Source organism: Nocardioides astragali (assembly GCF_024436375.1).
Lineage (GTDB): Bacteria > Actinomycetota > Actinomycetes > Propionibacteriales > Nocardioidaceae > Nocardioides > Nocardioides astragali.
This window is the reverse complement of sequence record NZ_JAFMZM010000003.1, coordinates 693,215-805,666: the sequence shown is the minus strand read 5'-3', so window position 1 is coordinate 805,666 and position 112,452 is coordinate 693,215. Positions and strand designations below refer to the sequence as shown.

Sequence of the window (112,452 nt, the reverse complement as noted above, 5' to 3'; positions counted from 1 at the left end):
CGGGTCGGGTTGGTCGCCGCAGTCGGCCGCACGCGCGTGCCGGGCGGCGGTGGTCGTCGCGGTCGCCGTACCAGCCTTCTACGCCCTCACCCGGCTCGCGTGGGCCCTCGGCATCCCGTTCGGCGTGCGCGACGAGTTCCTGGTCGAGCTCGGCGACGGCAAGTACGCCGGTTTGGGGCTGGCACTCGCCGCGCTCGCCGGCTGCGTCCTCACCATCGGGCTGGTGCGACGGTGGGGCGAGGTCTTCTGGTCGTGGCTGCCCGTCCTCGGCGGACGTGCGGTTCCCGTGGCCATGGCCGTCGTGCCCAGTGTCTTCGTCGGGTCGGTGGTGTTCTCCGCGGGTCTGGCGTTCTGGCGGTTGGCCCTGGTCGGTGAGATCGACGAGACGCCCGGCGCGGTGGCCGACTGGGCGGCCTGGGCGCCGGAGCTGTTCTGGCCGTTGTGGGGCATCGCCCTGGTCGTCGCCGGGCTGGCCTACGCCGCACGCCGCGCGGGTGAGCGGTGATGCGCGGGCTGCCGTGGACGTGGGGCGACACCGGCGCGTCCCTCGCGCCTCCCGCCCCGGCGACGTACGACGGACCGCACCTCGTCCGCTCGGTGTCCGTCGCGGCGCCGCCGGACGCCGTGTTCCGCTGGCTCGTCCAGCTGCAGGTGGCGCCGTACTCCTACGACCTCCTCGACAACTGGGGACGCCGGAGCCCGCGACGGCTCATCGAGGGCCTCACGGTCGAGCAGGGGACGTCGATGATGGGCATCTTCACGGTCACCGCGCTCGTCCCGGACCGCCTGCTCGAGCTGACACTGACCGACCCGGGTGCCCTCCGCGCGTTCGGACCACTCGTGTGCACCTATCAGACGGTCCCACAGGTCGCGGGCACGACGCTTCGCTGCGACGTGTTCCTGACGTCGCGCAGCGGTGCCGGGCGCCTCCGGGCCTACCTGCTGGCCTGGGGTGACCTGGTGATGATGCGCAAGCAGCTGCTCACGTTCGCCACTCTGAGCGAGAGGAGCGCCGGCCCAGGCCTGTCAGAGTGGGCGCATGGAGTTCCGTGACGTCGTACGCCGTCGCCGGATGGTGCGCCGCTACGGCCCCGACCCTGTGGACCCGGCCGTCGTCGACCGGATGCTCGAGCATGCGCAGCGTGCACCCAACGCCGGGTTCAGCCAGGGATGGGCGTTCCTGGTGCTCGACACTCCCGCGGACGTCGCGCGGTTCTGGGAGTCGACCGGGGCGGACCCCGACACCCACAACGCCTGGCTCGACGGGATGCGCACCGCACCGGTCGTGATCGTGCCGCTGGCCTGCAAGGCCGCCTACCTCGACCGCTACGCCGAGCCGGACAAGGGCTGGACCGACCGTGACGAGACCCGGTGGCCGGTGCCCTACTGGTACGTCGACACCGGGATGGCCGCACTGCTCGTCCTCCAGACGGCTGTCGACGAGGGCCTGGGTGCCTGCTTCTTCGGCATCCCGGCCGAGCACGTCGACGGCTTCCGGGCCGCGTTCGACGTCCCCGCGGACCACACCCCGATCGGCGCGATCACCGTCGGCCACCGGGTCGCCGACGCGGGCGCGGCCGGTTCACCGGCGCGGCGGGAGCGGCGCGACAACGTCGTGCACCGCGGACGCTGGTGAGCGCAGCGGCTCGAGCGCGGTCCGCACCTGCCCCAGCATCGGACGTGCCGCGGGGTCGAGGCTGAGGCAGGCGCCCAGCACGTCGCGTACGGACTCCGGCAGCTCGTCGAGGCCCGCGGGGGCGCCCGGTGCTGGGCGGTGCACCAGCGGCCAGCGGCGGCGGGAGTCCCACGTCGCCTCGTCGCCGAAGGGCGCGGTGCGGGTGAGCGCCTCGACGAGGGTCATGCCCAGGCCCCACACGTCGGTGGCAGGTGACAGCCCGCGGCCGCGCGCCTGCTCCGGGGCCAGGTAGCCGCGCGTGCCCGCCCCCGGGCGACCCGACCCGGGCCGGCCGGCCAGGCTGAGGTCGATGAGGACCGCCAGGCCGTGGTCGACGACCACGTTGTCCGGCTTCAGGTCGAGGTGCAGCCAGTCGTGGCGGTGGAGGTAGCCGAGGACCGACGCGAGCTGGCAGCCGAGCTCCGCCACATCGGCCAGGCCCAGGGGCTCCTCGTCCACCAGCGCGGCGAGCGTGGCGCCGCGCAGGGTCTCGAGCACCACCGTCGGCGGCTCGTCGAGGACGTCGTAGCCCCGCACGAGGTGGGGGTGCGCGAGCGTCGTGGCGAGGTGCCCCTCGAGCAGCACCGCCTGCCGCACCCGCGGGTCGTCACGACGGTCCGCGCGGAGCAGCTTGACGACGCAACGAGTGCCTCGGGTCTCGTCCCAGGCGTCCCACGTCTCCAGCCGACGACCGTCGGCGAGCAGGGCGATCGGCCGGTAGCCGGGTGGCAGGTCGCCCGTCGGCCTCCGCTGCCGGCTCACGTCGTCACCTGCTCGCGGGTGCGGTCCGGGTCGAGCGAGACGACTCGGTCGACGTGCTCGAGCACGACCGGGTCGTGGGTGAGGACGATGATCGTGCGGTCTTGCTCGCCACCGGTCAGCGAGGCCATCAGGCGCCGCGCCGCAGCCGCGTCGAGCCCCGTGGTGGGCTCGTCGAGCACCAGCACCCGCCCCGGGCGCAGCAGCGCGCGGGCGATGGCCAGCCGCTGCCGCTGTCCGCCGGAGAGGCTGCGGCCGCGCTGGCCGATGCGGGTGTCGTACCCGCTCGGGAGCCGCTCGACGAAGTCGTGCGCGTCTGCCGCCCGGGCAGCGGCGCGCACCTCGGCGCGGGTGGCGTCCGGCCGCCCGAGCACGAGGTTGTCGTGGACGCTGGCATCCATCATCAGCTGCTCCTGGTGCACGACGGTGACCGCGTCGCGGACGGACGCGGCGGTGTGCGCCGCCACGTCGTGCCCGTCGACGGCCACCACGCCGGTGTCGGCGACCAGCTGGCGGGTGAGCAGGCGGCCCACCGTCGTCTTGCCGGAGCCGCTGGGTCCGACGAGGGCCACGACCTCGCCGGCGTCGACGTCCAGGGACAGGTCCGGAAGAGCGACCTGGCGTGCCCCCGGGTAGGTGACCGACACCCCGCGCACCGACACCGTGCCCCGACCGGGCGGCAGCGGTGTGGCACCAGGACGGTCTCCGCCGGCGGGCTCGTCGAGCAGCTCGACCACCCGCTCGACACCGGCACTGGCGGAGTAGAGCGCCGGGACGAGGTCGGCCAACGTCCGGACGGGTCCGAAGCACTGCAGGAGCAGGGCCAAGAACGCGAGCAGCCCGCCCAGCGTGAGCTTGTCCGTCGCCAGTGCCCACACGCCGAGGGTGACGACGAGCAGCACGCCGACGAGCTCGGCCAGGTCGACGAGCGGGAGGAAGACGGCGCGGATGCGGCTGGCGGCCAGCTCGGCGCCCGCGATGGCGCGGTTGTGACCGTCGTACGACGACACCGCCCGGTCCTCGCGACCGTAGGACTGCACCAGCGAGGCGTTGGCCAGAGCCTCCTCGGTCACGCTGCCCAGCGAGCCTCCCCGGCGTCGCCGCTCGCGCGAGACGTCGCGGGTGAGCCGGGCGAAGCGGGTCGAGATCCACCAGAAGAGGGGGCCCACGACGAGAGACGCCAGCGCCAGCTGCCACTGCATCCACAGCAGTGCAGCCACCAGGACGACCAGCCGGACGAGGGCGCCCAGGCCGTCGCTCACGTGGCTGACCATGAACCTCTCGACCGCGGCGACGTCGGAGGTGAGCCGGGTGAGGGTGTCGCCGAGGCGACGCCGGTCGTGGGTCGCGGCCGGCAGGGAGAGCACGTGGGAGAAGACGTCACGGCGCAGGTCGACGAGGAAGCGCTGCGAGACGTACGTCGCGAGGTAGTCGTCGGCGCCGGAGACAAGCCCACTCAGCAGGTTGAGACCGATGTAGAGCATCGCCAGGGCCAGCAGCGGCTCGAACGCCGCCGGCACGAGGACGTCGTCGACGAGGCGCTGGTAGAGCAGCGCCTCGGCGACCGAGATCGCGGGTGCCGCCGCGAGGAGCAGCACGCCCAGAGCCAGCCACCAGCGCAGCGGCCGCAGCAGCGGCCAGAAGCGGCGCGCGACCTCGGTGAGCCGCAGCGACGCGGCGACGTCGACCAGCGCCGACTGCTCGGGCGCGGCACGCAGGGCGGCAGCGAGCCTTCGGCCGACAGCGGTGGACAACCTGGCCTCCTCAGTGGTGCGGGGTGGACGAGCGGGACGGGTGGGCGGCCCGGGACCGGACCGCCCACCCGTCGTGGGAGCGCGCAGGCTCAGCTCGAGCGCGAGCGGCTGCGGTTGCGGCGACGACGCCGACGCCGGCGGCGGCGCCCGTCGTCGCTGGAGGAGTCGCCCCGACGGGCCTGGACGGCCGGCGCGAGGGCGGTGAGGATTCCGGAGCGGGCCATGACGGCCTCCTTCGGTTTCGGTACCCGGGTCTGTCCCGGCTGACGAGGAGGACTCTCCGGTCCGCTCATGACACCCGCATGAGTCACTCATGAGAGCGCCCTCATCTGACCTCGCGGCGCAGGGCATGTCTCTCGATCCCCGGCCGTCGCAGCAGGCCATGGGATCGGGAGCCATGCCCTACGGTCACCCCATGACTGCTCCGCCTGTCGACGGGCGTGTGGTGGGTGCCCTGCAGGCCCTCGTCCGCATCCCCACCGTCTCCGACCGCGACGCGTCGCGCGTCGACACCGACGCCTTCGACCGACTCCTCGCCGAGCTGGCGCGGTGGTTCCCGCTGCTCCACGAGCGACTCGACCTGACCCGCGTCGGCGCCCACGGGCTGCTCTTCCACTGGGCCGGCACGAGTGCCGAGCGGCCGGTCGTGCTGATGGCCCACCTCGACGTCGTACCCGTCGACGCCGAGGCGCCGTGGCAGCACGAGCCCTTCGGCGGCGAGGTCCACGACTCACCCGTCGGCCCGGCCATCTGGGGCCGCGGCACCCTCGACGACAAGGGCTGCGTCGCCGCGATCTGCGAGGCCGTCGAGTCGCTGCTCGAGGCCGGGCACACCCCGGCGCAGGACGTGTGGCTGTCCTTCGGCTGCGACGAGGAGGTGGGCGGCGCGGCGGCCATCCAGGCGGTCGGCATCCTCCGCGACCGTGGGATCACGCCGTGGCTGGTGCTCGACGAGGGCGGCGCGATCGCCGGGGGCGCGTTCCCCGGCGTGAAGGCGCCGCTGGGCGTCATCGGCGTGACCGAGAAGGGCACGACCTCGCTCGAGCTGGTCGCCGAGGGCCGCGGCGGCCACGCCTCGACCCCGGCGCGAAACGGACCCACCGTCCGCATCGCCCGGGCGATCCTGCGGATCGAGAAGTCGCCCTTCCCAGCGTCCGCGCCCGCTCCCACGCTGGAGCTGATGCGCCGCCTGGCCCCCCACGTCCCGCTGCCCCTGCGACCGCTGCTCGGCCGCGCGGACCGGCTGGCGCCGGTGGTCACCCGCGCGCTGCTCACAGCCGGGCCCGAGGCCGCAGCCATGACGCGTACGACGGTCGCGGCCACCACCCTCAGCGGATCACCCGCCCTCAACGTGATCGCGTCGACCGCCAAGGCCGGGCTCAACATCCGGGTCATGGTGGGCGACACCGTCGCGGACGCGGTCGAGCACATCCGCAAGGCGGTCGCCGACGACTCGATCCGCATCGACGTGCTCGCGGCCGGCGAGCCCTCGCCGGTCTCGCCGATGGGCGAGGCCTTCGAGCTGCTCGAGGACTGCATCGAAGACGTCTTCCCCGACGCGGTCGCGACGCCGTACGTGATGATGGCCGCGACCGACTCCCGCCACTTCACCGCGATCAGCGAGCACGTCTACCGCTTCGCGCCGTTCCGGATGAGCAAGGCCCAGCGCCAGGCCATCCACTCCTACGACGAGCACATCGGCATCGCCGACCTCCTCGACGGCGCCCGGTGGTACCAGCTGCTGATCGAGAGGCTGCCGCATTGAGCACCCACACCGGCTCGCCCACGTCCCACACGGCCGCGCGTGGCCTCGCCACGATCGTCGGCTTCCTCGTCCTGGTCGAGTTCGCCAGCGGCATCCTGCAGGGCTACTACACGCCCATCTACCCGCAGATCGCCGAGCACCTCTCGATCAGCGAGGGCGACATCAACTGGTTCGAGGCGGCCCAGCTGATCGTCAGCGCGCTGTGCATCCCGCTGCTCGCGCGACTCGGCGACCTCGTGGGCCACAAGCGGGTGCTGCTCATCTCGACGGCCGTCACCGCGCTCGGCTCGTGGTGGCTGGCCTTCGCGCCGACCTTCACCACCTTCCTCATCGGGTGGGCGATCCAGGGCGCGTACGTCGTGTGGCTGCCGCTCGAGATCGCGATCATCCACCGCCGCACTCGCGACTCGGGGCGGCAGGAGCTGCTCACCCGGCGGGGCGCCGGGATCCTGGTCGGCTCCCTCGAGCTGGCGGTGATCATCGGAGCCGTCGCCAGCGGCCTCCTGGTCGAGACGATGGACATGAACCTCCTGCTCGCCCTGCCGGCGGTCGTCGTGACGGCCGTCTTCTTCGTCATCCTCGCCGGCATCGAGCAGGTGCCCGGCGACGACACCGGCGGGATCGACTGGGCCGGGCTGGCACTCGTCACTGCGTCGCTCGGCGTGCTGATGGGCGGCCTGGTGTGGCTGCGCCTCGACGGCGCCGGCTCACTGCGCGGCTGGTCGACGATCCTGCTCGCCTGCGCCGTCTTCGTCGTCTTCTGGCGCTTCGAGCAGCGCCACCCCGAGCCGATCGTCGACGTACGTCTCCTCTCCAGCCCGGCGCAGTGGCCGGTCCAGGTGACCGCGTTCCTCTTCGGCATCCCCGTGCTCGGTGGGCAGATCCCGCTCTCGACCTACGCCCAGGCCGACCCGGCCGAGCGCGGCTACGGTCTCGGCGCCGACCCGGCCTTCATGTCCACGCTGATCGGGCTCTACGTCGTGACGCTGGCCATCGGCGCCTTCACGCTGCCGCTGACGACCCGTCTGCTCGGCGGCGTACGACGGGCGCTGGTCGTCGCCTGCGCGCTCGTGGGCGTGGGCTACCTGCTGTGGCTGCCGTTCCACGACCACACCTGGCAGGCGCTGATCAACATGGCGGTCGCCGGACTCGGCTCCGGGGCCCTCGTCGCCGCCCTGCCCGCGGCCGCGGCGGCCGCCGCTCCTCCGGAGCGCACCGGCATCGCGACCGGCATGACCAACGGCACCAAGACCGTGGGCGGCGCGATCGCCTCCGCCATCTTCGCGATCGCGCTGACCGCGACCGGCTCGCTCGACGCGACGGCGGAGAAGGTGGCGCCCCTGAGCGGCTACCTGACGGTCTGGGCGGTGTGCGCCGGCGCCGCGTTCCTCGCCGCGCTGGCCCTGATGGCAGCACCCAGGCACACGTTCAGTGACGCAGCACCGCCCGAGGTGCCCGAGCCCGTCGCCTGAGGAGGACCGACGCGCCGGCCAACAAAAACAGCGCTGCGCCCCCCACCGCGAACGGCGCCACGTCGGGGCCGCCGCTCGACGAGCTCGTCGCAGCACCGCCCGACTTCACCCCTGACTTCACGGCCGCGTCGGCGTCCGCGGTCGAGTCCGTGGCCTTGCTCTGCGCGGTGGTGGACGGTGCGGCGGAGGCGGCGGCGCCGTACGTCTCGAAGACGCTCCTCACCTCGGATGATCCGGTGGTCCACCCACCGCGGTTGCGGCCGGTCGCGCGGGCGGCGGCCTCGGGAAGCCGCATGGCCGGCGTCGAGGCGAACGGATAGACGAAGGTCTCCAGCCACGAGCTCCCCATCTGCCAGCGGACGGTGTAGCGCGGGCCGAGGTCGGCCTCCGGCACGGGTGGTTCGGCGGCGAGCCCCTGGTCGCTGAAGGCGTTCCAGAAGCCGGTGACCTCGGTCAGCCTGCCGAGCTCGGCGTAGTCGCCCTCGGGGAAGACCAGGTGTCGCCCATCGATCCCGGGGCCTTCGACGGTGGCGGCTGTGGGGCCCTTCGCGAAGGCCGGAGCAACGGCGAGGCCGAGCGTGGCGATGGCAGCGAGCACAACGGCGGCGATGATCCTCATGCTGCGACTACACCGCTCGCCTCACCTCGGTTCCTCGTTCGACTGGGTCTGCCTGCGAGGCATGGGGTCAGGCGTCCGCCCCGGGCCGCTGAGACGCTTTGCTGAAGTGGGACACCGGGCGTTCCTGCAGGACGCCGTCGACGGTGAGGTCGACGAGCTCGTTGTAGAACGCCACCCTGCCCTGGACGGCCCCGACGGCGGGCGCCGGCGCCGCGTAGGACCAGGCGACATTGCGGATCGCCGGCGGGCCCGGCCACGTCCAGTAGCCGTCCGCGATCCCCTTGTAGGGGCACACCGAGGTGTTGTCGGTGGGCTCGAGCAGATCGAGTCGTACGTCCTCGCGCGCGAAGTAGTAGCGCGTCGGCAGGTCGGTCTCGAACAGCAGGACCGGACCCTCGCTGCTGGCCACGGTCACGCCGCCGATGGCGACCTCGACGTGCCGCGAGCTGGGCAGCGCCTCGACGCGCTTGTGGGGATCGCGGGGATGGGCGGTGACCACCTCGTCCTCCTCGGTCCACTCCAGGAGCCCCGGCTCCCACGTGAGCACGACCCGGTCGCTCACCGCCTCGTCGTCGAGCGTCCAGGCGGCGCAGGGCAGGACCTGCCCGCCGGAGGCGACGTCGTACCACTGGGCGACGGGGACCTGCGGCGCGAAGAAGGAGAACCGGGCGGACGTCGGTGCCTCGGCCGGCACGAGCACGTCCTCGGCGACCTCGTCGCGGCGGAACGCGTAGACGGGCGGGAACCGCCCCTGCCACACCAGGAGCGGCTCGCGGGACTCCACCACGACCCGGCCGCCGAGGCGGCCTCGCACCCACTTGTCGCTGGCCTCGGTCCGGATCATCCGTCCAGTGTGCTTCGCCGGTCGGCCTGACGCCACAGCCCTGCCAGCGACGATCGCACCAGGCGCTCAGCGGCGGCGGATCCGTCCCGGACGTCATACGGAGGGGGCAACCAGTGGCGCGCTCCGCATGACGTCCCGCGTGGTGCGTCCTCAGCGGGGGGCGTACGGCACGTGGGTCGCGGCCGCGACGCTGTCGTCGCTCGGCATCAGGAACGACAGGACCGGGTAGACCAGGAACTGGCTGCCAGGGACGACGACGAGGGTCACGAGGAACAGCAGCCGCGTCACCCACGGCGTGAGGCCGAGGCGGCGGCCGACTCCTGCGCAGACACCGCCGAGGAGTCCCCGGTCGGACGAGCGGACGAGGCCCTGGCGGGCGAGCGATGCACGGATCTTTTCCATGGACCCAGCCTGCGGCGCCGTCGGACGCCGGGCCATCGGGATCCACCCCTGCCTGACCCCGGACGGTCCCCGGGGGTCACTCGGTGCGACCGGACTCCTCGGTCACCGCGCGCAACCGGGCGGCGAGGTCTGCCGTGAGCATCCCGGGACCGAGTCGCCACGACCACGTGGCGGCGGTGCCAGGCGTGTTCATCCGCGCCTCCGAGCCCAGGGACAACAGGTCCTGCGCCTGCGCCATGGCCAGCCTGCACGGGGCCGCGTGCGCGAGCCGGATCATCGACCACGCCGGATCGCCCTCGTCGATGCCGGCCGCCCGCCAGGCGCGCTCCGCCTCCCGTCGTCGCCGCACCGGCAGGGTGGACCACCAGCCGACGACGGTGTCGTTGTCATGGGTGCCGGTGTAGACGACCTGGTCGTAGCGGAGGTTCTCGGGCTCGTGGGACCGGTCCTCGCCGTCGGGGTCGAAGGCGAACTGCAGCACGGCCATCCCGGGAAACCCCAGAGCGGTACGCAGCTCGACGACCGACGCGTCGATGACCCCGAGGTCCTCCGCCAGCACCGGCAGCGGGCCCAGCACCGCCGTCGCCGCGTCGAAGACTGCCCGTCCGGGGCCCGGCTCCCAGGTGCCGTGCTCGGCAGTCGGGTGCCCGGCCGGGACGGCCCAGAAGGCCGCGAAACCGCGGAAGTGGTCCATCCGGACGAGGTCGTAGAGCGACAGGCTGCGGCGCAGTCGCTCCACCCACCAGCGATATCCGTCGGCTGCCATGGCGTCCCAGTCGTAGAGCGGGTTGCCCCACAGCTGGCCGGTGTCCGTGAAGGCGTCGGGAGGGACGCCTGCGACCGCGTCGTACCGGAACAGCTCGGGCCACGCCCTGGCGTCGGCACGGTCCGCAGCGACGTAGATCGGCACGTCACCGAGCAGCCGCACGCCGTGGTCGGCGGCGAAGGACCGCAGCGCACCCCACTCACGCTCGAAGCGCACCTGGTCGGCGAGGTCACCGCCCGCCGCAGTCCGGGACCCGGCCCAGTAGGCGTGCTGCTCGGCGTACGCCGACACCTCGTGCCCGCTGACCGGCGCGGCGTGGTCCTCGAGCAGGCCCGGCCAGGCGGCGAAGGCGGACGGGGACGCGTAGGGCGAGCCGTGCTCGTCGGGGACCGCCAGGGGGAGCACCTGCCAGACCGACTGGCCGGCCGCGGCCAGCCACCGCACGAAGTCGCGTGCCGGTTCGCCGAGGCGCCCGCCCGGGAGGGACGTGATGTGAAGCTGCACGCCAGCGGCTCGGTCGGGGATGGCGGCGATCTCCATCACCTCACTCTGTCACGCGCGCTGTCCTGCGAGCACCACCTAAAGTGGAGGGACCGGAGGTGATCCTGATGTCCGACCTCGAACCGTCCGCCGGCGACGCCGGCGCCGACCCTGCCCGCCGCCTGCCCGAGCGCGACGACCGCACCGGGCGATCGGCGGCTGCCGCACGCATCGCCCAGCAGGCCACCTGGGTGGACCTCCAGGTCCGCCAGGCGATGGAGCGCGGCGAGTTCGACGACCTGCCCGGGAAGGGCAAGCCGATCGCGGACCTCGGCGTCGAGCACGACCCGGACTGGTGGGTCAAGAAGCTCGTCGAGCGCGAGAACATCGCCCTCCTCCCGCCCGCTCTCGCGATCCGCAAGGAGGACGCCGAGCTCGACGCACGGCTCGACCGGATCAACGTCGAGTCGGAGGTGCGCCGCGAGGTCGCGGACTTCAACGCACGCGTCCGCAAGGCGATCTACACCCCGCCCGTCGGCCCGTCCGGTCCGCCGGTGATCACCCAGCAGCGCGACGTCGACGCGGAGGTCGCCGCGTGGCGGGAGCGGCGTACGGCCAGGATCGAGGCCCAGCGCGCGGCGCTCGCCGCCCGCAAGTCCGAGGAGGATCGGCCCCGCCGCTGGTGGCGCCGCCGCTGACAGCGCTGCTGAGTCGGGTCGTTGCCGCGACACCGCCGCGAGTCCACACTCGGAGGATGACCCCCGACCTGGTCACGGTGGGACGCGACGCCTTCGCGCGGCGTGACTGGCGCGCCGCGCACGACGCGCTCGCCGGCTGCCGCCCGGAGCTCACCACGGCCGATCTCGAGCTGCTCGCGGAGGCGGCGTGGTGGATGGGTGACTCGCCCAGGTCGATGGCCGTCTCCGAGGAGGTCTACCAGCGACTGGTGGCCCAGGGGGCGGAGCAGCAGGCCGCGGACCGGGCGCTGCGGCTGGCGATGGAGTGGTTCACGCGCGGGGACGTCCAGGTCGGCACCGCGTGGCTGGCCCGCGCACGCAGGTTGCTCCAGGGCCTGCCTCGCTCGGTCGAGCACGGCTGCCTCGCCTACATCGACGCAGCGGCGGACATGGACATGTCGGGCGACCCCGAGGTGGCGGACGTCGCCGCCCACGAGGTCGAGGCGCTCGCCCACGAGTTCGGCGACCCCATGCTCGCCAGCTTCGCCCTGGCCCTGCGCGGCCTGGCCGCCGTTCGCCGCGGCCGCACCGCGGAGGGGTTCGCCGACCTCGACGAGGCGATGCTCCCGGTGCTCGCCGGCCACGTCGATCCGCTGTGGTCCGGCGACCTCTACTGCACCGTGGTGCACCTGTGCGACGAGCTCGGCGACCTGGCCCGGATGCGCGCCTGGACCGCCGCGATGGCCCGCTGGAGCGGCCCTCGTGGGCGCACGTTCATGTTCGCCAACGTCACCCGCATCCACGAGCTCCAGCTGGTGGCGGCGGAGGGCGACTGGGAGGCGGTCGAGCGCGAGCTCGGCGACCGCAGCGCCGACCTGGTCGGCGCGCACGGCTGGCTGGCCGGCGAGGGCTACTACACGCTCGGTGAGGTACGCCGCCTGCGCGGCGACGCCGACGGCGCGCGGTCGGCGTACGAGCTGGCCCGCACGCTCAACCACGCCGCCCTCCCGGGAGCGGCCCTGCTGCTGCGCACGGAGGGCCGGACCGCCGACGCGCTCGCCGCCTTGAGGGTCGGGCTCGCCGACGCCACCCGGCTCGGCCGCGCCCAGATGCTGTTGCCGACGGTCGAGATCGCGCTCGCCCAGGGCGAGGCGGCGTACGCCGAGTCGCTGACCGCGGAGCTGGAGGAGACGGCCGCCTGGTTCGGCACCCCCGGGCTCACCGCGCGGGCCGCCCAGGCTCGGGCGGCCGTGCACCTCGCCGCCGGGCGCCCGCTGGAGGCCATGCCTCTGCTGGAGCGGGCCGCGCAGGTCTACCGCGAGCAGCGCCACCGCTACGCGTCGGCCACCGTCCACGAGGCCCTGGCCGCGGCCCACCTCGCCGCCGGGGACCCCGAGCGCGCGCTCGCCGCCAACGCCACCGCACTGGCCATCCACACCCGGCTCGGAGCGGTCCCGGACATCGCCCGGCTCACGGCAAGGACCACGCTGCCCGGCGGGCTCACCGAGCGCGAGGCCGAGGTGCTGGCCCAGGTCGCCTCCGGCGCGACCAACCGCGAGGTCGCCGCCGCCCTGGTGATCAGCGAGAAGACGGTGGGCCGCCACCTCGCCAACATCTTCGCCAAGCTCGGAGTCGGGTCGCGCACGGCTGCAGCGGCGTGGGCACGCGACCACGGCGTCTGACCTCCGGAGACGTGGTGCGAACGCCTCACGTGGGCGCTCGGGGATGGGGTGTTCGCCCGACGCGCCGGGACGGTCTGCGGTCCTAGCGTCGGAAGCACCATCGACCACGCCCAGGAGGACGTCATGACCGCCATCGAGAGTGCACAGACCACCGATGCCACCGCACCCGCCCCGGACGCCGATCCGGAAGCCGTGCTCGCCCGGGTGCTCCAGATCGCCAACGACGGCGCGATCTGCACACTGGGCAGCCTCGGGCACGAGCTCGGCCTCTTCGACACGCTCGCCGGACTGCCACCCGTCACCTCTGCCCAGCTCGCCGACGCCGCCGGATTCCAGGAACGGTGGGTCCGTGAATGGCTGGGCGGCATGGTGACCGCCGGCTTCGTGGAGTACGTCCCCGCAGACCGCACCTACTACCTGTGCCCCGACCACGCGCCGTTCCTCACGGGCAGGACCCCGGACAACCTGGCCCGGATGATGCGTTACAACGCGCTCTGGGGGCAGGTGCAGCCCAAGGTGGTGCGTGCCTTCCGGGAGGGCGGCGGGCTCACCTACGACGACTACCCGGGCTTCCACGCCATCCAGGCCGAGGAGAGCGCCTCGGTGAACGACTCCTCCCTCGTCTCCACGATCATGCCGGTGGCCGGGGTCGAGGACCGGTTGCGCGCGGGCATCGACGTCGCCGACGTGGGGTGCGGAGAGGGCCACGCGATCAACCTGCTTGCCCGGGCCTACCCGGCGAGTCGCTTCTGGGGCTTCGACTTCTCCCCCGACGCCATCGCCATCGCCCGGGCCGAGGCCGAGGAGTGGGGACTCACCAACGCCACTTTCGTCGTGTGTGACGTCGCGTCGCCGATCGCCGAGCCCGCTTCGTACGACCTGGTGACCGCGTTCGACACCATCCATGACCAGGCCCACCCGGCGACTGTGCTGGCCAATGCCCGCGAGGCCCTGCGTCCCGACGGGACGTTCCTCGTCGTGGACATCAAGTCCTCGAGCAACCTTGAGGAGAACCTCGATCTTCCGTGGGCGAGCTTCCTCTACGCGACCTCGCTCTTCCACTGCATGGCCGTCTCGCTCGGCCAGGGAGGTGAGGGGCTCGGCACGGTCTGGGGGGTGCAGACAGCGGAGCGGATGCTGCACGACGCGGGGTTCTCCGACGTCGTCGTCCACGACCTCGAGGAGGACCCGTTCAACGCCTACTTCGTCGCCCGCCCGTGACCAGTTCCCTCGAATGGGCGATGACCTCGAGAGGGGCCCGTGCCTAGCGTGGTCGGGACTGGCCGTCGGAGATACGAGGTGAACCAGATGTCCGAATCAGCACTGTTCGTCGGGTGGGGCCAACCGGTCCGCGGGCGTGAGAAGCGCTCCCTCGACGTGTTCAACGACGCCGCGACCTACTACGGCGAGCGCGTGGCGGACGGATCGATCGACAGCTTCGAGCCCGTCCTGCTCAATCCCCACGGGGGTGACCTCCAAGGGTTCTTCCTGATCAAGGGATCGGTCCAGGGCATCGCCACGATGACGGCCAGCGAGGAGTTCCAGCGGCTCCACCTGCGCGCTGGGATGATCGTGGAGAACCTCGGCATCATCGAGGCGTGGGTGGATGACGCGGTGCTCACCCAGCTCGGCTACTTCAGCGACGCAGCGGGGGAGTTCGGCTGAGACCTGCGCCATACCCGCCGGCGGCCGGGCGGCGGTAGGTTCCGCCCCATGACACGAACCGCGAAGGACTTCTTCGCCCCGCTCGCCGTCGGAGCCCCCGCGCCGCTCCGCGAGATCCCGGCCCGGCCGAGCCGCGCGATCCACTTCTTCGACCCCGGCAACGAGAAGATGGCCGCCAAGGTGCCCGACATGGTCGGCACCGTGGACGTGCTCCTCGGCAACCTCGAGGACGCGGTCAAGGCGGAGAACAAGGAGAAGTCCCGACAGGGCCTGGTCGACATCGGCCGGGCCACTGACTTCGGGCCGACGCAGTTCTGGACCCGGATCAACTCCCTCGACAGCCCGTGGGTGCTCGACGACCTCACCACGCTGGTCCCCGAGATCGGCGACAAGCTCGACGTCATCATGGTGCCCAAGGTGCAGGGCGCCGAGGACATCCACTACGTCGACCGGCTGCTCGCCCAGCTCGAGGCCAAGGCGGGCCTCACCCGGCCGATCCTGGTCCACGCGATCCTCGAGACCGCGCGCGGCGTGGCCAACATCGAGGAGATCTGCGCGGCCAGCCCCCGCATGCAGGGCCTCTCACTCGGCCCCGCCGACCTCGCCGCGGACCGCCGGATGAAGACCACTCGCGTCGGCGGCGGCCACCCCGGCTACCTCGTGCGGCAGGACGCCCCGAAGGTCGGCGGCGAGACGCAGTACGACGCCGAGCGGACGTCGTACCAGCAGGACCTGTGGCACTACACGATCGCCCGGATGGTCGACGCGTGCGCGATGCACGGCATCTATCCCTACTACGGGCCGTTCGGGGACATCTTGGACACGGTCGCCTGCGAGGACCAGTTCCGCAACGCCTTCCTCCTCGGCTGCGTCGGCGCCTGGAGCCTGCACCCCGTGCAGATCACGATCGCCAACAAGGTCTTCTCCCCCAGCGTGGAGGACGTCACCCACGCCCGCCGGGTGATCACCGCGATGGGCGACGGCACCGGCGCGGTGATGATCGACGGGAAGATGGAGGACGACGCCTCCGTCAAGCAGTGCCAGGTGATGGTCGCGCTGGCCGAGGAGCTGGCCGCCATCGACCCGGAGCTGAAGAAGCAGTACGCCGCCATCCCCGACCAGGTCGAGGTGCACCAGTCATGAGCGACTTCACCCCCCTCCGCTCCGTCCTCTACATGCCCAGCTCCAACGAGCGGGCGTTGGAGAAGGCCAAGGCCATCGCGTGCGACGGGCTGATCCTCGACCTCGAGGACGCGGTCGCCCCCGACGCCAAGCCGGCTGCTCGCGAGGCGGCCGCGGCCTCGGCCGGCAGCGGCGACTACGGCCGGCGTACGGTCACCATCCGCGTCAACGGGATCGGCACCCAGTGGCACGACGACGACATCGTCGCGGCCAGCCAGGCCGGCCCTGCCGCGATCGTCGTCCCGAAGGTCGGCAGCGCCGCCGAGGTGCAGCAGCTCGTCGCGGCGATGGAGAAGGCCGGCGCCCCCGACCACACGCGGCTCTGGGCCATGGTGGAGACCCCCGGCGCCATCCTCGACGCGCTGGCCATCGCAAGCGCGTCGGAGCGCCTCGGCGCGTTCGTCCTCGGCACCAACGACCTCGTCAAGGAGCTGTACGCCGAGCACGTCCCCGGGCGGGGGCCGATCCTGCCGAGCCTCCACACCGCGCTCCTGGCCGGTCGCGCGGCCGGCATCGCCGTCATCGACGGTGTCTACAACGACGTCAAGGACCTCGACGGTTTCCTCGCCGAGTGCGAGCAGGGCCGCCAGATGGGCTTCGACGGCAAGACCCTGATCCACCCGGGCCAGGTCGAGGGCGCCAACGCCGCCTTCGCCCCGAGCGAGCAGGCGGTCGAGGACGCCCGCGGGCTCATCGCTGCCTGGGAGGAAGGACAGGGAGCCGGGGTGGTCACCTACAACGGGAAGATGGTGGAGAACCTCCACGTCGAGTCGGCCCGCCGCACCCTCGCCATCGACGAGGCGATCCGGGCGCTCTCCCCCACCGACTGGCGCCTCACCCCAACGGGGGATTGACGCCTCACCCCTTCGGGCGCGAGCGACTTTCCATTTGGTGCACGCCCCGGCAGAGTGGAACGGCCGCCCACAACGGGCGCTTCACAAGGAGGCAAAAATCATGATTGTCCTCGGACTGATCCTGCTCATCCTCGGGCTCGTTCTCGCGGAGAGCATCCTGACCACCATCGGCATCATCCTGCTCGTGGTGGGCCTCGTGCTCAACTTCGTCCCGATCGGTGGCTCCGCCCGCCGGGTCTGGTAGCGGCACCACCACCACTGCTTACTGCTCGACGGGCCCCGGACACGGCACACGTGTCCGGGGCCCGAGCACGTCCGGGCCACTAGGGTCGAGGCTCAGGCGCTCTCGCTGCCGCGGCGGAACCGGTCGTTGATCCACGTGCTGGCCGAACCCATCCAGCCCGCGAGGTCGTGCACGAGCCGACCGAGCGTGTCCTGCGTCTGCTCGAAGGCCACGGAGTAGCTCGCCGCAGCCTCCTGGGCGGCCGCGCTCACCGAGGCACCGTCGTCGTCCGCGCGACGCGGGTAGCTGCCGCCGAGGATGGCGGTGTAGGCCCCGGAGTCGATCCAGCGCCGCAGCTCCGTCGCCCGAACGACCGCGAAGGGATGGCTCTGCTGCTGGAGCAGCGAGAGCTTGATGAGCGACTCGCGCACGTCGCCGCCTTCGTCGTACTCGGCCCCCTGCGACAGGAACGAGGTGACGTCGAGCTCCTCGAGCGTGCCGCCGCTGGCGAGCTTCATGTGCGTGCGCAGGGCCGCGGTCGGGTCCTGGCTGGCGAGCAGCCCGGCCCGGTCGGCAGACAGCTCGGCCTTGCGGGACCACTCGAGCAGGCCGACCGTGACCATCCGGATGCCGATGGCACCGCCAGGGATGGCGTTGAGCAGCCCGCCGAGGCCGAGCAGCCGCAGCAGGAGCGTGCGGTAGATCGCGTGCCCGCTCACGGCGTGGCCGAGCTCGTGGCCGATGACGAAGCGCAGCTCGTCGTCGTCGAGGTGGTGGACCAACCCGGAGGTCAACACGATGATCGGCTTGTCCATCCCGATCGTCTGCGCGCCCAGCATCGGGTCGGCCTGGACGTACATCTCCGGCAGGTCGGTCGCGTCGAGGCTGCGACCTACCTCGGCCAGCAGCCGGTGCAGCCGCGCGAACTGTCGCTCGTCGACCCGCACCGCGGAGCCGAGCAGGGTCAGTCGCCACGCCCGCTCGCGAAAGACGCCCGACATCGTCTTGAGCAGCACGTCGAAGCCCTTGAGCTTGCGGAGCGCGACCAGTGCACCCTTGTCCGCCGGGTGCTCCCATGCCCGCGAGCTGATGTCGGTCAGTACGACGCGCGAGCGCGCCGGCTTCTTCTCCCCCGATGCCATGGAGGGATCCTGACGTACGCGGCAGAGATTGTCATGCGTTCCAGGAGGCACGCTCGTGCCATGATCCGCCGGTGACCGGCCACCCACGCAACATTCACGTCGCACTCACCGACGGCGACCGCGTGTGGGTGGACGATGACGGACGGCTCCCGGCCTTCGAGCAGGGCCAGTGGGGTGGCGCTGCGACGGCGACGGCTGGCGCCAGCCGCTTCCTCACCGACGCCGTGCACCTCGCGCCGGTGGTCGTACTCGACGAAACCAACCGCCTGCACGTCGTCGGTGCGCGTGGCGGTGCGCCGTCGCGCGGGCGCTGGGCGCACACGGACGACCTCCCCGAGGACGTGCGCACCCAGGTCGTGCGATCGGTTCGCGAGCACTGGGGTACGCCGCCCGCGCGCCGTCCCGACTGGTACCGCCCGGGGTGGCACGACGAGGTCGAGGCATGGATCGACACAGTGCTCGCGGACACCGGCCGTTCACGAACCGGTCCGCTCCGCACCCACCGCGTCTGGAGCATCTCGGCGGTCCACGTCGTCCCGACCGACCGTGGGCCGGTGTGGTTCAAGGCCAGCTGCGAGCACTTCTCCGCGGAGGCGGCCATCGTCGAGACCGTCGCGCGCCACGTGCCCGACCTGGTGCCCGAGGTGGTCGGCGTCGAGCGTGACCGCGGCTGGCTCCTCACCGAGCCGCTGCCGGGGGTCGACACCGCCGGGGCACCGGCCGAGGCCGCGACCGCCCTGGCTCCACTGTGGGCCGCGGCTCAGATCTCGTCACTGGACTGGATCGACGAGCTCCGCAGGGCCGGTGCTCCTGACCGAGGACTGGAGACGACCCTGACGGCGTGGCGCGAGGCGCTGACGACCAGCCCGGAGCTCGACGCGCTGACCGCGGATGAGCAGGCGGCGCTCAGCGAGGCGATCCCGGTCGTCGAGGCGCGCGTGCGGGAGCTCTGGGCCTGCGGCTTCCCCGACACCCTGGCCCACGGCGACCTGCATGCGGGCAACGTGGCCTTCGACGGCGCGGGCGTGCGGGTCTTCGACTGGAGCGACGGGTGCCTCACCCACCCGTTCCTCGACGGCACCCACCTCGCCCACTGGATCGCCCAGGAAGAAGGGGCAGAAGTGGGAGACCGGGTGCACACCGTCCTGCTCCCGTGGCGAGACGCCTTCCCCGGCGCCGACTTCGACCGCGCCGTCGAGCTCGCCCCACTGGCCGACCTGGTGTTCCAGACCGTGACGTTCGATGCGCTGACCCGGGGGATCGAGGCGGGGACCGGCGACTTCGACGGTGTCGTGGTCATGCTCACCCGCAAGGTGATCGAGTCGGTGATCGCTCAGTGATCCGACCGCCCGTGGACCTCAGCCACACGCAATCCCCGAGGGCCCGATGCCCGCAGGTCGGGCCATCAGGCGCGGCGTGTCGCGAGTGGCGTACGGCGTGTCGCCGGTGCGGCGGCCGCGTTCGGGCCCCGCGCGAAGGGCTCGTCACCTGGCGGTGACCGTGGTCATCCGGCCGCTCGGGCCGCCGCCTCGATCTGCTCGCGCCGGTCCGCCCAGAACGCGGCGTCGTGCCCGTCCGCGGCCATCGCCTCCGCATCGGTCCCCACCGCCCCGTCGACCTCCTCACGCAGGATGTCGGCGTGACCCGCGTGCCGGCTCGTCTCGGCGAGAAGGTGGACGAGGACGTTGAACAGCGGTACCTCGGCATCGCCCCACCACTCGACGCGCCCGGTGGCGTCGAGGTCCAGCGCCTGCAGGGTCGCGTCGCCGTGCGCCCACACCCGGCGGTAACGGTCGACGACGTCGGCGCGCGACTCGTCCTCAGCGACCCACATGTCGGCAAGCCGGTCGGCCTCGATGTCCCACCGGGGCAGCGGCTCGGGGAACGGACGACCGAAGACCTCGCCGAGGTAGCGCGCCTCCCAGGTCGCCAGGTGTTTGACCAGCCCGAGCAGGTTGGTGCCGGTGACAGTCAGCGGGCGCCGTACGTCGTACTCCGACAGGCCGTCCAGCTTCGCAACTACGGCCTCGCGCTCGTGCTTCAGGTAGTTGTGGAGGTTGGCCTTGGCGGCGTCGGCGTCCATGGGCAGCACCCTGCCACCGACGTCGCGGCGAACCGGGGACCTCAGCCACGCATCGGGATGCTGACCCCGCGCTCCTCGGCGACCTCGATCGCGCGGTCGTACCCCGCGTCGACGTGGCGGATGACGCCCATGCCCGGGTCGTTGGTCAGCACGCGCTGGAGCTTCTCGCCGGCGAGCTCGGTGCCGTCGGCCACGGTGACCTGTCCGGCGTGGAGCGAGCGACCGATCCCGACGCCGCCTCCGTGGTGGAAGGAGACCCAGGTGGCGCCGGACGCGGTGTTGACCAGGGCGTTGAGGATCGCCCAGTCGGCGATCGCGTCCGAGCCGTCGAGCATCGCCTCGGTCTCGCGGTAGGGCGAGGCGACGGAGCCGCAGTCGAGGTGGTCGCGGCCGATGACGATCGGCGCCTTCAGCTCACCGCTGGCCACCATCTCGTTGAACTTCGCGCCCGCCTTGGCGCGGTCGCCGTAGCCCAGCCAGCAGATCCGGGCAGGCAGTCCCTGGAACTGCACGCGCTCGGAGGCCATGTCGAGCCACTTGTGCAGGCGGGCGTACTCCGGCTTCTCGTCGGCCGGGAACAGCTCCTTGATCGCGCGGTCGGTGGCGTGGATGTCGGCCGGGTCGCCGGACAGGGCTGCCCAGCGGAACGGGCCCTTGCCCTCGCAGAACAACGGCCGGATGTAGGCCGGCACGAAGCCGGGGAACTCGAACGCCCGGTCGTAGCCGCCCTTGCGGGCCTCGTCGCGGATCGAGTTGCCGTAGTCGAAGACCTCGGCACCGGCGTCCTGGAACTCCACCATCGCGCGGACGTGGCGGGCCATGGACTCCTGGCTGCGCTTGGTGAAGCCGCGGGGGTCCTCGGTGCGCTCACGCTCCCAGTCGTCGTACGACGTGCCGGAGGGCAGGTAGAACAGCGGGTCGTGCGCGGACGTCTGGTCGGTGACGATGTCGACGAGGGGGCCTGCCCCTTCCTCATCGCCCCGCCCGACCCGGTCGAGGTGCCGCTCGAGCAGCTCGGGCAGCAGGTCGGCGGCGTTGCCGAGCACGCCGATCGACAGGGCGCGACGCGCGTCGCGTGCCTCCAGGGCCAGCTCGACCGCGTGGTCGAGGTCGCGCGCCTGCACGTCGAGGTAGCGGGTCTCCAGCCGCCGGTCGATGCGGTGCTGGTCGCACTCGATGCAGATCGCGACGCCCTCGTTCATGGTCACCGCGAGGGGCTGGGCGCCGCCCATGCCACCGAGGCCGGCGGTGACGGTGATGGTGCCGGCGAGCGTCCCGTCGAAGCGCAGGTCGGCGATCGCCGCGAACGTCTCGAAGGTGCCTTGGAGGATGCCCTGGGTGCCGATGTAGATCCACGAGCCGGCCGTCATCTGGCCGTACATCGTCAGCCCGAGGTCCTCGAGCCTGCGGAACTCCTCCCAGTTGGCCCAGTCGCCGACGAGGTTGGAGTTGGCGATGAGCACCCGGGGTGCCCACTCGTGGGTCCGCATCACGCCGACCGGCTTGCCGGACTGCACGAGCAGCGTCTCGTCGTCCTCCAGGTCGCGCAGGGAGCGGAGGATGGCGTCGTACGCCTCCCAGCTGCGGGCCGCCTTGCCGGTGCCGCCGTAGACCACCAGGTCCTCGGGGCGCTCGGCGTTGTCCGGGTCGAGGTTGTTCATCAGCATCCGCAGCGGCGCCTCGGTCTGCCACGACTTCGCGGTCAGCTCGGTGCCGTGGGGCGCGTGGATGGGCAGGCGGGAGTTGGGCGAGGCGGTCACTTCAGTTCTCCGATCGCGGATTCGGCGGCGGCGAGCACCGCGCCGGACTGGACGAGGTCGACGGCGGTCTCGATCTCGGGCGAGAGGTGGCGGTCGGGACCTGGGCCCTCGATGCCGGACTCGCGCAGCAGCGCGACGACCGCAGCCGTGGCGGGCGACGGCGTCAGCGGGGATCGCAGGTCGAGGGCGCGGGCAGCGGTGAGGACCTCGACGGCCACGACGCGGGAGAGCCCGTCGACGCTTCGGCGCAGCTTGCGCGCGGCGTTCCAGCCCATCGACACGTGGTCCTCCTGCATGGCGCTGGAGGGGATCGAGTCGACCGATGCCGGGACGGCCAGCCGCTTGAGCTCCGAGACGATCGAGGCCTGGGTGTACTGGGCGATCATGTGCCCGCTGTCGACACCCGGGTCGTCGGCGAGGAAGGGCGGCAGGCCGTGGTTGCGGGCCTTGTCGAGGAACCGGTCGGTGCGCCGCTCGCTGATCGAGGCCACGTCGGCGGCGACGATCGCGAGGAAGTCGAGGACGTAGCCGATCGGGGCCCCGTGGAAGTTGCCGTTGGACTCCACGGTGTCACCTAGCACGACCGGGTTGTCGATCGCGCTGGCCAGCTCGCGGCCCGCGACCGTGGCCGCGTGCTCGACGGTGTCGCGGGCGGCGCCGTGGACCTGCGGCGAGCAGCGCAGTGAGTAGGCGTCCTGCACGCGGTTGCAGTCGCCGGTGCGGTGGGACGCCACGACGGCCGACTCGGCCATCAAGGCGGTGAGGTTGGCCGCGGAGAGCGCCTGACCGGGGTGCGGGCGGATGGCCTGCAGCTCGGGGGCGAAGACCCGGTCGGTGCCGAGCTGGCCCTCGACGCTCATCGCTGCCGCGATGTCGGCGGTGCGCAGGAGCATCCGCAGGTCGGTGATGGCCATGACCAGCATGCCGAGCATGCCGTCGGTGCCGTTGATGAGGGCCAGGCCCTCCTTGGCGACGAGCTCCACGGGCGTGAGGCCTGCTGCCGCAAGGGCCTCGGCCGCAGGCATGAGGGTTCCGGCCGCGTCGCGGACCTCGCCCTCCCCCATCAACGCGAGGGCGCAGTGCGACAGAGGCGCCAGGTCGCCGGAGCAGCCGAGCGAGCCGTACTCCCGCACGACCGGGGTGATGCCGTGGGAGAGCAGGTCGGCCATCAGCTGCGCCGTCTCACGCCGTACGCCGGTGCGCCCGGTCGCGAGCGTCGAGAGGCGCAGCAGCATGAGGGCCCTCACCACCTCGCGCTCGACCTCGGGCCCGGAGCCGGCGGCGTGGGACCGGATGAGGGAACGCTGGAGCTGCGCGCGCATCTCGGTGGGGATGTGGCGCGTGGCGAGGGCACCGAAGCCGGTGCTGACGCCGTACGTCGGCGTCTCGGCCGCCGCCAGCGCCTCGATCACTCCGCGCGCACGGTCGATCGCGCCGAGCGCCTCACCGGTCAGCTCGACCCGAGCCCCGTGACGGGCGACGTGGATGAGGTCCTCGAACGACACGGGGCCGACGCCCACGTCGATGGCCTGGATGTTGTGCATGCGCTCATCAAACTCCCGGCCGCACCCCCGAACCACCCCGGTTCACCGGGTCAGCGTCTCGGATCCCAGACAGGCCACGGAAGGGAGCTCCTCGCCTCTTGGGGGGTGCACCACGGCCAACGCCTCAGGCACGGTGAGTTCGGGCGACCCACCCGAGGTCGCCGGAGCAGGAGGTTCGCCATGGAAGCCACCGAGTGGATCATCGTCCTGGTCGTCGTCCTGGTCGTGGCGGCGCTCGCCGCCTGGCTGGTGACCCAGCAGCGCAAGAAGAAGCAGCAGGAGCACGCCGAGCACCTCCGGCAGGAGGCCCACGAGCACGCCACCGAGATCCCCGAGACGCAGGTGCGTGCCCAGGAGGCGGAAGCGCAGGCAGAGCGCGCCCGGCTCGACGCGGAGCGTGCCGAGCAGCAGGCGCGCGAGGCCCAGGTCGCGGCCACCCAGCAGCAGGCGGTGCACGAGGACCGGCTGCGCACTGCCGACGAGGTGGACCCGAGGGTCGACACGACGTCTGACGACTACGCCCCGGGTGCCGGTGCGACCGACCAGCGCACCGTCCTCGACGCCGACGACCCCCACCGGACGGACCGGACCGACCGCCCAGGGGGGACGCACCGCGCCTGAGCCCTGCCACGTCCGGAGGCCTCCCGCCGGCACCAGACGCGCGTGGACACAGCGCTGCACATCGCCCCGCGCACTGACAGACTGGGATTCCCCTGTTCTCCGAGAGGTGCCCCGTGAACACCACCACCACGCTCATCGTCATCGCAGTCATCGTCTTGGTCGTGCTCGCCGTGGCGCTCGTCGTCATCCGCAGGAAGAACCAGGAGGCCAACATCGCGCGGGCCGAGCAGCTGCGGACCCAGGCCGCCACCCAGGCCCAGACCGCCCTGCCGCCGGTCCAGGAGCGGGCGGCGGAGGCCGAGGCGAAGGCCGAGGAGGCGCGCGTCGCCGCCGAGCGCGCCGCGGCGGAGGCCGAGGAGGCCCGCCTGAGCGCCGCGCGCGCCGAGGCCGAGCACGAGGCCCAGATCCGGGCCGCCGACCGGCTCGACCCCCGCGTCGACCACAAGTCCGACGACTACCAGCCCCAGGTCGCCGGCACGGTCGACCAGCAGCCGACGGCGCCCTCCGACGTGGATGTGACGCCTGAGGCGGCTCCGGCCGAGCAGGCCGAGCAGACCGAGCAGGCCGAGCACGCCGAGGCCGAGCAGGCCGAGGCTGAGAAGCAGGCCGAGCAGGCCGAGGAGCAGGCCGAGACGACCCCGCCGACCCAGGGCTCCGGCACCCCGCTCCTGCCCCGACGCACCCCCGGCGCCAACGACATGCCGGGCAAGCCCCTGGAGGCCGAGGGTGGCAGCGGCGGCTGGTTCACGCGCAAGGACCAGTCCGACAATGCCTGACGCGAGGGCCTGACGTGGGCCTGACGTGAGGGGCTGACGTGAGTGCCTGACGTGCCACGAGCTGCCTCGTGAGCCAGGTCCCTGCCGCCACCCGCGCCCTGCGGGTCCTGCGCTTCCTGGCCACGCAGGCGGATCCGGTCCCCCTCGACCGGATCATGCGTGCCTGCCACCTTCCGCGGAGCACGGCCTACCACCTGCTCAACACGATGATCGACGAGGGCTTCGTCGTGCACCTCCCCGACGAGCGCCGCTACGGCCTCGGCGTCGCGGCGTTCGAGGTGGGCAGTGGGTTCACGCGACAGGAGCCGCTCGCCCGGCTGGCTCGGCGACCGCTCGCCGAGCTCGTCGACCGGACCGGGCACGGCGCCCACCTCGCGGTGCTGCACGGTCGCGACGTGCTCTACGTCATCGAGGAGCGGGCGCCCGGCCGACCACCCCTCGTCACCGACGTCGGCGTACGGCTGCCGGCCCACCTGACCGCGTCGGGACGCGCCATCCTGGCCGCGCTGCCGGCCAGCCAGGTCCGCGCGCTCTACCCCGACCGCGATGCCTTCGTCGATCGCCACGGGAAGGGCCCGACGTCGCTGAGCGCGCTCCGGACCGTTCTCGCCGCGACGCGTCAGCGCGGGTACGCCACCGAGGACGGCGAGGTGACCCCCGGCCTGCAGAGCGTTGCCGCGGCGGTGCTCGACCACAACTCGCACCCGGTCGCCGGGGTCGCGGTGACATTCCCCAGCGACACGGCGGAGGACGTCACGTCGATCGCCGCCGCGGTCACGTCGACGGCGACCCGCCTGACCCGGCGCGTCAGCGGCGGGGCAGCAGCTTCGCGTGGACGATGATCCGGGTGCGGTAGACCCCGGTGAGGTTGTTGCGGTCCCCGCAGGTGACGAGCACCAGCCGGGGCTCTCCGCGGTCGGAGAACAGCCGTGCCACGTCCTCGCGTGACATCCCCGTCACCCGACGCACGCGTGTCACCTTGAAGCGGTTCTTGCCCACGATGACCAGGTTGCCCGGACGGAGGTTGCCGAGGTTGTCGAAGACTCCCGGCCCCTTCGACCACGTGTGGCCGGCCAGGACCGCGCTGCCCTGCTGGCCCGGGAGCACGCCGGCGCGCCAGCGGTAGACGTCACGGACGCTGCCGCCGATCGCCAGGTGACCGGAGCTGGTCACCCCGACGGCGATGATCCCCGCGTTGACCCCGATCGCCGGGATGGAGAGTCGCCCGAGGGCCGTGGCGCTCGTGCGCTCGGCGCTCCCCACCGGACGCGCACCGGCCGGTGCTGCCACCAGCACGGCAGCCAGCACCATCAGGACCGCACACCACCTACGCATTCCCCACACCCCTGCCAGCCCGAGTCCCTCGTTGCCGGAGACGCTACGCCCCACATCGAGCGATTCGGACGCTCTTCGGGGGGTCTTCGGCCAACCCTGACGAAGTCTGAGAACACCACCTCCGAAGGCTTGCCGCGTAGCCCGCGGTGGACGAATGTCGTTCAACCGGTGACGACAAGGAGCAGCCGTGACCCCGACCCCCCGCCCGGCGCAGCGCATCGTGGTCTCCCTGCTGGCCGCCGGCGGCCTGGTGGCCGGCGCACTGGTGATCGGCGGAGGGCTCTCCGCGACGCCCGACGGCCCCGCCTCGGCCGACCTGCGGTCCACCCACGACGCCCAGGCACGCCAGCGTGCGGAGGTCACCGAGGCCCTCCATCACGACAGCCACGGCCACGGCCACGAGCACGGCGACCCGACCACCAAGAACGCGATCAGCCGCAGTGGTGAGGCCGCGAGCGCGCCGGACCGTACGACGCCCCGGCAGCGCGCCGCGAGCCGCGTCCGCGTCGCGGCTCAGCGCACACAAAGGGAGCCACGCCTCACCGGCGTACCCCTGCGCAGCGTGCGTCGCCAGGTCCCTGAGAGCGTCTACGCGATGGCCGGCGGCTGCTACCGCCTCGGCGGGCGGGCGATCACCTTCCAGGCCACCGGCCTCGGCTCCTACCTGCTCTACGCCGCCGACCGGACGTTCCTCGCCGCGACCGACGGCGGCGCCACCTGGGCGACCGCCCCCTCACCATCGGCGGACTGGACCGTGCGCAAGGCCGGCGCCGGGCGCTTCACCTTCACCCTCGCCGACGGACGCGCGCTGCGGCGTACGACCTCCTCGTCCGACACCGGCTTCACGACCGGCAGCGCCGAGTCGTTCGCCCTGCGCCGGGCATCCGGCTGCACGGCCTTCCCCGAGGTCGAGACCAACGTGAGCGGACGCCCGTTCGGCGGCGTCTCGTCGTTCCAGGAGGTGCGCGGCTGGGTCGACCCGCACGTGCACGGACAGACCCACGAGTTCCTCGGCGGCCGGGTCATCTGCAGCCCGCCGTTCCACAGGTACGGCGCGCCCGCGGCGCTCGTCGACTGCCCCGACCACCAGGTCGCCGACGGCCGTGGTGCCCTGCTCGAGGACGCGCTGGCGGGCAACGCCCCCGGCACCGGCCACGACCCGGTCGGCTGGCCGACCTTCTCCTACTGGCCCGACCCGCACTCGCTGACGCACCAGCAGGTCTACTACAAGTGGCTCGAGCGGTCCTGGCGCGCGGGGCTGCGCATCCACACCAGCCTCCTCACCGAGAACCACATCCTCTGCACCGTCTACCCGCTGAAGAAGAACTCCTGCGACGACCGCGACGCGGTGCGGCTGCAGGCCGCCGGCATGCGAGCGATGCAGGACTACATCGACGCGCAGTACGGCGGCCCCGGCCGCGGCTGGTACCGCATCGTCACCGACCCGTTCCAGGCCCGCCGCGTGGTCAACCAGGGCAAGCTCGCGGTGGTCATGGGCATGGAGACCTCGGTGCCCCTCGGCTGCAACGTGCAGGTCGGGCGCCCCACCTGCACCGAGGCCCAGATGCTCGCCGAGCTCGCCGAGATGAAGAATCTCGGGGTGAGCCAGATGGAGCTCACGAACAAGTTCGACAACGCCTTCACCGGGGTCGCGGGTGACGCAGGGACCATCGGCCCGCTCACCAACAGCGCCAACTTCCTGAGCACGGGCTCGTTCCTGCGGATGAGGACCTGCCCCTCCAGCAACCCGCCCGGCACGGAGGACAGGCTGCAGTCGCCCAACCTCGGCGACCTGAGCGGCGGGCAGCAGCCGACGCCCGAGCAGGACGCCATCTTCGGGGCCATCTGGAAGCTCTTCGGCGACGTCGGGGTCCAGCCGGCTCCGCTCTACCCCGCGGGTCCGCACTGCAACGAGCGCGGGCTGAGCCCCCTCGGTCAGCGCCTGCTGTCGGCGATGATCGACCACAGGATGCTGTTCGACCCCGACCACATGAGCGTCGCGGGCCGCAACGCCGCGCTGGACTACCTGGAGCAGCAGCAGGCCGCCGGCCGAGCGGTCGGCGTGGTCTCGTCGCACTCGTGGTCGACCCCGGACGCCTATCCGCGGATCTACCGGCTCGGCGGCTTCGTCGCCCCCTACGCGGGCGACTCGACGGGCTTCGTGGACAAGTGGCGCGAGCACCTCGGCTGGACGGACCGCCGCTTCTACTTCGGCTTCGGGTTCGGCTCCGACATGAACGGCTTCGGCGCCCAGGGCGATCCGCGCGGCGCCGGCGCGGCCGACCCCGTGACGTACCCCTTCACCGGGCTGGGCGGCGTGACGATCAGCCGGCAGCGCAGCGGCGAGCGGGTCTACGACATCAACACCGACGGCGTCGCCCACTACGGCCTGTACGCCGACTGGGCGGAGGACGCCGAGCACGTGGCCGGCGCCGAGGGACCAGCGCTCGCGGCCGACCTGTCCCGCGGCGCGGAGGCCTACCTCCAGACCTGGGAGCGCGCGTGGGGCCTCGCGCCCGACTCGTGCCGCAACCCCGACCTGCGGAGGTCCGTCCGCGCCTTCACGCGGGCGGCCGACCCCGGCATCGGCGTCCGCGCGCTGATGCGGCGCGTCGGTCAGCCGTGGCAGCGGCTCGGCCGCGAGCTCACCTACTGCGCGAGGAAGCCCGGCAAGCAGCGCGTGCTGATGACGGTCGAGCTGTCGCGCGGCGGCAAGGTCATCGGCGTACGACGAGGATGAGGCTCATCGGCGTTGCCACCAGCGGCGCCTGCCGCCCGGCTCGTCGAGGATGTTGCTGCCCCACCGGCCGCGCGCCAGCCTCACTGCCTCCTCGACGAAGCGTTGGCGGGCGACGGAGAAGTCCGTCGTCTCCACGAAGGTCCGTTCCGTCCCCCAGTCCCCGAGGTACCAGACGCGGTAGGACCCGTCGTCGCGCTGGCGCAGGCCGACGTACTCGCTCGACAGGCCGCCGGGCACGGGTCGGCCGGCGACGTAGAAGTCGACACCTTCACCGAGCCCGCGGGCGCGCAGGTGCTCGGCGACCTCGTGGAGCTCGACGGGGACCCGGTGAGCGAGAGCGTCCTGCTCACCGCGGGACGCCACCTGGAATGCGAGCGCGCGCAGGTCGTCGGCCCGCAGGCCGGGCCACCCGTGCACGAGCGTGAGCCAGTCGTCGGGCAGGGAGGAGGTGCCGAACGCCCCACCCAGCAGGGCGCCCGCGATGGCGGCGACCGTGTCCGTGTCGTCCCCCGCACGAACGGCGGCGGTCAGCGACGCGACGACCGGCGATCCGTCGCCGACGGGGTGGCGGATCGCGGACCACGCGGCTTGGAGCGCGGGGACGACGAAGCCGTTGGGTGCGAAGTCGGCGGGCGGACGCCTCTCGGCGTCCGCTATCCATGCAGCCCACGCGTCCCGGTGCTCGGACGACAGCTCGACCACCAGCTCCGACAGGTCGGGCACCGTCCCCTCGAGGACCGCCAGGCGGATCGCGTGGCACCAGAGCACGCACGCGTCACCGGCGAGCGTGTCCCGGTGCGTCAGCTCGGAGATCGTCCGCGCCTGCACGGTCAGCGCCCCAGGGTCGTCCAGGAAGGCGAGGGCGACGGGCGCCGTCCGCATCAGCGATCCGTTGCCCGCAGTGCGGCCGGTGCGGGCGTGGAGCTCCACTGCCGCCTGCCGCGCGCGGGACCCAGGTCGCTTCTCGCCCGGCTCTGCGCCGACGACACCGAGCACCTGGCGCGTCTGGGTGCCGACGTCGGAGGCCCCGTCGCCCAGCCACTCGACCCAGCCGTCGACGACCGCGTCCAGCGCGTCCGCGTCTCTGAGACCCTGGGCCGCCGCCACCCGGGCGATCACCACCGCCATCTGGGTGTCGTCGCTCCACTCCCCCGGCGCGTACGGGCCGAGGCCCCCGCCGATCATGCGCGGCATCGCCCCGTCCTCGAGCGGCGCCGAGCCGAACTCGTACGGCACCCCCAACGCGTCTCCGCACGCCGACGCGAGGAGGACACCCTCGACCCGGTCGGCCCGGCCGTGGCCGGGCGGCGTGCGACCGGTCACCGGCCCTGCGGCGCGAGCTCGTTGGTCACTCCGTGGGTGTCGACCAGGTCGTCGGTCGCGACGGTTGCCTCGTAGATCCCCGGCTCGATCGCCGTGGCGCCCAGGGCCTCGGCCCGGGCGCCGTCGTCGATGAGCAGGAGGACCCGGGCCCCGTCCGGTCCGGACGACAGCACGCGGACCGGGATCCCCTGCCACGTCGCGGTGATGACGACCTCGAACAGCTCGCACTCGGTGGCCGGGACTGCCGCGACCCAGGTCTGCGGCCGCACCTGCTCCCAGCCCTCGGGACCCGCCTCGGCACGCACGCTCAGCAGGACGCTGTCGCCCACCACATCGGCGACGAGCTCGGAGCCACGCCACCGGGCACGCGGACCCACGAGAGGACTCCATGGTCGCCACCCCGTGGCACCTCGCCATCCGCGCGCCGCCCCCTGGTAGGACGACAGGCACTTCTGCTCGCCGTCGGCACGGATCCGCCAGTACTCCGCGCCGAAGGAGTAGCGGGTTCGGCTGAGCTCCCACACAGGCACGACGGTGTGCCCCCGGAGGAAGCCGGTCGGGTAGAGCGGGACACGATCCGCGTCGCGCGCGGCCGGGTTGGCCAGCGTGGCGAGCGGGGGAAGCTCGAAGCGCACCACGTCGACGAACTCCTGACCGCCCTCGAAGCCGTACGCCGACAGCAGGAGGTCGGGGGTGTTCAGTGCCGCAGCATCCTGCGCGAGCACCACGATCCCGCCCACCTGGTCGTAGCCGTCCTCGACGATCGCGGTGCCGAGTCCGTGGGTCAGCAGCTTCTGCAGCACCGGCCGCGGGCTCGCCGTGGGCTCAGACATGGATCTCCTTCTCGCGTACGTCGACCACCGTCAGCTCCGCGACCGGGACAGTGGCCCGGAAGCCGTTGTACTGGTCGCCCTCAAGCCCCAGCCTGTCAGCAACCGGCGGTGAGTCGCTGTGGATCTCGGCCCGGTCGCCCGTCACCCTGCCGAGGTCGAACCGCTCGCCCTGCCACTCCACCGTCACTGATACGGCGAAGTAGCGTTCGAGATCTGACTTCCTGACCTTGGCCCACGAGTCGCCGTCGCGGCGCACGCCGGACTCGAGGTGGGACGGCAGCCGTCCGGCATCGCGGGGTACGCGCAGCGTGACCGCGTCGTGGGCGACCGTCGTCACCTCGTAGGTCGTGGAGCCGACGACCGCGAAGGTCCCGCGCTGGGGGAGTGACATCGTCAGTTCCCCTGGGGGATCCAGGTCGGCTCCCCGTCGACCCTGCGCAGCACGGCCACCAGGCGCTGTGTCCCGGTGTCGGTGACCTCCCACATCTCGGCTCCCTCACGGATCGTCGTCGGACCATCGGTCACGTACTCGGGAATGATGTCATCGCCCGACTTCGTGAAGCCGTTGCCGGTGAAGGGGTCGCTCCAGTTGTCGAACCTGGTCGGCGACCCCGTCATGTCACCGTTGCGCGGGATGTCGAAGTTGGGGTTGTCGGTCTGGAACCTGATGACGTGGGTCGAGGCGTCGCCGGTCGAGTGGTGCGTGCCGTCGTAGTCGAGGCGCAGGTCCTCGTTGATCGAGCGCGGAGTGCCGAGGTGCGAGGTGTCATCGGCCACCGTGGCGGCACCACGGACCTCGTCGGCGGCGTACTTGTCGAGGATGTAGTTGTCCGCGCCACCCCACCTGAGCTCGCCCGTCTTCTCGTCGAAGTAGGGCTGGTCGATCACCTTCTGCATGACCGTGTTGCTGTCGGGAGCCGGGAAGTCGTCACGCACGGCGTTGAGGGTGGCGCGCTCGGACGGCGTGAGGTCGGCAGCGGGCTTGTTGATCAGGTCGTTGAGCTCGCCGCGACTGATGCCGTGGCTGTCGAGGATGTCGTCCACCCGGCTGCTGCCGAGCTGGTCGGGCGAGAACGCTGTGCGGTGCGGGACGTCGTCCATCATCGAGTAGATGCGGCTGTTGCCGAGGTCGTCGAGGTGCCGCAGGTCGCCGAGGCCGCCGAGCCCGCCGAGCCCGCCGAGGTTGTCGAGGCGGCGCAGCTTGCCCATGTCGCTGAGCGCGTCGAGCCCGTCCATCGCGAACTTGGCACCTCGCGTCGCGACCGCACCCGCGCCGCCGGTGGCCACCGCCGCGATCGCGTCGGGAACGAGGTGGCCGATGGCGCGGGCCGGGTCGTCGGCCCAGGTGTCCCAGTCGAGCAGGCTCTTGCCGAGCTCCTTGCCGAAGCCGATCGGGTCGGTGGCCAGTCCGGTGTAGATGCCCTCGGCCATGGCCCACGCGTTCTCGGCCGAGAGCTCGTACTTCTTCATCAGCTCCTCGGGCGTGAGGTCACCCGTGGCGAGCTTGTAGGCGTCGATGACCAGGTTGACCGGGCTGAACGGCACCATCGTGAGCAGGTCCCAGACCGCCTCACCGGCACCCTCGAGGATGCCACCGACGAACTTGAGCCCGGACTCGAGCCAGTTGGGCTCCTCCGGGGCGTCGGCGCACCCCGCCTTCACCTCGCCTGCGCAGAGGTGCGCGGCGTTGTCCAGGTCTGCCCGCGCGGAGCTCAGAGCGCTCAGGGCAGCCTGCTGGATCGGGTCGCCCCAGTCGTCGAACGGCTGGGCCTGGTCGGTTCCGCCGCTGGCCCAGTAGGAGCGCATCTGGTCCATGTAGGAGCCGTACTGGGTGCGGGCGCTCTCCGACTCCCGCTGCCCGCGCTCGTACTCCGCCTTGGCGTCGGCGGCGCGACGCTGCGCGGCCTCCAGCTCACCGGCGTACGTCTGGAGTCCCGCCGCGGCCTTCTTGAAGCCGTTGCCGGACTTGTACCAGCGCTCGGGCTCGAGGTCGTGGGCCTCGCGGAACTCGTCGGCGGCCCGTCCGGTCCATCCCGACACGTCGATCTTCGACAGGGCGTCGCCGGTGTCGTAGAAGAGCTGGCCCTTCTGGTCCATCGTGAGGGCCTTGGAGCGGATGTTGCCGGGGTTGCCCTCGATCACGAAGTCCGGCACGTCACATCACCTTGATCGCAGCGATCGTGCTCTTGAGGGCGGAGAGGGAGTCGTAGCCGGCCTTGTCGGTCTCGAAGTAGTTCATCGCGATCTTGCCCAGTCGCCCGGCCATCTCCTCGACGTCCTGGCAGAGGTTGTTGACGCCCTCCTCCCAGCGGCCCTTGAACTCGTCGAGCGCGTCCCACACGACGTCGCTCCCGACGTCGCCCTTGGAGGGCACCAGGTCCTCGACGTCCTTGTCCTTGAAGAGCTGGAGTGTCTCGTTGAGCCCTTGAGCGGCCTTGCCCATGCTCTCGAGGTCGACTTCGTAGTCGTAGGACGGCATGGCCTGTGCATTCCCGCACCGCTGCGGCTCAAACCGCCGGAACTGCGGCAACCCGATCGGGTGTGAAGGCGCCCGTGCCGGGGTATGGGCCCGGCACCAACCGATCGAGAGGGGGCGGCCGTGGCCGTCGGACTTGTCTACGCCGAGATGCAGGCGGCCGCCCAGGCCGCGGCCGACGCGGTGGAGCCGTTGCAGGAGACCCTGCGCGGGCTGGGCGCGACCATCGAGACCGAGGCGGGCACGGGCTTCAAGGGGCAGGCGGCCGCGGGGTTCGGCGAGGCGATCAACGAGTGGTTCAACGTCGCGATCACGTTGGGCCCGATCCTCGAGGGCTACTCCCAGAGCCTGATGTACGTCGCCCAGGAGCACGCCACCAACGACGTCGCCCAGGCCGAGCGCGCCGGCCAGCTCTCCGACCGCCTCGGCGGTGGTCCCCGATGAGCGAGCGCGGACTGGTCGTGCACCAGGGGTCGCTGTCGACCATGGAGACCGCGCTGGCCGACGCCACCACGGCGATCACCACGCAGATCAACGACCTCCTGCAGGCGGTCGAGACGCTCACCCCCGGCTGGGACGAGACCAGCGAGTCGCACATGGCCCACCTCGAGCACCAGCGGAAGCTGCGCGACGGTGTCGAGAAGCTCACCGAGGCTCTCGACCAGGTCAGGTCCAAGCTCGCGACCCACCGCGAGGACGCCCGCGAGATCGAGGTCGAGAACGTCGCGATCGTGAACTGATCGCACCACCGCTCCCGGTTGAAGTTACCTGCGGGTAGGATTCATCTCACTCGTGTGAGCCCTGCCGCCTGCCCGTCGGGCAGCCATATGCTCCGGCTCTGTACGCCCCGACCGAGGAGCACCCCCTCATGCAGATGTTCGCGATCGTCGTCTCGTTCGCCCTGACCGTCGCCGCCGTCGCTCTGCTCGTCCCGGCCGTACGCCGCATGCTGGGCGTGATCCGCGCGGGCCAGCCGGCCCCGGGTCGCAGCGACAGCCCGGCCGGTCGCGCCGTGACCATGCTCAAGGAGACGTTCCTCCACACCCGGATGCTCCAGTGGCACTGGGTCGGGCTCATGCACTGGTTCGTCTACGCGGCGTTCCTCTTCCTCAGCACCGCCGTGCTGGCGGCGTACTTCCAGCTCTTCAAGCCCGACTTCGCCTGGCCGCTCATCGGCCACTGGTACCCCTACGAGTGGTTCAGCGAGCTCATCGGCCTGCTGAGCACCGTGGGCATCGTCTTCCTGATCGTCTACCGCCAGCTGCACCACCCGCGCTCCGAGGGACGCCGGAGCCGGTTCTTCGGCTCCACCTTCTGGCAGGCCTACTTCGTCGAGGCGCTGGCGCTGCTCGAGGGCTCGGCGATCCTGTTCGTCCGTGCCGCGGAGTGGAAGCTCGACGAGGAGGTCGGGCGCGCGCACTACCCGATCGCGTCGTGGATCGGTGACGCGCTCTACCCGGTCGACGAGTCCTCGCTCAACAACCTGATCTACGCCATCGCCGCCTTCAAGATCGCTCTGGCGATGATCTGGCTGATGGTGATCGCGCGCAACATCACCATGGGCATCGCGTGGCACCGCTTCACGGCCTGGTTCAACATCTTCTTCAAGCGCGAGTCCGACGGCAGCACCGCGCTCGGCGCGATGAAGCCCCTGACGTCCGGCGGCAAGGCGATCACGCTCGACGACATCGACGACCTCGACGAGGACTCGGTCCTCGGCGCCGGCAAGGTCGAGGACTTCTCCTGGAAGGGCATCCTCGACTTCACCACCTGCACCGAGTGCGGCCGCTGCCAGTCGCAGTGCCCGGCGTGGAACACCGAGAAGCCGCTGTCCCCCAAGCTGCTCATCACCGCGCTGCGCGACCATGCGTACGCCAAGGCCGACCCCCATTCGGCCGACCACGAGGCGCACGCCGAGCGCACCCTCGTCGGCGCCGGCTCCAAGGGCGAGACCGCCGGTGCGGGCACCGACGTCCTCGACTACTTCTACAACCCCGAGGACGCACCGTTCGTCATCGACGAGGACGTGCTGTGGAGCTGCACGTCGTGCGGAGCCTGCGTCCAGCAGTGCCCCGTCGACATCGAGCACGTCGACCACATCATGGACATGCGGCGCTACCAGGTGCTGGTGGAGTCGAACTTCCCGGCCGAGCTCAACCAGCTCTTCAAGGGCCTGGAGAACAAGGGCAACCCGTGGAACATGTCCAGCACCGCGCGGATGGACTGGGCCAAGGGCCTGGACTTCGACGTGCCGGTCGTCGGGGAGGACCTGGAGTCCCTCGAGTCGGTCGACTGGCTGTTCTGGGTCGGCTGCGCGGGTGCGTACGAGGACCGGGCCAAGAAGACCACCCGAGCCGTCGCCGAGCTGCTCGACCTCGCCGGCGTCTCGTTCGGCGTGCTGGGCAACGGTGAGACCTGCACGGGCGACCCGGCCCGCCGCGCCGGCAACGAGTTCGTCTTCCAGGGCCTGGCGCAGCAGAACGTCGAGACCTTCAAGGAGTACAAGGTCAAGAAGGTCGTCTCGACCTGCGCCCACTGCTTCAACACCCTCAAGAACGAGTACAAGGACTTCGGCATCGAGCTCGAGGTCGTCCACCACACCCAGCTGCTCAACCGCCTGGTGCGCGAGGGGAAGCTGACGCCCGTCAAGGACGGGGCGGGCGCAGCGTCGCGCTCGATCACCTACCACGACCCGTGCTACCTCGGCCGCCACAACGAGGTCTACTCACCGCCGCGCGAGCTGCTCCAGGTGCTGCCCGGTGCCGAGGTCATCGAGATGGAGCGCAACTCCGAGCGGTCCTTCTGCTGCGGCGCCGGTGGCGCGCGCATGTGGATGGAGGAGAACCTCGGCGAGCGGATCAACGTCAACCGCACCAAGGAGGCGGTGGGCACCGGCGCCGACCAGATCGCCGTCGGCTGCCCGTTCTGCCGCGTGATGCTCTCCGACGGGCTCACCGCCCAGCAGGCGGCCGGTGAGGCCCGCGAGGAGGTCGAGGTCCTCGACGTCGCGCAGATGCTCCTCGCCTCGGTCAAGGGGGTGCAGGCGACCAAGGCAGCGCCCGGCTCGTCCGCTGCCGCCGCCCCTGCCGCTGCTGCCGCTGCCGCCGCTCCCGCCGCCGCCGCGACGGATGTCGCCACCAAGGACGAGCCCGAGACGGGGGACGTCACGGTCACCGAGGACACCGTGACCGAGACCGCCGACGCCGGTCCGGCCGCCAAGGCGTCGGGCGGGTCGTCGCTGTTCGACACCCCCGCTCCTACCTCGCTCTTCGACACCCCGGCTCCGGCCGAGAGGCCCGCGGAGCAGTCCACCTCGCTCTTCGACACGCCCGCTGCGGAGGCGCCGCCCGCGCCAGAGACGGCCGCGGAGGCACCGACCACCGACCTCGGCGGCGGCGGATCGCTCTTCGACCTCGGTACGCCGTCGGAACCCGCAGCGGCCCCGGAGGCTCCAGACGCCGCCCAGGCCGCGACGAGCGGTGAGCAGGCAACCGATTCCACCGACGAAACGGTTGCTGAGGCACCGCCCACCGCCGACCTCGGTGGCGGCGGATCCCTCTTCGACATCGCCGCACCCGAGCCGAAGGCTCCCGAGCCCAAAGTCGCCCCCACCCCGTCCCCCACGAGCGGTGAGCAGGCAACCGAATCCACCGACGAAACGGTTGCTGACGCACCGCCGGTCAGCGGCACCTCCTCCGCTCCGACCACCACGGACGCCGACCTCTCCAGCCTCGGCTCGTTGTTCGACCTCGAGGCCCCGGCCTCCGTCGACGTACCGGCGACCCCCGCTCCCGAGGCCGAGGTGGCGCCGAACCTGGCGCCCGAGCCAGGGTCGAGTGGCGAGCCCGCGAGCAGCGGTGAGCCTGCAACCGAACCCGCCGAGCAGAAGGTTGCTGACGCACCGCCGGTCAGCGGTACGTCCTCCGCTCCGACGACGGACGCCGACCTCTCCAGTCTCGGCTCGCTGTTCGACATCGAAGCCCCGGCAGCTGCCGCACCCGCGGAGTCCACACCGGCGGCGGACTCGACGACGTCCGACGTACCGGCCGCGCCGGCGACCGGCACGTCACACGTTGCGGACGCCCCTGAGCCGGAGGCCGACGCGGAGGTCGAGGACTCCCCTGCGCCCGCCGCTCCGCCGAGTGGTGCCGAGCTGAGCCAGGCGGCGCTCTTCGCCGAGCCAGCCGACCCAGCCGGCCCCGCCGAGCCCGTCGAGCCCGTCGACGCCGACGCCGACGCCGCCGAGGGCGCCGCCGCTCCCGCCGATGAACCGGAGGCCCCGTCCGACGACACGGCGGCCGACGAGCCCGACACGTCGTCCGAGGAGTCACCGGCGGAGGCGCCCGAGAGGAAGCCGGCGCCCCCGGACGCACCCGCTCACGCCCCGCGTACGGACGTCGACATCAGCGGATCGGGCTCGCTCTTCGACCTCTGACATTCGGGCGGGACGAATCAGCACACTGGGACAGCCTCGCGGCCGCTGGTCGCGCAGCATGCCGCGCGTCAAGGGGCCCACGGTCCGCCTGAGTTGACCCACGGGCCGTGCGGGCGGAGCTCGCCGTGGGCGGGATGACGTCATCACGACGCTAGTTGACATCACTCAATGCTTGACATGACATCACTGTGATGTCAGAATGGTGCGCATGGACATCACCCCCTACGTCGACACCCTCCGCCGCGACCTGGTCGCCGCGGCCGAGGCAGGCAGCGACGACCTCAAGCAGGCGGCCGAGCGGCTGGCGTACGCGCTCGACCCCAGCGCGCGGCTGGCGCTGATGGAGGCGATCTCCCACGCCGCCGCCGAGATCACCGCGGAGCTGCCCGAGGGCAGCGTCGACGTACGCCTCGTGGGTCGCGAGCTCGACTTCGTCGTCGAGATGGCGCCGCCGAGCCCGGTTCCCGCGCCGCCCCCGCCGCCGGCACCGCCGGTCCCCGACGAGGACGACGGCGACCTGGCCAGGATCACGCTGCGCATCCCGGAGGCCGTCAAGGCACGGGCCGAGGAGAAGGCGGCCGCGGCCGGCCAGAGCCTCAACACCTGGATGGTCGGCGTCGTGCGCGCGGCGACCAACGAGCACGCGATCAACATCGACGTCGACCTGAGCAGCATCCCCTTCGTGGGCTACGACCCCTTCGCCGCCAACCGCAAGCAGGGCAACCCCCGCCGGATGACCGGCTGGCTCTGACCGATCCCGGCCGGTCCTGACCGGCCACCACCCACCGCCCCACAGCGGACCGGCACCCGCCGGCCCGTCGGACGAACACACCCCGAACGAGACCGGAGACACCGATGAGCAACCAGCTGGACGTCAGCTTCGACACCCCCGAGCCGATCGACCTCTACGTCGAGAACGGCCGCGGCCGGGTCGAGGTGACCGCCACCGACACCACCGAGACCACCGTCCGCATCACCGGCGAGCGCGCCGAGGAGTACGACGTGCGCGACCTCGCCGACGGACGCGGTCCTCGCCGCATCGCGATCATCGCCCCCTCCCGGTCGGGCGGCATCTTCGGCAAGGACCCCCGCGCCGAGATCGTCGTCGAGGTCCCGGTCGCGAGCGGCCTCGCCGTCAAGGTCGGCAGCAGCGACGTAGCCACGCACGGCCGGTTCGCCGACACCCACGTCGACACCGGCTCGGGCGACGTCTCGCTCGACGTGGTCGACGGGGACACCGTCGTGCAGTCGGGCTCCGGTGACCTGGTCGCCGAGCACCTGGCCGGCGACGCCCGCATCAAGTCCGGCTCGGGCGACATCCGCGTCAACCGTGCCGACTCGGATTTGCTGGTCAGCACGGGAAGTGGCGACGTACGCATCGACGGCGCCGGGGGCGAGCTCGCCATCAAGACCGGCTCGGGCGACGCCCAGGTGGGCACGCTCGCAGGAGAGGTCCTCTTCACCACGGGGTCCGGCGACCTGGTGATCGCGGAGGCCGCCTCCGGCCGGGTCACCGCCAAGACCGCCAGCGGCGACGTCAGGATCGGCGTGCTTCCCGGGACCCCCGTGTGGACCGACGTCCGCACCGCGAGCGGCCGTATCGCCTCCAACCTCCCCCAGACCGGCGAGCCCGCCGCCGACCAGCCCTACCTCGAGGTCCGCGCCACCACGGCCTCGGGCGACGTCACCCTCCACCAGAGCTGACCACACCGATCTCCCAGCAGGAAGGAGCACGACCATGTACGAGGCACTCACCGACATCGAGCTCATCGCACGCCACCGCATCGCCGAGCGCGTGCGCTACTCGCCCCGCACGCCCAAGCGCCGCTGACGCACCACGCAGAAAGAGACAGGGCGCCGCGGCCAGGACTCCGGTCAGGACTTCATGGCCACGCCGCGGCGCCAGTAGCCCATGAAGGCCACCTGGCTGCGATCGAAGCCCAGCTCGTTGACCAGGTGCCGGCGCAGGCCGGTGACGACCTTCGACTCCCCCGCGATCCAGGCGTAGGTGCCGCCCACCCCGACGACGCCTCCCGGTACCTCCTCACCGGAGGAGGAGTAGAACGGCGTCTCCCACAGATCGGGATCCACCTCATCGGGCGCCACCTCGACAGTGGCACCCGGGATGCCCAGGTGCGCCACCACCGCGTCGTGCAGCCCGGCGCCGAGCTCAGCACCCTCGCGGGCCAGCCAGACGACGTCGACACCGGCAGGAGGACGTACGGCCTGTACGTCGGCCGCGACCGGGACCTCGAGGAAGGCCTTGCCGCGGGCATCGTCGGCCAGCTGCTCGAGGACCGTGCAGATCGCGGGCACGGCCGTCTCGTCACCGACCAGCAGCAGGTCGGCCCCGGGCGGCGGTGTGAACTCGATGCCGCCGTAGGGATAGCCGCGCCGCGGACCGAGCACCACGATGCGGTCACCGGGAGCCGCCTGCGAGGCCCACGAGGAGCCGGGTCCGACCAGGTCACCCTCGAGGTGGAGCACCATGTCGACGACGAGGGTCGTCTGCTCGCCGGAGCCGCGCACGTCGCGGACCGTGTAGGTCCGCATGTGGCCGCGCTCGGTGACCGGCCGGTCGAGCCAGGTCGCCAGCCAGGACTCGTCGGCGCCCTCGGTCGACGTGAGGCCGCCGGTGTCGGGGTCGGGGAGGATCAGCTTGATGCGCTGGTCGTACCGCGCACCCTCGACGCCGAAGTGGGCCAGCTCGGGTCCGCCCAGCTCGACGCGGACGAAGGTCGGGCTGAGCCGCTCGACGGACACCACCTCGACCTCAGCGAGCAGCATCGGCAGTACGGCGGACGTCATGGTCATCGGTTCTCCTTGGTCGCTGGTGGAGCCTGTCGACACCCGTGGCGGCCCACGGGGATCACGAGCGGGGTGTGCGAGACGGGGTCCTCGATCACGCGATTGTCGAGCCCGAAGACGGTCCGGACCACGTCCTCGGTGACCACCTCTCGCGGCGTCCCCTCGGCCACGATGCGGCCGGTGTGCAGCGCGACCAGGTGGTCGGCGTAGCGGGCGGAGAGATTGAGGTCGTGGAGCACCATCACGATCGTGGTGCCGCGCCGGGCGTTGAGCTCGGCGAGCAGGTCGAGCATCTCGACCTGGTGGGCGACGTCGAGGTAGGTCGTCGGCTCGTCGAGCAGGAGCAGGTCGGTGCCCTGGGCGAGCGCCATCGCGATCCACACGCGCTGGCGCTGTCCCCCGGAGAGCTCGTCGACGACGCGGTCGGCCAGCCCGAGCGTGTCGGTCAGGGTGAGCGCCTCCGCGACCGCCTCCTCGTCCTCGTGCGTCCAGCGCCCGAACGCACCGTGGTGCGGGTGCCTGCCGCGACCGACCAGGTCCGTCACGGTGACGCCCTCGGGGGCGATGGGGTTCTGCGGGAGCAGGCCGAGCGTGCGGGCGACCTGCTTGGTCGGCAGCCGGTGGATGGCCTCACCGTCCAGCAGCACCGAGCCCGAGCGCGGACGCAGGAGCCGGGCCAGGCCACGGAGCAGGGTGGACTTCCCGCACGCGTTGGCGCCGACGATCACGGTCACCTTGCCGTGCGGGACCTGCAGGTCCAGGTCGCGTACGACGGCGGTGTCGGTGTAGCCGAGCGTCAGGGCGCTCGCCTCCAGCCGGGCCGTGGTGGCCGCTGCGGTGAGCGGGGTCGCAGTGGCGGTCATGCCGCCCTCCTTCCACGGTGTCCATTGAGGGGGCCGCGGGCGAGCAGCCAGAGCAGGAACGGTGCGCCGAAGGCGCCGGTGACGACCCCGACGGGCAGGTTGAGGTCGGCGAAGGCGTAGGCGCCGGCATGGTCACCGGCCAGCACGATCACCGCACCGACGAGTCCGGCGGCGAGCAACGTCGTACGCCCGCCGTTGAGGGCGCGCGCGATCGGCCCGGACAGGAAGGCGACGAACGCCACGGGGCCCGCGGCGGCCACACCGACGGCGACGAGGAGGACGCCGAGGAGCATCAGCAGGTCGGTCCGACCGCGCCCGAGGCCGAGCCCGCGAGCCGTGTCGTCGCCGAGCTCGGTGACCTCGAGCGAGCGGGCGGCCCAGGCCGTCGCGGGCAGGAGCGCCCCCAGCACGACGGCGAGCAGCCCGATGGTCGGCCAGTCGACACCGTTGACGCTGCCGGTGAGCCAGCGCAGCACGAGCTGGACGTCCCACTCGTCGACGCGCGTGAAGACGTACTGGATCACCGACTGCATGGCGGCTGCGAGGCCGATGCCGGCCAGGACGAGACGGAAGCCTCCGTGGTCACCGGCGACCATCCGCACGGCGAGCGCGACGCCGACGGCGCCGACGACCGCGGCGAGCGAGACCGACCACCCCGTCCACCCGGCGAGTGCGATCGCGGACACCGCCGCGGCGCTGGCCCCGAGGCTGACGCCGACGATGTCGGGGCTGGCGAGCGGGTTGCGGAGGGTGGTCTGGAAGATCGCGCCGCCGATGCCGAAGGCCAGTCCGACGAGCACCGAGAGCACGGCGCGGGGGAGCTTGGACTCCATGACGATGTAGGTGGCGCCGGGGATCTGCTCGCCTCCCAGGATGCGCACGAAGTCGGGGATGGTGACGGTGTAGTCGCCCAGCAGCACGCGGGCGGCGAAGGCACCGACCACGGCGAGGACGAGGCCGGCGACCAGGCGGCGACGGTGCCGGATCGGGGCCTGCCGCGCCCGGCGTACGACGTCGCGGGCATCCCGCTGGGGCGCCTCGGTGGTCACGGGCGGGTCGAGGGTCACGGTCACAGTGCCCTCCCGGTGCGGCGGATCAGAGCGAGGAAGACGGGCACCCCGACGACGGCGGCCATGACCCCGACCTGGATCTCCGCGGGCGGCAGGACGACGCGGCCGACGGTGTCGGCGGCGACCACCAGCGACGCACCGGCCAGCATCGAGAACGGCAGCACCCTGGTGTGGTCGGGACCGACGAGGCTGCGCACCACGTGGGGGACGACCAGGCCGACGAACGCGATCGGCCCGGCCAGCGCTGTCGCCGTGCCGGCCAGCAGCACGATGGCGAGCGCGATCACGAGCCGGTCGCGGGTCGTACGCCGACCGAGTCCGCGAGCCAGGTCCTCACCCAGGGCGAGGGTGTTGAGCAGGCGCGCGCCGGCCAGCGCGAGGAGCACGCCGACGACGAGGAACGGGAGTCCGGTCACGAGCACGTCGAAGCCACGGCCGCCGATCGTGCCGACCTGCCAGAAGCGGAAGGACTCCATGGTCTTGCGGTCGGCCAGCAGGAGGCCGGTCGTCCAGCTCGCGAGTCCGGCGGTGAGGGCAGCACCGGTGATGGCCAGCTTCATCGGCGTGGCTCCGTCGCGCCCGAGCGCGGCGATCGCGTGCACGACGATCGTGGCCACAGCGGCGCCGAGGAAGGCCATCGGCAGGAACTGGCCCATCGAGGTGAGGCCGAGGGTCGTCATCCCCACGACCATCGCGAAGGTGGCACCCGCGTTGACGCCGAGGATGCCGGGGTCGGCGAGCGGGTTGCGGGTCAACCCCTGCATGAGGGCACCGGCGAGGCCGAGGGCAGCGCCGACCGCGAAGCCCAGGACGGTGCGCTCGAGACGCACCTGCACGATCGCGTGGAGGGGATGGGCTGTGTCCCACACCGCACCGAGAGGCACCGCACGGGCCCCGACGAGCAGCGAGAGCACGCCGGCACCGGCCAGCACCGCGACGACGATCGCGGCGCTGGCCGGCAGGGTGAGACGACGTGCCGGGCCACCCCCAGTGGACCCGGTCACGTCCTCTCGGCTCGGGACCAGTGCGGTCATGCTCCGGCGACGGCCTCGACGACGTGGGGCAGGAAGTCGCTGACGATCACCGGGATCGACAGGGGCGTCGGGTTGGTGGACGCCATCGCGTTCTGCTTGTCGGTCTCGGCATACCAGTGGCCGTCGGCGATCGCGGGGATCTTGCCGAGCAGCTTGTCCTGGGAGATGGTCTCGACGCTCTCGGGGGAGTCGACCCAGGTGATGAAGACGTCGGAGTCCAGGTCGCCGGCCTTCTCCGCGGAGACGGTGCCGTAGAACTCTCCGGGCTTGATGGCGTCGGCGACCGCGGGGGCGTCGACCATGCCGAAGTCGCGCAGGATCGACACCCGCGGGTCCTCGGGGGCGTACATGCCGACCGTGGAGAGGTCGGTCGCGGCGAGGTAGCCGTAGATCAGCTCGGTCCCCTGGAGCTCGGGGTTGTCGGCCTTCGCCTGCTCGATCGTCTCCTCGGTGTCGGCCTTGACCTCCTCGGCCAGCGCCGTGCGGCCCAGCGCCTCGCCGACCATCTCGAGGGAGGTCTGCCAGTTGGTGGTCCAGGGCGCCTCCGGGTAGGCCACGACCGGAGCGATCTTGGAGAGCTTGGCGTACTCCGCCTCGGTGATGCCGGAGTTGGTGGCCAGGATCAGGTCGGGCGCCAGCTCGGCGACCTCGTCGATCGGCGCGCCGTCCGCGTCGTCGTACCGCACGGGCGCCTCGGCGCCGGCCTCCTCGACCGCGGCGTCGAACCAGTCGGTCGACCCGGCCTCGTTGCCGCCCCAGGTGATCTTGGTGGCGCCGACGGGGACGACCCCGAGCGCGAGGGCGTGGTCGTGGTCGGTCCAGCCGAGGGTGGCCACGCGAGTGGGCTCGGACTCGATGGTCGTCTCACCCAGGGCGTGCTCGATCGTCACCGGGAAGGCGTCGGCGTCGGCGGTGGTGGTCGCGGTCGGCTCGGCGGCGGTGTCGGCGCTGGTGGACCCGGTGCTGCAGCCCGTGAGGGCAGCGACGAGGAGGGTGGCCGCAGCCAGGGGCGCGGCGAGGGTTCGCTTCATGAGAACTCCAGGAACAGGGGTGGTGAGGGTGACCTAACTTAGGCCACCCTAACCATGCCTCGCGCCGCGCTGTCGAACCGGGGTGCGCTCACCCTGCCTGCGTACGCCGGTCAGATCGGCGTGCGGTGGAAGTTCTGGAAGGAGCGGCTCGGGGTCGGTCCGCGCTGGCCCTGGTAGCGGGAGCCGTACTTGTCCGAGCCGTAGGGGTGCTCGCTGGGCGAGGAGAGCCGGAAGAAGCAGAACTGACCGATCTTCATGCCGGGATAGAGCTTGATCGGCAGGGTCGCGACGTTGGCCAGCTCGAGGGTCACGTGGCCGGAGAAGCCGGGGTCGACGAAGCCGGCGGTCGCGTGCGTCAGCAGGCCGAGGCGCCCCAGGGACGACTTGCCCTCGACGCGCGCGGCGACGTCGTCGGGCAGCGTGACGATCTCGTAGGTCGACCCCAGCACGAACTCGCCCGGGTGCAGGATGAACGGCTCGTCACCCTCCGGCTCGACCTCCCGTGTCAGGTCGGACTGGTCGGCCATCGGGTCGATGATGGGGTAGCGGTGGTTCTCGAAGACGCGGAAGAACCGGTCGAGGCGTACGTCGATGCTGGACGGCTGCATCATCCGGGGATCCCACGGGTCGACCGCGATCCGGCCGGCGTCGATCTCAGCGGTGATGTCGCGATCAGAGAGCAGCACGCGGCAAACCTAGCCTCAGTTTCGGCCCCGTGGCGGGGGTCGCCACAATGGCGCGGTGACCTTCCACCGCTACGTCGCCCTGGGCGACTCCTTCACCGAGGGCGTCGGCGACCCTGACCCGGCCCGCCCCAACGGCCTGCGCGGCTGGGCCGACCGGGTCGCCGAGGTGCTCGCCCAGCAGACCGACGACTTCGGCTACGCCAACCTCGCCATCCGTGGCCGCAAGCTCGGCCCCATCGTCGCCGAGCAGGTCGACGACGCTGTCGCCCTGGAGCCCGACCTGATCACGATCCACGGCGGAGGCAACGACGTGCTCCGGCCGCGCGTCGACCTCGATGCCCTCGCGCGGACGTACGACGACGCGATCTCGCGCCTGTCGGCCACGGGCGCCCGGGTCGTGATGTTCACGATCTTCGACCCGGGCGGCAAGGGGATCTACGCGCCCGTGCGCGGGCGGATGGCGATCTTCAACGAGTGGGTCCGTGAGATCGCCGACCGGCACGACGCCACGGTCGTCGACATGTGGCGGATGCGCGACGTCGACATCGCGGGCGTCATGGACACCGACCGGATGCACCTCAACCACCACGGGCACGCCCACATCGCCCGCGCCGTCCTCGACGCGATCGGGGTCGAGCACGCGCTGGAGCCGATCGCGGTCGAGCCGCCGCCGCTGCTCGGCCGCCGCGACCGGTGGGCGGCCAACGCGCAGTGGACCCGCGAGTTCCTGGTGCCGTGGGTGCACCGTCGCGTCACCGGCCGGTCCTCGGGCGACACCGTCTCCCCGAAGCGCCCGGGCCTGTCGGCCGTCAGGTAGCCCGGTCCGGTAACATCTGGCCCGCCGTCCCGGACGGCACTGCGGATGTAGCTCAGTTGGTAGAGCGCGACCTTCCCAAGGTCGATGTCGCGAGTTCGAATCTCGTCATCCGCTCCAATTTTGGTCCTGCGCGCAGGGCGCGACGCTCTGCCCACCGTCGATGTCGCGAGTTCGAATCTCGTCATCCGCTCCGATTTTGGTCCTGCGCCGACCGGGCACTTCCTCGCGCTGAGGGCCGCCGACCGGGCACTGCCTCGCGCGCACGTCCATCTCCCCACTCGAGCGCACACAGGGCCGCTCGACGCCTGCCATGCCGCGCGACAAGCGACCACAACCCGCACCCAGCCAGGGCACGACAGGACCGGCGACCGGAGCGGCTTCTCGGCTCACGCGCGCGGCGACGACGGTCGGTGCAACCATCTGAGGACCCGGTGGCGTGTAAGGAGCGTGGACATCATGACGTCTAGGCGCCCCGAGGCGACGCGGGTGGATTTCGAGTCGTGGCTCGTGGCTCGCGAGCACACGCTCCAGCGCACAGCGTTGCTGCTCACCGGAGACCCGCACAGCGCGAAGGACCTGGTGCAGAACGCCCTGGCCAAGCTCTACCTGGCGTGGGACCGGATCGAGCAGCGCGAGCGGATCGATGCCTACGCCCGCCGGGTGCTGGTCAACGAGCACCGCAGCACCTGGCGGCGCGCCTGGCGTCGCCATGAGGTCACCACCGAGGTGCTGCCGGACACCGGCGCCACGTCCGTCGAGTACGACGGGACGCGCGACGCAGTCTGGGGTTTCGTCGCCGGTCTGCCACCGCGTCAGCGTGCGGTGATCGTGCTGCGGTACTACGAGGACCTCACCGAGGCCGAGACGGCGGACCTGCTGGGGATCACCGTCGGCACCGTCAAGTCCCAGGCGCACAAGGCCCTCGCGGCGCTGCGCGCCAGCGTCGGGGACCACCCCGCGATCGACCGACCGATGACCGACCTCAACCGACAGGGGGAGCGATGACCGCCACCGAAGAGATGCTGCGGCAGTCACTGCACGCGCGCGCCGACCGGACGGCTCTCGAGCCGACGCCCATGCTCGACGTCGTGAGGCGGGCGCGCGAGCTGCGCAGACGGAGCAGGCGGACGACCCTGATCGCCGCCGCGGCGGCCGTGGCTGCGGTGGGTGTGCCGGCCGGCCTGGCACTGGGCTCTGCCGGTCCGGACAGCAGTCCTTCACCGGCCGACACGACCGTCACCATGGACTCGCTGTCCGACCTGCCGATGGGCGCGCCGCCCGCTGTCGACTACGTGCTGGACCGGACGTACGTGTCCGCCGACGGGACGAAGACCGAGCTTGTCGTCGACCCGGGCAGCGTGCACGACGCGGCGCCGTACTCGGGCGGCGTCCTTGTCGCCACTCGATCGCAGGCCGGCGACTCAGTCGGGATCGCGGACCAGGTGCTGTTCGGCCCGGGCGTCCAGGTCGAGAACAAGAGCTGCGGTGGCGAGGAGCTGGCCGTGAGCGGCGACGGCGCGCACGCTGCCTACACCTTCTTCGACAACGGCTGTGACCGCTGGACGAGCGTCGTGCTCCGGTGGGGTCCCACGGGGGAGGGCACGGGGGATCCCCTCGACATCGTGACGACGAACGGCCAGCGCGTCGAACCGGTCGGGGTCACGGCCGACCGGGTCCTCTACAACGTGGTGGACTCGACCGGCGGTGAGCCGCGCCTGCGGGTCTACACCACCGACGAGTGGGGGCCGCCGCTGGAGGTGAAGGGGATCGCGCGCGCCTCGACGTGGGACCCGACCGCCGGCCGGGTGGCGGGCTGCTCCGTGGACGGGCAGTGCGTCGTCGTGGACGAAGGGGACGGAAGCGTGCAGCTCACCCTGGACCCCGGGGAGACGCCGCTCTCGTTCAGCCCTGACGGGCGCTTCCTGGCGACCGCCACCGCATCGGACGAGCAGTCCCCCACGGTCACCGTTCGGGACTCGCGCACGGGCGACGTCGTGACCACGTTGGCAGGCGACGACGCCGCCTTCCAAGGCGATGAGTCGTCGGTGGCCTGGGAGGGATCGGCCCACCTCCTGATCGCTCGAGTCGATGGCGACGGTGAGGCGCTCGTGCGCCTCGGGATCGACGGCAGCGCGGAGCTGGCGACTCCGGCAACCGAGCCCACCCTGGGCGGCTACCTGCTCCCTGGGGCGTGAGCCAGAACGGCCAACCGCCTCTCCTTCGCTGGTCCCACGTCACTGGTGGGAGACTTGCGCCTCGTGGGGCCAGAGGGGACAGTGGGACGACCGCAGTCTCCGGATCGAGGTTCTTCCCCATGCCTTCCCTGCCCCGCCGCCTCGCTGCGCGCCTCACGACCGCCACCGCCACCACGATCGCCGCGGACGACACGTCTCGACCCCTGTGGCGGCACCCGGCAAGCATCGCCGCCGCCGTCCTCGCGCTCACGCTGGCGGGAGTGCCGCTGCTGCCGGACGGGGACGGCGACCGAGGCGCACTCGCTCCGACGGGCGAGGTCACCCCGGCCCCTGAGGGCGCCGGTGGCCGGGGCGAGGTGACGCCTGAGATGCAGTCGGAGATCGACCGCGTGCTCGCCGAGGGCGCGAGTCTCGACCGCGCCCGGGGACGTACGGCCCTCGCCCGGGCCGCGGTCCGGTGCGCGACCTTCGACGGCCAGCGCTACTGCCTCGGCTTCGGCTGGACCAACCAGACCCGCGAGGCCCTGGCGGCCCGGATGACGACACGTCAGAGCTTCGGCCGCGAGAGCACCGGCGACCTGGACGCCGAGGGCATCATCGCCCGGAGCAGGGCGCGCGGCTCCGTCGCCCGCACCGAGGCCGAGCGTGCCGAGCTGACCATGGCGGCCCAGTCCGTCGGCAAGGTGTGGATGCTGCGCCACGAGATCCAGGGCGTGCCGCTGCCCGACGGCTTCGCCGAGCGCCACCCCGAGGTCGCGACCGCCGATGTCCAGACGCGGGGCGGGTTCGGCGGGTCCTACCCGACGAAGTCCAAGATCCTCACCAGCAAGGTGGCCCAGGCGCAGAACCAGACCTACTGGTGCGGGCCGGCCACCATGCAGGCCATCGGCTGGAGCTCCCAGGAGAAGCGGAAGAACCAGTCCTACTGGGCCCGCCGCCTCGGGACGACGTCGGCGGGCACCGCGATCACCGACATGGTGCGCGTGGTCAACAACTTGACCGACTACGACGACGCGGACCGGGCCGGCCCCTACGTCGTGCTCGACATCAGCGACTTCACCTTCAAGCAGTGGTACCGCCTGATGATGCGCCACATCCACGACTACCAGGCCCCCGTCGTGCTCCACCCGGTGCTGCTCAAGCAGTACTACCCCTACCTCGACGACGACGCGAGCGGGCACTTCCAGGTCGGCCGGGGCTTCGACCAGAACCCCGACGGCAACCGGCAGATCGGCTACTTCGAGCCGTGGGACCAGTCTCGCTTCGACCCCAGCGAGCCCGCGATCGGCCGCGTGCAGTGGCGCAACGCCTACAAGTCCTACCGCGCCAACCTCGACCACTTCCAGCACAACGTCGGCGTCTGACGTGCGGGTCCGTACGACGATCGCGCTTGCGATGCTGGTCGCCCTCGCCGGCTGCGGCGACACCGACGACCCCAGCCCGACACCGGGTACCGGGAGCCCGTCGAGCAGCACGACCGCATCGAGCGCCGGCGGCCCCGAGGGCGCGGCTCCGAGCGGCGGACCCATCGACGCGCCCGCTGTCGCAGAGCCCGTCGTCGCCCTCCTCGAGTGGGACGACACCGGTGTCGAGGCCGGCACCCGTTACGTGAAGGGGCCGGAGTGGGAGGCTTTGGGGGCGAAGGACTCGAGCTCCGTCGAGCTCAACCGGGACGGCGACAGTGTCGCCATCGCCGCCGGAGGGGGCCGCACGATCTCCGAGGTCCTGATGAGCACCGCGTGGGCGGTCGTCGTCCGGCAGGACAAGGCCGAGACCGCTCCGAGCGAGGTCGCCGTCGTCGACCTGGCGACGGGTGAGCAGCGCGACCTCGTCACTCCCGCTCCGGCCAGCGGGGGCTCCTGGGCACTCACGGGCGGCGACCTCTACTACCCGACGTACGGCGACGACCGGGCGTACTGCCTCGCCACCAACGCCCTCGCTGACAGCAACGGGGAGGACGGCTGGTGTGCCCCCGCACGGTCGGGGTGGTCGGGTCTCACGGCCAGCGAGCACGGCGTCGGCATGATGACCTTCGACGACGCCCGTCCGGTGGCGTGCCGCACGGTCAACCTCCTCGACGGCAGCGGCGTGCCGCAGCCGATCGACGGCCCGAAGGACTGCACCGGATGGGACGTCGCCGCGACCCCGGCCGGGGCCCTGTGGTCCGAGGTGCCCAAGCCCCGGCGCCAGGAGGAGGCGCACTTCTACGCCTCGGCCGACGGCACCTACTTCGACCTCGGACCTGGCACGACCGGCAGCGCCCTCCCCTGCGGCGACTCGGTCTTCTTCGTCCGTGACCCGCAGGGCGACGACGAGCCGGCGAGGCTGATGCGCTGGACCCCGGAGCACACCCTCGAGGTGGCCTATGAGTCCACGTCGGTCGGCAACGCCTTCCTCGGCGAGCCCGCGTGCGGCGGCGGCGTGCTCACGCTCTCCTCCTTCGGGGAGCAGGGCGACGAGCTGGTGTGGGCTAGCGTTTCATGACGTGAGCTTCACCGGTTTCCCCGTCGCCGCACTCGACTTCTACGACGACCTGGAGATGGACAACTCCAAGTCGTTCTGGGAGGCGCACCGCGACGTCTACAAGGACGCGGTCGAGGCACCGATGAAGGCACTCGTCGCCGCACTCGACCCGGAGTTCGGCACGGCGAAGGTGTTCCGCCCCTATCGCGACGTCCGGTTCGCCAAGGACAAGACGCCCTACAAGACCCACCAGGGCGCCTTCGTGTCAGCGGGCCCGGCGACCGGGTGGTACGTCGAGATCTCCGCCCGCGGCACCCGGGTCGGAGCCGGGTTCTACGAGGCGGGCGGGCCGCACCTGGCCGCGATCCGCGAGGCCATGGCCGACGACAAGACCGGCCAAGCCCTGGACCGGTTGCTCAAGCGGCTGGAGAAGGGCGGCTTCGAGATCGGCGGCGACCAGCTCAAGACCTCGCCGCGCGGCTACGCCGCCGACCACCCCCGCATCCACCTCCTGCGCCACAAGCAGCTCTTCGTCGGTCGCTCGTACGGCTTCGAGGCCGACGCGATCAACGCTGGCCTGGTCGACCGGGTCCGCGCCGACTGGCAGGCCCTGCGTCCGCTGGTCAGCTGGCTGCGCGCCGTCGACTGAACCGACCGTCGGACTGGGGGCCACTGAAGTTCGGCGCGACGACGAGCTGCGTTCACGTCCGCGACGCCCGTCACCGCAAGGCTGGCGCCATGGCCAAGAGACTGTTCCTCCTCCACATCGGCCCCGAGCCGGTGGACGTCTCGGCGATGACCGAGGCACTGGCCCTGGGGCGCGTCGCCGTCCCGGATGCGGACGCGGACACGTTCGCGCACGCCGGGCTCGAGATCCGGCGGAACCACAAGGCCGCCGGGCTCAAGCGCAAGCACGTCGAGGGTGCGTGGGCGGCGATCTGCCGACGGGCCTACAAGACCAGGGCCGACTGCTTCGTCAGCATGCCCGCCTTCTTCGAGGCGACGTCGGAGCAGGTCGCGCTGGCCCTGGACGGGCTGACCGGCTTCCGGGTCGTCCTGGTCGTGACGAGCGGGTTCACGGCCCCGCCGCCGGCGGCGTGGACGTCACTGGTGAAGGAGGGCCGTACGCACGTGCTGCCCGCCAACCTCTCCGACGAGCAGCTCGCGGCCCAGGTCGCGAGGATCGCGCTGATCGAGGAGGAGGGCCGGCTCGACAAGCGCCTCGCCAAGCTCAGCAAGCGGCGCACGCAGGTCGACAAGCGGCTCGCCGCTTGACGATCAGTGCGGCTGCCAGGCGTCGTCGTCCTCGGTGAGGGCGGCGACCCCCTGCGGGAGCTTGCCGTCGGCCAGGTCCTGGATGGAGACCTGCTCGAAGACCATCCGCAGCGAGCTCCGCGCGGCGATCCAGACGTGCTGGAGCACCTGCGCCGAGTCGTCGTACTCGACGGCCTCGGGACGGAGTCCGTAGACGGACACCAGGGGGCCGTCCACAGCGCGGATCACGTCGGCGACGGTGACCGCCTCCGGCTTGCGCGCGAAACGCCAGCCGCCGGACTGGCCCCGCTGGGAGACCACGATGTCGGCGCGCCGCAGGTCGGCGAGGATGGCCTGGAGGAAACCGTGTGGGATCCCCTGGGCCTTGCCGAGCTGCTCGGCACTGACGGTGGTCCCGTCCGTGCGCACCGCGATCTCGATCAGGGCCCGCAGGGCATAGTCGGCTTTGGCGGAAACGCGCATGACTGCAGTTTGTCAGACAAGTCACCAGAGTCACTGGTGGTTGGCCCGCTGTCCGCACGGCGTACGGCGGCGTGCCGGGACTCTCAGGCAGTGGCCATCTCGAGCTCGCGCTCCTCGTCGGCGAGGGCAGCCCTGGAGATGCGCTCCTGCCTGACGGCCCAGACGATGCCGGAGATCCAGAGCACGAAGACGACCGCCGCGGTGCCGGCCACCCCGACGCCCGGGACCCCGACGGCCTCGAGGAGGGTCTTGGAGTTGGTGAGGATGATGAGGCCACCGGCGGCCACGCCGAGGACGCGGGCAGCGAGGTGCTTGACCAGCCAGGCCGCGATCGGCGCCGCGATGACGCCGCCGGCGAGCAGCGCGCCGGCGTAGCCCCAGTTGATGTTGGCGGCGCCGAGGCCGAGGAGGAAGCCGAGCGAGCCACCGACGGCCACGACGAACTCGGAGGTGTCGATCGAGCCGACGACCTTGCGCGGCTCGAGGCGACCGCTGGAGAGCAGCGAGGTCGTGCCGACCGGGCCCCAGCCGCCGCCACCGACAGCGTCGAGGCAGCCTGCGATGAGGCCCATCGGAGCGAGGAAGCGGGCCGAGGGGCGGGCCTTGAAGGTGGGGCGCGCGCCGCCGAGGCGCAGGAAGCGGTAGACCACGTAGACGCCGAGGCTCAGCAGGATGACCGCCACGATCGGCTTGGCCACGGCGCCGTCGAGGTTGGAGAGCAGCGTCGCGCCGATGAAGGCGCCGACGAACCCGGGCACCGCCAGGATCGAGACGGTGCGCCAGTCGACGTTGCCGAGCTTGTGGTGCGAGAAGCCGGAGACCACCGATGTCCCGATCTCGGAGAAGTGGACCGCGGCCGACGCGGCGGCAGGAGCGACGCCGACGGCGAGCAGGAGGGTCGAGGACGTCACGCCGTAGGCCATGCCCAGGGATCCGTCGATGAGCTGGGCGATGAGGCCCACGACGCCGAGAACGATGAGCTTGCGCATGCGCAGGCTCCTTTCAGGTCTGGTCAGTGGTCTAGGTCGAGCGACTCTGGTTTGTCAGGTGAAAGAGTAGACATACATAGCGTGCTAGACAAACCCGGCAGCCCGGTGGGCGCGTCCGACACCCGTCTGCAACCACCTGTGACCCGCGACATCGGGGGTTCGTGTTGCGTGAGGCGCGGTAGCGAGGCATGATTTGTTACTGGCGAGTAGATTGCTCCCTCGCCCCCAGACCGCGACACGGAACAGGTGGAAGCTGTGAGCCACTACAAGACCAACCTCCGCGACATCGAGTTCAACCTCTTCGAGGTGCTCGGACGGGACGAGGTGCTCGGCACCGGCCCCTTCGGCGAGATCGACGGCGAGAGCGCCCGCGAGATCCTGCGCGAGGTGGAGCGTCTCTCCCGCGAGGACCTCGCCGCGTCGTACGAGGACAGTGACCGCAACCCGCCGGTCTTCGACCCCGCCACGCACACCGCTCCGGTGCCGGAGTCGTTCAAGAAGAGCTACCAGGCGTGGATGGACTCCGAGTTCTGGCGCCTGCAGGTCTTCGAGGAGATGGGCGGCACTCCCGCCCCCTCGTCGCTGATCTGGGCGATCGGCGAGATGGTGCTCGGCGCCAACGCACCGGTGTGGATGTACGCCGCCGGCCCTGCGTTCGCCAACGTCGTCCACCGCAACGGCAACGACCGCGACAAGCATGTCGCGCAGCTCATGGTCGACCGCCAGTGGGGTTGCACGATGGTCCTCACCGAGCCCGACGCCGGCTCTGACGTGGGCGCCGGCCGCGCCAAGGCCGTCCCCAACGAGGACGGCTCGTGGAACATCACCGGCGTCAAGCGCTTCATCACCAGCGCCGAGCACGACATGAGCGAGAACATCATGCACCTCGTCCTCGCGCGCCCCGAGGGCGTCGAGGGTGTCGGCGGACCGGGCACCAAGGGCCTCTCCCTGTTCTGGATGCCGCGCGACCACTTCGACCACGAGACCGGTGAGCTGACCGGCGAGCGCAACGGCGTCTACGTCACCAACGTCGAGCACAAGATGGGCATCAAGGTCTCGAACACCTGCGAGGTCACCTTCGGCGACCCGCAGGTCGGAGGGGGCGAGCCCGCCAAGGGCTGGCTGCTCGGCGAGGTCCACGACGGCATCGCGCAGATGTTCCAGGTCATCGAGAACGCCCGGATGATGGTCGGCACCAAGGCCATCGCCACGCTCTCCACGGGCTACCTCAACGCCCTCGACTACGCCAAGGAGCGGATCCAGGGCGCCGACCTCACCCAGGCCGCCGACAAGACCGCGCCGCGCGTGACCATCACGCACCACCCCGACGTACGCCGCTCGCTGATGACGCAGAAGGCGTTCGCCGAGGCGATGCGCGCTCTCGTGCTCTACACCGCGACCTGGCAGGACCAGGTCATGGTCGCCGAGCACGCGGGCACGGCCGACTCCGACGAGGCCCGGCTCGCTGCCGCGGTCAACGACCTGCTGCTCCCGATCGTCAAGGGCTACGGCTCCGAGCGCTCGTGGGTCCTGCTGGGCACCGAGTCGCTGCAGACGTTCGGCGGGTCGGGCTTCCTGCAGGAGTACCCGATCGAGCAGTACGTCCGCGACGCCAAGATCGACACCCTCTACGAGGGCACGACCGCGATCCAGGGCCAGGACTTCTTCTTCCGCAAGATCGTCAAGGACCAGGGCCGCGCGCTGGGCCACCTCGCGAAGGAGATCGAGGGCTTCATCGCCGCCGAGGCCGGCAACGGTCGCCTCAAGAACGAGCGGGCCCTGCTCGCCACCGCGCTCGAGGACGCCAACGCCATCGTCGGTCACATGATCAACGACCTGATGTCCTCCCAGGATGAGCTGCGCAACATCTACAAGGTCGGGCTCAACACCTCCCGCCTGCTGATGGTGCTCGGCGACGTGGTCTGCGGCTGGCTGCTGCTGCGCCAGGCGGAGGTCGCGCTGACCAAGCTGGCTGGCGAGGTGTCGGACAAGGACAAGGCGTTCTACGAGGGCAAGGTGATGGCCGCGCAGTTCTTCGCGCAGACCAACCTGCCGAAGATCAGCGCCGAGCGCGCGATCGCCGAGGCGATCGACCTCGACCTGATGGACATGGACGAGTCCTCCTTCTGATCGTGGGGCGGCAGGTCGTCCCTGCCGCTGCTTCACCATGGGATGTCGCTCGATGGGCACTTCCCCCGGTCAATTGACAGGGGGAAGTGCCCATTCGTCTGCATACCGTGATCAAGCAGCGTCGACGTGGCTCGATGACAGGTGTCACGGCGAGCTCGTGACAACTCCCCCCGGGACCGGGCGGCGTACGCGGTGAGGCTGGAGCCGTGAACACCCCACGACGTTCTTCTCCTCCGCTGCGCTCCCCCGAACAACGCCGCGGGGACCCCGTCATGAGCGACACCGTCCCCACTCCTGCCATCCACGCCACCGGGCTGCGCAAGCAGTTCCGCCAGGGCGATGGCACCCCCGTCGTCGCAGTGGACGACGTCGACCTCACCATCCGCCCGGGCGAGATCGTCGCCTTCCTCGGACCCAACGGCGCCGGCAAGACCACGACCGTCGACATGCTGCTCGGGCTGACCCGCCCCGACGCCGGGACCGTCGAGGTGTACGGCATGGAGCCGGGCGCCGCGGTCCGTGCGGGCCGCGTCTCCGCGGTCATGCAGACCGGCGGACTGCTCAACGACTTCACCGTCGAGGAGACGGTCCGCGCGATCGCAGCCCTCCACGGACGGGCCGACCGGGTCGAGACGGTGCTCGAGCGCGCGCGGCTGACCGGGATCGCGCGACGCCGCGTCGAGGCGTGCTCGGGTGGCGAGCAGCAGCGGCTGAAGTTCGCTCTGGCGCTGGTGCCAGACCCGGACCTGGTGATCCTCGACGAGCCCACGACCGGCATGGACGTCGCGACCCGCCAGGAGTTCTGGCAGGCCATGCGCGCCGACGCGGCGCTCGGTCGCACCATCGTCTTCGCCACCCACTACCTCGCGGAGGCCGACGAGTTCGCCGAGCGGACCGTCCTGATGAACCGCGGCCGGATCGTGCACGACGCCGCCACCAGCGACGTACGAGCAGCCTACGGCGGACGCACCGTCACCTTCCGGCCGCCGGCCGGCGTCGTCGCGTCCGGCGGCATCGACAGCGCCTGGCTGGCCCGGGTGCGCGAGGCCCTGGAGCCGCTCGGCGTCACCGACCTGGAGGTCTCCGCCGCCAGCCTGGAGGCCGCCTTCCTCGCGCTGACCGCCGAGTCCCCGCAGGCTCCCGAGCTGGTGGGAGTGGCCCGATGAGCGCCACCGCGAGCACGACCGGGAGCAGTCGGGTCCGCACGGCCCCCGACGAGGACGTACGACCCGCGCCGCGGCCGGCGATGCTGACCTACGCCCGGCTGGACCTGCGGCGTCAGCTGCGCGACCGGTTCGGCATGTTCTTCGTGGTCGGTCTGCCGACCTTCATGTACCTCGTCTTCGGCTTAGGCTCCGAGGACGCGGTCGGCAGCGGCAACGTCGCGATGTACGTGATGATCTCGATGGGCGCCTACGGCGCCGTCACCGCGACCACCAGCGTCGCCGGCAGCGCGGCGACCGAGCAGGTCATGGGCTGGGGCCGGCAGCTCGGACTGACGCCGATGCGCCCCCTGGCCTTCGTGACGGCCAAGGCCGCGGTTGCGATGGCCGTGGCGGCGGTGCCGGTGACGCTGATCTTCGCCATCGGCGCAGCCACCGGCGCTCGCGGCGACAGGACGGACTGGACGCTGGCGGCAATGCTCGTGTGGCTCGGGTCGGCGCTCTTCGCCATCTACGGCCTGGCGGTCTGCCTGGTGTTCCGCGGCACCAACGCGCCTGGCATCGCGTCCGGGATGATCGTGGTGATGGCCTTCCTGGGCAACGTGTTCACCCCGCTGGACGGCCTGATGCTCGACATCGGGCGCCTGACGCCCCTCTACGGCTACGCCGCGCTGGCCCGCTTCCCGCTAACCGACGGCTGGTTGCCGCTCGGCGGACGTGACCCGCTGTGGCTGCCAGTCGCTAACGTGCTCGTGTGGACCGTCATCTTCTCCCTGCTGGCGCTGTGGGGCGTACGACGGAGCCGGTCTCGGACATGACGGCCGAGCAGATCCCGACGAACCCCTGGGAGAAGTGGGGCTGGGCGTTCGCGGCGATCTGGCTGGTCTTCCTGGTCTATCCGGTCATCGCGGTCGTCGAGGCCGACGTCTCGATGGTCGTGAAGATCCTGAGCCTGCTGTGCATCCTCGGATTCGCCGTGGCCAACGTGCTGGGCTACGCCCGCCGCGGCCGGGTCTGGTTCTACTTGGCCGCCATGGTCGTCCTCGCTCTCGCCACGGTGCCGGTGCTCGGCATGGGAGTGATCTCTTACACCCCCTACCTCGCCATGCTGTCGGCGCTCGAGCTGCCCGCGCCGGCCTGGAAGTGGGCGGTGGGCCTCTGGGGCGTCACACCGATGGTCTCGCTGCTGGGCATCGACGGGTTCCCGCCCTACTTCTTCCTGATGGTGTGGCCCGTGATGCTCGGTGGGGTGATGCTCCGCATCTTCGGCGAGCGCGAGCACATGGCCCACGAGGCCCAGCACCGGTTCGCCGTGGTCGCCGAGCGCGAGCGGGTCGCGCGCGACGTGCACGACGTCCTCGGCCACTCGCTCACGGCCCTGTCCGTGAAGGCCGAGCTGGCCGCCCGGCTCGTCGACGTCGACCCGGTGCGGGCCAGGGCGGAGCTGGAGTCGATCCAGGCGACCGCCCGCCAGGCCCTGGCCGAGGTGCGCGCGACGGTCGGTGGCCTGCGGGCCGGCAACCTCGAGGCCGAGCTCGCGGCCGCGCCGCTCGTGCTGGCCGACGCCGGTGTCACCACCGAGGTCGTCGGCACCGTGGCCGACACCGACCCGCGCCACCGGGCGCTGCTGGCCTGGGTGCTGCGGGAGTCGGTCACCAACGTCGTACGGCATGCGCAAGCGGCCTCCGTGGTCATCGAGCTCGACCCCCGCGGCATCACCGTCACCGACGACGGCACGGGCGTCACGGGCCCCGAGGGCAACGGGCTGCGCGGGATGCGCGAGCGGGTCAGTGGCGCCGGTGGGACGATCGAGGTCACCCCGGCCACGCCGGGGACGCGTGTGCGGGTGGGTCTCCCATGATCAGGCTGCTGCTGGCCGACGACCAGGCCCTCGTACGCGGCGCGCTGGCCGCCCTGCTCGACCTCGAGTCGGACCTCGAGGTCGTCGCCCAGGTGGGCCGGGGCGACGAGGTGGTCGAGGCAGCCCGCGCCTCGGGCGCCGAAGTGTGCTTGCTCGACATCGAGATGCCGGGCCTCAACGGCATCGACGCCGCGGCCGCGCTGCGGCGCGAGCTGCCGGGCACCCGCTCGCTGATCGTGACGACGTTCGGCCGGCCGGGCTACGTCCGCAGGGCGATCGAAGCCGGCGCCTCCGGGTTCGTCGTCAAGGACACCCCGTCGCGGCAGCTCGCCGACGCCGTACGACGAGTGCACGCCGGCCTGCGGGTGATCGACCCTGACCTGGCCGCGGAGTCGCTCATCGACGGCCCGAGCCCGCTCACCGGTCGCGAGCGGGAGCTGCTGACGTACGCCCTTGACGGGTCACCGGTGGCCACGATCGCCGCGCGCGTGCACCTCTCCGAGGGGACGGTGCGCAACCACCTGTCGGCCGCGATCGGGAAGACCGGCGCGACCACCCGCAGCGAGGCGGCCAGGATCGCGCAGGACCGTGGCTGGCTGTGAGCCCTCAGCCCCTTCAGTCCTCGATCGCGAGGTAGCGGACGTCGACGGTGAAGGTGGCGACGTCCACGGAGTCGGTGCCCGTCGTGGCGAAGGACCAGACGGCGGCCGGGTCGCGCTGCGGGAGCGGGTAGCTCCGATCGAGGCCCTCGCCCCAAGCGGGATCCTCGACCCAGCCCGACTGACCGGCGGTGCCGACCACCGTGGAGCTGCCGTCCAGGCCCGCGACGCGCAGGGTCCCGGTGTCGGACTCCCCCGCCGTGGTGGGTGCGCCCACGAAGGCCACGCGGACGGCGGCCAGCCCCCGCACGCCCGTGGCCTCGGGGATCTCCAGCAGGTGAAGGGACGCGGCCGTGCTGCCGTAGCCCTCGGGCGGTGCGCAGACCTTCGATCGGTAGCTCAGCCCGCCGGCGTACAGCGTGCTCGGGACCACGTCGCCGCAGTCGGGGTACTCCCCGACCCCACAGTCGTTGGCGGCCGACCATTCGCACGAATGCGACCGCGACCCGTCGGGAGCGACCGTCGTGGTCGCCTCGCGCCACACCAACCGGTCGGCTGACACCCAGATCTTCAGCTTGTCGGACCGCCCCCTGTTTCCGACGAGGTCCGCGCCGGTCACGACGGCCGTGTAGCGGCCCTTCGGCAGTGGCTTGCCGCCACGCACCGCCGCCCACGAGACGGTCCGCCCGACGTAGAACGTGCCGCCGGCGGTGATGATCCGCTCGTCCACGTCCGCCCGACGGACCACGCGGCCGCGGTCGTTGCGGATGACGAGCTCGAGGAAGGCGACCTCGCCCTCGTGGGCGACTGCGCGCAGGTCGATCACGTCGGCGACGACCCTCGTGCGGGGGAAGACGCGCGCGACGGCTCGCCGGCCGGCGCCGAAGGTGGGCGTCGTCAGCTCGGGCTTGAAGCTGCTGTCGAGCCGGGCCTCCGCCGAGGCGACAGGGCCGGGGTGGCCGGCCGGGTCGGCGTCGTACATCCGGATGACGTAGCCCTTGTCCGGCAGCTCCCTGCCCGACTGGTTGCGGCCGTCCCAGGTCCACACGTGCGTGCCGCGGGGCTGCACGCCCAGGTCGACGGTGCGGTGCACGCGTTGGGTGCCGTCGCCGCTGATCGCCAGGTACACGTGCGTCCGGCGAGGAAGCGTGTAGCGGACCCGGAGGCCGTCCTTGGTCCCGTCACCGTTGGGCGAGAACGTGGCGGGTGCGCTGAGCGCGTAGTCGGCAGGAGCGGCCGACGAGGGCACCACAGTGAGCGCGGGCGTCGCGAGCAGCACGAGACCGATGACGATCCGGACGAGACGAGAGAACACGAGACTTCCTCCAGCGAGACGGCGGCACCGAGCGCGCCGGACGCAGGATAGATGCGGGCGGGGCGCCGAAAGTTGTCCCGGCGCCTCGCCCGATGCCTCACATCTCGCGGCGCTCCTCCACGTGCGTCGTCTTCGACCGCTGGTTGTTCATCACCAGTCCGAGCACGAGAGCGAGGACCCCGGCGATGACGAAGATCCATCCCACCGTGATGGGCTCCACGACCTCCTGGACGGAGGCGGGGAACTCGTTGATGGCGAAGAGGAGGATCAGGCCGATGACGAGCAGCACGATGCCGATTCCGATACCCATGACGACTCCTTCGTGCGGTGGGCGCGGCCGGCTCGGGGTCCGGCCGTCCCTTTCAGCGTATGGCTGTGCGACCCGGATTCCGAGCGGCCGTCACCCATGTGGGTGACCACCCGTGCCGCGGGACCAGCGCGAGGGCGGTACGTCAGTGAGGGTGGCCCTACGCTCTAGCCCCATGACCGATGCGGACCGGTTGAGCGCCCTCGTCGCCGTGTGGTGGGAGGCGGTCGACTCCTTCACCCACCTGCTCGAGCACGTCGGCGACGACCAGTGGCCCACACCGACCGACCTGCCCGGATGGGACGTCCATGCCGTGGCGGCGCACACCGCCCACCTCGAGGCGCTGCTCGCGGGCCGGTCCCACGACGACATCGAGGTCGGCGACGCGCCCCACGCCCGCGGGATGATGGGGAAGTTCACCGAGCAGGGCGTGGTGGCCCGCCGCCACGAGTCGCCCGACGCGCTGATCACGGAGATCCGCGAGTCGACCACGGCCCGCCACACCCAGCTGCTCGCCGAGCCTCCGTCGGACCCGGCGACGCCCGCCCCTGGTGTGTTCGGCGCGATCGGCTGGACCACCGGGCGGCTCCTGCGCAACCGTCCGCTGGACGTGTGGATGCACGAGCAGGACATCCGCCGCGCGCTCCACATGCCGGGCAACCTCGACTCCGCGCCCGCAGTGCACGCAGCCGACTACCTCCTGGAGAGCCTGCCCTTCATCGTCGGCAAGCGCGCGCAGGCACCGGCCGGCAGCGTCGTACGCGTCGAGGTGGCGGGACACCCCCCGGCGACAGCCGTGGTCGGCGACGACGGACGCGGTCGCACCGGCACGCCGGACGACGAGCCGACGGTGACCCTGGCCATGGAACGCGAGACGTTCATCGTGCTCGCAGGGGGACGCCGGCCGGCCGCCCCGGGCGAGGCACAGGTGTCGGGCGACGTCGAGCTGGGCGAGCGCGTCCTCGCCGCCATGGCGGTCACCCCGTGAGCACGACAGCCTGGACGACCGACGACATCGGTGACCTGGGTGGCCGGACCGCGGTGGTCACCGGGCCGACCTTGGGTGGACTCGGGTTCCACACCGCGCTCGAGCTCGCCCGGCACGGGGCGCGAGTCGCCCTCGCCGGACGTACGCCGTCCAAGCTCGAGGCTGCCGCCGACGCGATCGGCGCCGAGGTGCCCGATGCCTCGGTCGACACCCTCGTGCTGGACCTCGCCGACCTGGCCTCGGTGCGCGCGGCGGCCGAGGCGGCGGGCGAGCTCGGGCCGATCCACCTGCTGGTCAACAACGCCGGCATCATGGCCAGCCCGTTCCACCGGACCGTCGACGGCCTGGAGTCGCAGATGGCGACCAACCACTTCGGCCCCTTCCTCCTCACCGGCCTGCTGCTCGACCAGCTGGTCGCCTCGGGCGAGGGCCGGGTGGTCACCCTGTCCTCGCAGATGCACCGGGTGGCGCGGTCCGCGCCGCTCGGTGACCCACGCTCGCGGCGGCGCTACCGCCGCTGGATGGTCTACAGCCAGACCAAGCTCGCCAACCTGATCTTCACGTTCGAGCTCGACCGACGGCTGCGCAGGGCAGGGCTGCCCGTGATCGCGCTCGCCGCCCACCCCGGTCTGGCCGGCACCCACCTCGCCGTCAACGGCCAGCTCGGCAGCACGGAGGGACGCCGGGCGGCGATCCTGGACGCAGCCGTCAAGGCGGTCGCTCAGACGGCGGCCGCCGGCGCCTGGCCGGTCCTCATGGCCGCCACCGCCGACCTGCCGGGTGGGACGTACGTCGGCCCTGGCGGCCCCGGGCAGGCCAGTGGCCGTCCCCGCATCGTCGGCACCGCGCCGCTCGCGCGCGACGAGATGGCGCAGCGCCGGCTGTGGGAGACCAGCGAGGCGACCGTCGGGCTGAGCTGGCCCTAGCGCCGACCTGGCCTGCCGGCCGGGCCGGGTATCTAGGGACGTTCTGGTAGGTCGCAGCCCCGTCCGTACGACCAGAACATCCCTAGATACCGGGCGGAGGGGCGGATTCATCGCCGGTCGCGGACCCGCACCAGTCCTGCCATCGTGCCGATCCAGGCCGACCCGTCCGGCCCGAGGGCGATCTCGGAGTGGTCGCTGCCGGCGTGGAGACCGGTGCCGGTGCGCACGCTCCACATGCTCCGCCCGGACTCGACGTCGATGGCCGTGAGGTACCACGCGCTCACCCCCAGCAGCGACGGTCGCTTGGTCCACGCATAGACCAGACCGAGGGGCCAGCTCGCCGTCACGCCCGAGCTCGGGGAGACCGCCTCGCTGGTCCAGCGCTCGACGCAGGCTCCGTCGACGAGGTCGACCCGGGCGATACCAGGACTGCTCGTGAAGCCGAGCAGGGTGCTGCGTGGCGAGGAGTAGTCGTGGTTGTTGGTCACCACCACCCCGGAGCCCAGCGACGCCAGCGAGCTGTCGGTGGAGCTCTCGCCCTCCTCGAAGACGGGCTGGCGGCAGATCACCTGCCCTCCGTCGCGCGACACGAACAGCACGCCCGTCCGCCCGTCGACCGAGTCGGTGATCGCCACGGCACCGCGGTCGAGGAGGACCGGGGCCGAGCCGCTGGTGCCGTCGTACGCCGTGCGCCAGGTGGCCTGCGGCGACCCGTCCGGACCGGCGACGAGCCGGTGGAGCGATGCGTCCGTGACGACGTACACGCCTCCTGCCTCGTCCGTCGCGAAGCCCCGGCGGACGTCCTCGCCGAGGTCGACGACCTGCACTCCGCCGGAGTCGGGGGCGGGGTGGGGGTCGGAAGGGATGGTGCCGACGAGTCCCTGCTGCGAGGCCCACCAGATCCGCCCGGACCAGTCCGGGGCCAACGCCACGAGGCAGTCGCCGTGGGGGATGTAGGGCTTGAGGTCCCAGGTCGTGTCGGTCGCGAACCCGGCCGCCCCGGTCGCCGTAGCGGTGCGGACCGCGAGGACCTGGCGGTCGGTCGTGGCCACCACCACCCGACCGGTCTCGTCGAGGTAGAAGGCCTCGCCCGTGCACGACGAGCCGTCCACCCGGTCCGGCAGGTCCCGGGTCGTCGTCGGGCGCATCGTGTCGGCGTCGACCAGGCGGAGGCTGGGGCCCGACCGGTCCGTGCAGAGCGCGACCAGACGGTCGTCCGAGATGAGCTCGAGGTGGCCGCAGCGCTGGCTGCCCAGCCAGGCGGTCTCCACCTCGGGCTGCAAGCCGAGCGGCCCGGTGCGCGCCGACGGCGAACCGGGTGCGAGGTGGGGGTGCTGCGTCACCTCGGCGAGCGCCACCGGATGCGGACTCGCTGGCCGACCGACGTACGACGGTCCGGCCCAGACGCCCGGCGCGGGCGGGATCGGGAGCCAGCCGTCGGGCACGACGAGGACGAGGGCGACCAGTGCCGTGAGCGCGCCCGCCATCCAGCCGGCGACGCGGCGACTGACATGGATGCGGTCCTGCACCCACCAGCGGATCCGCGGCACGCACAGGGCCGCGGCGGCGGCGACGAGGACGGCCGGTCCCCAGGCAATCCAGAGAAGCAGGAGCGCACCGACCAGCCAGACCACCGGGCGACTCTAGGCGAGCACTCCGCTTGGTCCGGGGAGGCGCAGCGACGACAGCCCCCGCGCTGCGCCACCCCGGTGATCAGTCCCCGACGTCAGTCCAGGGCAATCCGCGGATGCGGAGCCGTGAGCGTCAGGTCGGCGAAGGCGCCGTGGCCGTCACCGGTGCGCAGGAAGACGCGCGAGCGCCGTGGAACCGGTACGCGCGTCGCCCGGCTCGTGCTGATCGGCACCGGCTCCGCCTCGTGATCGGGCACGTGCTCGCGACCGCCGACGAGCCCGCCCGTGAAGTGCTCGAGGTCCTTGAGCCGACCCGCGAGGTTCGACGGCTGGTCGTCCATGTGACGCTTCATCGGCGGATCTCCTTCCCCCCAAAGTGGCGGGCCCCCACGGTCCGCCTGACAACAGGCTAGGAGCGCCAGGAGCGGCCGGAGGGCACTAGGAGAAGCCTTCGGAAACTCTTCGGGAGACGGTCCAGACCAGAGGACCGTCTCCCGCAGGACACCCGGTGAGGCCTTGACAGTGGCCGTCACTTGACCGAGCTCGTTGCCAACCACCTGCCAGGCGGTCGTCCCCTTCTCAGGCAGCCGGCTTGTGCGCCGGTGACTCGCTGTCCACGGACCCACGCGGCCGCGGCAGCAGCGGCCGGGACCTCTCTGCACACGGCGCGTTCGCCGCGTCCTCCACGGAGATCTCCCCCACCGAGCCGATGCGGATCATCGGATCGCCCCCTTCGTCTTGGTGCGTGTGCTCATCTGCTCCCCACGTCCTCCAGCTGTTGCCATCAAGGATGCACGGTCGGGCGTCCTGATACATCCGTAGGACTACGGTCGTCCAGACCAGTTCGTCGCGGGCTTCGAGCTGGATTGGTCAAGACGGGCTCAGGCGGCGGCCGCCCGGGACTCGCTCTCGAGCTTGCGGCCCAGCAGGCGACGCGTACGACGGTCACCGGTGGCCATCTTGTAGAGGATGGCGAGCTGCTGGGGAGCGTTCTTGGCGTTGGTCGTGGCGAGCCACCCGTTGGGGAGCGACAGGCGTACGACCTTGTGCCAGGCCGAGTAGACCTGCGGCACCAGCGGCCGCGCGCAGTAGGTGAGGTCGTACTTGTCGAAGAGTGCCTGCACCTTGGGCGCGATCTCCGCGTAGCGGTTGGACGGCAGGTCGGGGAAGAGGTGGTGCTCGATCTGGTGGGAAAGGTTGCCCGACATCAGGTGGAGGGCCTTCGAGCCGGAGATGTTGGCCGAGCCGAGCATCTGGCGGACGTACCACTCACCCTTGGTCTCGCCCTCGATCGATCGCTTCTCGAAGGTCTCGACGCCCTCGGGGAAGTGGCCGCACAGGATGATCGAGTTGGACCAGAGGTTGCGCACGACGTTGGCGGTGAAGTTGGCCGCGAGCGTCGGGAGGAACGAGCCGGTCGGGATCGACAGCGCGGGGTGGACGACGTAGTCCTTGGTCACCTGCCTGCGGATCTTGCCCAGCACCTGCTTGGCGCGACGACGGAAGTCGGGGTCCTTGGTCTGCTTCTTCTTGACCACGGCGCCGAGGTCGAGGTCGTAGGCCGCGATGCCGTACTCGAAGAACACGGCGTTGATGAAGCACCACACCGGCTGACCGAGGTGCATGGGCGCCCAGGTCTGGTCCTCGTCGACGCGCATGATGCCGTAGCCGAGGTCGTTGTCCTTGCCGATGACGTTGGTGTAGGTGTGGTGGACCTCGTTGTGGCTGTGCTTCCACTGATCGGCGGGCGAGGCCATGTCCCACTCCCACACGCTGGAGTGGATCTTGGGGTCGCGCATCCAGTCCCACTGGCCGTGGAGGATGTTGTGGCCGATCTCCATGTTGTCGAGGATCTTGGAGACGCTCAGCCCGAGCGTGCCGAGCACCCACGCGGGCGGGAAGGCGCTGAACAGCAGCACCGCGCGCGAGGCGAGCTCGAGCTTGCGCTGGGTGTCGATGACGCGCCGGATGTAGGCCGCGTCGCTCGCGCCGCGGTCGTCGAGGACGTCCTGGCGGATGGCGTCGAGCTCGATGCCGATCTGCTCGATGTCGGCCTCGGTGAGGTGCGCGATCGGGTTGGTCTGGCCGGGGAGGGCGGACTTCTTCTGGATCGTGGTCATGGGGTTCCTTCCGTTGGCGGGCCGAGGAGGTCGCTCTGCGACCGTCACGAGACCGATCAGTGGGATGAGGTCAGTGGTCGATGTGGCACGGGCCGGCGGCGGCGTTGATGCACGTCTGCACCTTCACGTCGCCGCTCTCGCCGGGGACAGCGGTGGTGATGGCGCCGTTGCGCAGGTCGCGGACGCTGCCCTCGCGCAGCGGCAGGACACAGCCCATGCAGATGCCCATGCGGCACCCGCTCGGCATCAGCACGCCAGCCTCCTCGGCGGCGTCGAGGATCGGCGTGGCGCCGTCGGCGTCCACGATGGTGCCGGAGGTGAAGCTCACGGTGCCGCCGTCGCCCGGCTCGACGCGGGCGGTGCGGAACTGCTCGGTCGTCAGGCTGATGCCGGCCGCCTCGTGGTGGGCCGCCAAGGCGTCGAGCAGGCCGCCCGGGCCGCAGGCGAGGGTCCTGCGCTCGGCCAGGTCGGGCACCAGGTCGGCCAGGTCGTCGACGTCGAGGACGCCGTGCTCGTCGTCGTACCTCGCGACGAGCCGGATGGCACCCGCGGCGTGGAGGGCCTCGAGGTCGCGGATGAAGATGGAGTGCGGGTGGCTGGGGGCGACGTGGACCACGACGATGTCGTGCTGCGCGCTGCGGGCCGGGCGCAGCACGCCGTCGTCGGTGCTGGGGAAGAGGTTGCGCAGCATGCCGATGACGGGCGTGATGCCCGAGCCGGCGGTGACCATGAGGAACTTGCCACCCTCGGGCGGGAGGACGAACTCGCCCGCGGCCTGCTCCAGGTGCACCATCGTGCCGGGCTCGGCCCGGTGGACGAGGTGGTTGCTGACGAGCCCGTCGGGCACGGCCTTGACGGTGATCGAGATGCGGCCGTCGCGGCGCGGGCCGTGGGTCAGCGAGTAGGCGCGCCACTGGCGTACGCCGTCGACGTCGATGCCGATGCGCAGGTACTGGCCCGGCACGTGGCCGGCCCAGTCGGCGCCCGGGCGGATCACGATGGTGGCCGCGTCGGCGGTCTCGGGGTGGACCGCCTCGATCCGGCCGCGCAGGTCGGCGCCGGAGCGCAGCGGGGCGAACAGGTCCATGAAGTCGGCCGGGAGCAGCGGCGTCGTGGCAGCCTCAGCGACCCGGACCAGCTGGTCCCGGAGGCGGGTGCCGCGCACGGGCGGCTCGAGAGTCGTGCTCATGTATCAAATGTCGCTGACGGGGGCGGGATGTTCCTGCCCTGCGCACGTGAATCCGGGGTAGTCTGATTGTTCGCAGCGAACAAAACAGACCCCAGGAGTCACGATGGCACCTCGTGGTGTGCCCCGGAGCACACAAATGCCGACGGTCGTCGGTCTCGACCCGGCGGTCGCGGAGGCCCTCCGTGCGCGTCTGGCCGAGGTCGCGGACAGCGCCGTCGTGAGCATCATCGAGGAGGTGCCCAGCTATGCCGGCGCCTGGAGCGGGCGGATGGGCGAGGTCATCCGCAACGCGGTGCAGCTCGCCCTCGGCGGGTTCCTGACCCTCGCCACCCGCCAGGACGCCGACGCCCCCAAGGCACCCGCCATCGAGGGCGCCTACCAGCTCGGCCGCGGCGAGGCGCGCAACGGCCGCACGGTCGAGGCGCTGCTCGCCGCCTACCGGATCGGCGCCCGTGCGTCCTGGCGGGACATGGCCGACGCGGCCGTCGAGGCAGGGGTCGACGCGAGCCAGCTGGCCCGCTTCGCCGAGCTGGTCTTCGCCTACATCGACGAGCTCTCGGCGGCCTCCGTGGCCGGCCACACCGACGAGCTCGAGAGCAGCGGACGCGTCCGGCAGCGCAACCTCGAGCGCCTGGCCCGCGCGCTGCTGACCGGCGCCCCGGCCGACGCGATCAACGCCGCGGCCCAGCGAGCCGGCTGGGAGCCGCCCGGGGCCCTGACCGCGGTGATCCTCCCGGAGTCGCAGGTCTCGCACGCCTTCACCGCCCTCGACCCCGGCACCCTGCAACCCACGGACGACGTGCCCGGCCTCCCAGAAGGCCTTGCCTCGTTGCTGGTGCCCACCACCGGTTCGGCGACCTCACGTCGTACGGTGCTGCGCGCGCTGCGCGGCACCGACGCCGTCGTCGGCCCGAGCACGACGTGGCTCGACGCATCCGGTTCCCACCGGCGCGCGCTGAGGTGCGCCGCCCTCGGGCTGGAGGGGCTGGTCGACTCCGACGACCACCTGGCCGCGCTGGTCCTGGGCGCCGACAGCGAGGCCCGCGCGGACCTGCGTGCCCGTGTGCTCGCACCCTTGGCCGACCTGCGCCCGTCGACGGCCGAGAAGCTCACCGACACCCTGCGCAGTTGGCTGCTCCACCACGGCCGCCGCGACGCCGTCGCCGAGGAGCTCTTCGTGCATGCGCAGACCGTGCGCTACCGCGTCGGCCAGCTCCGCGAGGTCTACGGCGACAGGCTGGAGGACCCGGCTTTCGTGCTGGACGCGACGCTGGCGCTCGCGTAGCCGGTCGGTCACCCCGCCATCGCCGGACCGTCCCCATAACGACCCCCACGGGATCGAAACACTGGTTGACTACCCTCGCTCGTCCAAGCGGGCAGGTAGGGGGAATCGTGTCCAGGTGGATGAAGGTGTGCGTGCTCGTCGCGCTTTGCACCGCCGGCCAGCCGCCCGTCATGGCGACGGCGGCGACCCCCGGGGCTGCGAGTGCCACCGCCAGCGCTCAGGACGTGAATCCCGGCTATGGCTGCGCCGACACTCTCGTGACCTACTCGGTGAGCCTGCCGCCCGAGGCCACCAGCTGGATCCTCGGCATCCGCGCCACCTCCGAGAGTGCGGTCTCCAGCTGGACCTACTTCGACAGCGCGAGCGGTGACCCGCTTGCCGGTCAGGGCAGCATGCAGATCTGCAGTGAGGGCGAGCGCGAGGAGCGGACGCTGACCTGGAAGGTGGACTGGACGTACGTCGACCAAGGCGACCGGATCCACACCAGCGACTCCGGCACCGGCACGACCTTCGTGGTCAACGCCGTGAGTGCACCGAGTCCGTTCGCCTGCCCGGAGTGCGACGACACGACGACCCTCGGCCTTCGCGTCGTGCGCAAGCTCGACCGGGTCTGGGTCCTGAAGTCCGCGCTGGTGTGGCGCAAGGGCAGCGACTCGGCCCGGATCGCAGGCGCGAGCCTCATCCTTGTGGGACCCCGGCGGTCAGGGTTCCAGGCCGTCGTCGCGGTCACTGACGCGCGCGGCGTCGCGACGTTCCGGGTCAAGGTCCCCCGGAGACCGCTGCGGCTGCACACGTACTTCGCCAGCGGCAAGGCGATCTGGCACGGCACGACGATCGGCCTCCCCAGGACCCGGTCGGCCTCGCTCCGTGTTGGCTGACGTTCGCCGACTACTGGTCCGGTCGCCCCCGGCGGCCGGGATCCGCTGTAACCCCGGCCGGGGGATGAAGGTGAACTGGGCCTTCTTGGGCGGCAGGTCCGGCATCGGGGCGGGGATCTCGGTCACGGGCCCGAGCTCCGCGCCGAGCCGCTGGAGCAGGGCCAAGGACTTGATGTTGGCGACGTCGGGCTCGAGCACCATTCGCTGCACGGCCGGGTCGGCGAGGACCTGCGAGACGAGGAACGACATGAGGTCCTGCGTGGTGCCCGCGCGGGCCGGGTCGTCGGCCAGGAAGAGGTGCAGGCCGAGGTCGCCGGGGCGGCGGTCGTAGTGCTCGCCGATCTCGTCGACGAACGGGTCGTAGGTCTGCACCAGCCCGACCGGGCGACCGTCCAGGAGCACGAGGTCGGCGGTGAGGTGGTCCTGCGAGACGATCCAGCCGTAGATCCCGGCGACCTCCTCGACACTGCGCGTCGCCATGCCCCAGAAGGCTGCTCGCGGCTGGGTGAACCAGCCGTGCAGCAGCACGGCGTCGGCCTCGGGATCGACGGTGCGGAGGGAGAAGGTGCGGGCCGAGGACCCGACCTCGGTGACAGTGAGCTCGTTGACGGGGAGCAAGGTTCCGTCCTTCCAGGCGGTGAACTGGTTGTCGTGGTGGGGACTGCCCACCTGGCCGCTCGACCCGAGGGGGACCGCCCAGCGACTCGCGCCGCGGTCGGCCAAGTCCCACACGACCCGCGCGACAGGCCCCGAGACACAGGCGTCCGTGCCGGGGATCCAGGCGGTGGCGGCGACGCACTCGGTGTCGCCGCCGAGAGAACTGCCGGCCACGGCCGGGACGTACGGCCACGGGTCGAGGCCGAGGTCCGCGAAGGCGTGCTGCGGCGCGAACCGGTGCCGGTCCCCCCACGACGTGGGCGGCAGCGCGGCGACCTGCGCCAGCGCCGTACGTGCGAGGTCCGCGAGGTCGAGCCCCGGCAACGGGAGGGCGAGAAGCTCGGGCAGGACGCGGGCGATCCTGCTGGGCAGGTGCCACCAGGGCGCCAGCACCTCGGCGTGGGCCGGCGGGAAGGCCGAGCGCGCCGGTTCGAGCACCGGGTGGGCCACGACCGCCGCCACCAACGCGTCGCGGACGGCCCCGAACGCCCCGGCCGCGGCGGAGCCCGCCTGCATCGAGCCGTCCCAGTCACGGAGCAGGTCGACCAGCCGGCGACTGGGGGCGGGGAGCCCGGGCAGCTGGAGCAGCATTGCAAGGAGCGAGCCGCCGGCGGCGTTGTCCTCGTCGGTCAGCACTGCGGCGGCCGCGGCCACGTCGACGCGTCTCTCCGCGACCAGCGACGCGATCCGCTCACGTCTCCAGCGCGGCGCGAACCGCGAGGAGAGCACGTCCCACCGCCCGTCGGTGCGGTCGTTGGCGGTGACGGCCACCTCGGCCGGAGCGACCTCGATGCGCGGCAGGTCGGCCCATCCCACCCAGTCCGCACCGTCACGGACCGGCACCCGGCCGGCCACGCGGTGCAGCACCCGTCCCTCGGTGTCGGCCACGACGACGTTGTTGACCGGCTCGACCCAGAGGTCGAGGGCAGCATCGACGTCGGCGACCGTCCGGGCCCTCAGGAGTGGCAGCACAGCCGCCAGCCCGACGTCGCCGAGCTCGGCAGTCGGGGTGCGGACGTCGAGCCGTCCCCGCGTCACCCGCACGTCCTGGTAGTCCGCCATGGCGTTGGTGACCGCCCAGGCGACGTGGCCCGTGTGCCCGAAGTGCTGCACGCCGGGCACGCCGGGGAACGCCAGTCCGACGACGTCGAACTCGTCGCACGCGAGCCCCACCTGCTGGTAGATGCCAGGCACCTCGAAGACCCGGTGCGGGTCGGCGCCGATCAGCGGGAGCCCGGACGTCGTACGCCCTCCGCCGACGGCGAACGCGTTGCTGCCGTGGGGCGCGTCGCTCACGCCCAGCAGCTCCGCGAGCCGCGGCTCGAGGTCCGTCCCGACCGAGGCCGCCCACAGCTTGGTGGGGAAGCCGGCGAAGAGCACGTGCTGGACCAGGAAGACCGCCACCGGCGTCCACGGCTGCCACTCGCCGGGAGCGGGACGTCCGGCGAGCTCGGGCGAGGACGCCCCTTCGGCGAAGCCGGCCCGGACCCCGTCGACGTACGCCGCGAGGAACTGCTGCGACTCCGCAGGCAGCGCGTCGAAGCCGCGCCGGGCGGTGCGTTCGATGTCGAGGTCGCGGGCGAAGGCGTCCCATGCGGGTGCGCGCGAGCCGCCCAGCGCGCTCACCCGGGCCTCGCCACGCAGTCGCTCGACCTCCAGCTGCCAGGCGCGGTCGTGCGCGGTGACCCGCCCCTGCTCGTGGGCGAGGGCGAGCAGGTCGGTGCCGCGGACGTGGGGGATGCCGTAGCGGTCGCGAGTGACGCTCACCGGAGGCGGGGGTCGGCTGCGGGGTTGCGCAAGGTGCCGGCGAAGATCAGCGACTCGGCCTGGTCGGTGAGGTCGACCATCTGCAGCGTGTTGCGCAGCTGGAGGCGGTTGAGGCAGCTGTGCGCGAACTCCGCACGCAGCAGGTCGTACGTCGCCGCGGCCGCAGCCAGCTCGGGATGGTCGGCGGCGTGACCGGCGATGCACGCGCGCACCAGTCCCCAGAAGTCGTCGTCCGGCAGCAGTCCGGCCTCGTCGAGGATCGCGCCGAGGTGGCGCAGGAAGCCGTCGAAGACGTCGGTGTGGATCGAGAGCGCCGCGACGTCGGGGGTCACCGCGGCGCGGATGCGGGCGACCTCGTCGGGCAGCGGACGATCGCCGAGCACGGCCACCTCCTCCCCGATGTCCTTCATCACCATCCGGACCGGCACATGGTCGCGCAGCACCATCACGAGGTTCTCGCCGTGCGGCATGAAGGCGAGGTCGTGCGCGAGCAGACAGTGGACGAGCGGGCGCAGGTAGGCCCGCAGGTAGGTCGTCACCCACGCGGCCGGCTCGAGGGGCGAGCACTCGATGAGCTCTGCCACGAGCGGGACGCTGTCCCGGTCGCGGTGGAGCAGCGAGGCCATCGTCGCCAGCCGCTCGCCGTGGGCCAGGTGCGGCACCGGGCTCTCCCGCCACAGCGCGGCGACCATCTTGCGGTAGGGCGAGGTCACCGGGAGGCGGTGGTAGGCGTCGCCGGTCCAGCCGATCGCGGCGTGCTCGCGCAGCACCGAGAACCCGAGGCCGACCAGCTCGGCGTCGCCCTGCACGAGCTCGGCCACCCAGTCGTTGATCGCCGGCGTCGCGGCCATGTAGGCCGGTGACAGGCCGCGCAGGAACCCCATGTTCTGGATCGCCAGCGCGACCTTCACGTAGGACCGCTCCGGGTGGTCGACGGGGAAGAACGTCCGGATCGACTGCTGCGCCCGGTGCGCCGAGGGCACCACTCCCAGCGACACCAGCGCCTGACGCGCGACGTCGGGGGCGAAGGTGACGGAGATCCGGTTGGCCCACTGCCAGGGGTGCACGGGGAGGTAGAGGTAGTCGGCGGGGTCGAGGCCGAGGTCGCGCAACCGCTTCTCGAAGTCGGTGAGGGCGTCCTCGCCGAGCTCCGCGAGGTAGTGCTCCTCCTCGCTGCGGCCAGCCGCCAGCGACAGCAGCGCCTCGTCGCGGCGTACGGCCAGCCAGTGCAGGTGCACGTCGGCACCCGCCTCGGGTGCGTAGGCCGCGTAGTCGTCGACGCCGAAGCCGATGCGGCCGTTGTTGGCGACGAAGCCGGGGTGCCCCTCGGTCATCGCCGTCTCGATCGCCTGGTAGTCGGCGTGGACGAGGTCGGCGGAGGAGAGCTGGTGGTGGGTGCGCTTCCAGGCCGCGGAGGCCAGGGTGCTGGCGATCTCCTCGAGGTAGACCGGGAGCAGGTGGTCGGGGATGCCCAGTCGGTCGTTGCAGTCGACGACGAAGTCCTGGGCGTCGACCGGGGCGGGCTCGCCTGCGACGGTGCGGCGCAGCGACGCCGGGTCGACGACCCAGTGCTCCAGCGGGTGCCTGCGGGCGGAGAGCTCGTACGCCGACGCACCCAGGTCGAGCCGCCAGCCCGCCCCGTCGGCGACCGGCTCCAGCAGGCGCTCGTGGGCGAACTCGGCGATGGCCTTGGCGACGAGGTCGCGGTGGGCGCGGGCCATGGTCTCGGGAGTCAGGTGGGCGGTCAGGTCGGTCGGGTTGGTCAGGGCGGTCATGCGGCACCTCCGAGGGCCGAGGAGGAGAAGTCGGCCCGGGTGCAGAAGCTCAGGGCCGCGGTCTTGTCGGCGAGGTCGACGGTGCGGCAGACCACGAAGCCGACGGCGGCGTTGAGGGCGGCGATCTTGTCGTTGCGGACGTCGGGCTCGACCACGACCCGGCGCACGGACGGGTCGGCCAAGCACTCCTCCATCACCCGGCGCAGGACGGCGGCCGTGAAGCCGTGGACCGGACGGTCCGTCGGGGCCACCAGCACGTGCATGCCCACGTCGCCCGGCCGCAGCTCGGGCAGTCCTGCCAGGGGTGAGCGGGCGGGGTCGTAGCGCTCCATCAGGAAGGCGGGCTCCCCGTCGGCGCGGCCGAGCAACGCGTGGTGGTGGGGGTCGGCCGCGATCCGGGCGTACTCGTCGTGCACCTGCTCGACGGTGGCGTCCTGCATGCCCCAGAAGACCGACCGCGGGTGGGTCACCCAGGCGTGGAGCAGGGCCAGGTGAGGGGTGGGGTCGAGGAGTTCGGTCGTGAGCCTCATCGCGACACCTGGTCTCGTGACGCGCGCTGCGCGCGCTCCTCGACCAACGGGTGACGCTGCGCGCGCCCCTCGACCAACGGGGGGCTCGCCTCGACCGGCGGTGCGGCCTGGTCGCGGTAGCGGTCGGGGATGCCCCACTCCTGGAAGGCGATGCGCTTCTCGACGGCGTACGGCTCGCGGCCCAGGACCTGCGACAGGATCACCGAGCTGCGCATCGCGCCCATGCCGAGGTCGGGCGCGACGAAGCCGTGGGTGTGCTCCTCAGCGTTCTGCACGAAGACCTCGGCATCGGCGTGGTCGACGGCGAAGGTCGGGCCCGCCAGGAACCGGCCCTGCTCGTCCCACCTGATCCGGTCGCGCACGGGCTGCAGGAACTCGGGCACGCGCGGGGCGTAGCCGGTGGCCAGCACGAGCGAGTCGGTGCGCAGGGCGCCGGTGGCCTGCTGCTCGGTGTGGCGCAGGTCGAGGGTGTAGCGCTCGCCGTCCCACCGCGCGGTGGTGACCTCGGTCGCGGTCAGCAGTGTCGTGTCGACGCCCCCGCTCGCCTCGCGCCGGTAGAGCTCGTCGTAGATCGCGTTGATCGTCTCCGAGCTGATCCCCTTGGACAGCGCCGCCTGGCCACGCTGGGCCTCCGCCCGGCGGGGGGCGGGCAACGCCTGGAAGTAGGACGACCACTCGGGCGAGGTCATCTCGAGCGTCAGCTTGGTGTACTCCATCGGGAAGAACCGCGGCGAGCGAGTGACCCAGGTGAGCTCGAAGCCGTGGTGCTCCTGCTCGGCGAGCAGGTCGGCGTACACCTCGGCCGCGCTCTGGCCGCTGCCGACCACGGTGACCGAGCCACTCGCGAGCAGGTCGTCCTTGCGGCTCAGGTAGTCCGCGGAGTGCAGCGCGGGTCCGTCGACGTCGAAGGGCATCCGCGGTGCCGTGCCGGTGCCCAGAGCGAGGTGTCGCCCGCGCCAGGTGCGCCCCGTTGCCGACCGTACGACGTAGGCGTCGCCGTCGTGCTCGACCGCGACCACCCGCTCGCCCCAGCGCACCGTGTCGAGGCGCTCGGCCGCCCACCGGCAGTAGTCGTCGTACTCGCGCCGGAGGGGGTAGAAGCTCTCGCGGATGTAGAACGGGTAGAGCCGGCCGACGTCCTTGAGGAAGGCGAGGTAGGAGAAGGGCGAGGTCGGGTCGGCCATCGTCACCAGGTCGGCGAGGAACGGCACCTGGAGGGTGGCGTCCGGCAGCATCATCCCCGGATGCCAGGAGAAGCCGTCCGCGGCCTCGAGGAAGACGGCGTCGAGGTCGTCGAGGGGATGGCCGAGGCAGGCGAGCCCGAGGTTGAAGGGCCCGAGCCCGATCCCGATCAGGTCGTGCGTGGTCGCGGGGCGGCTCACCGGACCACCGCCACTCGCTCGCCGCGCGGTCGCGGGGCCACCGGCGCATCGGCGAGGCGCTCCCCCGCCTCGCGCACCATCTCGACGACCGCGAGGATGTCGGCGAGGGTCGCGACCGGGTTGAGCAGGGTGAGCTTGAGGTAGCTGCGGCCGTCCACGCGGGTCGCCGCGACCAGCGCTCGTCCCTCGTCGAAGAGCTCGGCGCGGATCGCCGCGTTGATGCGGGCCAGCGCCGCCTCGTCACGGCCGGGCGGGCAGTAGCGGAACACGATGGTGCTCAGCTGCGGAGCCGCTGCCACGTCGATGTCGGGCATCGCGGTCAGCTCGGCGGCGACCGCGTCGGCGAGGTCGATCACGGTGTCGAGGTGCTCCCCGACCGCGTCGGCGCCCATCACCCGCAGCGTCATCCAGAGCTTCAGCGCCTCGAAGCGCCGGGTGGTCTGCAGGCTCTTGTCCACCTGGTTGGGGTGGGCGGAGTCCTTCGGGTTGAGGTAGTCGGCGTGCCAGGTGACGTGTCCGAGCGTCGCGCCGTCGCGCACCAGCAAGGCGCTGCACGACACCGGCTGGAACCAGGTCTTGTGGAAGTCGACCGCGACCGAGTCGGACAGCTCGATCCCCTCCAGCCAGTCACGCCGCCGGGGCGAGACCAGCAGGCCGCCGCCGTAGGCCGCGTCGACGTGGAACCACGCGCCGTACGCCCTCGCCAGCGCCGCGACCTCCGGGAGCGGGTCGATGGCACCGAAGTCGGTCGTGCCGGCGGTGGCCACGACCGCCATCGGCACGCCGCCGCCCGCCACGCTGTCGGCGAGGGCCGCGCCCAGCGCCGCGGGGTCCATGCGCCGGGAGACGTCCACGGCGACCGGGACCACCGCCTCGTCGCCGAGACCGAGCGTGCGGGCGGCCTTCTGGACCGAGAAGTGACCGTCGGCGCTGGCGAAGATCCGCAACCGATCGACCGGTGCGACCTGCTGACCGCGGGCGAGGAGCAGGGCCTGCAGGTTGGACTGGGTGCCACCGGTGGTGAAGATGCCGTCGGCGCCCGCGCCGTAGCCGATCCGCGCCGCCGTCCAGTCGACGAGGTGGCGCTCGATGAAGGTGGCCCCGGCGCTCTGGTCGAACGTGTCGAGGCTGGAGTTGACCCCGCTGATGAGGACCTCCGCCATCAGGGCGGGGATGACGACCGGGCAGTTGAGGTGCGCCGCGGCCGTCGGCTCGTGGAACCAGATCGCGTCGTCCAGCCACAGCCGGGAGAGCTCGGCGAGCGCCTCCCCTTCCTCCCCCAGCGGACGGTCCAGGTCGATCGCGGCGACCCGCTCGGCTGACTCGCGCGGGGTGATGCCGGTCAGGGGGCGCCCGGCGGTGTCCGCGACGTGGCCGACGAGGTGGTCGACCGTCAGGCCGACGGCCTCGCGATAGTCCACGGCATTGGCCGGGTGGAAGAGGTGGTGCCAGGGTCGACGCACGAGACGAGTCCCTCCGAGAGTCAATTAGGTAAGGCTTACCTTACTGAACTCGGGATCGAGCGCTACGTGTCCCGCGTCACACGGACGGTCAGCCCGCCATGTGGCCACTCGAGCGGCCATATGGTCGCTCGCGTGGCGCCATACCGTGTGATGAGCGGCCATATGTCGTCACCAGTCCGTGCCACCGCCCATATCCCGACTCAAGCGGCCTTATGGTCGCTCGAGTCGGGCCGTAGCGTGCGACAGGCGACCCCACCAGCGCCCAAGTGGACCTCAAGACAGTGAGTACGCCGTCTCGCCGGCGACCCACGTCGCGACGACATGGTCGGCGAAGGAGCGCAGCGCCAGGGCGTGCTCGCGGTCGGAGATCCCGTCAAGCGGGTCGGCGTCGAGGAGCACGAGGTCAGCGGGGTGGCCGACGGCGACCGTGCCCCAGCCGTCGGTCGACGCCGCCAGCGCCTCGCGTGCGGTGAGGGACTGCTCGGGGTGCCACGCCTCGCGGTCGTCCCCCGAGCGGTGCACGGCCGCGGCGACGGCGAGCCACGGATCGAGTGGCGAGACCGGCGCGTCCGAGCCCAGCACCACGTCGACGCCGGCGTCGAGCATCCAGCGCAGCGGGAAGCAGCGCTCGGCGCGACCGGGCCAGAGCCGCTCGGTCACGTCGCGGTCGTCGAGCAGGTGGGCGGGCTGCACGCTCGCCCGGACGCCGAGGGCGGCCATCCGGCGTACGTCGTCGTGGGTGGTGAGCTGGACGTGCTCGATGCCGCCACGGGCACCGGTCTCCTCGAAGGCATCGAGCGCGACGCTCACCGCCCGGTCACCGATCGCGTGAACGGCGACGTCGATCCCACCGGCCGCGGCGCGGGCGAGCAGCGCGCGCAGCTCGGCCGGGGTCTGGTTGGCCTGCCCCTCCTCGGCGCCGGGCACCGCCTTCTCGGCGTAGGGCTCGCAGCACCAGGCGGTGCGGGTGTTGAGGGATCCGTCGCTGATGATCTTCAGCGGCCCCATCGTCAGGCGCGGGTCTCCGGCGAGCGGGTCGCCCGAGCGCAGGCCGCGGGCCAGGACGTCGTCGAGCCCGTCGGCGTAGCAGGCGTGCCGCACCCGGACCAGGTCCGCGCCCTCTGCCCATCGCGCCGCCCAGTCGGCGACGCCGCCGCTGAACTCGAGGTCGACCAGGCCGACCACGCCCTGCGCGGCCGCTGCCTCCATCGAGCGGCGGTAGGCCTCGGGTCCGGTTCCGTCGGTGCCGACGACGGTGGCGAGCCGCCCGTAGGCCATGAACCACTCCGCCTCGCTGACCACGCTGTCGCGGGTGGGGAGGGCGAGCATGTGCAGCGCCGTGGTGTTGAGCCAGCCGTGGTGGCCGTCGCCGGCGATCAGCACGATCGGCTGGTCGGTGTCGATCGCGTCGAGGTCTGAGACCGTGGGGTTGTCCGGCCACGCGGTCGGCCGGTGCCCCCAGCCGATGACCGGCAGGTCGGGCCACTCCTGGAGCCGCTCGCGGACCAGCGCGACGGCCTCACCGCTGGACCGTGCCGGGGCCAGGTCGAGCCGCGCCGAGGTGAGGGTCCACTGCCCGAGGTGGACGTGCTGGTCCCAGAGGCCGGGCATCAGCCAGCGGCCGGCGGCGTCGTACGACTCCTCACCGACCGCGCGGTCGAGACCTGTGCCGACCTCAGCCACCCCCCCTGCCTCGACGCGTACGTCGACCGGGCCCGGCACCTCGTGGGTGACCGCGACGAGACGGGCGTTGCTGATGAGCATGGGGCCACCGTAGGAGGTGCCCCTCACGTCGCGGCCCTGACCCCGCCCAGCCACACCGCGACCGGACGAGCCAGCGCCTCGACGTCGGAGGACAGATCTCCGTCGACGACGAGCAGGTCGGCAAGACGCCCGGCGACCAGCCGGCCCGCGTCGACCCCGCAGTCGTCGGCCGCCACCGAGGTCGCGGTCGCCAACGCGTCGTCGACCGGCCACCCGCCGTGCACCAGCTCGGCGACCGATCGCCACAGGTGTCCGTGCAGCTTGGCCGGCATCGCTCCGGCGTCCAGCCCGGACACGACCCGGATGCCGTGCTCGCGCAGGCGCAGCGAGTTGCGCGCCATCTGCTCGAAGTGGGCGTCGCGGTCGGTGATGCCGATCCGGGCCAGCATCTCCAGGACGTGCGGCGGCATCTGGGACACCGGTGGGAAGCGGGACGCGTCACGGCCCAGTGTGGGGTCGACGGTGACCCCGGCCGCTGCCACGCGGTCCAGCAGCTCCGGGGAGGCCGCGGCGCCACCGTCCGCCAGGCAGGTGAAGTGCTCGAGCCCGTCGACGCCGGCGTCGAGCGCCACCTCGGCACCCGTGATCGAGTGCGTGTGTGCCACGATCCGCAGACCGGCCGCGTGCGAGGCGTCCACGAGGCGGCGCAGGCTCGCCCGGTCGAACTGCGCTCCGAGCTGGTCGCTGCCCGGTGTGAGGAAACCCCCGCTGGCCATCACCTTCACCAGGTCGACTCCGCGCTCGGCACGCTCCGTCGCCGCTCGCTCCAGCGCCCCGGGGGCGTCGGGGTCGACGTCACCGCCGAGGAAGTGGCAGTGCCCGGCGGGCGTCGTGATGGGGGGACCGGCCGCCACGACCCGGGGCAGGCCCTCGCCGTGGCGATCCCGGTGATCGAGGACGCGGAAGCCCACGTCCCCCAGGTCGCGCACCGTCGTCACCCCGGCCGCGACCTGGGCCCGCAGGCTCTCGGTGATCACCTCGTCGACCGCCGAGACGTCCGCCCCACCCGCCCACTCCAGGCTGCCCGGCGCGCCGGGGAACGCGCCGCTGGCGACGAGGTGCACGTGGCAGTCGACGAGCCCCGGCAGGAGCGTGCCGCTGACCTGCGCGACTGGTACGCCGTCAGGCAGCGCGAAGTCTGCCGGCTCGACGCCCACGATGCGCTCCCCCTTGATCACGACGGTCGCGCCACCAGGCAGGAACCTCACGCCGTCGAAGGCGCGGTCGGCGCGCACGGCCCATCGTGTCCCCATCTCGAGATCGTCCTCCCGACCGATGATCTGCGCACCCCCGCCCGGCGATGGACCAGACCGGCGGCACACCCGGATAGGCTCGACGCATGGAATGGCGGGGGCCTGCGGTGCTCGTCACGCTCCTGGCGCTGGGCACCTGGAGCGGCTACGCCGCGTCGGGACAGTCGCGCGAAACGACAACCGGGGAGGGTGCGGCCGCGCCCGTGGAGGCCGCCAGCCCCTCGAGCCCGCTCCAGCCACCGAGGCCGTACGCGCCGGACCCCCCCGACCCGGCCCTGGAGCCCGACATCCCGATGAAGCCGGCCACCGTCGGCACCGGCAAGTTCGAGATCACCTTCCCGGTGCCGCGCGGCTGGACGACCATTGCCAACGCCACGAACGAGTGGAAGTGGAAGCAGCCGGGCACCTCCAACAACACCTACGTGATGCGGATCGAGCAGATCAACAGCCAGGACATCACCATCGAGGACGCCATCGACATCCGCGTGGCCCGGCTGCAGGACGAGCAGGAGGACGTCCGCATCATCGACCGGGGCGCCCAGACGCTGGAGTACACCTACCGCAGCAACGAGGACAACGCCCGCCACAGCTTCATGCACTGGCTCGACCTCGACGACAGCGGACAGGCCGATGTCGAGATCGTCGTCCACGGCCGGGAGCGGGACGTCGAGGGCACGAAGGACCTGATCACGCGCGTGGCGGAGGGCATGCGCGGCGCCTCGGCGGGGCCGGTGTCCTAGAGTCACGCCGTGACATGGCGGGGGCCTGCTGTGGTGGCTGCGCTGCTGGCGATGGGCGCCGGCGGCGGGTTCGCCGTCTCCTGGGGACTGACCGAGGGGGCGACCGGCGACGGGGTCGCCGCACCGGTCGCGGCCCAGTCGCCGAGCCTGCCCATCGACCCGGTCCCTGACCTCCTCCCGGACGCGCGCACGCCACCGCTGGAGCCGTCCGTCGAGCTCGTACGTCAACGCGTCGGCAGCGGCCCCTTCCAGATGTCGGTGCCTGCCCCGAAGGGGTGGACCTTCTTCACCAACTCGCTCAACGAGTGGCAGTGGCGCCCGCCCGACGACGCGGACTTCGGCTACTACCTGCGCGTCGAGCAGGTGCTGAGCAACCGGCGCTCGATCACCTGGACGCTGGACAACAGGATCGCCGAGCTCGACGAGGACGAGGACAACATGGTCGTCGTCGAGCGGACCGAGGACAGCCTCCACTACACCTACGTCACGTCCAACCACCTGCGCCACGGCTTCCTCGCGTGGCGCGACCTCACCGGCTCCGACAACGCCCAGCTCGAGGTCGCCGTGACTGGGCGCAAGGTCGACGTGGACGGCATGAGCGACCTGGTCGCCCGGGTCGCCGACGGCACCAGGATGGACTGAGCCGGCGGGCGCTCAAATGCCGGCCGTGTCCACCGAGTCGAGCACCCGGCGGGCCTCGCCCTGGTCGTCGCTGCGCACCTGCACCCAGAGCAGCTGGCTGGCGTTGACCTGGATGACGCGCTCGACCATGAACTTCACACCGGGACATCCGCGGAACCAGACCGTCATCGACTTGTCGCCGTTCCGCTCGTCGCGGACGGGCTGACTCGACGAGCTCTCGCACGCAGCGTGCTGCGGCACCCGCGAGGGCAGCTTCTCCCCGGGCAGGAGACCCACGAAGACGCCCGGCGCCGGGTCGGCGTCGGTGTTCCAGTCCGTGCTGGCCCCCGTCGCCAGGGCCGCCATCTCCTCCTGGCCCTCGACCGGCGTCCACGGCTCGGGATCGACCTGCGCGGCCCACTCCTCCGGGACGGTCACCGTGATGGTCTCGGTGTCGTCCCTGATGATGCGCTCGGAGGTGGCGGCCTGCTCGAGCCCCCATCCCGCCCCGCCGCCGACGACCAGCGCGAGCACGCCGGCCACGAGCCAGAGCCAGCGCCGACCGCTGGAGGACACCCGCCCCGGGGGCAGGTCGCCCGCGGGTTCGGTGAGGCCCGGCCCGGGGGCCGCCTGGGTGAGCTCCGGGGCCGCCGGGATCCACGCCTGCGGGGCGTCGTCCACCTCTCCGCCCATCGCGTCGACCAGCGCGGCGGTGAAGGACTCGATGTCGTCGAAGCGCTCGTCACGATCCTTGGCCAGGCCCTTGAGCACGACCGCCTCGGCCTCGGGGTTGTCGATGTCCATCGGCGGGGGCGGTGGCGGGTCCTCCGCGGCGGCGAGGACCTGGTGGTTGTAGGGCTGGCGTCCGGCGAGCAGGTAGTAGCTCAACGCCGCCAGTGAGAACTGGTCGGCACGGGGGTCCAGCCCCTCGCCCAGGGCCTGCTCGGGCGCGACGTACGTCGGGGTGCCGCCGACCATGGTGAGCCGCGACGACATGTCCATCGCCTTGCCCAGCCCGAGGTCGCCGACCATCGCGACGACGTGCGCGCCCCGGCCGTTCTCGATGGTGCGGAAGAGCACGTTGGCGGGCTTGATGTCGCGGTGGAGGACACCCCGGTCGTGCAGAGCAGCGAGGCCCTTGCCGACCTGGGTGATCACGGTGAGGGCCTGCGAGGTCTCGAGGGGGGCGAGCTCGAGACGGTCGGCCAGCGTGCCCTGGTCGGCGTACGCCATCACCAGGTAGGGACGGTCGTCGGCGAGCTCTCCGGCGTCGTAGACGGTGACCACGTGGGGCGACTCGACCTTGCGCAGGAAGCGGCCCTCCTCCAGGAAGCGCTGCCGGATGTGGAGGTCGCCGGTCCAGTTGTCGGCGAGCACCTTGATCGCCACGGGGGAGTCGAGGTGCTCGTCGTAGGCGAGCCAGACGGTCGCGAACGCTCCCGATCCGATGCGACGACGCACCGGATAACGACCGAGGCGGGAGGGAGCGGACACCCGGGCATTATCGTGCAGGGATGAACTATTCGGGGGACCACGGGGTCGCGTTGGCACCCGACGAGATCGACGAGCTCGCCGGCCGCGCCCGCGACGGCGACCGCGACGCGCTCGAGTCCCTGCTCGCGGAGGTGCGTCCGCGGGTGCTGAACATCTGCCGCGGGGTCCTCCCCTACTCCGGTGACGCCGAGGACGCCTGCCAGGAGGCGATGCTCAACGTCGCCACCAGGATCGGCTCGTGGGGCGGTCGCGGCCGGTTCACCACGTGGCTGCACATCGTGGCCGTCAACAGCGCCCGGACGACATACCGCCGCCTGAAGAACCTCGCCACGCCCACCGACTTCGAGGACGGCGCCCACGACCGTCCCGACCCGCGCACGACCAGCGTGATCGCCGGCACCCGCCTCGACCTGCTCGAGGCGATGGACACCATCGAGCGCGACCACCCGCAGTACGTCGAGCCGTTGCTGCTGCGCGACGTCTACGGCCTGCCCTACGACGAGATCGCCGCGCTGGTCGGCGCCCCCCTCGGGACGGTGAAGGCGCAGATCCACCACGGTCGCAAGCTCGCGCGGCCGCTGTTGCGGGGCGAGCGATGACCAAGCGGACAGCCGCGGTCGCCGCCGCCCTGTCCGTCGCCCTCCTCGCCGGCTGCTCGTCCGCCGCCGAGGGACCCGACGAGCTCGCGACCCCCTCCAGCGCGACGCCGGGAGGCTCGGAGGAGACCGCGATCGCGCCGAGCTCGACCGCACCGGTCACCGACCCGGTGGAGCAGGACCTCGACCTGGCCCTCTCCACCCCGGTCGAGGACAGCGTCTACCCCCACGTCGGGGACCCGCGCGTCGACGCCCTGCTCTACGACCTCGACCTCACCTGGGACCCGGAGGCGGAGCGGCTCACCGGCAGGGCCGTCATCACCTTCCGGGCGGCGCGTCAGGCACCCCGCTTCCAGCTCGACCTGGGACCCGGGCTCACGGTGGGCCGGGTCGCCCTCGACGGTGAGCCCATCGGCTTCGCGCGCCGGGGCAAGGACCTCGTCCTGAAGGCACCCCTCGAGGTCGACCGACGCCACGAGCTGTCCCTCGACTACGTCGGCACACCGGAGCCGGCACCGGCCCCCACGACCCGCTCCGACTTCTCGACGACCGGCTTCACGGTCACCGACACCGGCGAGGTGTGGACGATGCAGGAGCCCTTCGGCGCCTACACGTGGTACCCCGTCAACGACCAGCCGTCCGACAAGGCGCTCTACGAGATCACGGTGCACGCACCGGCGCCGTGGACCGGGATCGCCAACGGCCACCTCACCGAGCTGACCCGCGAGGACGACACGACCACCACGTCGTGGCAGCTCACCGAGCCCGCGTCGTCCTACCTCGTGACCCTCGCGATCGGCGACTACGCCCACAGCAGCAACACCACCGAGGACGGCCTGAGGGTGGACTACTGGAACCCGCGGGGCATGGTGATGCGCCTCGACCAGCTCCAGACCGCAGCCGCGACCGTCGACTGGATCGAGACCAAGCTCGGCCCCTATCCCTTCGACTCTCTCGGCCTCGTCGTCACCGACTCGATGAGCGCAATGGAGACCCAGACGATGGTGACGCTGGGCAACAACGAGTACGTCCTGTCGCCGCAGGTGATCGCCCACGAGCTGGTGCACCAGTGGTACGGCGACCAGGTCTCGCCCGCGGACTGGCGCGACGTCTGGCTCAACGAGGGCATGACGATGCTGATGCAGTGGATCTACCAGGACGAGCACGAGATCCAGTCGTTGCGCGAGAGCCTCCAGAGCGCCCGGGCGGCCGACCAGGGCCTGCGTGACGAATACGGCCCGCCCGGCGACTACGACCCGCGGCAGTTCGGCGGCTCCAACATCTACACGACCCCCGGGCTCATGTGGAACGAGCTGCGCGTCGAGCTCGGCGACGAGGAGTTCTTCCGCATCGCCCGTTCCTGGCTGACCGACAACGACAACACCTCGGTGACCCGCGAGGAGATCTTCGCCCACTGGGAAAGGGAGACCGGGCGCGAGCTGTCGGCGTTCTTCGACTCCTGGATCACCGGCTCCACGACGCCGAGGTCCGGCGTACCGAGATGAGCACCCCACGATGAGCCGGCTCTCGGCGCACGACCTGATCGCCCTGGTCCTCGACCAGGACTCGTGGAGCTCGTGGGACACGGCGCCCTCGCGGTCGGGCATCAGCGACGAGTACGCCGCCGAGCTGGCCGCCGCGGCCGAGAGGTCGGGCGTCGACGAGTCGGTGCTGACCGGCGAGGCGCGGCTGCACGGGCGCCGGATCGGCGTGCTGGTCGGCGAGTTCGCCTTCCTGGCCGGCTCCATCGGCCGCGCGGCTGCTGACCGGATCGTGGCCGGGATCGAGCGTGCCACCCGCGAGGGCCTGCCTCTGGTGGCGGCCCCGATCAGCGGCGGCACCCGGATGCAGGAGGGCACCCCGGCATTCGTGCAGATGGTGCGGATCTCCGCTGCGGTCGCCGCCCACCGCACCGCCGGGCTCCCCTACCTCGTCTACCTGCGCAACCCCACCACCGGCGGGGTGATGGCCTCATGGGGCTCGCTCGGCCACGTGACCGTCGCCGAGCCCGGCGCCCTCGTCGGCTTCCTCGGCCCCCGCGTCTACGAGGCGCTCTACGACAAACCGTTCCCCAGCGGCGTACAGACCTCGGAGAACCTCTACGCCCACGGCATCATCGACGCGGTCCTGCCGCCCGACGAGATCGCCGACATCCTCGACCGCGCGCTGTCCATCCTGATGGCCGCGCGGGAGGGCGTCGCTCCGGTCGCCGACCCCGGCCAGGAACCGGTCGCCGACGTGGACACGTGGGACTGCGTGACCCGGTCACGACGCCCGGACCGTCCCGGCGTACGCCGCCTGCTGCGCTTCGGCGCCAGCGACGTCGTACCCCTCAACGGCACCGGGCAGGGCGAGCGGGACCCAGGGCTGCTGATCGCGCTCGCGAGGTTCGGCGAGGCGCCGTGCGTCTTCCTCGGCCAGGACCGCCGCGGCCAGACGACCGACCACCCGATGGGCCCGGAGGCCCTGCGCGAGGCCCGGCGGGGGATGCGGCTGGCCTCCGAGCTCGGGCTGCCGCTGGTGACGGTGATCGACACGCAGGGCGCCGCCCTGTCGGCCGACGCGGAGAACGGTGGCCTGGCCGGCGAGATCGCCCGGTCGCTCGCCGACCTGGTGACGCTCGACGCGCCGACGCTGTGCCTGATGCTCGGTGAGGGCAACGGCGGCGGTGCGCTGGCGCTGCTGCCGGCCGACCGGGTGGTCGCGGCCCAGCACGCCTGGCTCTCCCCGCTCCCCCCGGAAGGGGCGTCCGCGATCGTGCACCGCGACCTCGACCACGCCGCGGAGATGGCGCGCGCCCAGCAGGTGCGAGCGATCGACCTGCACCGCAGCGGCATCGTCGACCGGATCGTGGCGGAGAAGCCCGACGCGGCCGACGAGCCAGAGGAGTTCTGCCGCCGGGTCGGAGCCGTGCTCGAGCACGAGCTCAGCGCGCTGCTGGCCGCCGGGCCGGGGTCGGCCGCGGACCGCACCCGCCGCTACGCCTGACTGTTCATCACGGTATGTCGACGTACAGGCACTTCCCACGATCAGTTGACCCGGGGAAGTGCGTGCTCACCGACATACCGTGATGAAGCGTCACCGCTGGTCGGCGGCCTCCGAGCCGTCCTCGGCCTCGCCGGTGTCCTCGGTCTCGTCGGTGTCCTGGGTCTCGTCCGTGTCCTCGGCCGCTTCGGATGCCTCACGCGCGGCGTCGGCGAGTGGGTCGCCGTGAGGAGCAGACGCGTCCGGCTCGTCGGCCGGGACGTCCGTCGGCAGGCTCGCTCCGACGCCGGGGACAGCGGTGCCGGACAGGGTGGCGAGCATCTGACGGACGTTGGAGAGCTGCGCGTTGATGCTGTCGCGGCGCTGCGCGGCCGCGGCGAGCTCGCGGTCGGACTCGGCACGCACCCGGTCGGCCGTCGCGCGGGCCTCGGCGACCATCGTGGTGGCGCGCTCCTCGGCGTCGGCGAGCATCCGCGCGATGCGAGTCTCGGCCTCGCTGCGGGACCGCGCCAACGCCGCCTCGGTGTCGCGGTTGCGGGCAGTGATGGCGTCGAGCTCGGCCTGGGCGGCGGCCTGCTGCGCCTGGAACTCCGAGGTGGACCGCTGCCGACGCTCGGCCAGGGTGGTCTCGAAGTCGGCCGCGGCCTGGGCGGCCTTCGCACGCTGGTCCTCGAAGAGCGCCTCGGCCTCGGCACGGCGGGCGGACGCGTCGCGCTCCGCGGCGTCGCGCTCGGAGTCGGCCGCCTTGCGGGCGTCGGCGAGCACCCGGGCTCCCTCCGCCTCGGCGTCGCGACGGGTCTCGTCGGCGTACCGGTCGGCGTCGGCGCGCACCGCTCCCGCCTCCTGCTCGGCCTCCTTGCGGAGGTTCTCGACCTCACCCACGACACGGTCGCGGATCTCGGCTGCCTCCGCCTCGGCGAGGGAGAGGATCTGCCCGACCCGCTCACCCAGGTGCTCGTACGTCGGCAGCTCGGGCTGCTGGGCCTCCCGCGACACGAGCGCGTCGCGAGACGTCGACGCGTCGGCGCGTGCCTGCTCGGCGGCGGCCTCCGCCGCGTCGAGCCGCGAGCGCAGCTCGGCGGCCTCGCGCTGCGCCTGACCGAGCACGCGCTCGACCTCGGTGGGGTCGTAGCCGCGGCGCACAGTCGTGAACATCTCGTCAGGCATCAGGGGTTCTCCTGGTCAGGGGGTGGGGGGTGGGGAGCACGTGTGGGGAGTAGGGGGAGGGTGGCCGCGGTCGGGTCCGACGGACCGGTGTCGTCGCGTTCGGGGACGGAGAGCGCCTCGATGACGCCGGAGAGCTGGCCGAGCTCGGCTGCGATGCCGTCGCGCTGGGCCTGCAGCTCCGCGATCTCGGCACGAGCACGCTCGAGTGCGCGCCGGGCCCCCTCGCGGAGCTGGTCGGCCTCGGCGCGCCCCTCGGCCACGAGCGCCAGCGACTCCTCGCGGGCCCGGCGCCGGTCCTCGGCCGCCTCGGCCCGGCTGCGGGTGACCTCCTTCGCGACCAGGGCGCGCAGGCTGGCCGCACCCGACTCGGCCTCGGCGCGGCGACGCTCGAGGCGCTCGACGGCCCGCTCGGACTCGTCGGTGGCGTCGGCCACGATGCGGACGGCCTCGGCCTCGGCACGCTCCCGGACCGACCGCGCCTCGCTCTCCATCTCGCCGGCAGCCAGGGCGGCGACCTGCGCGATGTCGTCGGCGCGCTGCTGGGCGTCGGCGAGCTCGGCGGACATCCGCGCGGCCACAGCGGCGATGACACCCTGCAGGCGACGGCGTACGGCACTGGTGTGCGCGGCGACGTCGGCGTGGCCGGCCTTGCGGATCGCCGCGGCCTCACTGGCCGCTCCGTCGAGCACGGAGCGGACCGTGGCGGTCGCCCACTCGGTCTGCTCGGCGGCCTGGCGCAGCTTCTCCTCGCTCTCCGCGCGGGCCTTGGCGAGGGTCTCGGCGGCCTCCTGACGGAGGCGCTCGGCCTCGCTGGCGGTGGTGCGGCGCAGCTCCTCGGAGTGCCGCGTGGCCTCCTCGCGCATCCGCGCGGACTCCGCGGACGCACTGGCCCTGAGGGACTCGGCCTCGGCGGTCGCGGAGTCGAGGTGGTGCTGGCTCGTGGTGCGGGCCTCCTCGACCAGTCGGGCCGCGGTCTCCTGGGCGGCTGCGACGGTGGCCTCGGCCTCGGCCCGCGCCGCTTCGAGGAGAGCGGCCTTCTCGGCGGCCGCGCTGTCGCGCAGCTCGAGCGACTCGGCGCGGAGGGCGACCACGTCCTCCTGTGCCCTGGCCCGCAGCCGGTCGCCCTCGAGACGCGCCTGCTCGACCTGCTCGTCGCGCGCGCCCTGGGCGGAGCTCATCAGCAGCGAGGCCTGCTCGTTGGCGTCGAGCACGATGGTCGCCGCCTCCTCGGAGGCCCCGGCGAGGACCTCCTCGGCCTGCTTGCGGGCCCGGCCGGCCTCGGCACGGTCACGCTCCGCCTCGGCCTGGAGCCGGCGGGCCTCCTCGCGCAGGACCGCGAGGTCGGCGGTCAGCCGCTCCGCCTCCTGCCGTGCCTCGCTCTGCAGCTGGTCGGCGACCTGCTGCGCGCGGGCGAGCAGCGTCGAGGTGGTGGGTTCGCCCGGGGAAGCCGTGGTGGCGTCGAGAGCCATGGCGCCATATTCCTTCCACACGATCCGAGACGGTCCATTGTGGCAGCGTGGCGGGCAGGTGACAAAGGGCGTCCACGGTTGCGCCGAGAGCGAACGATCTTGTCCGCAGTGCCCGTCGACGGATGGAGTGGCGGCATGCGACTTCTCGTCCTCGGCGGCACCCGGTTCCTCTCCCGTGACGTCGCGACGCAGGCCGTGGCGCGAGGATGGGACGTCACCTGCGCCTGTCGCGGCGAGTCCGGAACGGTGCCTGAGGGTGCCGAGCGCCTGGCGTGGGATCGTGCCGACGCGGTGCCCGACGCGGTCGCCCGAGGCACGTGGGATGCCGTCATCGACGTGACGCGAGCTCCCTCCCACGCCCGCCGTGCCGTCGAGGCGACCGCCGACGCCCACTGGGTCTTCGTCTCGACCGTGAGCGTGTACGCCGACAACGCCTCACCGGCGATGCAGCCGCTCGTCGAGCCGATCACCGAGGACGTCGACCTGTCCGTCGACCCCGAGGCCTACGGGGGCATGAAGGTCGCCTGCGAGCAGGTCATCCAGGAGCGGGCCGCGTCCTGGCTGGTCGCGCGCCCCGGGCTCATCGTCGGTCCCGGCGACCCGACCGGCCGGTTCTCCTACTGGCCCCAGCGCCTGGCCCGCGGCGGCGAGGTCCTGGCGCCCGGTCGGCCCGACGACGTCGTCCAGGTGATCGACGTACGCGACCTCGCCACCTGGCTGCTCGACGCCGCCGAGGCGAGGACGACCGGTGTCTTCGACGCGGTCGGCACGCCGATGCCGTTCGCGGAGCTGCTCGCCGCCGTGGCGGCTGGGGTCGGCAACACCGAGCCGCGGCTGACGTGGGTGGACCAGGCCTTCCTCGCGGCACAGGAGGTCGAGCCGTGGGCCGGGGAGGGCTCGCTGCCGCTGTGGCTGCCGCGGCCGGAGTACGACGGCATGCTCGCCCACGACCCCGCTCCGGCCGTCGAGGCCGGGTTGCGGCTGCGTCCCCTCCAGGAGACCGCACCCGGCTGCCTCGACTCGACGGTCCACGCGATCAGCGCGGAGCGCGAGGCCGAGGTGCTGACCGCCTGGCACTCCCGCGCCGGGGGTATCTAGGGACGAACTGGTAGGCCGAAGGCGGGTTCGACCGACCAGAACGTCCCTAGATACCCAGCGTGAGTCAGAAGAGGAGGGCCGTCCCGGGGTCCTGGAGGATCCCGGCGACGTCGGCCAGGAAGCGCGACCCCTTCTCGCCGTCGATGTGCCGGTGGTCGAAGGACAGCGCCAGCGTGGTCACGTCGCGCACCACGATCTCCCCGGACTCGTCGACCCACGGCCGCTTGTTGATCGCGCCGAAGCACAGGATCGCGGACTCGCCCGGGTTGATGATGGGAGTGCCGGCGTCGACACCGAAGACGCCGACGTTGGTGATGGTGAACGTGCCGCCCGCCATCTCGGCCGGCTGGGTCTTGCCGTCGCGCGCCGTGGCGGTGAGCTCGGCCAGGGCGGCCGCCAGCTCCGGCATCGAGAGCGCGTCGGCATCCTTCACGTTGGGCACGACCAGCCCGCGCGGCGTCGCGGCGGCGATGCCGAGGTTGACGTAGTGCTTGTAGACGACCTCCTGCGCGGCCTCGTCCCAGAAGGAGTTGATCTCCGGGGTGCGCTTCATCGCGAGGATCACCGCGCGCGCCAGGAGCAGCAGCGGGCTGACCTTGACGTCGCGGAGCTCCGGGCGCTTCTTGAGCCGTGCCACGAGCTGCATCGCCGCGGTCACGTCGACGGTGATCCACTCGGTGACGTGCGGGCTGGTGAAGGCCGACTGGCTCATCGCCGTCGCCATCATCTTGCGTACGCCCTTGATCGGCTCGCGGGTCTCCCGCTCACCACTGCGGACGTCATGCGGACGGGGCGAGCCCTGGCCCGCAGCGGATGACGCTGCGGGCGCGGCGGCGGACGAACCGTTCGCAGCGGCCTGGACGTCCTCGCGGCTGATCGAGCCGGACGGACCTGAGCCGGTCAGGGTGGTCAGGTCGACGCCGAGGTCCTTGGCCAGCTTGCGCACCGGCGGCTTCGCCAGCGCTCGTACGTCGCGGGGCTCGGCCTGGGCCGACGACGGGACCAGCGCCTCGGCGGGCGCGGCGGCGGGCGCGGGGCGTTGGTCGACGGCCGGCACCGGTTGCTCGTCGGCCGGCAGCACGTCCTGCGACTGGGCTCCGCCCTGCGAGAACGCACCCTGGACCTGCATCTGGGTCTGGGCACCCGCCTCGCTGCTGGGCGAGGCCGATCCACGACGGGCACGGCGCAGCGGGCCCTTGTCGGCCTTGATCCGGCCGACGAGGGAGGCGCCCTCCATCGATCCGGACGCCGCGGGGTTGGACAGGTCGATGTCGGCGGGGTCGACCTGGGCGGGCTGGGCCGCGCCGTCGTCGGCTCCCGCCTTCTGGGCCATGCCGAGGTAGGGGTCGGACTCGGTCTGCGGGGCGGTGGGAGCCTCACCCGGGACGCCGATCGAGATGATCGGGGTGCCGACCGGCACGGTCTCGCCCTCGGCCACGAGCAGCGCGAGGACCTGGCCCTCGTAGGGGGACGGCAGCTCGACCAGGGACTTGGCGGTCTCGATCTCGACGACCACGTCGTTGATCTCGATGGTGTCGCCGACCTTGACCTTCCAGGAGACGATCTCGGCCTCGGTGAGGCCCTCACCGACGTCGGGGAGGAGGAACTCAGACATCTCAATCCTTTCGGTGCCGGGTCTCGTGACGGTCGCAGGGCGACCTCCTCGACCAGCGGCGTCGGCTCAGTAGGCGAAGGTGCGATCCACGGCGTCGAGCACGCGGTCGAGGTCGGGGAGGTACTCCTCCTCGATCCGCGACGGCGGGTAGGGCATGTCGAACGCGCCGACGCGCAGCACGGGGGCCTCGAGGGAGTAGAAGCACTCCTCCGTGATCCGGGCCGCCACCTCGGCACCCATGCCGAGGTTGACGTGTGCCTCGTGGGTGATCACGCAGCGGCCGGTGCGGCGTACGGACTCGTAGACCGGAGCCATGTCGAGCGGGGACAGGGTGCGCAGGTCGATGACCTCGAGCTGCCGTCCATCGGTGGCGGCGGCCTCGGCGCACTTGAGCGCGGTCTTGACCGTCGGGCCGTAGGCCAGCACGGTCACGTCGTCACCGGGGCGCACGACGCGCGAGGTGAAGAGTGGCTCGGGCGTCGCGGACTCGTCGAGCTCGGCCTTGTCTGCGTGGTACTGGCGCTTGGGCTCGAGGAAGATGACCGGGTCGTCGTGGGCGATGGCCTGCTGGATCATCCAGTAGCCGTCGACCGGGTTGGAGCACGCCACCACCTTGAGGCCGGGGGTGTGCGCGAACTGCGCCTCGGGGCTCTCGGAGTGGTGCTCGACCGCGCCGATGCCACCGCCGAAGGGGATGCGGATGACGATCGGCATCTTCACCTTGCCCTGCGAGCGGTAGGTGTACTTGGCCACCTGGCACACGATCTGGTCGTAGGCCGGGTAGACGAAGCCGTCGAACTGGATCTCGACCACGGGGCGATAGCCACGCAGGGCCATGCCGACCGCGGTGCCGACGATGCCGGACTCCGCGAGCGGACTGTCGATGACGCGGTCCTCGCCGAAGTCCTTCTGCAGGCCGTCGGTGATGCGGAAGACGCCGCCGAGCTTGCCGACGTCCTCGCCCATGAGGAGGACCTTGTCGTCGTCCTCCATGGCCTTGCGCAGGCCCATGTTGAGGCCCTTGGCCAACGTGATCTTCTGCGTGTTGCTCATGCGTGCGCCCCTTCCGAGTGACCGAGCTCGAAGCTCTCGAGGTAGGCCGCGAAGCCGTCGCGCTGGGCGGCGAGCTCCTCGGTCATCTCGGTGAAGACGTAGCCGAACTGGTCCAGGGGCTTGGGGTCGGGCAGCGCCTTGCACCCCTCGCGCAGGTGGTGTCCGAGCTCCTTGGCCTCTGCGTCGAGCTGGGCGAAGAACTCCTCGTCGACCAGGCCGTTGCGGCGGAGGTAGACCTTGAGCCGCTCGATCGGGTCCTTGAGCTTCCAGTGCTCGAGCTCGTCGTTGAGGCGGTAGCGCGTCGGGTCGTCGGTGGTGGTGTGCGCACCCATCCGGTAGGTGTAGGCCTCCACGAAGGAGGGCCCGTTGCCCTCGCGCGCACGCTGCAACGCGGCCTTGGTGACGGCGTACGTCGCCAGCACGTCGTTGCCGTCGACGCGGATGCCCGGGAACCCGAAGCCCAGCGCGCGCTGGTAGAGCGGGATGCGGGTCTGGCGCTCGATCGGCTCGGAGATGGCCCACTGGTTGTTCTGGCAGAAGAACACCACGGGGGCGTTGTAGGAGGCGGCGAAGATGAAGGCCTCGTTGACGTCGCCCTGCGAGGACGCGCCGTCGCCGAAGTGGGCGATCACGGCCGAGTCGCGCTCGGGGTCGCCGGTGCCGACGACGCCGTCGCGCTGCATGCCCATGGCATAGCCGGTGGCGTGGAGGGTCTGGGCGCCGATGACGATCGTGTAGAGCCCGAAGTTGTTCTCGTTGGGGTCCCATCCGCCCTGGTCGACGCCGCGGAACAGGCCGAGCAGGCGCAGCGGGTCGACGCCCCTGCAGTAGGCGACGCCGTGCTCGCGATAGGTGGGGAAGACGTAGTCCTGCGGGCGGAGCGCGCGGCCGGCGCCGATCTGCGCTGCCTCCTGGCCGAGCAGCTGGGCCCAGATGCCGAGCTCGCCGTGGCGCTGGAGAGCGGTGGCCTCGACGTCGATGCGCCGGGTCAGCACCATGTCGCGGTAGAGGCCGCGGAGCTCCTCGGCGGAGAAGTCGTGGTCGAACTCGGGGTGGTGGACGCGCTCACCCTCGGGCGTCAACAGCTGGACGAGGTCGGGGCCACCGTCGGACTGGGAGGGTCCGAAGACCTCCGCAAGGTCGGGGCCGAAACTCACAGGATCGGACAACGCACTCTCCTTCAACAGCTAGCGGAGTCATGGGATCGCCTGACACCGACGGCTTGCAGCGTGGCCGTCGGCGTGTGTGACCCCGACCACATGATGGTGCTCAACGTATCGGCCGCAGCCAGCCAGCACCAATCCGGCCAAGACCCTCTCGCCGGGCCTGATCCGGGTCCGGATCAGCACAGCCAGTGGTCCTCAGCGGGCTGGATGAAGTGGGCATGGATGAGCCGGCGCCGATGGACTCGTGGGTGACCCGTCGGCGCCGGCTCGCCTCCATTGGGGGGTGGAGGCCATCGGGCAGCCAGAACAGGCTGCCCGGCGATCAGGAGCAGCGGCGATGCAGCGCCCGGCAGCTGCTCGTGGCTCGTGGACCTACGCCAAGGACGACCCTCAGCTCATCGGGTCGTCGAGGTCTGCACCGCGGGAGCGACATCGTCTCCCGCAGATGCCCGAGGCTGCACCGCTGACAGCCCGCCGGCGGTCAGGCCGACGGCGAGGAGGGCAAGGATCATGCGTCGCATCGCGATCAGGACCCCACGCAGGACGGCGAGCACGCCGCAACGGATGCGGACACGATGAAGTCAGACATGAGTGTTCCTCTCGTGGTGGTTCCACGACCGGAACGCCGTCCTCGGGCGATCGAGCCCGGTCCCCTGGCATGCGCGTGTGCGTTGCATCTCTCGCTCCCCTGCGAGTCGTTTCCCACTTCGTCCTTCGGTGGCCGGCGCAAGTGGTGGCCGACCGGGCTGCCGTCGCCCCAAGGGACGGCACGTGTCCCAGGAGAAGCCTCACCCCATGGGAGGCGCTTTGGAGCCCCTCGGCCAAGGCCTTGGAGTACGTGGCAGAGGCCTTGACACAACCTGCGTGTATCAACCCGGATAGGGCGTCGAACGGACCAGACCAGCAGTGCTCGAGAACGCAGTCGAGCCGACGCCGACGGGTCCGTGGGTGAACCGTCGGCGCCGGCTCCTGGTGGCTGACTGCGCCACCTCACACTGACGGCTGACGCCTGGCCCTGGCGGCGCGGAGGCCGGACACCGGGGGACATCGAGGTCCTCACACCGCTGGGGCTGCGGATCCGGTCCAGTGCCTGACGGTGCCGTCAGGCTGACTTTGGCCCGCGCCCGGTCGCGGGTCGTGAACTTCTCATGGACTTCTCGTGGTCGGCGCCCCGCGTCCCCTGTCGCCGGCGCCGACGAGCTGAGCTCATCGACGCCGGCTCCCTCCAGGGGGGCGGAGGTCTGTGGCTAGATGCCCCGGATGCCGGTGTCCGGCAGGACCTCGGGAGCGGCACACCTGGCCGGGATCCGAACCCTGTCGAGGACACGCTTTCCGATCTTCAGCGTGACCCGGGCCCGGTTGGGTCCGGAGGTGGTGAACCGCTTCTTGCTCTGCGCCTTCACGACGATGCGGTGCACCTTCGTGCCCACGCGGAGCTTGTAGGTGACGCGCTCGCCGCTGCGGTTGTTGAGCCTGCTCCGGACCGTGCCCTGGCACGTGGCGCTCACCGAGCCGACCGCCTTGCCGAACGCCTGGTCGGGGAGCACTTCAGCGGCCGCACAGACGGTGACGGTCTCCTGGCTCGTGGTGGACTGAAGGGTGTCGTTCTCGGTCTGCCGCGCCGTGTTGACGTACGACGCGCAGGTCCCGGCCGCGCCCGCCCTGATGATGCGGGTGTAGGTCGCCACCACGACGGTGTGCGGAGGCGTGCTGGCATCGGTCTCGTTGTAGACCGCCGCCCAGTTGAAGGTGCCGAGCACCTGCGCCGCGCCACCGCTGAAGGTGTCGGTGACCGTCGTCTGCTCGTCCGTGCTCTGGTCGAGGGCGAAGGTATAGGTCGCCGTCGCGGTCGCCGGGCTGGTGCCTCCCCCCGGGAAAGGCGGGAAGAGGGTCTGGTTCCAGCTCACCGTGGCGGTGCTGCTGCCGTTGGTGGGCGGGGCCGTCACGGTGCACGTGTAGACGAAGCTGCTGCTGCCGGCAGGCACAACGACCTGCAGCCCGGCGTCGGCGCTGACGTCAGGCACGCCCGGGAAGACGCACCCGGTGCCGGTCGTCGCCGCCACACTCAGCGTCGCGACCATCGGTGAGCCGTTCGGGTTGCTCAGCGTGACCGTGCCACCGAGGTCGTCGCCGGAGCGCGACTCCGGTCCGGCCGTCAGCAGGACCCGGTAGGTGAACGACGCGTTGGTCCCGGCCTCCACCGTCTTGCGGGTGTCGTTGACGTCCTTCTCGACCGACCAGTTGTAGGACACGTCGTACGTCGCCCGCGGCACGTTGGTGATGCCGATGGGCTTCCAGCAGGTCGGCGGGACGTTGATCGGGATCGGCTCGACGTAGTCCTTGAGGGACGACTGGGTCGACTCCCCGGTGAAGGAGCGGATGTTCATGGTGCCGAAGGCCTCACGACACCCGGTGACGTCGCCGAAGAGGGTGGTGAGGTTGAGCGTGCCCTCCGCGAAGTGGCCGCCCTCGCCGGTCAATCCGACGAACGTCGTGGCCGTGAACGGGACGGGGCACCAGCCGGCAGCGGGCGTGTAGCCCGACACCGGGATGCACTGCCGATCGCCGAAGTTCGCGGCGAGCGTCCAGATGTAGGCCTCGGTCAGCTTGAAACCCATGTTGCCGTTCTGCTCGAAGCGGACCATCACGTCGCCGACCGTCCGGGTCGGGCGCGCCGGGTTGGCCGAGGAGTTGGGGGCCTGGTTGAACTCCACGTCGTAGTTCGTCACACCGGTGGTCGTGAGCCGGCGGAAGCCGAAGTAGGCGTGCACCCCGTCGTGCTCGGTCCTCGTGAACGTGTAGACGTCGGAGATGTCGTCCTGGTTGGGCGCCAGACCGGTGCCCTGGACCCAGGTGCTTGGGTGCTCGAACTCCTTCGAGCCCTGCGTGAACGTCGAGGTGTCCGCGTTTCCTGTCGGGTCGGTCACGTGGGTCCCGGTGGTGTCCCAGTCGAGGTTGCCCGGTGTGTTGACCGGCGTGTTGCCGTCGATCTCGAATGATCCCTGGTGCGTCGCCCCAGCAGGCGACGCCAGCGTCACGATCGCCAGGGCCGGCAGCATGATCGCCAGCGACAGGCTCCGGCGCAGTCGGCGCAAGCCGCCGCGTGGCGTACGTACGTGGGGCGAGCCTGCGCCCCGGCCGGCGCGTGGCGCCGCTTGTCCCCTGATGTGCATGCCCTAGCTCCGTTCCCCTGAGGTGCCAGTGCCCACCCCACTGATGGGCAACCTTTGACCAACTCACATTGCGCTTCTGCAAGCGCACGTGCGGGGCTCGGTCGAAGTGGTGGCCTACCTGCAAGCGGCCTTGACCGAACCTCGACAGGGTCGACAGGGGTAGGTCACCCAGTCGGGTGACCGGACCAGACCGGCAGAGGCGTCGGCGGCTTCCCTGGAGCCGGCCGACGCCTCTGCCTCACCTCAGCTCGTGGTGGCCCGCAGACCGGTGTCGGGCAGGACGTCGGGCGCCTGGCACAGCGCCGGGATGCGGACCCGGTCGAGCCTGGTCCGACCCACCTTCAGCGTGACCTTGGCCAGCGCGCGGCCGTGGGTGACGAACTTCTTCTGGTCGAACGACTTCACCGTGATCCGGTGCACCTTCGAGCCCACCTTGAGGCGGTAGACGACCGTCTCACCGGACCGGTTGCTGAGCCGCGCCCGGACCGTGCCCTGGCAGCTCGTCTGGACCGCGCCGACTGCCTTGCCGAAGGCCTGCTCGGGCAGCACCTCAGGCGCCGGCACGACGGGCGGCACGACGACGACAGGCGGCACGACGGCGGGCGTGCACGCCTGCACCGTCACGGTCGCGGTCGGGTCGGTGCCGACAGGCACGTCGATCGTGGCGATGTTGGTGTGCGAGGCGCACGCGCCCGCTGCTCCCCCGGCGACGGCCAGCGAGTAGGTGTAGGTCTTCACCAGTCCCGGTGACCAGGTGAGAGCCGGGTCGAGCACGATCCGCTGGCCAGGGACGGTCTTGTCGTCGACGACGGCCACCGTCTTGTTGGTCTCGGACTCCACGGCGAACGTCACCGGCGTCGAGCCGTTGGCGGACGCAGTGGTCGCCGGGCCGGCCGGGTCCCAGGTCACCGTGGCCGTGACGGTGCCGCTGCCCGCAGGTGCGGACGTGAACGTGCAGGTGTAGGCCAGCGTGACGTCGTCCGCCTTGGGCACGACGACGTCGTCGCCACCGGTGACCGTGCAGGAGGACCCGCCCCCGAGGTCGGACGCGACCGTCACGTCGGCGGTGATGTCGGCGTACGTGTTGGGGTTGGCCACCGTGACGTCCCCCGACATCGCCCAGCCGGCGTCGCTCATCGCTCCGGCGCGTGCCGTCACCGTGTAGGTGAACGTGGCCGTGCCGCTTGCGTCCACGGTGCGTGTCGTCGCGTCGGCGGTCTTCTCGATCGACCACGGGTAGGTACGCGCGAGGCTGGCCTCAGCCGTGACGGACGCCGTCAGCGGCTGCTCCGGCACGGGCACGAGGCTCACGGAGTAGTGGCTGACGTCCTTGTCCGTCGAGTGCTCGATGGTCACCGTCTTCGCCGGCAGCACGTGTCCGTGGCCGTCGTCGGCGTCGTGGTACTCGGGCTCGGTGCCCGACTTCACGCACCAGCCGCTGACGAGGAAGCCGTCCGGCGCGGTGTAGTCGACGGACGTCTTGTCCACGACGTCCTTCGACGGGTAGAGGTGCTCCCCGGAGCACACGTCCGAGGCGAACGCAGGCGAGCCGGCCTGTGCTCCCAGCACAACAATCGGCAGCATCAGTAGGAGGGCGACGAGTCGCCTCAGCCCCCGTCCAGCGCCCTCGGTCGCATGGCGTCCCTTGTGGCTGGATGTCGTACGTACGTGCATGTCGTGGCCCCCTGTGTTCCATCTCCCATGGCTCCCGGCGGGGGCCGATCAGGCCGCACGGCGCCGGGACCGGCACCCACGGCCGGCCTGTCCACCCGCACCCTCTCGTCTCCGCAGGCTTCATGAGGGCCGCGGATCGAACCGGGGGCGTACCTGCGGGAGGTCTTCGGGAAATCTCGACCCACTCGCCCGGGTTCGCGATGTATCACGTCCATCCGGACCAGACCGGACGTAACCTTGGCCCGACCGTGCCAGCCGAATCCCGGGGGATCGACCGTTGTCCGTCGTTCGTCACGCGCTCCGTCGCGCAGCCGTCCCGGTCGCCCTGGCGGCGCTGTTCTCCGGCGCGCTGGGGCCGGCGCCGGCACCGGCCGACGTGGCCTTCCCGCCGCGCCCGCTCTTCTGGGAGCAGCCGCTCGCGGACCCCAGCGTCGTCCACGACGGGACCCGCTGGTTCGCCGCCGGGACGGGATGGCGTGGGGGCACCAGCAGCAGCATCCAGGAGTACGCCGGCTGGGTCGCCGGACCACCCCTGCTCGACTCGCGGCCCGCGTGGGCGCGCAACGGGGACGTCTGGGCCCCCGAGCTCGTCCGAGCCGCCGACGGCACCTGGCTGGCCTACTACTCCGTCCCCGTCTCGGGACTCCCTGCCGCCGAGGACCGCTGCATCGGCGTGGCCACCTCCCCCGACCTCGCCACTCCGTTCACCCCTCTCCACACACAGCCCCTCGCCTGCCCCCCCGACGCCGCGACGGTGCCGGCCAGCGATCTCGTTCGAGGCGAGCGCGGGCTGCCTCGGCGAGGCGTGATCGACCCGTCGTCCTACGTCGCGCCCGACGGGCGACGTTTCCTCCTCTACCGCACGCAAGGGACGCCGTCCTCGATCCGCATGGTCCGGCTGACCGCGAGCGGCCTGCGCGCAGCGGGGCCGAGCCGCGAGCTGCTCCGTGATCCCGGCGTGCTCGAGAACCCCGAGATGGTCGACGCCCGCGGGTGGCACCACCTGTTGATGAGCCGCGGTGACTACGGGCGGTGCGGCTACCGCACCGTCTGGCGTCGCTCGCCGTCCATCCGGCGCGGCTGGGACTCAGCGACCGAGACGGTGCTGATGGATCGGGCCAGCACCGGGATCTGCGGGCCGGGTGGCGCCGACTACGTCGCGATGACGCCGCACCGGCTGTTCGTCCACGGCTGGGTGTGCGACGGCGCGAACGGTCCCTGCGAGTCGTCGTACAGCTCCCACGACGACGTCGCCCGGCGCGGTCACCGGGCGCTCTACCTCGCCCGGCTCCGCTGGACCGCCACCGGACCGGTGCTCGCGCGCTTCGCCCAGGGGCCCGCGTGGACGCCGCCGCCGCCCTACGAGCCGCCGCCGGAGACGCCCGCCCCGACCCCGTCCTGACCCCCCGCCCTGACCCTGGTCAGCCCCGGCCGTGCGGCGTCGACCACACCGCGGGGTCGGGCCCGGCCGGCACGATCTGGGTCGGGTTGATGTCGGTGTGCACGACGTAGTAGTGCTGCTTGATCTGGCCGAAGTCGACCTCGTCGCCGAAGCCCGGCGTCTGGAACAGGTCGCGCGCATAGGCCCAGAGGTGGGGCATCTCGGTCAGCTTGTTGCGGTTGCACTTGAAGTGGCCGTGGTAGACCGCGTCGAAGCGGAGAAGTGTCGTGAAGAGCCGGACGTCGGCCTCGGTCAGCTTGTCGCCCATCAGGTAGCGGCGGTCGGCGAGCCGGTCCTCAAGCCAGTCCATCGTGGCCCACAGCCGCTCGTACGCCTCGTCGTAGGCCTCCTGCGAGCCGGCGAAGCCGCAGCGGTAGACCCCGTTGTTGACCTCGGTGAAGACCCGCTTCATCACCGCCTCCATCTCCTCGCGGACGTCGGCCGGCCACAGGTCGGGTGCGTCGGGCCGCTGGTGCTCGCGCCACTCGAAGAAGAGGTCGTGGGTGATCTGCGGGAAGTCGTTGGTGACGACCTTGCCGGACTCGACGTCGACGATCGCCGGCACCGTGATGCCGCGCGCGTAGTCGGGGTCTCGGGCGAAGTAGGCCTCCTGGAGCCGCTCGATCCCGAGGACGGGGTCGCGGCCGCCCTCGTCGAGGTCGAAGGTCCAGCTGCGGGAGTCGTGGGTCGGGCCCGGGGCACCCCAGGAGATGACGTCGTCGAGTCCGAGGAGGGTGCGGACGATGATCGACCGGTGCGCCCACGGGCAGGCGCGAGCAGCGACGAGCCGGTAGCGCCCCGAGGCCACGTCCCAGCGCGGCACGTCGCGCGGGCTGTCCTTCGAGCCGCTGGGGAAGGCGTCGTCGAGCGGGTCGGCGGACGTCTCCCCTGCCAGGATCCGGTCCGGGAGATAGGTCATGTCGCGCTCGAACGGCTCGCCCTTGTGCGTGTAGCTCGTGCTGTCGTTCATGATTCAACTGTAGTGGCGCCGATCACAAAGAACTGTTTGCAAACAACTCTTGGCAGTCGTAGCCTGTCGTCGTGGCCTCCTCCATCACTCCCGACATCGCCGGCCTGCGCGCACTGAGCCACCCGGTGCGCCTGCGGATACTGACCCTCCTGCGCGGGGAGGGCCCGGCGACCGCGACCACGCTCGCGCAGCGCCTCGCGCTCAACACGGGCGCGACGTCCTACCACCTGCGCCAGCTGGCCCAGCACGGCTTCATCGAGGAGGACACCGAGCGCGGCAACGCCCGAGACCGCTGGTGGCGCGCGGCCCACTCCAGCACCCGCACGGACTTCCGGGAGAAGGGCGTCGTCGACAGCGATGTCGAGGCCTACCTGACGGCGGTTGCCCTGTTGTACGCCGACCGTATGCGCGCCGCTGTCTCGGAGATGCCGTTCCTGCCGGAGGAGTGGCGCACGGTCGGCACGCTCAGCGACTGGGAGCTCTCACTGACTCCGGCGCAGGCCGAGGCGCTCGTCCGGACCCTGGCGCGGACCCTCGAGGAGGCCGAGGACTCCGACGACGACGCCGCCGCGCCCTTCGTGGTCAACCTCAACGCCTTTCCCCGCCCGGGCCAGCAGTGGGGCGAGCAGTGAGCCTGACGGCCCGTCGCACCCCGCTCGCCGGCGGACTGCTCGCCGAGGGCATCTCCCTCGTCGGCACCCGGATCTCGATGATCGCCATCCCGTGGTTCGTGCTGTCCACCACCGGCTCGGCCACCCAGACCGGACTGGTCGCCGCCGCGGAGATCACCCCGTTGGTGCTGTTCAAGGCCCTGGGCGGGCCACTGCTGGACCGGGTCGGCCCCCGACGCGTCACCCTCGTCTGCGACCTGCTGTCCGCCTTCGTCGTCGCGGCGATCCCGCTGCTCCACGGCCTCGGGATGCTCAGCCTGCCGACGCTTCTCGTCCTCGTCGCCGTGGCCGGCGCCCTGCGCGGCCCGGGCGATGCCGGGAAGGCGGCGATGACCCCGGAGATCGCGCGGGTCGCGGGCTACTCGCTCGAGCGCGTCTCCGGCCTCGCGTCCGCGGTCGAGCGCACGTCGTCGATGGGCGGTGCCGCTCTCGCCGGGCTGCTCGTCGCCACGGTCGGCGCGGCCAACGCTCTCTACCTCGACGCCGCGTCGTTCTTCGTCTCGTTCGTCGTCTTCGCGATCGCCACGACCGGGCTCGGGGGACCGGTCGGTCGGGAGGTCGACGCCGGCTCGACGTCGTACATCCAGGAGCTGAGGCAGGGCTGGGACTTCCTGCGCACCGAGCCTGTCCTGGTCGCGATCTGCGTCATGGTGGCGGTCACCAACCTGGTCGACCAGGCCTACAGCGCGGTGCTCGCGCCCGTCTGGGCGAAGGAGTCCGGCGCGGGTGTCGCGGTGCTGGGCAGCCTGTTCGCGGTGATGAGCGGCGCGTCAGTGATCGGCGCCCTGGCTGCGGCGCGCTGGGGCGAGACGCTGCCGCGGTTCAGGACGTACGTCATCGCGTTCCTCATCTGCGGCGCCCCGCGCTACGTCGTGCTGGCGCTGGAGTCGCCGGTCTGGGCGGTCTTTGCGATCACCGCCGCCGCCGGCGTTGCCTCCGGCTTCCTCAACCCGATCCTCGGCGCCGTGATCATGGAGCGGATCCCGGCACCCCTGCTGGGCCGGGTCTCCTCGCTCAACACCGCGATCTGCTGGTCGCTCATGCCGCTCGGTGGCGTGCTCGGGGGGCTGGCGGTGGCCGGGCTGGGGATCTCACCCGCGCTGCTGATCGCCGCAGCGGCGTACTTCGTCACCACGATGGCGCCGACCCGGGTGCCGTCCTTCCGGTCGATGGACCGCGCCCCGGCGACATCCCCTGCCCCCGCGAGCCGCGGCTGACCCACGAGGGGTTGTCAGGCTCTTCCTGAGGTTGTCCGCCCCTCAGGGGGCGTAGCGGGCCGCGACCTCGACGACGCGGTCGAAGGCCTCCGCCTCGCCGATGCTGACGCGTACGCCGTCGCCGGCGAAGGGACGCACTGAGATCCCCACCTCACCGCAGGCGGCGGCGAAGTCGAGGGACCGCTCCCCCAGGGGGAACCAGACGAAGTTGCCCTGCGCCTCCGGGAGGTCCCAACCGGCCTCGCGGAGCCGGGCCACCAGGTCGGCGCGCCGCGCGACCAGGTCCTCGACGCGCTCGAACAGCTCGTCCTGCGCCGCGAGGGACGCGACGGCGGCGGCCTGGGCGACGTGGCTGACGCCGAACGGCAGCGACACCGCCCGCAGCGCGGCGGCCAGCGGCGCGGGAGCCACGGCGTACCCGACGCGGAAGCCGGCCAGGCCGTAGGCCTTGGAGAAGGTGCGGGTGAGCACGACGTTGTCGTGGCGCCGGTAGGTCGCGATGCCGTCGATGGCGTCGTCCATCCGGACGAACTCGAGGTAGGCCTCGTCGACGACGACGACCACGTGCGCCGGCACCCGCGCGATGAAGGCGTCGAGGTCGGACTGGGTCACGGCCGGACCGGTGGGGTTGTTGGGCGTGCAGACGATGACCACCTTGGTGCGATCGGTGATCGCGGCCGCCATCGCGTCGAGATCGTGGCGACCGTCGGCGGTCACCGGCACCTGGACGCTCCGCGCGCCGCCCGCCGTGACGGCGATGGGGTAGGCCTCGAACGAACGCCAGGCGTAGACGACCTCGTCGCCCGGCTCGCAGAAGGCGTTGACGAGCTGGTAGATCAGCGCCACCGAACCGGTCGCCGCGGCCAGGTCGTCGGTCGGTACTCCCATCGCCTCGCCCAGCGCCGCGTAGAGCGCGGTGCTGCCCATGTCGGGGTAGCGGTTCATCTGGGCCGCCGCGGCGGTGGCGGCCTCGAGCACGCCGGGGAGCGGCGGGTAGGGGTTCTCGTTGGACGACAGCTTGTAGGAGGTCAGCCCGGGCTGGGCGACGGGCGGCTTGCCGGCGACGTACGTCGGGATGGCGAGCACGTTGGGCCGAGGCTGCGGCCCTGAGGAGGCGGTGGACATGCCCTGACCTTAGTGATCGGCGCGCCGGCCCTGCCACGGCCTCAGCATCGGCAGCAGGACCACCCCGATCACGAACCCGACCCCCGCACCGAGGACGTTGTCGACCACGTCGGTGACGTCGCACGCGCGGTCGAGACGAGCGAGCTGGAGCTGGACGAACTCGATGGCCAGGCTGTACGCCGCCAGGCCGGCGAGGCCGATCGGCGCGAGCAACAGCCCGGACCACCATCGTCCGATCGCCAGCACAAGGAACATCCCGGCCGGCACGAACAACAGCACGTTGAGGGTGCGCTGGTCGAGGCCGAGGACCTCGAAGGCCGCTCCCGACGGGCCCCCGTATTCCCACGAGCAGGAGTCGCTGCGGCTCTCGGCCGGCACGATCCCGATGTCGGCACGCGTCGGCACCAGCGTCACCAGCGCGATCGCGACGAGTGACCAGAGCAGGCCCGCGACCGCGACCGCCGAGGTGGTGCCGAGCCAGCGCCGCGTGACCAGGGCCGTGAGGACCGAGACGACCCCGGCGGCGAGGGCACCGAGCACCATGACGCCCGTGCCGCCGATCGTGACCACGCCGGTGAGGGTAGCCGGTGGTGGGACTTGGCTAGGGTCGTGCCATGCGCTTCGTGACGTGGTTGCTGACCTATGCGGCGGGACTCGCCGTGGCCGCCCAGCTGCTCGGCGGGATCTGGTTCGACGGCCCCGACCGCGGCCAGGCCGAGCTGCAGGAGAAGATCCTGCCCCTGCTGCTCGTGGCCCTCATCCTGGGCTTGGTGTCGACCTTCATCGAGCCGGTGATCAAGCTGCTGTCGCTGCCCTTCATCATCTTGACGCTCGGCTTCCTGCTGCTGGTCATCAACGCCCTGATGCTGCTGCTCACCGCCCGGCTCGCCGACGCCTTCGACCTCGGCTTCCACGTCGACGGCTTCTGGACCGCGCTGGTCGGCGCGCTCATCGTGACCCTTGTCGGCTGGGGCGTCCGGACGGCCATGCCGGCCCGGGACTGAGGCCGGTGCCCCGGACGTCACCTCCGCTCCCCCCGTCGCGGACGCCCGGGCGCTACCGCATCGCGTTGGTGTGCCTGGGCAACATCTGCCGCTCACCGATGGCGCACGTCGTGCTCGAGAGCCGGCTCGCCGACGCCGGCCTCCACGACCGCGTGGAGGTGGCCTCGTCCGGCACCGGCGGCTGGCACGTCGGCAACCCGATGGACTCGCGGGCCGCGGCGACCCTCACCGCCGCCGCGTACGATCCGACCCGGCACCGCGCCCGGCAGTACGACGCCACCTGGCCCGAGGCGTACGACCTGGTGCTGGTGATGGACGAGGCCAACCTCACCGACGTGGGCGGGCGCGCCGACCGCGTCCGGCTCTTCCGTGACTTCGATCCCGTCGATCCGGGTGGCGAGGTACCGGACCCGTACTACGGTGGCCCCGACGGGTTCGAGGAGGTGCTGGCGATGGTCGAGCGCACGAGCGATGCGATCGTGACCGCGCTCTCCGGCGCGGTCGAGGCGTCATCCGGGGGCCAGGCCTGATGGCTCGCCAGCCGCTGGTCGCCAGGCGCGCCGAGGAGCTCCTCGGCGCGTCGGTGGTCGCGACCTCCCCGGTCGCCGGAGGCGACATCTCCACCGCGACGCGGCTGCGGCTGTCGAGCGGGCAGACCGCGCTGATGAAGACCCTGCCGCACGCCCCTGAGGGCTTCTTCGAGGCCGAGGCAGCCGGACTCCGATGGCTCGCCGAGGTGGACGGCGGGCTGCCGGTGCCCGAGGTTCTCGGCGCGGCGAGCGACTGCGTGATCCTGGCGTGGGTGGAGCAGAGCTCGAAGACACCGCCTGAAGCGGCGGCCACCTTCGGCCAGCAGCTCGCCCGCACCCACGCCGCGGGCGCCGACGACTGGGGACTCGACCACGACGGGTTCATCGGCACGCTGCCCCTGCCCAACAAGGCGGCCGGTTCCTGGCCCGAGTTCTACGCCGTTCGCCGCGTCCTCCCCTACCTCAAGCTCGCCCGCGACCGCGGCGCCATCACCGATGCCGACGCCGCGGCGGTCGAGGGGGTCGTCGGCAGGCTCACCGAGCTGATCCCCGACGAGCCACCGGCCCGACTGCACGGCGACCTCTGGAACGGCAACTGCCTCTGGGGTCAGGACCTCGCGATCCACGTCATCGACCCGGCGGCCTACGGCGGGCACCGCGAGGTCGACCTCGCGATGCTGCACCTCTTCGGCCTCACCCACCTCCCCCGCGTGATGGCGGCCTACGCCGAGGCCCACCCGCTCGCCGATGGCTGGGAGGACCGACTGGGGATCCATCAGCTCTTCCCCCTGCTCGTGCACGCCTGCATGTTCGGCGGGAGCTACGGCGCCCGGGCCGGAAAGGTCGCGGCGCGCTACAGCTGAGGCCCTTCTGCCCCTGTCAGGCGGGGAGGCTGCGAGCTGGCCGGTCAGGTTGGTCGGTTGGCTGCGTCCTTGGCCCACTGACCCAAGTTCCTGCGATGACCGCGCGCCCATCGCAGGAAGTTGGCGCTCACGACCGAGTGCGCAGTCGCCCCACCCGTCCGGCTGGTCCGTTGCGGGCCCGTCCGGGGCATGGTGGGGAGATGGCCGACGTCAAGGACGCCACGCCCTGGGTCCCGGAGTCGGGTGAGCTCGATGCCCTTCAGACCGCCGCCCACGACTGCCGCGGCTGCGAGCTCGGGGAACCGGCCACCCAGGTGGTCTTCTCGGCCGGCGACCGCTCGGCCCGGATCATGCTCGTCGGCGAGCAACCCGGCGACCAGGAGGACCGGCAGGGTGAGCCCTTCGTCGGTCCTGCCGGCCGGGTGCTCGACGAGGCACTCGCCGAGGCGGGCGTCGACCGCTCCGCGGTGCTGCGGCTGCGCGGCAAGGACGGGTACGACGAGGCGTTCGGAGCGCTCGTGGACGACCTGCGCCTGGCCGCCCCGTACGCCTGAGGCCCCGGACCGCTAGGCCGGACCGCGCAACCGCACCGACAGGCAGGTCACACAGGCCTCGAGCTTCTCGAACTCGGAGATGTCGACGGTGACCACGTCGAGCCCGCGCGCGGCGAGCAGGCCGGTCGACTCCGGCGCCGCCGCAGACATGAGCAGGCGGTCGTCACCCAGGAGCACGACGTGCGCCCCCGGCTCCTCCGGCATCGCGAGGAAGCCCGGCCACGTGGTCGGGTCGTCCACGACCGGCTCGTAGCCGATGACGGTGCCGTCGGGCAGGGCGGTGACCGCGGACTTGAGGTGCAGCGCCTTGGTGGTCGGCACCGCGGTGACGGTGGCGCCGAGCTCGCTCAGGAGCACGGCCAGCTGGTCGACGCCCGCCTGGTTGGTGCGCCCTCCCACGCCCACCCAGACCTGGTCGCCGTGCGTGAGGATGTCGCCACCGTCCATGGTGCCCGGCTCCTCGATCGCGGCGATCCGGTAGCCCTGCGCGGTCAGCACGTCGGCCAGCCCCTCGGTCTCGCCGCGTCGCTCGGGTGCGCCACTGCGCATCAGCACGGCGAGGTCGCGGTGGACGAAGACCGGGTCCTCGATGAAGACGCCGTCGGGGCAGGCGTCGGCCGGCGGGGCCTCGATCACCTGCCACCCCTGGTCGACGAGGGCGTCGACGTAGCCCTGCCACTGGCGTACGGCGAGGTCGACGTCGACCGGGGTCCGCTCGATGTGGGTCACCAGCCCGTCGGCCAGCAGGGGCGAGGGACGGCGTACGAGCGCGAGGCGGCGGTCCATGGGTCGAGGGTAGCCAGCGAGGGGCCGACGGCGCCGGAGCCTGTGGAACGGCGACCGCCTCCCGAACGCCGGTGGTACGAGGTGCCCTACGCCTGAGCATCCCGGATGCGACCTACGGTCCGGCCGCTAGCGCAGAGCATCCCCGGTCCGGTTGGCGTACCAGACAGCCGCCGCCGGCGTCGCGAACGCAAACGCCAGGACAGCCACAGCGGCGACCGTCTGGCCCGTGCCTTCTCGCAGCCACTCGCCGAGCGGCGTGACGCTGGTCAGCACCACGACGTTGACCGCACCCAAGGCAACAGCAGCGAGGAGCGCTGCTGCACGCTGTCCTCCCGCCCGGCCCTCCCGAGCTCGCCCCTGCGGGGAGAGCTCGTCCTCCCGGGCGTCCACCCCTTCCAGGACGTCAGACCGGGCCGAGACGACGACCGCGGCAATCCCGGGGATCGCGCCGCCTACGATGAGAGACAGCGCCCCAACCACGGGCCTCGCGATCCCGGGCCCGCCGAGCCAGTCACCCATCGGGGAGAACTGGCGCAGCGCGGCCGCGGTCAGCACCGTCGAGGTCACAGCCAGCACGAGCACCGCAGCAGCGCGCCACCAGCCCGCCAAGGATGCGGACGCTCGACCGGAGAGTCCCCTCGCGCGCGCCGACGCCCAGGCGTTCGCTGACCGAGCGCCCACGGTGCCCGACCAGGACACCGCCACCAAGAGCGCGGCCATGCTCAGCACGGCACTCCAGAGGACTACAGGCGTCAGGAGCAGCAGGCAACCCAGGGCGTTGATCCGCAGCGCCATGAACCTGTAGCCGCCGTGACTGCCTTCGCGCTGACCCATGAGCACTCCTCTCGTCTAGACCGGCGGCCCACCGCACCCGACGCTGTCCTCCACTGTTGCGTACAGGAAGAGGATGGTGATGGCCAGGTAGGCCCACAAGGCCAGCCAGATCAGGACGGGCAGCAGACCACCGGTCGCCATGGCCACCATCGCCATCAGGAACTCGGCATTGCCCCACAGCAGGAGCGTGATGGCAATACCGTCGTTGACCCCGCAGATGAGGCCCGCGGGCAGGCCTTGACCGAAGGCCCAGTTCTCGAGCTCCCCCAGAGCGAGGAACGAAGCGCCGAGGACAACCTGCGCGATATTGGACACCATCCCGTACTCGACCGCTGCCATCGTTCCCGTGGGGTCGGTATAGGTCACCGGCTGGTTGCTCACGTACGTGTACAGGTTCGCTGCGTCCACGGGGTCCTCGGAGGCGAACCGCCCCTGACCGGAGTCGTACCAACGAGCGCGGGCGTAGTGCCTCTCCGCGTCGCCGTCCCAGGCGTGGCCCGTATACCCGCTAGGGCACCCGGGTGGACCGAGCCCACGACCCGACGTCGCGTGTTTGGCCCTCTCCGCTGGGCGCGACGGCACGGCGAACATTCAGCCTGCGCTCAGGAGCGGCTGGCATCCTTGCGCTGTGAGTGACGCCAAGCCCCGCGTGCTGGTCGTCGACGACGACCGTGCCGTGCGTGACTCGTTGCGCCGGTCGCTCGAGTTCAACGGGTACGACGTGGTGCTGGCGGCCGACGGCGCCGAGGGCCTCGTCGCGGTCGGCGCCCAGCACCCCGACGTCGTGGTGATCGACGTGATGATGCCGCGGCTCGACGGCATCGAGACGACCCGCGCGCTGCGCACCGCCGGCAACGACGTACCGATCCTGGTGCTCACCGCCCGCGACGCGGTCGGCGACCGGGTCGAGGGTCTGGACGCCGGCGCCGACGACTACCTCACCAAGCCCTTCGCGCTGGAGGAGCTGCTCGCGAGGCTGCGCGCCCTCCTGCGGCGGGTCGTGCCCGACCCCGACAGCGAGGGCGAGGTGCTGTCCTTCGCCGACCTGACCATGGACGTCGCCAGCCGCGACGTCACCCGCGGTGGCCGCTCCATCGAGCTGACCCGCACGGAGTTCACCCTGCTGGAGATGTTCCTGCGCCGGCCGCGACGGGTGCTCGACCGCTCCTTCATCCTCGAGGAGGTCTGGGGCTACGACTTCCCGACGAGCGCCAACTCGCTCGAGGTCTACGTCGGCTACCTGCGCCGCAAGACAGAGGCCGAGGGCGAGCCGCGGTTGATCCAGACCGTGCGGGGCGTCGGCTACGTCCTGAAGGAATCATGACGCCGGCCACCGACTGGCCCGAGGGCCGTTGGCACTACCGCCGGTCGCTGGCCTCTCGCGTAGCGGTGCTGACCACGATCATCGTCGGCATCTCGATCGGGGTCATGGCGCTGACGGCCTTCGTGGTGATGCGGCAGCAGCTGATGAGCTCGCTCGACCAGTCCCTGCTCAACCGGGCCCACAAGGCGACCGCCGCCACCACGCTGTCGCGGGTCACCGCGCAGGGGGTCCCGCCGTGGGTGCTCGGAGCCGCCGACGTGCGGATCATCGTGTTCACCGCCGAGGGGAAGGGAATGTCGGGCTCCGCCATCCCGAACTTCACCTTGGGCCAGCCGGAGTACGACGTGGTCACCGGCCGGCGCCAGTCGTCCGTGCGCACCCTCGTGACGGAGGAGGGCGAGCGCTTCCGCGTCGCGACGGTGCAGGCCGGGAGCGGACAGGCGCTGATCCTCGCGCAACCGCTGTCGCCCAACGACCGCACGCTCGAGAAGCTCGGCGGGGTGCTCTTCGTCTTCGGTGCGCTGGGCGTGCTGGCGGCGCTCCTGGCCGGCTGGCTCGTGGCACGCAGCGGTCTGCGACCCGTGCGCCGCCTCACCTCCGCAGTCGAACGCATCGCCGTCACCGAGGACCTCACGCCCCTGCGGGTCGAGGGCGACGACGAGGTCGCCCGCCTCGCCACCGCCTTCAACCAGATGCTGCTCGCGCTCGGCGCCTCCCGCGACCGGCAGCGACGGCTGGTCGCCGACGCAAGCCACGAGCTGCGGACGCCGCTGACCTCGCTGCGCACCAACCTGGACCTGCTCCGCCAGGCCGAGGGAAACACGGCCCTGCCGGCCGAGGCTCGGCTCGAGCTCCTCGACGACGTACGGGGCCAGATCGAGGAGCTCAGCGCCCTCGTGGGCGACCTCGTCGAGCTCGCCCGCGACGAGCCGACGAGCCGCGTGGTCGCCCATGTCGACCTCGCCGACGTGGTGGACCGCGCGATCACCCGGGTGCGCCGTCGCGCACAGGGCATCTCCTTCGACGTGACGACCGACCCGTGGGTCGTGGTCGGCGACGCCAACAGTCTCGAGCGGGCGGTGACCAACCTGCTCGACAACGCCGCCAAGTGGAGTCCAGCCGACGGCACCGTGACCGTGCGCCTGGCCGACGGTGTGCTCGTCGTCGACGACCAGGGCACGGGCGTCGACGAGGCCGACCGGCCGCACGTCTTCGAGCGGTTCTTCCGCTCGGAGGAGTCGCGGGCGATGCCCGGGTCGGGGCTGGGCCTGGCGATCGTGCGGCAGGTGGTCGACCGCCACGGCGGGCGGGTCGAGGTCTCCGAAACACCGGATGGTGGCGCGCGGTTCTCGATGTGGGTGCCGGGAGCCGACGCCTCAGTCAGGCCCGGTTAGCTAGGAGGGCGGGTCGAAGACGCGCAGCAGCCGCTCGGCCTTCCACTCCGACTCCGCCCACTCCTCCGCGACGTCCGACTTCACCGTGATGCCGCCGCCGGTGCCGAGGGTCCAGGAGCCGTCGCCGTCGGTCATCAGCGAGCGGATGACGACGCCGAGGTCGGCGGGGCCGTCGCCGCTGATCCAGCCGAACGCACCGGCGTACGCACCGCGCGGCGTGGACTCGACCTCCTCGATGATCTGCATCGTGCGCAGCTTGGGCGCGCCCGTCATCGAGCCCGCCGGGAACAGCGCCCGCAGCGCACCGACCGTGGTGACGTCGTCG

105 protein-coding genes and 1 tRNA gene (2 of these 106 only partly in view) are annotated in these 112,452 nt (G+C 71.9%); 53 read left to right on the top strand and 53 right to left on the bottom strand.

All coding sequences use genetic code 11. From position 1 onward, the window contains the following. The 3 genes in view from J3P44_RS13040 to J3P44_RS13030 are tightly spaced (each overlapping or abutting the next) and all read left to right on the top strand, a layout consistent with a single transcriptional unit that may run on beyond the window. On the top strand, window positions 1-505 hold the 3' end of the coding sequence (locus J3P44_RS13040; RefSeq protein ID WP_255890826.1) for a hypothetical protein. The gene continues 542 nt to the left of window position 1, outside the view; only the last 505 of its 1,047 coding nucleotides appear in the window; the start codon falls outside the window, past its left edge; its stop codon occupies window positions 503-505. Further along, window positions 505-1,053, top strand: a complete 549-nt coding sequence (locus J3P44_RS13035) for a hypothetical protein (protein ID WP_255890825.1) — start codon at window positions 505-507, stop codon at window positions 1,051-1,053. Before J3P44_RS13040 ends, J3P44_RS13035 begins: the two co-directional genes overlap by 1 nt. Continuing rightward, entirely contained in the window at window positions 1,040-1,636 is a 597-nt protein-coding gene (locus J3P44_RS13030) for a nitroreductase family protein (protein WP_255890824.1), read from the top strand. The genes J3P44_RS13035 and J3P44_RS13030 overlap by 14 nt, the downstream gene beginning before the upstream one ends. On the opposite strand, the gene J3P44_RS13025 is transcribed toward J3P44_RS13030, so the two are convergent. From J3P44_RS13025 to J3P44_RS13015, 3 genes are all read right to left on the bottom strand, one after another. Then, on the bottom strand, window positions 1,583-2,437 hold the full coding sequence (locus J3P44_RS13025) for a serine/threonine-protein kinase (protein ID WP_255890823.1): 855 nt from the start codon (window positions 2,435-2,437) through the stop codon (window positions 1,583-1,585). The genes J3P44_RS13030 and J3P44_RS13025 overlap by 54 nt on opposite strands. Beyond that, window positions 2,434-4,188 carry an ABC transporter ATP-binding protein gene (locus tag J3P44_RS13020; protein ID WP_255890822.1) on the bottom strand — a complete coding sequence of 585 codons (1,755 nt, stop codon included), beginning with the start codon at window positions 4,186-4,188 and terminating at the stop codon, window positions 2,434-2,436. Before J3P44_RS13020 ends, J3P44_RS13025 begins: the two co-directional genes overlap by 4 nt. Window positions 4,189-4,277: 89 nt before the next feature. Further along, entirely contained in the window at window positions 4,278-4,412 is a 135-nt protein-coding gene (locus J3P44_RS13015; protein WP_255890821.1) for a hypothetical protein, read from the bottom strand. Between the two features lie 191 nt (window positions 4,413-4,603). Here J3P44_RS13015 and J3P44_RS13010 point away from each other — a divergent pair, with 191 nt between their 5' ends. Both J3P44_RS13010 and J3P44_RS13005 read left to right on the top strand, forming a co-directional pair. Next, window positions 4,604-5,953 (top strand): M20/M25/M40 family metallo-hydrolase, encoded by a 1,350-nt coding sequence (locus J3P44_RS13010; protein WP_255890820.1) that lies wholly within the window; start codon window positions 4,604-4,606, stop codon window positions 5,951-5,953. Next, window positions 5,950-7,425 carry an MFS transporter gene (locus J3P44_RS13005; protein WP_255890819.1) on the top strand — a complete coding sequence of 492 codons (1,476 nt, stop codon included), beginning with the start codon at window positions 5,950-5,952 and terminating at the stop codon, window positions 7,423-7,425. Before J3P44_RS13010 ends, J3P44_RS13005 begins: the two co-directional genes overlap by 4 nt. On the opposite strand, the gene J3P44_RS13000 is transcribed toward J3P44_RS13005, so the two are convergent. The 4 genes from J3P44_RS13000 to J3P44_RS12985 all read right to left on the bottom strand — a co-directional run bounded on the left by J3P44_RS13000 (window position 7,382) and on the right by J3P44_RS12985 (window position 10,596). Then, the gene (locus J3P44_RS13000; protein WP_255890818.1) at window positions 7,382-8,044 is read right to left on the bottom strand and encodes a hypothetical protein; all 663 of its coding nucleotides are present in this window, start codon (window positions 8,042-8,044) and stop codon (window positions 7,382-7,384) included. The genes J3P44_RS13005 and J3P44_RS13000 overlap by 44 nt on opposite strands. 67 nt (window positions 8,045-8,111) lie before the next feature. Further along, on the bottom strand, window positions 8,112-8,888 hold the full coding sequence (locus J3P44_RS12995; protein ID WP_255890817.1) for a DUF427 domain-containing protein: 777 nt from the start codon (window positions 8,886-8,888) through the stop codon (window positions 8,112-8,114). 150 nt (window positions 8,889-9,038) lie between these two features. Continuing rightward, window positions 9,039-9,290 (bottom strand): PspC domain-containing protein, encoded by a 252-nt coding sequence (locus J3P44_RS12990; RefSeq protein ID WP_255890816.1) that lies wholly within the window; start codon window positions 9,288-9,290, stop codon window positions 9,039-9,041. A gap of 76 nt (window positions 9,291-9,366) precedes the next feature. After that, window positions 9,367-10,596: a 4-alpha-glucanotransferase gene (locus tag J3P44_RS12985; RefSeq protein WP_255890815.1), complete on the bottom strand. Its 1,230-nt coding sequence runs from the start codon at window positions 10,594-10,596 to the stop codon at window positions 9,367-9,369. A 68-nt stretch (window positions 10,597-10,664) separates the two neighbouring features. Here J3P44_RS12985 and J3P44_RS12980 point away from each other — a divergent pair, with 68 nt between their 5' ends. The 7 genes from J3P44_RS12980 to J3P44_RS12950 all read left to right on the top strand — a co-directional run bounded on the left by J3P44_RS12980 (window position 10,665) and on the right by J3P44_RS12950 (window position 16,840). After that, window positions 10,665-11,234, top strand: coding sequence for a DnaJ family domain-containing protein (locus J3P44_RS12980; RefSeq protein ID WP_255890814.1), 570 nt, complete (start codon window positions 10,665-10,667; stop codon window positions 11,232-11,234). Between the two features lie 56 nt (window positions 11,235-11,290). Then, window positions 11,291-12,895, top strand: coding sequence for a helix-turn-helix transcriptional regulator (locus tag J3P44_RS12975; RefSeq protein ID WP_255890813.1), 1,605 nt, complete (start codon window positions 11,291-11,293; stop codon window positions 12,893-12,895). Between the two features lie 123 nt (window positions 12,896-13,018). Next, window positions 13,019-14,116: a class I SAM-dependent methyltransferase gene (locus tag J3P44_RS12970; RefSeq protein WP_255890812.1), complete on the top strand. Its 1,098-nt coding sequence runs from the start codon at window positions 13,019-13,021 to the stop codon at window positions 14,114-14,116. 87 nt (window positions 14,117-14,203) lie between these two features. Continuing rightward, entirely contained in the window at window positions 14,204-14,560 is a 357-nt protein-coding gene (locus J3P44_RS12965; protein ID WP_255890811.1) for a hypothetical protein, read from the top strand. Between the two features lie 48 nt (window positions 14,561-14,608). Continuing rightward, window positions 14,609-15,703, top strand: coding sequence for an HpcH/HpaI aldolase/citrate lyase family protein (locus tag J3P44_RS12960; RefSeq protein ID WP_255890810.1), 1,095 nt, complete (start codon window positions 14,609-14,611; stop codon window positions 15,701-15,703). Beyond that, window positions 15,700-16,596 (top strand): HpcH/HpaI aldolase/citrate lyase family protein, encoded by an 897-nt coding sequence (locus tag J3P44_RS12955; RefSeq protein WP_255890809.1) that lies wholly within the window; start codon window positions 15,700-15,702, stop codon window positions 16,594-16,596. Before J3P44_RS12960 ends, J3P44_RS12955 begins: the two co-directional genes overlap by 4 nt. Before the next feature lie 100 nt (window positions 16,597-16,696). Further along, window positions 16,697-16,840, top strand: a complete 144-nt coding sequence (locus J3P44_RS12950; RefSeq protein WP_255890808.1) for a hypothetical protein — start codon at window positions 16,697-16,699, stop codon at window positions 16,838-16,840. A gap of 92 nt (window positions 16,841-16,932) precedes the next feature. On the opposite strand, the gene J3P44_RS12945 is transcribed toward J3P44_RS12950, so the two are convergent. Beyond that, entirely contained in the window at window positions 16,933-17,961 is a 1,029-nt protein-coding gene (locus tag J3P44_RS12945) for a M48 family metallopeptidase (RefSeq protein WP_255890807.1), read from the bottom strand. 71 nt (window positions 17,962-18,032) lie between these two features. Between J3P44_RS12945 and J3P44_RS12940 the strand changes: the two genes are divergently transcribed. Further along, on the top strand, window positions 18,033-19,301 hold the full coding sequence (locus J3P44_RS12940) for a phosphotransferase family protein (protein ID WP_255890806.1): 1,269 nt from the start codon (window positions 18,033-18,035) through the stop codon (window positions 19,299-19,301). A gap of 164 nt (window positions 19,302-19,465) precedes the next feature. On the opposite strand, the gene J3P44_RS12935 is transcribed toward J3P44_RS12940, so the two are convergent. The 3 genes from J3P44_RS12935 to hutH are packed head-to-tail and all read right to left on the bottom strand — an operon-like array spanning window position 19,466 to window position 23,348. Beyond that, the gene (locus J3P44_RS12935; protein WP_255890805.1) at window positions 19,466-20,044 is read right to left on the bottom strand and encodes a DinB family protein; all 579 of its coding nucleotides are present in this window, start codon (window positions 20,042-20,044) and stop codon (window positions 19,466-19,468) included. Between the two features lie 41 nt (window positions 20,045-20,085). Next, window positions 20,086-21,804, bottom strand: coding sequence for a urocanate hydratase (gene hutU, locus J3P44_RS12930; RefSeq protein ID WP_255890804.1), 1,719 nt, complete (start codon window positions 21,802-21,804; stop codon window positions 20,086-20,088). Continuing rightward, window positions 21,801-23,348 carry a histidine ammonia-lyase gene (hutH, locus tag J3P44_RS12925; protein ID WP_255890803.1) on the bottom strand — a complete coding sequence of 516 codons (1,548 nt, stop codon included), beginning with the start codon at window positions 23,346-23,348 and terminating at the stop codon, window positions 21,801-21,803. Before hutH ends, hutU begins: the two co-directional genes overlap by 4 nt. 180 nt (window positions 23,349-23,528) lie before the next feature. Here hutH and J3P44_RS12920 point away from each other — a divergent pair, with 180 nt between their 5' ends. The 3 genes from J3P44_RS12920 to J3P44_RS12910 all read left to right on the top strand — a co-directional run bounded on the left by J3P44_RS12920 (window position 23,529) and on the right by J3P44_RS12910 (window position 25,587). Next, window positions 23,529-23,969 (top strand): hypothetical protein, encoded by a 441-nt coding sequence (locus J3P44_RS12920; protein ID WP_255890802.1) that lies wholly within the window; start codon window positions 23,529-23,531, stop codon window positions 23,967-23,969. 113 nt (window positions 23,970-24,082) lie between these two features. After that, the gene (locus J3P44_RS12915) at window positions 24,083-24,745 is read left to right on the top strand and encodes a hypothetical protein (protein ID WP_255890801.1); all 663 of its coding nucleotides are present in this window, start codon (window positions 24,083-24,085) and stop codon (window positions 24,743-24,745) included. Between the two features lie 68 nt (window positions 24,746-24,813). Then, window positions 24,814-25,587 carry an IclR family transcriptional regulator gene (locus J3P44_RS12910; RefSeq protein WP_255890800.1) on the top strand — a complete coding sequence of 258 codons (774 nt, stop codon included), beginning with the start codon at window positions 24,814-24,816 and terminating at the stop codon, window positions 25,585-25,587. Here J3P44_RS12910 and J3P44_RS12905 read toward each other — a convergent pair. Next, on the bottom strand, window positions 25,553-26,080 hold the full coding sequence (locus tag J3P44_RS12905) for a class F sortase (protein WP_255890799.1): 528 nt from the start codon (window positions 26,078-26,080) through the stop codon (window positions 25,553-25,555). The two genes, J3P44_RS12910 and J3P44_RS12905, sit on opposite strands and share 35 nt — an antisense overlap. A gap of 187 nt (window positions 26,081-26,267) precedes the next feature. On the opposite strand from J3P44_RS12905, the gene J3P44_RS12900 reads away from it, so the two are divergent. Next, a complete protein-coding gene (locus tag J3P44_RS12900) occupies window positions 26,268-28,820 on the top strand; it encodes a hypothetical protein (RefSeq protein WP_255890798.1) in 2,553 nt (850 codons plus the stop codon). Between the two features lie 3 nt (window positions 28,821-28,823). Here J3P44_RS12900 and J3P44_RS12895 read toward each other — a convergent pair whose 3' ends face one another. From J3P44_RS12895 to J3P44_RS12875, 5 genes are read right to left on the bottom strand one after another with little or no spacing between them, the layout of a single operon-like run. Then, window positions 28,824-30,143, bottom strand: coding sequence for an ADP-ribosylglycohydrolase family protein (locus J3P44_RS12895; protein WP_255890796.1), 1,320 nt, complete (start codon window positions 30,141-30,143; stop codon window positions 28,824-28,826). Beyond that, a complete protein-coding gene (locus tag J3P44_RS12890) occupies window positions 30,140-30,976 on the bottom strand; it encodes a hypothetical protein (RefSeq protein WP_255890794.1) in 837 nt (278 codons plus the stop codon). Before J3P44_RS12890 ends, J3P44_RS12895 begins: the two co-directional genes overlap by 4 nt. After that, a complete protein-coding gene (locus tag J3P44_RS12885; RefSeq protein WP_255890793.1) occupies window positions 30,969-31,367 on the bottom strand; it encodes a hypothetical protein in 399 nt (132 codons plus the stop codon). The genes J3P44_RS12890 and J3P44_RS12885 overlap by 8 nt, the downstream gene beginning before the upstream one ends. Window positions 31,368-31,369: 2 nt before the next feature. Beyond that, the gene (locus J3P44_RS12880) at window positions 31,370-33,130 is read right to left on the bottom strand and encodes a putative T7SS-secreted protein (protein ID WP_255890792.1); all 1,761 of its coding nucleotides are present in this window, start codon (window positions 33,128-33,130) and stop codon (window positions 31,370-31,372) included. 1 nt (window position 33,131) lies between these two features. Further along, complete coding sequence (locus J3P44_RS12875) at window positions 33,132-33,455, bottom strand: hypothetical protein (RefSeq protein ID WP_255890791.1); 324 nt, start codon at window positions 33,453-33,455, stop codon at window positions 33,132-33,134. A gap of 120 nt (window positions 33,456-33,575) precedes the next feature. Here J3P44_RS12875 and J3P44_RS12870 point away from each other — a divergent pair, with 120 nt between their 5' ends. From J3P44_RS12870 to J3P44_RS12850, 5 genes are all read left to right on the top strand, one after another. Further along, window positions 33,576-33,896, top strand: a complete 321-nt coding sequence (locus J3P44_RS12870; RefSeq protein ID WP_255890790.1) for a WXG100 family type VII secretion target — start codon at window positions 33,576-33,578, stop codon at window positions 33,894-33,896. Further along, entirely contained in the window at window positions 33,893-34,192 is a 300-nt protein-coding gene (locus J3P44_RS12865) for a WXG100 family type VII secretion target (RefSeq protein WP_255890789.1), read from the top strand. Before J3P44_RS12870 ends, J3P44_RS12865 begins: the two co-directional genes overlap by 4 nt. Before the next feature lie 128 nt (window positions 34,193-34,320). Further along, complete coding sequence (locus tag J3P44_RS12860) at window positions 34,321-37,887, top strand: heterodisulfide reductase-related iron-sulfur binding cluster (protein ID WP_255890788.1); 3,567 nt, start codon at window positions 34,321-34,323, stop codon at window positions 37,885-37,887. A 208-nt stretch (window positions 37,888-38,095) separates the two neighbouring features. Beyond that, window positions 38,096-38,638: a toxin-antitoxin system HicB family antitoxin gene (locus J3P44_RS12855; protein ID WP_255890787.1), complete on the top strand. Its 543-nt coding sequence runs from the start codon at window positions 38,096-38,098 to the stop codon at window positions 38,636-38,638. Window positions 38,639-38,742: 104 nt separating this feature from the next. Further along, window positions 38,743-39,591 (top strand): DUF4097 family beta strand repeat-containing protein, encoded by an 849-nt coding sequence (locus J3P44_RS12850; RefSeq protein ID WP_255890786.1) that lies wholly within the window; start codon window positions 38,743-38,745, stop codon window positions 39,589-39,591. Between the two features lie 171 nt (window positions 39,592-39,762). On the opposite strand, the gene J3P44_RS12845 is transcribed toward J3P44_RS12850, so the two are convergent. From J3P44_RS12845 to dcd, 6 genes are all read right to left on the bottom strand, one after another. Further along, window positions 39,763-40,701 (bottom strand): siderophore-interacting protein, encoded by a 939-nt coding sequence (locus J3P44_RS12845; RefSeq protein ID WP_255890785.1) that lies wholly within the window; start codon window positions 40,699-40,701, stop codon window positions 39,763-39,765. Further along, window positions 40,698-41,558 (bottom strand): ABC transporter ATP-binding protein, encoded by an 861-nt coding sequence (locus tag J3P44_RS12840; RefSeq protein ID WP_255890784.1) that lies wholly within the window; start codon window positions 41,556-41,558, stop codon window positions 40,698-40,700. Before J3P44_RS12840 ends, J3P44_RS12845 begins: the two co-directional genes overlap by 4 nt. Next, a complete protein-coding gene (locus tag J3P44_RS12835; RefSeq protein WP_255890783.1) occupies window positions 41,555-42,631 on the bottom strand; it encodes a FecCD family ABC transporter permease in 1,077 nt (358 codons plus the stop codon). The genes J3P44_RS12840 and J3P44_RS12835 overlap by 4 nt, the downstream gene beginning before the upstream one ends. Then, window positions 42,628-43,662 (bottom strand): FecCD family ABC transporter permease, encoded by a 1,035-nt coding sequence (locus J3P44_RS12830; RefSeq protein WP_255890781.1) that lies wholly within the window; start codon window positions 43,660-43,662, stop codon window positions 42,628-42,630. The genes J3P44_RS12835 and J3P44_RS12830 overlap by 4 nt, the downstream gene beginning before the upstream one ends. Continuing rightward, entirely contained in the window at window positions 43,659-44,693 is a 1,035-nt protein-coding gene (locus J3P44_RS12825) for an iron-siderophore ABC transporter substrate-binding protein (protein ID WP_255890780.1), read from the bottom strand. Before J3P44_RS12825 ends, J3P44_RS12830 begins: the two co-directional genes overlap by 4 nt. A 110-nt stretch (window positions 44,694-44,803) precedes the next feature. Further along, window positions 44,804-45,379: a dCTP deaminase gene (gene dcd / locus J3P44_RS12820; RefSeq protein WP_255890779.1), complete on the bottom strand. Its 576-nt coding sequence runs from the start codon at window positions 45,377-45,379 to the stop codon at window positions 44,804-44,806. 55 nt (window positions 45,380-45,434) lie between these two features. Here dcd and J3P44_RS12815 point away from each other — a divergent pair, with 55 nt between their 5' ends. The 8 genes from J3P44_RS12815 (at window position 45,435) to J3P44_RS12780 (ending at window position 52,129) form a co-directional block, all read left to right on the top strand. Continuing rightward, window positions 45,435-46,196 (top strand): SGNH/GDSL hydrolase family protein, encoded by a 762-nt coding sequence (locus tag J3P44_RS12815; RefSeq protein WP_255890777.1) that lies wholly within the window; start codon window positions 45,435-45,437, stop codon window positions 46,194-46,196. Between the two features lie 41 nt (window positions 46,197-46,237). Continuing rightward, window positions 46,238-46,313: transfer RNA gene (locus J3P44_RS12810), tRNA-Gly, on the top strand. A gap of 339 nt (window positions 46,314-46,652) precedes the next feature. After that, on the top strand, window positions 46,653-47,201 hold the full coding sequence (locus tag J3P44_RS12805) for a SigE family RNA polymerase sigma factor (protein ID WP_255890776.1): 549 nt from the start codon (window positions 46,653-46,655) through the stop codon (window positions 47,199-47,201). Next, window positions 47,198-48,391 carry a WD40 repeat domain-containing protein gene (locus J3P44_RS12800; protein WP_255890775.1) on the top strand — a complete coding sequence of 398 codons (1,194 nt, stop codon included), beginning with the start codon at window positions 47,198-47,200 and terminating at the stop codon, window positions 48,389-48,391. Before J3P44_RS12805 ends, J3P44_RS12800 begins: the two co-directional genes overlap by 4 nt. Before the next feature lie 119 nt (window positions 48,392-48,510). Continuing rightward, window positions 48,511-49,755, top strand: coding sequence for a C39 family peptidase (locus tag J3P44_RS12795; RefSeq protein ID WP_255890774.1), 1,245 nt, complete (start codon window positions 48,511-48,513; stop codon window positions 49,753-49,755). Between the two features lies 1 nt (window position 49,756). After that, window positions 49,757-50,875, top strand: a complete 1,119-nt coding sequence (locus tag J3P44_RS12790) for a hypothetical protein (protein ID WP_255890773.1) — start codon at window positions 49,757-49,759, stop codon at window positions 50,873-50,875. A 1-nt stretch (window position 50,876) separates the two neighbouring features. After that, entirely contained in the window at window positions 50,877-51,503 is a 627-nt protein-coding gene (locus J3P44_RS12785; RefSeq protein WP_255890772.1) for a DUF2461 domain-containing protein, read from the top strand. A gap of 89 nt (window positions 51,504-51,592) precedes the next feature. Next, window positions 51,593-52,129, top strand: a complete 537-nt coding sequence (locus J3P44_RS12780; protein WP_255890771.1) for a hypothetical protein — start codon at window positions 51,593-51,595, stop codon at window positions 52,127-52,129. Window positions 52,130-52,132: 3 nt separating this feature from the next. Here J3P44_RS12780 and J3P44_RS12775 read toward each other — a convergent pair whose 3' ends face one another. Beyond that, window positions 52,133-52,591, bottom strand: a complete 459-nt coding sequence (locus tag J3P44_RS12775) for an RrF2 family transcriptional regulator (protein WP_255890770.1) — start codon at window positions 52,589-52,591, stop codon at window positions 52,133-52,135. An 83-nt stretch (window positions 52,592-52,674) separates the two neighbouring features. Beyond that, entirely contained in the window at window positions 52,675-53,580 is a 906-nt protein-coding gene (locus J3P44_RS12770) for a sulfite exporter TauE/SafE family protein (RefSeq protein WP_255890769.1), read from the bottom strand. A 255-nt stretch (window positions 53,581-53,835) separates the two neighbouring features. Between J3P44_RS12770 and J3P44_RS12765 the strand changes: the two genes are divergently transcribed. The 5 genes from J3P44_RS12765 (at window position 53,836) to J3P44_RS12745 (ending at window position 59,336) form a co-directional block, all read left to right on the top strand. Next, on the top strand, window positions 53,836-55,710 hold the full coding sequence (locus J3P44_RS12765; RefSeq protein ID WP_255890768.1) for an acyl-CoA dehydrogenase: 1,875 nt from the start codon (window positions 53,836-53,838) through the stop codon (window positions 55,708-55,710). Window positions 55,711-55,982: 272 nt separating this feature from the next. Further along, window positions 55,983-56,876, top strand: a complete 894-nt coding sequence (locus J3P44_RS12760) for an ABC transporter ATP-binding protein (protein WP_255890767.1) — start codon at window positions 55,983-55,985, stop codon at window positions 56,874-56,876. Next, complete coding sequence (locus J3P44_RS12755) at window positions 56,873-57,691, top strand: ABC transporter permease (protein WP_255890766.1); 819 nt, start codon at window positions 56,873-56,875, stop codon at window positions 57,689-57,691. Before J3P44_RS12760 ends, J3P44_RS12755 begins: the two co-directional genes overlap by 4 nt. Next, window positions 57,688-58,734, top strand: coding sequence for a sensor histidine kinase (locus J3P44_RS12750; RefSeq protein ID WP_255890765.1), 1,047 nt, complete (start codon window positions 57,688-57,690; stop codon window positions 58,732-58,734). The genes J3P44_RS12755 and J3P44_RS12750 overlap by 4 nt, the downstream gene beginning before the upstream one ends. Next, the gene (locus J3P44_RS12745; protein WP_255890764.1) at window positions 58,731-59,336 is read left to right on the top strand and encodes a response regulator transcription factor; all 606 of its coding nucleotides are present in this window, start codon (window positions 58,731-58,733) and stop codon (window positions 59,334-59,336) included. Before J3P44_RS12750 ends, J3P44_RS12745 begins: the two co-directional genes overlap by 4 nt. A 13-nt stretch (window positions 59,337-59,349) precedes the next feature. Here J3P44_RS12745 and J3P44_RS12740 read toward each other — a convergent pair whose 3' ends face one another. Further along, window positions 59,350-60,648 (bottom strand): FlgD immunoglobulin-like domain containing protein, encoded by a 1,299-nt coding sequence (locus J3P44_RS12740; RefSeq protein ID WP_255890763.1) that lies wholly within the window; start codon window positions 60,646-60,648, stop codon window positions 59,350-59,352. Between the two features lie 97 nt (window positions 60,649-60,745). Next, a complete protein-coding gene (locus tag J3P44_RS12735) occupies window positions 60,746-60,958 on the bottom strand; it encodes a DUF6458 family protein (RefSeq protein ID WP_255890762.1) in 213 nt (70 codons plus the stop codon). Between the two features lie 172 nt (window positions 60,959-61,130). Between J3P44_RS12735 and J3P44_RS12730 the strand changes: the two genes are divergently transcribed. Next, window positions 61,131-61,943 carry a maleylpyruvate isomerase family mycothiol-dependent enzyme gene (locus J3P44_RS12730; protein ID WP_255890761.1) on the top strand — a complete coding sequence of 271 codons (813 nt, stop codon included), beginning with the start codon at window positions 61,131-61,133 and terminating at the stop codon, window positions 61,941-61,943. After that, a complete protein-coding gene (locus J3P44_RS12725; RefSeq protein ID WP_255890760.1) occupies window positions 61,940-62,869 on the top strand; it encodes an oxidoreductase in 930 nt (309 codons plus the stop codon). The genes J3P44_RS12730 and J3P44_RS12725 overlap by 4 nt, the downstream gene beginning before the upstream one ends. A 107-nt stretch (window positions 62,870-62,976) precedes the next feature. Here the strand turns inward: J3P44_RS12725 and J3P44_RS12720 are convergent, their stop codons facing one another. The 4 genes from J3P44_RS12720 to J3P44_RS12705 all read right to left on the bottom strand — a co-directional run bounded on the left by J3P44_RS12720 (window position 62,977) and on the right by J3P44_RS12705 (window position 67,809). Further along, window positions 62,977-64,503: a hypothetical protein gene (locus tag J3P44_RS12720; protein WP_255890759.1), complete on the bottom strand. Its 1,527-nt coding sequence runs from the start codon at window positions 64,501-64,503 to the stop codon at window positions 62,977-62,979. A 92-nt stretch (window positions 64,504-64,595) separates the two neighbouring features. After that, entirely contained in the window at window positions 64,596-64,853 is a 258-nt protein-coding gene (locus J3P44_RS12715) for a hypothetical protein (protein WP_255890758.1), read from the bottom strand. Between the two features lie 528 nt (window positions 64,854-65,381). Next, on the bottom strand, window positions 65,382-66,620 hold the full coding sequence (locus J3P44_RS12710; RefSeq protein ID WP_255890757.1) for a fatty acid desaturase family protein: 1,239 nt from the start codon (window positions 66,618-66,620) through the stop codon (window positions 65,382-65,384). A gap of 70 nt (window positions 66,621-66,690) precedes the next feature. Further along, window positions 66,691-67,809, bottom strand: a complete 1,119-nt coding sequence (locus J3P44_RS12705) for a ferredoxin reductase (RefSeq protein ID WP_255890756.1) — start codon at window positions 67,807-67,809, stop codon at window positions 66,691-66,693. A gap of 136 nt (window positions 67,810-67,945) precedes the next feature. Between J3P44_RS12705 and J3P44_RS12700 the strand changes: the two genes are divergently transcribed. Beyond that, a complete protein-coding gene (locus J3P44_RS12700) occupies window positions 67,946-69,094 on the top strand; it encodes an RsbRD N-terminal domain-containing protein (RefSeq protein WP_255890755.1) in 1,149 nt (382 codons plus the stop codon). Between the two features lie 701 nt (window positions 69,095-69,795). Here J3P44_RS12700 and J3P44_RS12695 read toward each other — a convergent pair. The 7 genes from J3P44_RS12695 to J3P44_RS12665 form a co-directional block, all read right to left on the bottom strand. Then, a complete protein-coding gene (locus J3P44_RS12695) occupies window positions 69,796-72,396 on the bottom strand; it encodes a GNAT family N-acetyltransferase (RefSeq protein ID WP_255890753.1) in 2,601 nt (866 codons plus the stop codon). Continuing rightward, window positions 72,393-74,171 (bottom strand): IucA/IucC family protein, encoded by a 1,779-nt coding sequence (locus J3P44_RS12690; RefSeq protein ID WP_255890752.1) that lies wholly within the window; start codon window positions 74,169-74,171, stop codon window positions 72,393-72,395. Before J3P44_RS12690 ends, J3P44_RS12695 begins: the two co-directional genes overlap by 4 nt. Beyond that, window positions 74,168-74,701, bottom strand: coding sequence for a GNAT family N-acetyltransferase (locus J3P44_RS12685; RefSeq protein WP_255890751.1), 534 nt, complete (start codon window positions 74,699-74,701; stop codon window positions 74,168-74,170). The genes J3P44_RS12690 and J3P44_RS12685 overlap by 4 nt, the downstream gene beginning before the upstream one ends. Then, window positions 74,698-76,083, bottom strand: coding sequence for a lysine N(6)-hydroxylase/L-ornithine N(5)-oxygenase family protein (locus J3P44_RS12680; protein WP_255890750.1), 1,386 nt, complete (start codon window positions 76,081-76,083; stop codon window positions 74,698-74,700). The genes J3P44_RS12685 and J3P44_RS12680 overlap by 4 nt, the downstream gene beginning before the upstream one ends. Further along, window positions 76,080-77,546, bottom strand: a complete 1,467-nt coding sequence (locus J3P44_RS12675; RefSeq protein WP_255890749.1) for a pyridoxal phosphate-dependent decarboxylase family protein — start codon at window positions 77,544-77,546, stop codon at window positions 76,080-76,082. Before J3P44_RS12675 ends, J3P44_RS12680 begins: the two co-directional genes overlap by 4 nt. Before the next feature lie 273 nt (window positions 77,547-77,819). Further along, a complete protein-coding gene (locus tag J3P44_RS12670) occupies window positions 77,820-79,310 on the bottom strand; it encodes an amidohydrolase (RefSeq protein ID WP_255890748.1) in 1,491 nt (496 codons plus the stop codon). A gap of 23 nt (window positions 79,311-79,333) precedes the next feature. After that, window positions 79,334-80,563 (bottom strand): amidohydrolase family protein, encoded by a 1,230-nt coding sequence (locus J3P44_RS12665; protein ID WP_255890747.1) that lies wholly within the window; start codon window positions 80,561-80,563, stop codon window positions 79,334-79,336. Between the two features lie 86 nt (window positions 80,564-80,649). Between J3P44_RS12665 and J3P44_RS12660 the strand changes: the two genes are divergently transcribed. After that, entirely contained in the window at window positions 80,650-81,303 is a 654-nt protein-coding gene (locus tag J3P44_RS12660; RefSeq protein WP_255890746.1) for a hypothetical protein, read from the top strand. A 9-nt stretch (window positions 81,304-81,312) separates the two neighbouring features. Next, complete coding sequence (locus tag J3P44_RS12655; protein ID WP_255890745.1) at window positions 81,313-81,945, top strand: hypothetical protein; 633 nt, start codon at window positions 81,313-81,315, stop codon at window positions 81,943-81,945. Between the two features lie 12 nt (window positions 81,946-81,957). Here the strand turns inward: J3P44_RS12655 and J3P44_RS12650 are convergent, their stop codons facing one another. After that, the gene (locus J3P44_RS12650; protein WP_255890744.1) at window positions 81,958-83,418 is read right to left on the bottom strand and encodes a serine/threonine-protein kinase; all 1,461 of its coding nucleotides are present in this window, start codon (window positions 83,416-83,418) and stop codon (window positions 81,958-81,960) included. Window positions 83,419-83,438: 20 nt separating this feature from the next. On the opposite strand from J3P44_RS12650, the gene J3P44_RS12645 reads away from it, so the two are divergent. Genes J3P44_RS12645 through J3P44_RS12635 form a run of 3 tightly spaced genes read left to right on the top strand, consistent with a single transcriptional unit; the run spans window position 83,439 to window position 87,002 of the window. Beyond that, window positions 83,439-84,017, top strand: coding sequence for an RNA polymerase sigma factor (locus J3P44_RS12645; protein WP_255890742.1), 579 nt, complete (start codon window positions 83,439-83,441; stop codon window positions 84,015-84,017). Continuing rightward, window positions 84,014-85,519, top strand: a complete 1,506-nt coding sequence (locus tag J3P44_RS12640; RefSeq protein ID WP_255890741.1) for a M1 family metallopeptidase — start codon at window positions 84,014-84,016, stop codon at window positions 85,517-85,519. The genes J3P44_RS12645 and J3P44_RS12640 overlap by 4 nt, the downstream gene beginning before the upstream one ends. Before the next feature lie 10 nt (window positions 85,520-85,529). Then, entirely contained in the window at window positions 85,530-87,002 is a 1,473-nt protein-coding gene (locus J3P44_RS12635) for a carboxyl transferase domain-containing protein (protein WP_255890739.1), read from the top strand. A gap of 90 nt (window positions 87,003-87,092) precedes the next feature. Here J3P44_RS12635 and J3P44_RS12630 read toward each other — a convergent pair whose 3' ends face one another. Continuing rightward, window positions 87,093-88,166 carry a coiled-coil domain-containing protein gene (locus J3P44_RS12630; RefSeq protein WP_255890737.1) on the bottom strand — a complete coding sequence of 358 codons (1,074 nt, stop codon included), beginning with the start codon at window positions 88,164-88,166 and terminating at the stop codon, window positions 87,093-87,095. Further along, window positions 88,166-89,635, bottom strand: a complete 1,470-nt coding sequence (locus J3P44_RS12625) for a coiled-coil domain-containing protein (protein WP_255890736.1) — start codon at window positions 89,633-89,635, stop codon at window positions 88,166-88,168. Before J3P44_RS12625 ends, J3P44_RS12630 begins: the two co-directional genes overlap by 1 nt. Before the next feature lie 135 nt (window positions 89,636-89,770). Here J3P44_RS12625 and J3P44_RS12620 point away from each other — a divergent pair, with 135 nt between their 5' ends. Then, on the top strand, window positions 89,771-90,733 hold the full coding sequence (locus J3P44_RS12620) for an NAD-dependent epimerase/dehydratase family protein (protein ID WP_255890734.1): 963 nt from the start codon (window positions 89,771-89,773) through the stop codon (window positions 90,731-90,733). Between the two features lie 64 nt (window positions 90,734-90,797). On the opposite strand, the gene J3P44_RS12615 is transcribed toward J3P44_RS12620, so the two are convergent. From J3P44_RS12615 to J3P44_RS12595, 5 genes are all read right to left on the bottom strand, one after another. Next, a complete protein-coding gene (locus J3P44_RS12615) occupies window positions 90,798-92,348 on the bottom strand; it encodes a dihydrolipoamide acetyltransferase family protein (RefSeq protein ID WP_255890732.1) in 1,551 nt (516 codons plus the stop codon). A gap of 66 nt (window positions 92,349-92,414) precedes the next feature. Next, a complete protein-coding gene (locus J3P44_RS12610; RefSeq protein ID WP_255890730.1) occupies window positions 92,415-93,401 on the bottom strand; it encodes an alpha-ketoacid dehydrogenase subunit beta in 987 nt (328 codons plus the stop codon). Beyond that, window positions 93,398-94,570 (bottom strand): pyruvate dehydrogenase (acetyl-transferring) E1 component subunit alpha, encoded by a 1,173-nt coding sequence (gene pdhA, locus J3P44_RS12605; RefSeq protein WP_255890729.1) that lies wholly within the window; start codon window positions 94,568-94,570, stop codon window positions 93,398-93,400. Before pdhA ends, J3P44_RS12610 begins: the two co-directional genes overlap by 4 nt. Window positions 94,571-95,814: 1,244 nt before the next feature. After that, window positions 95,815-97,740 carry a hypothetical protein gene (locus J3P44_RS12600; protein ID WP_255890728.1) on the bottom strand — a complete coding sequence of 642 codons (1,926 nt, stop codon included), beginning with the start codon at window positions 97,738-97,740 and terminating at the stop codon, window positions 95,815-95,817. 243 nt (window positions 97,741-97,983) lie between these two features. Further along, complete coding sequence (locus J3P44_RS12595; RefSeq protein WP_255890727.1) at window positions 97,984-99,324, bottom strand: hypothetical protein; 1,341 nt, start codon at window positions 99,322-99,324, stop codon at window positions 97,984-97,986. 367 nt (window positions 99,325-99,691) lie between these two features. Here J3P44_RS12595 and J3P44_RS12590 point away from each other — a divergent pair, with 367 nt between their 5' ends. Continuing rightward, window positions 99,692-100,816, top strand: coding sequence for a family 43 glycosylhydrolase (locus tag J3P44_RS12590; protein WP_255890726.1), 1,125 nt, complete (start codon window positions 99,692-99,694; stop codon window positions 100,814-100,816). A gap of 19 nt (window positions 100,817-100,835) precedes the next feature. On the opposite strand, the gene J3P44_RS12585 is transcribed toward J3P44_RS12590, so the two are convergent. Then, window positions 100,836-101,825, bottom strand: a complete 990-nt coding sequence (locus J3P44_RS12585) for a glutathione S-transferase family protein (RefSeq protein ID WP_305122287.1) — start codon at window positions 101,823-101,825, stop codon at window positions 100,836-100,838. 71 nt (window positions 101,826-101,896) lie between these two features. Here J3P44_RS12585 and J3P44_RS12580 point away from each other — a divergent pair, with 71 nt between their 5' ends. Together J3P44_RS12580 and J3P44_RS12575 are read left to right on the top strand one after the other, a co-directional pair. Beyond that, window positions 101,897-102,457 (top strand): ArsR/SmtB family transcription factor, encoded by a 561-nt coding sequence (locus tag J3P44_RS12580; RefSeq protein ID WP_255890725.1) that lies wholly within the window; start codon window positions 101,897-101,899, stop codon window positions 102,455-102,457. Beyond that, window positions 102,454-103,713, top strand: a complete 1,260-nt coding sequence (locus J3P44_RS12575) for an MFS transporter (RefSeq protein WP_255890724.1) — start codon at window positions 102,454-102,456, stop codon at window positions 103,711-103,713. The genes J3P44_RS12580 and J3P44_RS12575 overlap by 4 nt, the downstream gene beginning before the upstream one ends. A 42-nt stretch (window positions 103,714-103,755) precedes the next feature. Here the strand turns inward: J3P44_RS12575 and hisC are convergent, their stop codons facing one another. Together hisC and J3P44_RS12565 are read right to left on the bottom strand one after the other, a co-directional pair. After that, window positions 103,756-104,838: a histidinol-phosphate transaminase gene (hisC, locus tag J3P44_RS12570; protein WP_255890723.1), complete on the bottom strand. Its 1,083-nt coding sequence runs from the start codon at window positions 104,836-104,838 to the stop codon at window positions 103,756-103,758. A gap of 9 nt (window positions 104,839-104,847) precedes the next feature. Further along, window positions 104,848-105,408 (bottom strand): VanZ family protein, encoded by a 561-nt coding sequence (locus J3P44_RS12565; RefSeq protein ID WP_255890722.1) that lies wholly within the window; start codon window positions 105,406-105,408, stop codon window positions 104,848-104,850. Window positions 105,409-105,452: 44 nt separating this feature from the next. On the opposite strand from J3P44_RS12565, the gene J3P44_RS12560 reads away from it, so the two are divergent. The 4 genes from J3P44_RS12560 (at window position 105,453) to J3P44_RS12545 (ending at window position 107,789) form a co-directional block, all read left to right on the top strand. Beyond that, the gene (locus J3P44_RS12560) at window positions 105,453-105,842 is read left to right on the top strand and encodes a phage holin family protein (protein ID WP_255890721.1); all 390 of its coding nucleotides are present in this window, start codon (window positions 105,453-105,455) and stop codon (window positions 105,840-105,842) included. Between the two features lie 5 nt (window positions 105,843-105,847). Further along, window positions 105,848-106,372, top strand: a complete 525-nt coding sequence (locus J3P44_RS12555) for a low molecular weight protein-tyrosine-phosphatase (protein ID WP_255890720.1) — start codon at window positions 105,848-105,850, stop codon at window positions 106,370-106,372. Then, window positions 106,372-107,235 carry a fructosamine kinase family protein gene (locus J3P44_RS12550; RefSeq protein WP_255890719.1) on the top strand — a complete coding sequence of 288 codons (864 nt, stop codon included), beginning with the start codon at window positions 106,372-106,374 and terminating at the stop codon, window positions 107,233-107,235. The genes J3P44_RS12555 and J3P44_RS12550 overlap by 1 nt, the downstream gene beginning before the upstream one ends. 200 nt (window positions 107,236-107,435) lie before the next feature. Next, window positions 107,436-107,789, top strand: coding sequence for a uracil-DNA glycosylase (locus J3P44_RS12545; protein ID WP_255890717.1), 354 nt, complete (start codon window positions 107,436-107,438; stop codon window positions 107,787-107,789). A 12-nt stretch (window positions 107,790-107,801) separates the two neighbouring features. On the opposite strand, the gene ddaH is transcribed toward J3P44_RS12545, so the two are convergent. The 3 genes from ddaH to J3P44_RS12530 all read right to left on the bottom strand — a co-directional run bounded on the left by ddaH (window position 107,802) and on the right by J3P44_RS12530 (window position 110,000). Further along, window positions 107,802-108,575 (bottom strand): dimethylargininase, encoded by a 774-nt coding sequence (gene ddaH, locus J3P44_RS12540; protein ID WP_255890716.1) that lies wholly within the window; start codon window positions 108,573-108,575, stop codon window positions 107,802-107,804. Window positions 108,576-108,701: 126 nt separating this feature from the next. Then, window positions 108,702-109,409 carry a hypothetical protein gene (locus J3P44_RS12535; protein ID WP_255890715.1) on the bottom strand — a complete coding sequence of 236 codons (708 nt, stop codon included), beginning with the start codon at window positions 109,407-109,409 and terminating at the stop codon, window positions 108,702-108,704. 15 nt (window positions 109,410-109,424) lie between these two features. After that, window positions 109,425-110,000, bottom strand: coding sequence for an RHS repeat-associated core domain-containing protein (locus tag J3P44_RS12530; protein WP_255890714.1), 576 nt, complete (start codon window positions 109,998-110,000; stop codon window positions 109,425-109,427). A gap of 37 nt (window positions 110,001-110,037) precedes the next feature. Here J3P44_RS12530 and J3P44_RS12525 point away from each other — a divergent pair, with 37 nt between their 5' ends. Then, window positions 110,038-110,733: a response regulator transcription factor gene (locus tag J3P44_RS12525; protein ID WP_255890713.1), complete on the top strand. Its 696-nt coding sequence runs from the start codon at window positions 110,038-110,040 to the stop codon at window positions 110,731-110,733. After that, a complete protein-coding gene (locus J3P44_RS12520; protein WP_255890712.1) occupies window positions 110,730-112,127 on the top strand; it encodes a HAMP domain-containing sensor histidine kinase in 1,398 nt (465 codons plus the stop codon). The genes J3P44_RS12525 and J3P44_RS12520 overlap by 4 nt, the downstream gene beginning before the upstream one ends. Here the strand turns inward: J3P44_RS12520 and J3P44_RS12515 are convergent, their stop codons facing one another. Continuing rightward, on the bottom strand, window positions 112,128-112,452 hold the final stretch of the coding sequence (locus J3P44_RS12515; RefSeq protein ID WP_255890711.1) for an anthranilate synthase component I family protein. The gene runs 965 nt beyond the window's last position; only the last 325 of its 1,290 coding nucleotides appear in the window; its start codon lies off the right edge, out of view; it ends in the stop codon at window positions 112,128-112,130.

What these genes read in the sequence shown, in the direction of transcription:
- J3P44_RS13035 (WP_255890825.1), top strand. Translation starts at nt 505, where the DNA reads ATGCGCGGGCTGCCGTGGACGTGGGGCGACACCGGCGCGTCCCTCGCG.
- J3P44_RS13030 (WP_255890824.1), top strand. Translation starts at nt 1,040, where the DNA reads ATGGAGTTCCGTGACGTCGTACGCCGTCGCCGGATGGTGCGCCGCTAC.
- J3P44_RS13015 (WP_255890821.1), bottom strand. Translation starts at nt 4,412, where the DNA reads ATGGCCCGCTCCGGAATCCTCACCGCCCTCGCGCCGGCCGTCCAGGCC.
- J3P44_RS13010 (WP_255890820.1), top strand. Translation starts at nt 4,604, where the DNA reads ATGACTGCTCCGCCTGTCGACGGGCGTGTGGTGGGTGCCCTGCAGGCC.
- J3P44_RS13000 (WP_255890818.1), bottom strand. Translation starts at nt 8,044, where the DNA reads ATGAGGATCATCGCCGCCGTTGTGCTCGCTGCCATCGCCACGCTCGGC.
- J3P44_RS12995 (WP_255890817.1), bottom strand. Translation starts at nt 8,888, where the DNA reads ATGATCCGGACCGAGGCCAGCGACAAGTGGGTGCGAGGCCGCCTCGGC.
- J3P44_RS12990 (WP_255890816.1), bottom strand. Translation starts at nt 9,290, where the DNA reads ATGGAAAAGATCCGTGCATCGCTCGCCCGCCAGGGCCTCGTCCGCTCG.
- J3P44_RS12985 (WP_255890815.1), bottom strand. Translation starts at nt 10,596, where the DNA reads ATGGAGATCGCCGCCATCCCCGACCGAGCCGCTGGCGTGCAGCTTCAC.
- J3P44_RS12980 (WP_255890814.1), top strand. Translation starts at nt 10,665, where the DNA reads ATGTCCGACCTCGAACCGTCCGCCGGCGACGCCGGCGCCGACCCTGCC.
- J3P44_RS12975 (WP_255890813.1), top strand. Translation starts at nt 11,291, where the DNA reads ATGACCCCCGACCTGGTCACGGTGGGACGCGACGCCTTCGCGCGGCGT.
- J3P44_RS12970 (WP_255890812.1), top strand. Translation starts at nt 13,019, where the DNA reads ATGACCGCCATCGAGAGTGCACAGACCACCGATGCCACCGCACCCGCC.
- J3P44_RS12965 (WP_255890811.1), top strand. Translation starts at nt 14,204, where the DNA reads ATGTCCGAATCAGCACTGTTCGTCGGGTGGGGCCAACCGGTCCGCGGG.
- J3P44_RS12960 (WP_255890810.1), top strand. Translation starts at nt 14,609, where the DNA reads ATGACACGAACCGCGAAGGACTTCTTCGCCCCGCTCGCCGTCGGAGCC.
- J3P44_RS12955 (WP_255890809.1), top strand. Translation starts at nt 15,700, where the DNA reads ATGAGCGACTTCACCCCCCTCCGCTCCGTCCTCTACATGCCCAGCTCC.
- J3P44_RS12950 (WP_255890808.1), top strand. Translation starts at nt 16,697, where the DNA reads ATGATTGTCCTCGGACTGATCCTGCTCATCCTCGGGCTCGTTCTCGCG.
- J3P44_RS12945 (WP_255890807.1), bottom strand. Translation starts at nt 17,961, where the DNA reads ATGGCATCGGGGGAGAAGAAGCCGGCGCGCTCGCGCGTCGTACTGACC.
- J3P44_RS12935 (WP_255890805.1), bottom strand. Translation starts at nt 20,044, where the DNA reads ATGGACGCCGACGCCGCCAAGGCCAACCTCCACAACTACCTGAAGCAC.
- hutH (WP_255890803.1), bottom strand. Translation starts at nt 23,348, where the DNA reads ATGCACAACATCCAGGCCATCGACGTGGGCGTCGGCCCCGTGTCGTTC.
- J3P44_RS12920 (WP_255890802.1), top strand. Translation starts at nt 23,529, where the DNA reads ATGGAAGCCACCGAGTGGATCATCGTCCTGGTCGTCGTCCTGGTCGTG.
- J3P44_RS12905 (WP_255890799.1), bottom strand. Translation starts at nt 26,080, where the DNA reads ATGCGTAGGTGGTGTGCGGTCCTGATGGTGCTGGCTGCCGTGCTGGTG.
- J3P44_RS12890 (WP_255890794.1), bottom strand. Translation starts at nt 30,976, where the DNA reads ATGTCTGAGCCCACGGCGAGCCCGCGGCCGGTGCTGCAGAAGCTGCTG.
- J3P44_RS12885 (WP_255890793.1), bottom strand. Translation starts at nt 31,367, where the DNA reads ATGTCACTCCCCCAGCGCGGGACCTTCGCGGTCGTCGGCTCCACGACC.
- J3P44_RS12875 (WP_255890791.1), bottom strand. Translation starts at nt 33,455, where the DNA reads ATGCCGTCCTACGACTACGAAGTCGACCTCGAGAGCATGGGCAAGGCC.
- J3P44_RS12865 (WP_255890789.1), top strand. Translation starts at nt 33,893, where the DNA reads ATGAGCGAGCGCGGACTGGTCGTGCACCAGGGGTCGCTGTCGACCATG.
- J3P44_RS12860 (WP_255890788.1), top strand. Translation starts at nt 34,321, where the DNA reads ATGCAGATGTTCGCGATCGTCGTCTCGTTCGCCCTGACCGTCGCCGCC.
- J3P44_RS12855 (WP_255890787.1), top strand. Translation starts at nt 38,096, where the DNA reads ATGGACATCACCCCCTACGTCGACACCCTCCGCCGCGACCTGGTCGCC.
- J3P44_RS12850 (WP_255890786.1), top strand. Translation starts at nt 38,743, where the DNA reads ATGAGCAACCAGCTGGACGTCAGCTTCGACACCCCCGAGCCGATCGAC.
- J3P44_RS12845 (WP_255890785.1), bottom strand. Translation starts at nt 40,701, where the DNA reads ATGACCATGACGTCCGCCGTACTGCCGATGCTGCTCGCTGAGGTCGAG.
- J3P44_RS12840 (WP_255890784.1), bottom strand. Translation starts at nt 41,558, where the DNA reads ATGACCGCCACTGCGACCCCGCTCACCGCAGCGGCCACCACGGCCCGG.
- J3P44_RS12830 (WP_255890781.1), bottom strand. Translation starts at nt 43,662, where the DNA reads ATGACCGCACTGGTCCCGAGCCGAGAGGACGTGACCGGGTCCACTGGG.
- J3P44_RS12825 (WP_255890780.1), bottom strand. Translation starts at nt 44,693, where the DNA reads ATGAAGCGAACCCTCGCCGCGCCCCTGGCTGCGGCCACCCTCCTCGTC.
- J3P44_RS12805 (WP_255890776.1), top strand. Translation starts at nt 46,653, where the DNA reads ATGACGTCTAGGCGCCCCGAGGCGACGCGGGTGGATTTCGAGTCGTGG.
- J3P44_RS12800 (WP_255890775.1), top strand. Translation starts at nt 47,198, where the DNA reads ATGACCGCCACCGAAGAGATGCTGCGGCAGTCACTGCACGCGCGCGCC.
- J3P44_RS12795 (WP_255890774.1), top strand. Translation starts at nt 48,511, where the DNA reads ATGCCTTCCCTGCCCCGCCGCCTCGCTGCGCGCCTCACGACCGCCACC.
- J3P44_RS12780 (WP_255890771.1), top strand. Translation starts at nt 51,593, where the DNA reads ATGGCCAAGAGACTGTTCCTCCTCCACATCGGCCCCGAGCCGGTGGAC.
- J3P44_RS12775 (WP_255890770.1), bottom strand. Translation starts at nt 52,591, where the DNA reads ATGCGCGTTTCCGCCAAAGCCGACTATGCCCTGCGGGCCCTGATCGAG.
- J3P44_RS12770 (WP_255890769.1), bottom strand. Translation starts at nt 53,580, where the DNA reads ATGCGCAAGCTCATCGTTCTCGGCGTCGTGGGCCTCATCGCCCAGCTC.
- J3P44_RS12760 (WP_255890767.1), top strand. Translation starts at nt 55,983, where the DNA reads ATGAGCGACACCGTCCCCACTCCTGCCATCCACGCCACCGGGCTGCGC.
- J3P44_RS12755 (WP_255890766.1), top strand. Translation starts at nt 56,873, where the DNA reads ATGAGCGCCACCGCGAGCACGACCGGGAGCAGTCGGGTCCGCACGGCC.
- J3P44_RS12750 (WP_255890765.1), top strand. Translation starts at nt 57,688, where the DNA reads ATGACGGCCGAGCAGATCCCGACGAACCCCTGGGAGAAGTGGGGCTGG.
- J3P44_RS12745 (WP_255890764.1), top strand. Translation starts at nt 58,731, where the DNA reads ATGATCAGGCTGCTGCTGGCCGACGACCAGGCCCTCGTACGCGGCGCG.
- J3P44_RS12735 (WP_255890762.1), bottom strand. Translation starts at nt 60,958, where the DNA reads ATGGGTATCGGAATCGGCATCGTGCTGCTCGTCATCGGCCTGATCCTC.
- J3P44_RS12730 (WP_255890761.1), top strand. Translation starts at nt 61,131, where the DNA reads ATGACCGATGCGGACCGGTTGAGCGCCCTCGTCGCCGTGTGGTGGGAG.
- J3P44_RS12715 (WP_255890758.1), bottom strand. Translation starts at nt 64,853, where the DNA reads ATGAAGCGTCACATGGACGACCAGCCGTCGAACCTCGCGGGTCGGCTC.
- J3P44_RS12710 (WP_255890757.1), bottom strand. Translation starts at nt 66,620, where the DNA reads ATGACCACGATCCAGAAGAAGTCCGCCCTCCCCGGCCAGACCAACCCG.
- J3P44_RS12705 (WP_255890756.1), bottom strand. Translation starts at nt 67,809, where the DNA reads ATGAGCACGACTCTCGAGCCGCCCGTGCGCGGCACCCGCCTCCGGGAC.
- J3P44_RS12700 (WP_255890755.1), top strand. Translation starts at nt 67,946, where the DNA reads ATGCCGACGGTCGTCGGTCTCGACCCGGCGGTCGCGGAGGCCCTCCGT.
- J3P44_RS12690 (WP_255890752.1), bottom strand. Translation starts at nt 74,171, where the DNA reads ATGACCGCCCTGACCAACCCGACCGACCTGACCGCCCACCTGACTCCC.
- J3P44_RS12685 (WP_255890751.1), bottom strand. Translation starts at nt 74,701, where the DNA reads ATGAGGCTCACGACCGAACTCCTCGACCCCACCCCTCACCTGGCCCTG.
- J3P44_RS12670 (WP_255890748.1), bottom strand. Translation starts at nt 79,310, where the DNA reads ATGCTCATCAGCAACGCCCGTCTCGTCGCGGTCACCCACGAGGTGCCG.
- J3P44_RS12665 (WP_255890747.1), bottom strand. Translation starts at nt 80,563, where the DNA reads ATGGGGACACGATGGGCCGTGCGCGCCGACCGCGCCTTCGACGGCGTG.
- J3P44_RS12660 (WP_255890746.1), top strand. Translation starts at nt 80,650, where the DNA reads ATGGAATGGCGGGGGCCTGCGGTGCTCGTCACGCTCCTGGCGCTGGGC.
- J3P44_RS12645 (WP_255890742.1), top strand. Translation starts at nt 83,439, where the DNA reads ATGAACTATTCGGGGGACCACGGGGTCGCGTTGGCACCCGACGAGATC.
- J3P44_RS12640 (WP_255890741.1), top strand. Translation starts at nt 84,014, where the DNA reads ATGACCAAGCGGACAGCCGCGGTCGCCGCCGCCCTGTCCGTCGCCCTC.
- J3P44_RS12635 (WP_255890739.1), top strand. Translation starts at nt 85,530, where the DNA reads ATGAGCCGGCTCTCGGCGCACGACCTGATCGCCCTGGTCCTCGACCAG.
- J3P44_RS12630 (WP_255890737.1), bottom strand. Translation starts at nt 88,166, where the DNA reads ATGCCTGACGAGATGTTCACGACTGTGCGCCGCGGCTACGACCCCACC.
- J3P44_RS12625 (WP_255890736.1), bottom strand. Translation starts at nt 89,635, where the DNA reads ATGGCTCTCGACGCCACCACGGCTTCCCCGGGCGAACCCACCACCTCG.
- J3P44_RS12620 (WP_255890734.1), top strand. Translation starts at nt 89,771, where the DNA reads ATGCGACTTCTCGTCCTCGGCGGCACCCGGTTCCTCTCCCGTGACGTC.
- J3P44_RS12615 (WP_255890732.1), bottom strand. Translation starts at nt 92,348, where the DNA reads ATGTCTGAGTTCCTCCTCCCCGACGTCGGTGAGGGCCTCACCGAGGCC.
- J3P44_RS12610 (WP_255890730.1), bottom strand. Translation starts at nt 93,401, where the DNA reads ATGAGCAACACGCAGAAGATCACGTTGGCCAAGGGCCTCAACATGGGC.
- J3P44_RS12600 (WP_255890728.1), bottom strand. Translation starts at nt 97,740, where the DNA reads ATGCACATCAGGGGACAAGCGGCGCCACGCGCCGGCCGGGGCGCAGGC.
- J3P44_RS12595 (WP_255890727.1), bottom strand. Translation starts at nt 99,324, where the DNA reads ATGCTGCCGATTGTTGTGCTGGGAGCACAGGCCGGCTCGCCTGCGTTC.
- J3P44_RS12585 (WP_305122287.1), bottom strand. Translation starts at nt 101,825, where the DNA reads ATGAACGACAGCACGAGCTACACGCACAAGGGCGAGCCGTTCGAGCGC.
- hisC (WP_255890723.1), bottom strand. Translation starts at nt 104,838, where the DNA reads ATGTCCACCGCCTCCTCAGGGCCGCAGCCTCGGCCCAACGTGCTCGCC.
- J3P44_RS12560 (WP_255890721.1), top strand. Translation starts at nt 105,453, where the DNA reads ATGCGCTTCGTGACGTGGTTGCTGACCTATGCGGCGGGACTCGCCGTG.
- J3P44_RS12550 (WP_255890719.1), top strand. Translation starts at nt 106,372, where the DNA reads ATGGCTCGCCAGCCGCTGGTCGCCAGGCGCGCCGAGGAGCTCCTCGGC.
- J3P44_RS12545 (WP_255890717.1), top strand. Translation starts at nt 107,436, where the DNA reads ATGGCCGACGTCAAGGACGCCACGCCCTGGGTCCCGGAGTCGGGTGAG.
- ddaH (WP_255890716.1), bottom strand. Translation starts at nt 108,575, where the DNA reads ATGGACCGCCGCCTCGCGCTCGTACGCCGTCCCTCGCCCCTGCTGGCC.
- J3P44_RS12535 (WP_255890715.1), bottom strand. Translation starts at nt 109,409, where the DNA reads ATGGGTCAGCGCGAAGGCAGTCACGGCGGCTACAGGTTCATGGCGCTG.
- J3P44_RS12530 (WP_255890714.1), bottom strand. Translation starts at nt 110,000, where the DNA reads ATGTTCGCCGTGCCGTCGCGCCCAGCGGAGAGGGCCAAACACGCGACG.
- J3P44_RS12520 (WP_255890712.1), top strand. Translation starts at nt 110,730, where the DNA reads ATGACGCCGGCCACCGACTGGCCCGAGGGCCGTTGGCACTACCGCCGG.